The sequence below is a fragment of the Shewanella electrodiphila genome, assembly GCF_023283985.1.
Lineage (GTDB): Bacteria > Pseudomonadota > Gammaproteobacteria > Enterobacterales > Shewanellaceae > Shewanella > Shewanella electrodiphila.
Genome location: NZ_JAKIKU010000010.1, coordinates 1 through 115,343, shown reverse-complemented (window position 1 = coordinate 115,343; position 115,343 = coordinate 1). Strand labels below are relative to the sequence as shown.

Annotated in this window: 82 protein-coding genes and 4 tRNA genes (1 of these 86 running past the window's edge); 44 read left to right on the top strand and 42 right to left on the bottom strand. The window is 42.0% G+C overall.

Features of this window, described 5'->3' with window-relative positions; translation table 11 throughout:
* From L2737_RS16945 to L2737_RS16930, 4 genes are all read left to right on the top strand, one after another.
* Positions 1-830, top strand: the 3' portion of a protein-coding gene (locus L2737_RS16945) for an efflux RND transporter periplasmic adaptor subunit (protein ID WP_248956521.1). The gene continues 253 nt to the left of window position 1, outside the view; the window shows 830 of its 1,083 coding nt (coding positions 254-1,083); its start codon lies off the left edge, out of view; the stop codon is at positions 828-830.
* A gap of 3 nt (positions 831-833) precedes the next feature.
* Entirely contained in the window at positions 834-3,914 is a 3,081-nt protein-coding gene (locus tag L2737_RS16940) for an efflux RND transporter permease subunit (protein ID WP_248956520.1), read from the top strand.
* A gap of 160 nt (positions 3,915-4,074) precedes the next feature.
* The gene (locus L2737_RS16935) at positions 4,075-4,671 is read left to right on the top strand and encodes a TetR/AcrR family transcriptional regulator (protein WP_248956519.1); all 597 of its coding nucleotides are present in this window, start codon (positions 4,075-4,077) and stop codon (positions 4,669-4,671) included.
* A gap of 99 nt (positions 4,672-4,770) precedes the next feature.
* Positions 4,771-5,448, top strand: a complete 678-nt coding sequence (locus tag L2737_RS16930; RefSeq protein ID WP_248956518.1) for a haloacid dehalogenase type II — start codon at positions 4,771-4,773, stop codon at positions 5,446-5,448.
* Between the two features lie 22 nt (positions 5,449-5,470).
* Here the strand turns inward: L2737_RS16930 and L2737_RS16925 are convergent, their stop codons facing one another.
* Both L2737_RS16925 and sigZ read right to left on the bottom strand, forming a co-directional pair.
* Positions 5,471-6,934 carry a glutathione synthase gene (locus tag L2737_RS16925; RefSeq protein WP_248956517.1) on the bottom strand — a complete coding sequence of 488 codons (1,464 nt, stop codon included), beginning with the start codon at positions 6,932-6,934 and terminating at the stop codon, positions 5,471-5,473.
* A gap of 323 nt (positions 6,935-7,257) precedes the next feature.
* Complete coding sequence (gene sigZ / locus L2737_RS16920; RefSeq protein ID WP_248956516.1) at positions 7,258-7,803, bottom strand: RNA polymerase sigma factor SigZ; 546 nt, start codon at positions 7,801-7,803, stop codon at positions 7,258-7,260.
* A gap of 287 nt (positions 7,804-8,090) precedes the next feature.
* On the opposite strand from sigZ, the gene L2737_RS16915 reads away from it, so the two are divergent.
* From L2737_RS16915 to L2737_RS16905, 3 genes are all read left to right on the top strand, one after another.
* Positions 8,091-8,744: a pseudouridine synthase gene (locus tag L2737_RS16915; protein ID WP_428848398.1), complete on the top strand. Its 654-nt coding sequence runs from the start codon at positions 8,091-8,093 to the stop codon at positions 8,742-8,744.
* Between the two features lie 487 nt (positions 8,745-9,231).
* On the top strand, positions 9,232-9,600 hold the full coding sequence (locus L2737_RS16910) for a hypothetical protein (RefSeq protein WP_248956515.1): 369 nt from the start codon (positions 9,232-9,234) through the stop codon (positions 9,598-9,600).
* A gap of 673 nt (positions 9,601-10,273) precedes the next feature.
* Positions 10,274-11,758, top strand: coding sequence for a lytic polysaccharide monooxygenase (locus L2737_RS16905; RefSeq protein ID WP_248956514.1), 1,485 nt, complete (start codon positions 10,274-10,276; stop codon positions 11,756-11,758).
* A gap of 74 nt (positions 11,759-11,832) precedes the next feature.
* Here L2737_RS16905 and L2737_RS16900 read toward each other — a convergent pair whose 3' ends face one another.
* From L2737_RS16900 to L2737_RS16890, 3 genes are all read right to left on the bottom strand, one after another.
* Positions 11,833-12,807, bottom strand: coding sequence for a sensor domain-containing diguanylate cyclase (locus L2737_RS16900; protein WP_248956513.1), 975 nt, complete (start codon positions 12,805-12,807; stop codon positions 11,833-11,835).
* A 179-nt stretch (positions 12,808-12,986) separates the two neighbouring features.
* Positions 12,987-13,634, bottom strand: a complete 648-nt coding sequence (locus L2737_RS16895; protein ID WP_248956512.1) for a DsbA family oxidoreductase — start codon at positions 13,632-13,634, stop codon at positions 12,987-12,989.
* A gap of 87 nt (positions 13,635-13,721) precedes the next feature.
* Positions 13,722-14,276, bottom strand: coding sequence for a carboxymuconolactone decarboxylase family protein (locus L2737_RS16890; protein ID WP_248956511.1), 555 nt, complete (start codon positions 14,274-14,276; stop codon positions 13,722-13,724).
* Between the two features lie 368 nt (positions 14,277-14,644).
* Between L2737_RS16890 and L2737_RS16885 the strand changes: the two genes are divergently transcribed.
* The 6 genes from L2737_RS16885 to fhuB all read left to right on the top strand — a co-directional run bounded on the left by L2737_RS16885 (position 14,645) and on the right by fhuB (position 22,565).
* Positions 14,645-15,535 carry an AraC family transcriptional regulator gene (locus L2737_RS16885; RefSeq protein ID WP_229370866.1) on the top strand — a complete coding sequence of 297 codons (891 nt, stop codon included), beginning with the start codon at positions 14,645-14,647 and terminating at the stop codon, positions 15,533-15,535.
* 171 nt (positions 15,536-15,706) lie between these two features.
* Complete coding sequence (locus tag L2737_RS16880) at positions 15,707-17,914, top strand: TonB-dependent siderophore receptor (RefSeq protein WP_248956510.1); 2,208 nt, start codon at positions 15,707-15,709, stop codon at positions 17,912-17,914.
* A gap of 130 nt (positions 17,915-18,044) precedes the next feature.
* Positions 18,045-18,767 carry a siderophore ferric iron reductase gene (locus tag L2737_RS16875; RefSeq protein WP_248956509.1) on the top strand — a complete coding sequence of 241 codons (723 nt, stop codon included), beginning with the start codon at positions 18,045-18,047 and terminating at the stop codon, positions 18,765-18,767.
* Positions 18,767-19,534 (top strand): ABC transporter ATP-binding protein, encoded by a 768-nt coding sequence (locus L2737_RS16870; protein WP_248956508.1) that lies wholly within the window; start codon positions 18,767-18,769, stop codon positions 19,532-19,534. Before L2737_RS16875 ends, L2737_RS16870 begins: the two co-directional genes overlap by 1 nt.
* Complete coding sequence (locus L2737_RS16865) at positions 19,528-20,541, top strand: iron-siderophore ABC transporter substrate-binding protein (RefSeq protein WP_248956507.1); 1,014 nt, start codon at positions 19,528-19,530, stop codon at positions 20,539-20,541. Before L2737_RS16870 ends, L2737_RS16865 begins: the two co-directional genes overlap by 7 nt.
* The gene (gene fhuB / locus L2737_RS16860) at positions 20,541-22,565 is read left to right on the top strand and encodes a Fe(3+)-hydroxamate ABC transporter permease FhuB (RefSeq protein WP_248956506.1); all 2,025 of its coding nucleotides are present in this window, start codon (positions 20,541-20,543) and stop codon (positions 22,563-22,565) included. The genes L2737_RS16865 and fhuB overlap by 1 nt, the downstream gene beginning before the upstream one ends.
* Before the next feature lie 191 nt (positions 22,566-22,756).
* On the opposite strand, the gene L2737_RS16855 is transcribed toward fhuB, so the two are convergent.
* From L2737_RS16855 to L2737_RS16845, 3 genes are read right to left on the bottom strand one after another with little or no spacing between them, the layout of a single operon-like run.
* The gene (locus L2737_RS16855; RefSeq protein ID WP_248956505.1) at positions 22,757-24,376 is read right to left on the bottom strand and encodes a PepSY-associated TM helix domain-containing protein; all 1,620 of its coding nucleotides are present in this window, start codon (positions 24,374-24,376) and stop codon (positions 22,757-22,759) included.
* Complete coding sequence (locus L2737_RS16850) at positions 24,373-24,672, bottom strand: hypothetical protein (RefSeq protein WP_248956504.1); 300 nt, start codon at positions 24,670-24,672, stop codon at positions 24,373-24,375. The genes L2737_RS16855 and L2737_RS16850 overlap by 4 nt, the downstream gene beginning before the upstream one ends.
* Positions 24,672-24,932 (bottom strand): hypothetical protein, encoded by a 261-nt coding sequence (locus L2737_RS16845; protein ID WP_248956503.1) that lies wholly within the window; start codon positions 24,930-24,932, stop codon positions 24,672-24,674. The genes L2737_RS16850 and L2737_RS16845 overlap by 1 nt, the downstream gene beginning before the upstream one ends.
* 150 nt (positions 24,933-25,082) lie before the next feature.
* Between L2737_RS16845 and L2737_RS16840 the strand changes: the two genes are divergently transcribed.
* Positions 25,083-27,131, top strand: coding sequence for a TonB-dependent receptor (locus tag L2737_RS16840; RefSeq protein WP_248956502.1), 2,049 nt, complete (start codon positions 25,083-25,085; stop codon positions 27,129-27,131).
* An 81-nt stretch (positions 27,132-27,212) separates the two neighbouring features.
* Here L2737_RS16840 and L2737_RS16835 read toward each other — a convergent pair whose 3' ends face one another.
* From L2737_RS16835 to L2737_RS16815, 5 genes are read right to left on the bottom strand one after another with little or no spacing between them, the layout of a single operon-like run.
* Positions 27,213-29,282, bottom strand: a complete 2,070-nt coding sequence (locus tag L2737_RS16835; protein WP_248956501.1) for a heavy metal translocating P-type ATPase — start codon at positions 29,280-29,282, stop codon at positions 27,213-27,215.
* On the bottom strand, positions 29,282-29,596 hold the full coding sequence (locus tag L2737_RS16830; RefSeq protein WP_248956500.1) for a hypothetical protein: 315 nt from the start codon (positions 29,594-29,596) through the stop codon (positions 29,282-29,284). The genes L2737_RS16835 and L2737_RS16830 overlap by 1 nt, the downstream gene beginning before the upstream one ends.
* Positions 29,589-29,894: a magnetosome protein MamC family protein gene (locus L2737_RS16825; protein ID WP_248956499.1), complete on the bottom strand. Its 306-nt coding sequence runs from the start codon at positions 29,892-29,894 to the stop codon at positions 29,589-29,591. Before L2737_RS16825 ends, L2737_RS16830 begins: the two co-directional genes overlap by 8 nt.
* A complete protein-coding gene (locus L2737_RS16820) occupies positions 29,891-30,835 on the bottom strand; it encodes a YtxH domain-containing protein (protein ID WP_248956498.1) in 945 nt (314 codons plus the stop codon). The genes L2737_RS16825 and L2737_RS16820 overlap by 4 nt, the downstream gene beginning before the upstream one ends.
* A complete protein-coding gene (locus L2737_RS16815) occupies positions 30,832-31,119 on the bottom strand; it encodes a hypothetical protein (RefSeq protein ID WP_248956497.1) in 288 nt (95 codons plus the stop codon). Before L2737_RS16815 ends, L2737_RS16820 begins: the two co-directional genes overlap by 4 nt.
* A 402-nt stretch (positions 31,120-31,521) precedes the next feature.
* Between L2737_RS16815 and L2737_RS16810 the strand changes: the two genes are divergently transcribed.
* Positions 31,522-31,881: an HMA2 domain-containing protein gene (locus tag L2737_RS16810; RefSeq protein WP_248956496.1), complete on the top strand. Its 360-nt coding sequence runs from the start codon at positions 31,522-31,524 to the stop codon at positions 31,879-31,881.
* 164 nt (positions 31,882-32,045) lie between these two features.
* On the opposite strand, the gene L2737_RS16805 is transcribed toward L2737_RS16810, so the two are convergent.
* Positions 32,046-32,522: a hypothetical protein gene (locus L2737_RS16805; RefSeq protein WP_248956494.1), complete on the bottom strand. Its 477-nt coding sequence runs from the start codon at positions 32,520-32,522 to the stop codon at positions 32,046-32,048.
* 166 nt (positions 32,523-32,688) lie between these two features.
* Here L2737_RS16805 and L2737_RS16800 point away from each other — a divergent pair, with 166 nt between their 5' ends.
* Positions 32,689-33,636, top strand: a complete 948-nt coding sequence (locus L2737_RS16800) for a LysR family transcriptional regulator (protein ID WP_248956493.1) — start codon at positions 32,689-32,691, stop codon at positions 33,634-33,636.
* A 74-nt stretch (positions 33,637-33,710) separates the two neighbouring features.
* Here L2737_RS16800 and L2737_RS16795 read toward each other — a convergent pair whose 3' ends face one another.
* The 5 genes from L2737_RS16795 to L2737_RS16775 form a co-directional block, all read right to left on the bottom strand.
* Positions 33,711-34,331, bottom strand: a complete 621-nt coding sequence (locus L2737_RS16795) for a putative quinol monooxygenase (RefSeq protein ID WP_248956491.1) — start codon at positions 34,329-34,331, stop codon at positions 33,711-33,713.
* 141 nt (positions 34,332-34,472) lie between these two features.
* Complete coding sequence (locus tag L2737_RS16790) at positions 34,473-35,546, bottom strand: zinc-binding alcohol dehydrogenase family protein (protein WP_248956486.1); 1,074 nt, start codon at positions 35,544-35,546, stop codon at positions 34,473-34,475.
* A 245-nt stretch (positions 35,547-35,791) separates the two neighbouring features.
* Complete coding sequence (locus L2737_RS16785) at positions 35,792-38,242, bottom strand: alpha/beta hydrolase family protein (RefSeq protein ID WP_248956484.1); 2,451 nt, start codon at positions 38,240-38,242, stop codon at positions 35,792-35,794.
* Positions 38,243-38,528: 286 nt separating this feature from the next.
* Positions 38,529-40,610: a winged helix-turn-helix domain-containing protein gene (locus L2737_RS16780; protein ID WP_248956483.1), complete on the bottom strand. Its 2,082-nt coding sequence runs from the start codon at positions 40,608-40,610 to the stop codon at positions 38,529-38,531.
* Between the two features lie 351 nt (positions 40,611-40,961).
* The gene (locus L2737_RS16775) at positions 40,962-44,606 is read right to left on the bottom strand and encodes a S8 family serine peptidase (protein ID WP_248956481.1); all 3,645 of its coding nucleotides are present in this window, start codon (positions 44,604-44,606) and stop codon (positions 40,962-40,964) included.
* 532 nt (positions 44,607-45,138) lie between these two features.
* On the opposite strand from L2737_RS16775, the gene L2737_RS16770 reads away from it, so the two are divergent.
* The 3 genes from L2737_RS16770 (at position 45,139) to L2737_RS16760 (ending at position 50,787) form a co-directional block, all read left to right on the top strand.
* On the top strand, positions 45,139-48,987 hold the full coding sequence (locus tag L2737_RS16770) for a S8 family serine peptidase (RefSeq protein WP_248956480.1): 3,849 nt from the start codon (positions 45,139-45,141) through the stop codon (positions 48,985-48,987).
* Positions 48,988-49,351: 364 nt separating this feature from the next.
* Positions 49,352-49,768: a DUF6491 family protein gene (locus tag L2737_RS16765; RefSeq protein WP_248956478.1), complete on the top strand. Its 417-nt coding sequence runs from the start codon at positions 49,352-49,354 to the stop codon at positions 49,766-49,768.
* Between the two features lie 353 nt (positions 49,769-50,121).
* Positions 50,122-50,787, top strand: a complete 666-nt coding sequence (locus L2737_RS16760) for a substrate-binding periplasmic protein (RefSeq protein WP_248956477.1) — start codon at positions 50,122-50,124, stop codon at positions 50,785-50,787.
* A gap of 105 nt (positions 50,788-50,892) precedes the next feature.
* On the opposite strand, the gene L2737_RS16755 is transcribed toward L2737_RS16760, so the two are convergent.
* Both L2737_RS16755 and L2737_RS16750 read right to left on the bottom strand, forming a co-directional pair.
* Entirely contained in the window at positions 50,893-52,413 is a 1,521-nt protein-coding gene (locus L2737_RS16755) for a ShlB/FhaC/HecB family hemolysin secretion/activation protein (RefSeq protein WP_248956475.1), read from the bottom strand.
* Positions 52,414-52,812: 399 nt separating this feature from the next.
* The gene (locus L2737_RS16750) at positions 52,813-54,036 is read right to left on the bottom strand and encodes a threonine/serine exporter family protein (RefSeq protein WP_102527649.1); all 1,224 of its coding nucleotides are present in this window, start codon (positions 54,034-54,036) and stop codon (positions 52,813-52,815) included.
* 208 nt (positions 54,037-54,244) lie between these two features.
* Between L2737_RS16750 and L2737_RS16745 the strand changes: the two genes are divergently transcribed.
* From L2737_RS16745 to L2737_RS16730, 4 genes are all read left to right on the top strand, one after another.
* Positions 54,245-54,640, top strand: coding sequence for an MAPEG family protein (locus L2737_RS16745; protein WP_102527648.1), 396 nt, complete (start codon positions 54,245-54,247; stop codon positions 54,638-54,640).
* A gap of 215 nt (positions 54,641-54,855) precedes the next feature.
* Positions 54,856-57,204, top strand: a complete 2,349-nt coding sequence (locus L2737_RS16740; protein ID WP_229372098.1) for a YgiQ family radical SAM protein — start codon at positions 54,856-54,858, stop codon at positions 57,202-57,204.
* Positions 57,205-57,373: 169 nt separating this feature from the next.
* Positions 57,374-57,922 carry a hypothetical protein gene (locus L2737_RS16735; protein ID WP_248956561.1) on the top strand — a complete coding sequence of 183 codons (549 nt, stop codon included), beginning with the start codon at positions 57,374-57,376 and terminating at the stop codon, positions 57,920-57,922.
* 1,850 nt (positions 57,923-59,772) lie between these two features.
* Complete coding sequence (locus L2737_RS16730) at positions 59,773-60,201, top strand: SPOR domain-containing protein (RefSeq protein WP_248956474.1); 429 nt, start codon at positions 59,773-59,775, stop codon at positions 60,199-60,201.
* A gap of 357 nt (positions 60,202-60,558) precedes the next feature.
* Here the strand turns inward: L2737_RS16730 and L2737_RS16725 are convergent, their stop codons facing one another.
* The 4 genes from L2737_RS16725 to L2737_RS16710 form a co-directional block, all read right to left on the bottom strand.
* Complete coding sequence (locus tag L2737_RS16725) at positions 60,559-61,131, bottom strand: YSC84-related protein (RefSeq protein WP_229372243.1); 573 nt, start codon at positions 61,129-61,131, stop codon at positions 60,559-60,561.
* A 270-nt stretch (positions 61,132-61,401) separates the two neighbouring features.
* On the bottom strand, positions 61,402-63,426 hold the full coding sequence (locus L2737_RS16720; protein ID WP_248956560.1) for a S9 family peptidase: 2,025 nt from the start codon (positions 63,424-63,426) through the stop codon (positions 61,402-61,404).
* A 61-nt stretch (positions 63,427-63,487) separates the two neighbouring features.
* A complete protein-coding gene (locus L2737_RS16715; RefSeq protein WP_102529576.1) occupies positions 63,488-64,330 on the bottom strand; it encodes a hypothetical protein in 843 nt (280 codons plus the stop codon).
* Between the two features lie 132 nt (positions 64,331-64,462).
* Positions 64,463-64,855: a nitrous oxide-stimulated promoter family protein gene (locus tag L2737_RS16710; protein WP_248956473.1), complete on the bottom strand. Its 393-nt coding sequence runs from the start codon at positions 64,853-64,855 to the stop codon at positions 64,463-64,465.
* Between the two features lie 308 nt (positions 64,856-65,163).
* On the opposite strand from L2737_RS16710, the gene L2737_RS16705 reads away from it, so the two are divergent.
* The 7 genes from L2737_RS16705 to L2737_RS16675 all read left to right on the top strand — a co-directional run bounded on the left by L2737_RS16705 (position 65,164) and on the right by L2737_RS16675 (position 71,070).
* On the top strand, positions 65,164-65,961 hold the full coding sequence (locus tag L2737_RS16705; RefSeq protein ID WP_248956471.1) for a hypothetical protein: 798 nt from the start codon (positions 65,164-65,166) through the stop codon (positions 65,959-65,961).
* Between the two features lie 223 nt (positions 65,962-66,184).
* A complete protein-coding gene (locus L2737_RS16700) occupies positions 66,185-66,523 on the top strand; it encodes a hypothetical protein (RefSeq protein ID WP_102529573.1) in 339 nt (112 codons plus the stop codon).
* A 21-nt stretch (positions 66,524-66,544) separates the two neighbouring features.
* Positions 66,545-68,074, top strand: a complete 1,530-nt coding sequence (locus L2737_RS16695) for a protein adenylyltransferase SelO (protein WP_248956470.1) — start codon at positions 66,545-66,547, stop codon at positions 68,072-68,074.
* 131 nt (positions 68,075-68,205) lie between these two features.
* Positions 68,206-68,601, top strand: coding sequence for a DUF3630 family protein (locus L2737_RS16690; protein ID WP_248956469.1), 396 nt, complete (start codon positions 68,206-68,208; stop codon positions 68,599-68,601).
* Positions 68,598-69,638, top strand: coding sequence for a serine/threonine protein kinase (locus L2737_RS16685; RefSeq protein ID WP_229372226.1), 1,041 nt, complete (start codon positions 68,598-68,600; stop codon positions 69,636-69,638). The genes L2737_RS16690 and L2737_RS16685 overlap by 4 nt, the downstream gene beginning before the upstream one ends.
* A 207-nt stretch (positions 69,639-69,845) precedes the next feature.
* A complete protein-coding gene (locus tag L2737_RS16680) occupies positions 69,846-70,460 on the top strand; it encodes a thiol:disulfide interchange protein DsbA/DsbL (protein ID WP_102529569.1) in 615 nt (204 codons plus the stop codon).
* 397 nt (positions 70,461-70,857) lie between these two features.
* A complete protein-coding gene (locus tag L2737_RS16675) occupies positions 70,858-71,070 on the top strand; it encodes a DUF1107 family protein (RefSeq protein WP_102529568.1) in 213 nt (70 codons plus the stop codon).
* Here L2737_RS16675 and zapB read toward each other — a convergent pair.
* A complete protein-coding gene (gene zapB, locus L2737_RS16670; protein ID WP_102529567.1) occupies positions 71,067-71,267 on the bottom strand; it encodes a cell division protein ZapB in 201 nt (66 codons plus the stop codon). The genes L2737_RS16675 and zapB overlap by 4 nt on opposite strands.
* Positions 71,268-71,627: 360 nt before the next feature.
* Here zapB and L2737_RS16665 point away from each other — a divergent pair, with 360 nt between their 5' ends.
* On the top strand, positions 71,628-72,713 hold the full coding sequence (locus L2737_RS16665; RefSeq protein WP_229372224.1) for a branched-chain amino acid aminotransferase: 1,086 nt from the start codon (positions 71,628-71,630) through the stop codon (positions 72,711-72,713).
* Positions 72,714-72,891: 178 nt separating this feature from the next.
* Here the strand turns inward: L2737_RS16665 and L2737_RS16660 are convergent, their stop codons facing one another.
* The 6 genes from L2737_RS16660 to L2737_RS16635 all read right to left on the bottom strand — a co-directional run bounded on the left by L2737_RS16660 (position 72,892) and on the right by L2737_RS16635 (position 83,841).
* Positions 72,892-77,358 carry an EAL domain-containing protein gene (locus tag L2737_RS16660; RefSeq protein ID WP_248956467.1) on the bottom strand — a complete coding sequence of 1,489 codons (4,467 nt, stop codon included), beginning with the start codon at positions 77,356-77,358 and terminating at the stop codon, positions 72,892-72,894.
* A gap of 385 nt (positions 77,359-77,743) precedes the next feature.
* Positions 77,744-78,676, bottom strand: coding sequence for a 1-acylglycerol-3-phosphate O-acyltransferase, YihG family (gene yihG, locus L2737_RS16655; RefSeq protein ID WP_102529565.1), 933 nt, complete (start codon positions 78,674-78,676; stop codon positions 77,744-77,746).
* Between the two features lie 14 nt (positions 78,677-78,690).
* Positions 78,691-79,578, bottom strand: a complete 888-nt coding sequence (gene yihG / locus L2737_RS16650) for a 1-acylglycerol-3-phosphate O-acyltransferase, YihG family (RefSeq protein WP_229372219.1) — start codon at positions 79,576-79,578, stop codon at positions 78,691-78,693.
* 162 nt (positions 79,579-79,740) lie between these two features.
* The gene (locus L2737_RS16645; protein ID WP_248956465.1) at positions 79,741-81,261 is read right to left on the bottom strand and encodes a YifB family Mg chelatase-like AAA ATPase; all 1,521 of its coding nucleotides are present in this window, start codon (positions 81,259-81,261) and stop codon (positions 79,741-79,743) included.
* Between the two features lie 180 nt (positions 81,262-81,441).
* Positions 81,442-82,470 (bottom strand): M48 family metallopeptidase, encoded by a 1,029-nt coding sequence (locus tag L2737_RS22475; protein WP_248956464.1) that lies wholly within the window; start codon positions 82,468-82,470, stop codon positions 81,442-81,444.
* Positions 82,471-82,596: 126 nt separating this feature from the next.
* The gene (locus L2737_RS16635; RefSeq protein ID WP_248956462.1) at positions 82,597-83,841 is read right to left on the bottom strand and encodes a YjgN family protein; all 1,245 of its coding nucleotides are present in this window, start codon (positions 83,839-83,841) and stop codon (positions 82,597-82,599) included.
* A gap of 169 nt (positions 83,842-84,010) precedes the next feature.
* On the opposite strand from L2737_RS16635, the gene L2737_RS16630 reads away from it, so the two are divergent.
* Entirely contained in the window at positions 84,011-84,250 is a 240-nt protein-coding gene (locus L2737_RS16630; protein WP_248956461.1) for a hypothetical protein, read from the top strand.
* 129 nt (positions 84,251-84,379) lie between these two features.
* Here the strand turns inward: L2737_RS16630 and ilvY are convergent, their stop codons facing one another.
* The gene (ilvY, locus tag L2737_RS16625; RefSeq protein ID WP_102529559.1) at positions 84,380-85,252 is read right to left on the bottom strand and encodes an HTH-type transcriptional activator IlvY; all 873 of its coding nucleotides are present in this window, start codon (positions 85,250-85,252) and stop codon (positions 84,380-84,382) included.
* A 202-nt stretch (positions 85,253-85,454) separates the two neighbouring features.
* Here ilvY and ilvC point away from each other — a divergent pair, with 202 nt between their 5' ends.
* The 7 genes from ilvC (at position 85,455) to L2737_RS16590 (ending at position 95,481) form a co-directional block, all read left to right on the top strand.
* Positions 85,455-86,936: a ketol-acid reductoisomerase gene (ilvC, locus tag L2737_RS16620; protein ID WP_248956460.1), complete on the top strand. Its 1,482-nt coding sequence runs from the start codon at positions 85,455-85,457 to the stop codon at positions 86,934-86,936.
* 571 nt (positions 86,937-87,507) lie between these two features.
* Positions 87,508-89,193 carry an acetolactate synthase 2 catalytic subunit gene (gene ilvG / locus L2737_RS16615; RefSeq protein WP_102529556.1) on the top strand — a complete coding sequence of 562 codons (1,686 nt, stop codon included), beginning with the start codon at positions 87,508-87,510 and terminating at the stop codon, positions 89,191-89,193.
* Positions 89,190-89,465, top strand: coding sequence for an acetolactate synthase 2 small subunit (gene ilvM, locus L2737_RS16610; RefSeq protein WP_248956459.1), 276 nt, complete (start codon positions 89,190-89,192; stop codon positions 89,463-89,465). Before ilvG ends, ilvM begins: the two co-directional genes overlap by 4 nt.
* A gap of 31 nt (positions 89,466-89,496) precedes the next feature.
* Entirely contained in the window at positions 89,497-90,432 is a 936-nt protein-coding gene (locus L2737_RS16605) for a branched-chain amino acid transaminase (RefSeq protein WP_248956457.1), read from the top strand.
* 115 nt (positions 90,433-90,547) lie between these two features.
* Entirely contained in the window at positions 90,548-92,407 is a 1,860-nt protein-coding gene (gene ilvD / locus L2737_RS16600; protein WP_102529553.1) for a dihydroxy-acid dehydratase, read from the top strand.
* A gap of 118 nt (positions 92,408-92,525) precedes the next feature.
* The gene (gene ilvA / locus L2737_RS16595; protein WP_248956456.1) at positions 92,526-94,064 is read left to right on the top strand and encodes a threonine ammonia-lyase, biosynthetic; all 1,539 of its coding nucleotides are present in this window, start codon (positions 92,526-92,528) and stop codon (positions 94,062-94,064) included.
* 262 nt (positions 94,065-94,326) lie between these two features.
* On the top strand, positions 94,327-95,481 hold the full coding sequence (locus L2737_RS16590) for a pyridoxal-phosphate-dependent aminotransferase family protein (protein WP_102529551.1): 1,155 nt from the start codon (positions 94,327-94,329) through the stop codon (positions 95,479-95,481).
* A gap of 111 nt (positions 95,482-95,592) precedes the next feature.
* Here L2737_RS16590 and ubiK read toward each other — a convergent pair whose 3' ends face one another.
* Entirely contained in the window at positions 95,593-95,847 is a 255-nt protein-coding gene (ubiK, locus tag L2737_RS16585) for a ubiquinone biosynthesis accessory factor UbiK (RefSeq protein ID WP_102529550.1), read from the bottom strand.
* 267 nt (positions 95,848-96,114) lie between these two features.
* On the opposite strand from ubiK, the gene rep reads away from it, so the two are divergent.
* On the top strand, positions 96,115-98,127 hold the full coding sequence (gene rep / locus L2737_RS16580; RefSeq protein WP_229372201.1) for a DNA helicase Rep: 2,013 nt from the start codon (positions 96,115-96,117) through the stop codon (positions 98,125-98,127).
* 116 nt (positions 98,128-98,243) lie between these two features.
* Here the strand turns inward: rep and L2737_RS16575 are convergent, their stop codons facing one another.
* A complete protein-coding gene (locus tag L2737_RS16575) occupies positions 98,244-100,892 on the bottom strand; it encodes a sensor domain-containing phosphodiesterase (protein WP_248956454.1) in 2,649 nt (882 codons plus the stop codon).
* 207 nt (positions 100,893-101,099) lie between these two features.
* On the opposite strand from L2737_RS16575, the gene L2737_RS16570 reads away from it, so the two are divergent.
* From L2737_RS16570 to L2737_RS16555, 4 genes are all read left to right on the top strand, one after another.
* Positions 101,100-101,176: transfer RNA gene (locus L2737_RS16570), tRNA-Arg, on the top strand.
* Positions 101,177-101,211: 35 nt separating this feature from the next.
* Positions 101,212-101,287: transfer RNA gene (locus tag L2737_RS16565), tRNA-His, on the top strand.
* A 30-nt stretch (positions 101,288-101,317) separates the two neighbouring features.
* Positions 101,318-101,394 (top strand) — tRNA-Pro (locus L2737_RS16560).
* A 162-nt stretch (positions 101,395-101,556) separates the two neighbouring features.
* Positions 101,557-101,633, top strand: a tRNA-Pro gene (locus L2737_RS16555).
* A 212-nt stretch (positions 101,634-101,845) separates the two neighbouring features.
* Here L2737_RS16555 and L2737_RS16550 read toward each other — a convergent pair.
* The 7 genes from L2737_RS16550 to L2737_RS22385 all read right to left on the bottom strand — a co-directional run.
* Positions 101,846-103,768, bottom strand: a complete 1,923-nt coding sequence (locus L2737_RS16550; protein ID WP_229372634.1) for a bifunctional diguanylate cyclase/phosphodiesterase — start codon at positions 103,766-103,768, stop codon at positions 101,846-101,848.
* Positions 103,769-103,776: 8 nt separating this feature from the next.
* Positions 103,777-104,463: a transglutaminase-like cysteine peptidase gene (locus L2737_RS16545; RefSeq protein ID WP_428848400.1), complete on the bottom strand. Its 687-nt coding sequence runs from the start codon at positions 104,461-104,463 to the stop codon at positions 103,777-103,779.
* Between the two features lie 50 nt (positions 104,464-104,513).
* A complete protein-coding gene (locus L2737_RS16540; protein WP_248956449.1) occupies positions 104,514-105,110 on the bottom strand; it encodes an OmpA family protein in 597 nt (198 codons plus the stop codon).
* Positions 105,110-106,480, bottom strand: coding sequence for a TolC family outer membrane protein (locus tag L2737_RS16535; RefSeq protein ID WP_283108384.1), 1,371 nt, complete (start codon positions 106,478-106,480; stop codon positions 105,110-105,112). The genes L2737_RS16540 and L2737_RS16535 overlap by 1 nt, the downstream gene beginning before the upstream one ends.
* A 76-nt stretch (positions 106,481-106,556) precedes the next feature.
* Complete coding sequence (locus L2737_RS16530; protein WP_102529544.1) at positions 106,557-107,939, bottom strand: HlyD family type I secretion periplasmic adaptor subunit; 1,383 nt, start codon at positions 107,937-107,939, stop codon at positions 106,557-106,559.
* Positions 107,939-110,113, bottom strand: a complete 2,175-nt coding sequence (locus tag L2737_RS16525; RefSeq protein ID WP_102529543.1) for a type I secretion system permease/ATPase — start codon at positions 110,111-110,113, stop codon at positions 107,939-107,941. Before L2737_RS16525 ends, L2737_RS16530 begins: the two co-directional genes overlap by 1 nt.
* Before the next feature lie 89 nt (positions 110,114-110,202).
* Positions 110,203-115,343 (bottom strand): Ig-like domain-containing protein (locus tag L2737_RS22385; protein ID WP_283108383.1); only part of this gene is annotated, 5,141 nt, incomplete at its 5' end.

Below are 115,343 nucleotides of genomic sequence, written 5' to 3'. Positions count from 1 at the left end.
GTGATGTATTAGCAAGGCTTGATAGTCGTGATGCTCAAAATGCATTATTAAATCGTGAGGCTGATTATGAACTTGCAGCTGCGGACTTTACACGTAAAGGTGAATTACTACGTCGCGAGTTGATTTCAGCTGCTGAATACGACCTGGCTAAAGCCCAGCTTAAATCTTCAAAAGCGAACCTTGCCAATGCCAAAGATCAGCTGAGCTACACCGAACTGAAAGCGCCGTACGATGGCACGATTGCTAAAATCGATATGGATAACTTTCAAATGGTGCAGGCTAACCAAGGGTTATTAGTGTTGCAAAAAAATAGCGATATTGATGTGGTGATTCAGGTACCAGAGTCGCTCGCAAGTCGTGTGACCCAATTTAATCCTCATACAGCGTTTATTCCTCAAGTGCGTTTTGCCACTAACCCTGAAAAAGCCTATCCAATTAGCTTAAAAGAGCATGCGACACAAATTACCCAAGGTACGCAAAGCTATGAAGTGGTGTTCACATTACCTCGCCCACAAACCATGACCGTATTGCCTGGCATGAGTGCGGAAGTCAGTCTTGATGTGTCGGTATCTGAGCAAAGTCATATTACTGCGGTTGTTCCTGCGAGCTCAGTCGTCAAGCGAGATGTTGACGGCCAGCACATTGTTTGGGTCTTTGGTGAAGACTTAGGCTCGGTTAAACAGCGTATTGTTACCATAGGCAATGTGACCACCCATGGCATTGAAATTATCAAGGGAGTTAACGTTGGCGATCAAGTGGTTGTTGCTGGTGTGCAGTATCTGTCAGAAGACCTTGCGGTGAAGCCTTTACGCTGGCAGCGAGGTGTTTAACTGATGAACTTTGCAGAGTATTCGATCACCCATAAGGTGATCAGTTGGATGTTCGCCTTGTTGTTACTTGTTGGCGGCAGTGTGTCTTTTTTCAGTTTAGGTCAGTTGGAGTTTCCTGAGTTCACCCTCAAAAATGCATTGGTTGTTACTGCATATCCAGGGGCATCGCCTGAGCAAGTGGAAGAAGAAGTCACCTTGCCACTTGAAGATGCCTTGCAGCAACTTGATGGTATTAAGCATATTGTGTCAGTCAACAGCGCGGGTTTATCGCAAATTGAAATCGAAATTCAAGAGCAATACGACAAAGCGGCATTACCGCAAATCTGGGATGAAGTGCGTCGTAAAGTGAATGACAAAATCGCTGAATTACCGCCTGGGGCCTATACCCCATCAGTAATTGATGATTTTGGCGATGTATACGGTATTTTGCTGAATGTCAGCGGTGAGGGCTATAGCAACCGTGAACTACAAAACTATGCTGATTTTTTGCGTCGTGAATTAGTCTTGGTTGATGGCATTAAAAAGGTCACTATCGCAGGTAAAATTGCCGAGCAAGTGGTGGTGGAAATTTCCCAGCAAAAGCTCAATGCATTGGGGTTAGATCAAGATTACATCTATGGCTTAATTAACAGCCAAAACGTGGTATCCAACGCGGGTAGTATTCGCGTTGGTGACAATCGTATTCGTATTCACCCAACGGGTGAGTTTGATAGCGTCAGTGAAATGAAGCATTTAATGGTGAGTGCGCCAGGCAGTGCTAAATTAATCTACTTAGGCGATATCGCAACCGTTTATAAAGATACCGAAGAAACCCCAAATAATATTTATCATGCCAATGGCAAGAATGCATTATCGATTGGTATTTCGTTTTCAAGCGGCGTAAACGTGGTCAACGTCGGTGAAGCGGTTAATGCCCGAATGGCTGAGCTTAATGGCGAATTACCGATTGGTATGGCGCTAGAAACCGTTTATGACCAAAGTAAAATGGTTGATCAAACCGTTAATGGTTTCTTAATTAATTTAGCGGAATCCATCGCCATTGTGATTGGTGTTTTGTTGATATTTATGGGCGTTCGCTCAGGAATATTAATAGGTCTGGTATTGCTGCTGACCATTTTGGGTACCTTCATTGTGATGAATGTGCTTAACATCGAGCTGCAGTTGATTTCATTAGGCGCCTTGATTATTGCACTCGGCATGCTGGTGGATAACGCCATTGTGGTGACTGAAGGCATATTAATTGGCATTAAACGAGGTAAAACTCGCCTTGAAACAGCCAAAGAGGTCGTAACACAAACTCAGTGGCCATTATTGGGCGCAACGATCATCGCCATTATTGCATTCGCCCCGATTGGATTGTCAGATACCGCCACAGGTGAGTTCTGTGTGTCGTTATTCCAAGTGCTATTAATATCGCTGTTCATTAGCTGGGTGACAGCGATGACCTTAACGCCTTTTTTCTGCAATATCATGTTTAAAGATGGCGACGAAAACGCGAGCGGTAACGATGAAGACCCATATAAGGGCTGGTTATTCCAAACGTATCGCAACTCGTTAACCCTCGCAATACGTTTTCGTGTCGTGACCATGGTGTTAGTTGTTGCGGCATTAATGACATCGTTAGTGGGTTTTGGCCATGTAAAAAACGTGTTTTTTCCTGCTTCAAACACGCCGATTTTCTTTGTTGACGTTTGGATGCCAGAGGGCACTGATATAAAGGCAAGCCAAGCCCTTTTACATAAAATTGAGCAAAACCTGTTAGCTGAACAAGCAGAAAGTGATGTTGGTTTAGTTAACTTGACCACAGTATTAGGCCAAGGTGCGCAACGATTTGTGTTGCCATATGTACCAGAAAAAGGCTATAGCGCCTATGGTCAGCTATTAATTGAAATGACCGACTTAACCACAGTAAATAGCTATATGCGTATTTTAGAAAATGAGCTGAGTGCTCGTTTTCCTGAGGCGGAATACCGTTTTAAATACATGGAAAATGGCCCAAGCCCTGCAGCGAAAATTGAAGCGCGTTTTTATGGAGAAGATCCAAAGGTACTGCGTGAGTTAGCCGTGCAGGCAGAAGCTATTTTCAATGCCGAGCCAACAGCGGTAGGTGTGCGTCATAACTGGCGTAACCAAGTGCCGATGATCCGTCCTCAATTAGCATTAGCCCAAGCCCGTGAAACGGGGATCAGTAAAACTGACTTAGATGATGCGCTACTGACTAATTTTAGTGGTAAACAGGTGGGGACATATCGGGAAAACAGTCACTTGTTGCCGATTGTCGCACGTGCGCCAGCCAGTGAGCGACTCGATGCCGAAAGCATTTGGAAACTCCAAGTGTGGAGCAGTGAAAACAATACCTTTGTACCAGCAACGCAGGTGGTGTCAGGGTTTGATACTGAGTTTGAAGATCCACTAATCATGCGCCGCGACCGTAAAAGGGTATTGTCGGTTTTGGCGGATCCTGAAAATGGCACCGATGAAACGGCCGATTCAGTCTTTCGTAAATTACGCCCAGCCATAGAAGCGATTGAATTACCACCAGGATACGAACTTGAGTGGGGCGGCGAGTATGAAGTCTCAACTGAAGCGCAAGAGTCTGTATTTAGCTCATTACCGCTGGGTTACTTAGCAATGTTTCTGATTACAGTATTACTGTTCAATTCAGTCAGACAGCCATTAGTTATTTGGTTTACCGTGCCTCTAGCTGTAATTGGTGTGGTATCAGGTTTGCTGCTTTTTGATGCACCGTTTAGCTTTATGGCACTCCTGGGCTTACTAAGCCTAACTGGGATGGTGATTAAAAATGGCATTGTACTAGTGGATCAAATTAACCTTGAGTTATCCCAAGGAAAAGATCCCTACACAGCAGTGGTCGATTCCTCAGTGAGCCGTGTTAGGCCTGTTTTAATGGCAGCCATTACCACTATGCTCGGGATGATCCCGCTACTCAGTGATGCCTTTTTCGGCTCAATGGCGATTACCATCATCTTTGGTTTAGGCTTTGCGTCGGTGCTGACCTTGATAGTATTACCAGTGACATACACCATTGCTTTTCGTATTCCTTTGCAAGGTAAAACCGGGTAGAAATTACAATCTTCTATTGAATTGGTTTTCCCTAAAACCGAACGTTAGCCTTGCTGATGTTCGGTTTTGTTTTTTAGGCCTAAGCGATCAAATACTAGACTAGAAGCTTGGTTCTGCTAAAATTGAGCAATCGTTCAAAAGTAAATTGTAGAGTGCCAACATGAGTAAACCTGCCAAATTCAATCGTGAAGATATTATTCACAAAGCGGCCAATTTATATTGGCAAAAAGGTTTTCATGCCACCTCGATGCGTAATCTACAAGAAGTGATTGATATGCGCCCAGGCAGTATTTACGCTACTTTTGGCAGTAAAGAAGGCCTGTTTAAAGAAGCATTGCAATATTACGCGCAAACGGGTGTGCAGGCATTACATGCTTGTCGCACTGAAACGGGTTCACCATTACAGGCGCTGAAGTTATTTATTGAGCGTTCAGTAATGGGCAGTAAATGTGATACGCAAGCGCCGAGCGGTATGTGTATGTTGGTTAAAACCGTCGCTGAGTTGACCGAAGATAATGCTGATTTGCTGGCAGAAGCCAAGCTGTCGCTAGTCATGATTGAAACTGAATTTGCTAAGCTGTTAACCGAGGCGCAAACGTGTGGTGAGCTAGATGCAAGCCAAGATGTAAAAGCGTTAGCACGTTTTGTACAAGTGCAGATTATTGGTATTCGCACCTATGCGCATGCCAATCGTGACTCGGATACGATTCAGCAATTGATTGATGATTTGTTTAGCACGCTTGCTGTAAATAAATGATGTAAGTGCAGGCTTATTTTTTCACTTATCACTTATCATCTATAACTAATCACCTATGATAAATAACTTATCATCATTAAAGATTAGGGCGCATTGAATATGTCTACTACACTCGCTTTTGATGTTTACGGCACGCTGATTAACACCCATGGCGTGTTAGTTGAGCTAAGCACTATGGTGGGTGACAAGGCGACAGCTTTTTCAAATCGTTGGCGTGAAAAGCAATTAGAGTATTCATTTCGCCGTGGGCTAATGCAGCGCTACGTAGCATTTTCAGAATGCACTCGCCAAGCGTTAGATTACACCTGTCAGTATTATCAAATCGATTTATCAGCTGAGCAAAAACAGCGCCTAATGCATTGCTATAAAACCTTGCCAGCATTTGATGACGTTAAACCCAGCTTGCTTGCCCTTAAGGCTGAAGGGTATCGTTTATTTGCTTTCTCAAATGGTACTAATGAAGCGGTTGAAACCTTATTAACCTCGGCAGGTATTGCAGAATTTTTTGAAGGTGTAGTGAGCGCTGATGAAATCCAAATCTTTAAGCCTAACCCTGCTATTTATCAGCACTTTTTAAGCCGAGCAGGCAGTGTTGCAGCTAACACATGGCTTATCTCCAGTAACCCATTTGATGTGACTGGCGCCATATCAGCTGGCATGTACGCCGCATGGGTTCAGCGTAGTCCTCAAGCTATATTTGACCCGTGGGAGATTAAGCCGACACGGGTCGTTAATAGTTTACAAGGCTTGTCTGAGCAATTAGCCTCTGATGAATAAAAAGCTAATTAACGCACGCAGTTTAGGAGTTCGTTAAGGTGAGTGAGTCTAAAATACCTTGGCCACTGTGAATACCGCCTTCATTTTCGCTCGCAGGTTTACTGCGGATCAAGTACCCAGCATAACCATCAAACTCCGTGACGGGCTCACCGTCGTAAAAGGCGGTAAATAAGCCTATCTCACTCACCAAATCATCAATTTGGCTTTGCTCGGTATCGCGAACTCCTATGGTTGGTTTTTCACGTTCATGGGGAAATAATCGCATCATTAGCGCCCAGGCATCATATTCTTGTGGTCGTAACTGACTGAGCTTTTGGCTGATGTCTTCACCAAATACACAATGGCCTCCACCTTCACCTTGATTTTTAAGGACCCAAGTTTGTTTATCGGCTTGGTTGTTAAACCAATCTATGGAGCTTGGATTAACGGGTTTCATATCTGCCAGTACACTTTTGACCAAGTTGGCTTCATGTAGACTCAATCCCCAGCGAGCATATTCTTTGGCTGGCATAGTGGTGAGCAACATTTGCATGGTCTTGCTGGTGGCCAATTGTTGACTGAACGTCGCGTTGACCGCCACATGATGCTGTTCGATAAACAGTCTGGTTTGACTTAAGGTATGGCAACACACTGGCTCGTTGAGCTTTGGAGCGCAGTAGTCTGAATACTGATAACCTGCACGCAAGTACACCACATCAATCGCACCGACATTTTCAAGGATTAAACGTTTATCTGCACCGGTTGAAAGCTGGCTACTTAACTGCTTAAAGGTACGTCTTACGGTGCGTAAACCTTGTTTTTGCAGCTCAACTTCGAGTAAATGCTGATCATAAACGTTGTCTTCGTTTTCTTGCACCACCATCAAGAAGGTGGGTTTGCCTTGCTCCGCAAACGCAGCTTTTACCTTTTGTCCTGCCTGCGCAATACCATAGGCAAGTTGGGTTAAGCCGTGATTGATTGCCGGTGTTGATTGTGGGTCAGCGACCCAGTTTTGATAAGTGTCTGGCCATTGGGTTTGCATATAGGCATGAAACTCAGATGCACGTTGACCAAAAGGCGCCATACCTGCAGCAATGCCGTTAAATTCAATCACTTTTGCACCGTGTTGGCGATCATCCATGAAGTCAGTGCGCATTAATAGTAACGGCTTACGTGCCGCGGCATGTCGATTAGCACTGTCGCCATGAGCTTGGTGGTGTAATGATAATAAGCGCTCAAAAAATGGGTCAGCTTTAGCCACATCGCGTAAAGAGTGTTGTAGAAAGTCATGATCTTCAGACACATTATTAATCAGCTTAGTGATGATTGGCGTGACATTACGCAGATGCTCATACACTTCACGCTCCATTGTCATCGGCGCAATACTGAATGGGCAATGTTTTGCTGTGTTATCTGCTTGGCGAAATGCGACGCCATGCATAATGGCCCATTCACTTGCATCTTCAATTACTTGCTGAGGAATTATGTTCTGTGTCTTACTGTTCATCATGTCTCCAAAAATGGTTTTTACTGCTTGTCGCTAGATTTTGAAAGGCGCTAGTGTCTATACAAATACTAGCGACATTAATAAGACGCAGACAGATAAAAAAAGACGCAAAAATAAATTCGTTATGCTGACGCGGCCGCAAAGCACTTGTCAGCTCAGATGGATTAATGCTTTAAGAAGAGAGAGTTAATCGCCATCGCAGGTATATGAGTAACAGCTTTTATGTGAATAACTGCTTTTATTTGAGTAGAGCTGATAGTTAAATAGATAGTTAAATAAGCTGATCTCAAAAAAATTAGCAGACCAGGATTGATTAAGATTAACTAAGACTGGCATTTAGGGCCACAGTTGGGGTTTTTAGGATAATAGTCTGTAATGCCTTCTTGACCGATTTCAAAATCACAGCAAGCCATCATTTTCTCTCTAAGTTTTACTCGACTTCGCTGCACTCGACTCTTAGCCCCTGACAGTGAAATACCCAACTGCTCAGCAATCGCTTGTTGGGATATGCCTTCGAGTTCAGCTAAGCGCAGCGGTAAGCTGTATTTTTCCGGTAACTCGTCAATGAGTGGTTGTAAGCATCGGGCTATTTCGTCACGAGCCTCTGCGCCAGTATCTTGCTCTTCAGCAATCAGATCTTCTGGCAACTCTTCATGGGGCTGGCGCTGTCGATAAAAATCCATGATGGTGTTGTGGGCGATGCGATATAGCCAACCTTTTAAACTGCCTTTGGATTTTAACTGGTGCAAGTTGCTACTGGCTTTAATGTAGACCTCTTGCAGAATGTCATCCACAGCATCAACATCATCAATCCGTTTATGGACATAACTGCGAAGCTGTATTTTGTGATTTTGCCATTCAGATAACATTAATCTATACCTTAAATTAAAAATGACTCTTATTAAATCTAGATTTAAATACTAGACGATGACCAGCTTAAAAAGACGCAAAAATTTTGCCTATTTGAGTTAAATCTTACCTGCTAGAACACGGCCAGTTCATACCATTGATTGAATACGCTCAGTGCACACAGCTAAGTGGATATACTCAGTAGATATAGCTCAGTGTACACAAGAGTGACTCACAGTATAATAAGTGATATTCGCGCTTTATTCTGTAAAGTCATTTTACAAACACGATTGATGAGTTATGCCTAATGCCAACGATTAACCAAATGGGTTGCCCAGAATCCGTAGTTTCAGAGCAAGAGTTTAGCTCTGAAGTAAATCCTTCTCATCAGCATTTTAAAATCTTTAAACCCTTTGGTTTTTTAAGTCAGTTTGTGCCTGAAACTCGTAAGAAAAAGCACTTACTGGGGGAGCTGCATGCTTTTCCTGAAAAAACCATGGCAATTGGCCGATTAGACCATGACTCAGAAGGGCTGTTGCTACTGACAACAGACGGCATGATGAGTCATAAGGTTCGCAGTAAAGGCATTGAGAAAGAATACTATGTGCAGGTTGACGGTGATATTAGCCCCGAGGCGATTTCACTGTTACAAAGCGGCGTTGAAATTGGCATAAATGGCAGTAAATATCTCACCTTACCTTGCAAAGCATTTAAGTTAAAAGCCGACCCAGAATTACCGAGTCGAGGGCGTAAAATCCGCGACCCAAGACATGGGCCAACCAGCTGGGTATCAATTACTTTGTGTGAAGGCAAGAATCGTCAAATACGTAAAATGACAGCTGCAGTGGGGTTTGCAACATTGCGCTTAGTGAGAGTACGGATTGGGGATATCCATATTGATGATATGGATGCAGGGGAAGTGATTGAGCTAGATGGGTTTGATGAAGCACTGGGTAGTTAATAGTTAATCGTTAATAGTTAATTGGAAGGGATTGGTAGTTGGCTGGGATAAGTTGAATCGATAAAACCCTTTTAAATCATTAGTTTTAGTTTGAAAGTCGTGGCGCTTCGCCCACACCAGAGTCAAGGGGTAAAGCGCTAGTACCCCTTAACAAACCCTCAGCGCCCCGATGAAAAATGCTGAAAAGCGCATGATTTTCGATGGGGATTGATCCAGCTTTTGACTTTGTTTGATTACTGCTTCGGCCTTCTTCGAAAATGCTAACGCTTCCGATGGTGCATCCCTGCACCTCGAAAGCTAGCCTGACGTCCTGTCAGGCTCACGCTATTTTCTTCAACGTCCTCAATTCAAATGGAATTTTTGGGCAGGTAAAACTATTGATATTTGTGTTTTTATCTTTTTTCTTCCACATATAAAGTTAAATCGAAGAGACAGAAATCCCAGTGTAGATGCAGCAGCGAGCTTCTGACTGCCAAGGATGGCAGGAATGTCATTATTGTCGGGAACAAATTTGACCAAAACATGGATGTTTTGGCAGAGCTTGCATGGACCTTTTGATTTATATAAAGCGTGCAGCGTCTCGCAGTTGTATCTGCACATAAGCCTGCGGCAGGCAATATATTATATTGAAGCTATGGGTTTAGATAAATTAGCCGAAATCAATTGGGTTACGTTGGACCGAAAAATCAAGTCGTTAGGCTTAAAGCTTGCTCATCATAATGGCCAGCAGCTTATTTCAGCAATTTCAATGGGGGCTCTTGGGTCAGCAGCTTCATTTGTTGATTCAGATTTTAAGAAATTACCAAATAAAGTTAAATCGAAGATAAAAAATTCCCAGATGCAAGCGCGGCTGTGACCGTCCATGACATGGACGTCATGGCCGAGCTTTCAGGGACGAACTTGTAGCGTGTCACAGCAGCGCTTGCATGAGAGCCTGCGGCAGGCAATGGATTAGATTGACGTTAAGGGTTTAGATAAATTAGCCGATATTAAATGGGTTACGTTGAACCGACCACTAAAACGGGGAAGAGCAACTGGCCGTTTAAGCAAGGATGTTATTCGTCATGGCCGAGTTTTCAGTGACCTTTCGATTCGTATAAAGAGGGCGCGTGTCACTGCTGTGCTTTGCATGAGAGCCTGCGGCAAGCTATGAACATTTTAGCCAATACCGGCTTTTGACGTTACTTCATTGCTCGTCAATAACATCGAATTCTCGACTAACGCGTCAATTATTTTTTGTTTTATAATTCATTGAGATAGATGAAATTATTTGATTCTTTAGTTTGGTGTCAATAATGAAATAAAATGCTGTAACTAAGCTGATACTCTTTAGTTTATTTTATTAAAATTCAATGGATTAGCATAAGTTACATTTTGACGTCGGTGTCAAAATATTGCTAGTTGAAACAGTGATTATTACGCTAGATAATTGCTTCGACTTTATCAGAGTATCAGCTCCTATAGTTCACTCCATTTAGTCTTTTTCCTTATTTTACTTTATCTCTTTAACTCCCAAGGAGTGACTTGCTGTGTCAAAGCAAATATTTAAACTTTCATCAATTCTTACTGCCATGTATTTCATCGTGCCTACTACAGCTCAAGCTCATGGCTGGGTAGAGTTTCCTGAGGCGAGACAATCAATCTGTTATGAGCAAGGTGGACTTTGGACTGGTAATCCACCTAATGCAGCTTGTGCTGCGGCACTGCAAGAGTCGGGCACCTACCCATTTATTCAACGTAATGAAGTGGCTATTAACATTCAAGCGCCAGATTACCTTGATCAAAACATTGTTAAAGCAGCTATTCCAGACGGTTCATTATGTTATGCCAATGACTCGCAAAAAAGTGGTCTAGGTATCGCACACTCAGACTGGACGCGCACTGAAATCGCGCCAGGGACATTTGAATTTATTTTCAATGCAACAGCGCCACATAACCCGTCATACTGGGAAATCTATCTAACAAAACCCGGTGTTGATGTATCCCAAACTCTTAAGTGGGATGATTTAGAATTAATTCAAGAATACGGTGATATTACTGTAGGTGCTGATAAAAAGTATCGCATGAACGTGACTATTCCTGCAGATCGCAGTGGTGATGCCGTGTTGTATACAAGATGGCAGCGTATCGACCCTGTCGGTGAAGGTTTCTATAACTGTAGCGACATTACCATTACTGGTGATGAACAGCCTCCGGTTGATCCAGACTTACCTTACTTAAATAAAGGTGAGCAATTTATCCCGAGTGACATCAGCATTAATACCCCTCAAATCGGTGAGTCGGTTAAATATGATGTGCTGAATCAATATGGTGAAGTACATAACTCATTTAGCATTAAAATCACTACTGATAATCAACTCGATTGGGATCGCTTATTAGCATCGCAAATCAGTGGCTACTACGAAACTAATCACAGTGGTCATGTGTTTATTGGTGATTGGCATGCTGAAATGAATCACTACATGTATTTTAGAGATAACCTACATGCTAATTACTTTAATTCAAAAGATGAGCGTGCTTCAGGTGTATTCAGTATTGTTGCTGAAGAAATTGACCCACAATTAAAAGCTGTTATCACGCCACAGGCTTTACAAGAAATTGAAATTGCTGAGGTAGAGCACGGTACTGTAGTCGTGCTTCATCCACATAATACCCAAGGTGAGTTTGATAGTGTGCAATGGGCGCAATTAAGTGGTCCTGCCGTAAATGTTGAGCAAGGTTTGTATAGCGAACTAATGGTTAATACTGAGCAATTAGATAGCCAAGGTGAGCATGAATTGTCGTTTAGATTAACGGTATCAAACAACGAAGGAAGTGACAGTTCAGTATATGGATTCACTGTAATCGGTGAAGAAGAAACGCCTGAAGTTCCTCCTGTTGAAGGTGATTGGGATGCGGATAAGGTTTATGTTGAAGGGGATACAGTAACGTTTGATGGCCGAACTTGGACGGCGAAATGGTGGACCCAAGGTGAGCAACCTGGTACGACAGGTGAGTGGGGCGTTTGGCGATAATATCGCTTTGCTAATAGCCATTATTGGTAAAACTAGAGCCACTTAATCAATGACATTAAAGCCAGTTTAGTTAGCTAAACTGGCTTTTTATTTTTTAGCATTTCCTGATCTGCTTTATCGAGTAGTTCAACAAAGTCAGTATTAAGATCCACATCAATAATGCCGATGGAAACACTGTAATCAGGTAGATTAGGGCTGTGTCTGGCCGATAAAAAACCTTTCTGTAATCGCTGTTTGATCACCGTTTGGTCGTTCTTATTTTCTAATAGCACTAATGCGACAAATTCATCGCCACCAATGCGGCCAATAACGTCGCTTTGACGCACAGTTGCTTTTAACACCACACCGATATGTTGGATTAATTCATCTCCCACTTTATGGCCAAATTGGTCATTGATCTGTTTAAAGTTATCCACATCTAAATAGCATAACCCTAGTTTGGCTTGATTGCGTTTTGCTAAAGATATGCGTTGTTTACCTAAGACTTCAAAGCCTCGGCGGTTATTAATTTCTGATAGCGGATCGGTAATCGCAAGTTGCTGCATTCGGCCATATAGGTCGATTAAGGTGAGATCGGATTCAAGGATATCTTTTAACTGTTCAATGAGCTCCAGATAGCTGGGTTCATATTCTGTTTGGTCGTAGTCCATCACACAAAAAGTGCCGAAAGGCGTGCCGTCGGGCCAAAAAACCGGTACACCTAAGTATGAAGTAAAGCCATCATTATGGACTTCGGGGTTGGTATCCCAGCAGGGATCAATAGGGGCATTGGCAACATAAAGTGGCTTGCCTGTTTCAACGATCTTGCGGCAAAAAATATTGGCTGCAGGCTCAATGACAATGCCTGCTGCGTATGGGTTTGTGCTTTGCTGACTGGCAATCGTGACTTGGAAACCCTCTTCTGGGGTAAATTGGACTAAAAAGCCCGCGGGAGCATGAAACACTTTGGCGAGAAGGTTGACTGTTTTTTGCCATTTATCGAGCGAAATTAGCTCATTAGGTTTATCAAGTAGGAAAGTTTTGGGATCAAGTATTGTTTTTTTATTCATTGATCAGTCCGTCATACGTTCATGAATAATTTAATTATAGTGCAAAAAATTGAGTAGAAATTTATGGTCTATTTATTGCGATGAATATAGATAAACAACAGCTTAATGAGCTGCTGTTAAGGGGGATTTGCAAGTTCACTGTTGGCGAATTGCCGATTGCGATTGCGAATTGCCGATTGCTATTGTTTAGCGAGCAGCTCAGTCAGCACTTGCTTGTAAGTCTCAACTGGGTGAGCGCCATTTAATGCGCTGGTGCGATTAAACACGACCGTCGGAACAGACGATATACCTGCAGCCGTCCATTGATCTTTTTCTGCTTTTAGATGTGCTCTGACTTCTGGGTTATCCAGTAATGCCATGGCTTCGTCAGCATCTAGGCCGACTGCGGCAACTTCAATGGCTAGTACATTTCTGTCGGAGACATCTTTATGCTCGGTAAAATAGGCACTGAATAAACGCAGTTTTAGCTCTGTTTGCTTACCTTGAGATTTGGCATAATCCAGTAAAATATGAGCATCAAAGGTGTTAACGATTTTTGAATCGTCATTAAAGTTAAATGCAAACCCTTGTTCGGCGCCACGTTGGGTGATGTTTTCTCGAGCTTTAGCGCTATCTTGTGCGCTAGAACCGTATTTACGCGCAACGTGATCACGTAAGTTTTCCCCTTCTGCTGGCATATCGGGATTGAGTTCGAACGGTTGCCATTCAAGCTCAATTTGATCTTCAATACCGAGTTCAACAATCGCCTGCTGTAAGCTGTTGTAACCAATGATGCACCATGGACATACGACGTCTGAGACAACGTCGAGTTTAATTTTTGTCGACATAAAAGACCTTATACTGCTGAATAGAAAGAGGGGGGGCAGTAAAACATTAAAGAGTGGATAATGCACCACTCTTTTCTAGTATGTTATTTACTTAGTCGCTTGCCAGTTAAACTGTTGGAATGGCTCATCAACGGGGGTTTTAGCCACATGGTTTACATAGTTACTGATCACTTTTTGCGAAAAGCCTAAAATAATTTCCAGTAATTGTTGTTGGCCATAACCTGCTGCAAAAAAGGCTTCCATTTCTGCGTCAGATAACACGCCGCGGTTGCGCACCATTAATAATGTGGTGTCATGCAGCGCTTGCAGTTTAGCTGTTGGCATTGCGCCGCGGTTTCTTAATGCTTCAGTTAACGCAGCATCGACCTTCATCGAGTGAGCTATCCCAGTGTGAGCCGGTACGCAATAAGTACACTCGTGCTCAACATTGATGGTTTGCCATACAACCGTTAACTCTTCAGCATCAAAAGATGACTGAGTGAAGAGATTATGCAGCGACTGATAAGCTTCAAATGTTGCTGGTGATTCAGCTAATACACCGTGCAGATTTGGCACCATACCATAGGCTTTTTGAGAACCTTCTAGCATGGCCTTACTTGCTTGTGGTGCAGTCTCGATACTGTGAATAGTAAATTTGCTCATGGTATTACTCCAATTTTTATTTAATAGGGCTTAAGCGGACAAAACCCTAAAACAGGATGTCATTTAAAAAAGTGCCGGGGTTAATCGCTTGGTATGGAAATACTATACCTCCAATTTGAACGTTCGTTCAAGTAATATTTTGAACAAGTGTTCAAAAATAAGGTTGTGACTGCTTATCTCTATGATTTATCGTTATAATTTTTTTGGTGAGATTGAAGTGGCAGAACGATAAATAACCATCATGGCATGTGCTAAATAGCCTTCGAGCTTTATGTTTAAGTGTTAACTTGCTATACATAATAATGACTTACTGATATTTCATCGTGTCACCCTATTATTTGTATCATTTGAGATTTTGGATAGATTTTATGAAAGGCCAATCGCCTTATAGCCGAATAGAACGCGTGCTTGATTATATTCATCACAATAGTGATAAGACGCTCGGCTTAGATGAGCTTGCTGAAGTGTGCCAGCTTTCTCGCTGGCAATTACAACGTATTTTTCAGCAGCAAACGGGCTTGAATGTGGCGCAGTATGTCCGAGAACTAAAGTTAAGTCTGGCTGCAGATAAAGTAGTGACTACTGATGATCGAATGTTGGATATTGCCTATCAATTTGGCTTTACCTCAGAGGTGAGTTTTAGTCGTTCTTTTAAGCAACTTTTTGGGCTTAGCCCTAGCCAATATCGCAGACGTGGTACCAAAGTCGGCTTGCGCAATGCAATAACTCAACGTGCTGAGCACTTTATTGATAGCACCTCATTACAAACCCGTATTGAACATAGGCCGGGCTTTACCGTTTATGGTGTATCTACTCCTGTGAATGGTTTACTGGCTGAGGCGCCGAATTTTGCGACCATAGTGCCGATTACATGGGCGTCGTTATTCAATCTGATTGACGATGAAGGGGCTTTAACGGCGCAAATGATTGGCGTTGTTGATACCCGATTACCTAAAGACCTGCATTACTGGGCTGCGCTTACGGTCGATATTGAGTTGCCTTTGGCTATTCAGGCGTTAGTCGAGTCGGAGCAATTAACCTGTTTAACAATACCAAGCCAAGAATATGCAGTGGTGTCTTATCATGGCTTGCTAAGCGGTTTTGGTCAGCTAGTTGAATGGTTAATTTGTGACTGGTTACCTCAATCAGGTTTTGAGGGCGTTGATGGTTTTGATTTAGAGCATTATGGTGCCCTAAGTATCAACACGGATGAACCTTCCCATATGGAGTATTGGCTGCCGATTAAAAGCGTGACTTAATTTACTTCTATTGCCTCTCTCTTTGCATCTTGTAAGTGTGACACTTCTCTCGAAATAACATTTATTTTATAAATTCCTCCCTTCATGCACCAAATTGTTAAATGTATCTAGTTGAAACACTATATCATCCGCGCTTGATAATCATTCTCATTAGTATTCATGTTTACTGACATGGAATTGAACGTTAAAAAGGCAGAGGGCGGTATGGTCTCATCTAACAGTAGTAAGTCATTTAAATTATCCATGGTTGCAGCAGCAATGAGCGCATCTATGGTTTATAGCCAGCAAGTGTTAGCTGAAGAGATTAATGACTTATCGATTGAAATCCCAAAGTTTGAAACCATTACAGTTCTTGGCCAAGCCTATCGAAATACAGCGACTAAAACATCGCTAACGCCGCTTGAAACACCTCAAGGCGTCACTGTAATAGACAGCGAATTACTTGAGCAACGCGGTGTTAAGTCATTAAACCAAGCTCTGCGATATGTGCCAGGCGTGACCACTGAGCAAAAAGGTGGTGCTGTCACCATGTATGACACCTTTAATATTCGTGGTTTTGATGTTAACCAAAGCTACTATGACGGCTTAGTACTGCAGTCACTAACGGGTTGGAACTTACAGCCTCAAATTGACCCTGTAGCGCTTGAGCAAGTTGAAGTGTTTAAAGGACCAACGTCAGTACTTTATGGTTCAATGCCACCAGGTGGTATGGTCAACATGATTGCTAAGACTCCACAAGATGCACGCAGCACAGAAGTGAATGTGGCGGCAGGTTCTGATAATTTAATCGAAGCCTCTATTGATACCACTGGTCAAATTGGTGACAGTGATTTTTCTTATCGCGTGATTGCCTTAGCGCGCAGCAAAGATGGCCAAGTTGATCATACCGAAGAAGAACGTTTTGTGTTCGCACCTTCGATTGATTGGAACGTGTCGGACAGTACCTACGTAAACTTCAATCTGTACTACCAGAACGATCCATCAATGGGAATGAACTCATCATTGCCGTCATCAGGCATGATTTATGACAATCCAAACGGCAGCACTAGCTCATCGACTTTCGCTGGCGACAAAAACTGGTCAGAGTTTGAGCGTGAGTTTGTATTAGCGGGTTATAAAATCAATCATGATTTCAACGATAACTGGTCGTTTTTGCAGAACTTCCGCTATATGGATGCGACGTTAACGCAAAAGAATACTTACCATTTAGGTGATAAATTTGATCCTGAAACAGGCATCCTAGATCGTAACATTTACAGTACTGAAGAAAGCTCAACAGGTTTCACCATTGATAACCAATTATCAGGTTTAGTTTATACCGGTGATGTTGAGCATAACTTGTTGTTCGGTCTTGATTACCAAAAACTTGATGGTGTTTCGGCTTATTCAGAATATGGGATGACCAGCCAGTTTGGTACGTTCAACATCTTTAATCCGAATAACGACATGATCAACCCGTCCGAATTAACTTCGACTTATGATGCGACGGATGACGTTAAAGTTGAGCAAACGGGTTTGTATTTCCAAAACCAAATGCGCTACGACAATCTAATCATGATTTTGGGTGGCCGCTACGATGACTACAGCTCATCGAGTGAATATTCAGATGATTATGCTGATACAAACTCAGCAGCTGATCATCAAGAGTTTTCATACCGCGTTGGCGCAATGTATGAGTTTGAAAGTGGGATTTCGCCATTTGTTAGCTATGCCACCAGTTTTGAGCCAGTTGCGGGGACTAAAACCGATGGTTCAACTTACAAACCTGAAATGGGCGAGCAGTTTGAGTTCGGTTTGAAGTATGGCTCAGCAGATCAAAGCAAAACAGCGGCCTTGTCATTCTTTAACATTGTGAAAAGTGATGCCTTAATGGCGAACCCTGATGATCCTTGGGGCGATAAACTGCAAATCGGTGAGATTGAATCTCGCGGCGCTGAATTCGAAGGCCAGTGGTTTGTTAATGACAATGTCGATGTCGCGGTTAATTACACCTATATCGATATGGAAATTACCAAAGACAGCGGTAACGGTCTGCAAGGTACTCAACCTATTTATGTACCGAAACATGCAGCATCATTGTGGACTAACTACCACATTGATGATGGTGCGCTAGCGGGTATGCGTATTGGCGGTGGTGTGCGTTATGTGGGCGAAATGCAAATGGACGCGATGAACACTGACCAAGTTGAATCATACACCTTAGTGGATTTATCAGTAGGTTATGATCTTGGCGAGTTCAGCAGCAGTTTATTAGGTGCTAGCGTTAATTTAGTTGCTAATAACCTATTCAACGAAGAGTACTACACCTGTTATGACTCAGTGAATTGTTGGTACGGCGCAGAACGTAACGTTGAATTAAACTTCAAATATAACTTCTAATTGCGTTTACGATAGCCATAAATACGGGGCGAAAGCCTCGTTTTATGGTTTTACTTATTTATGAAAGCTATTAGTAATAAAAGCTATTAGTAATGAATGCTAACTGACCAATGTAATAAGTGGCGATGCAATGAGTTTATCTGTTTTTAACGATATTTATCAGCAATGCGAACAAATCTCTCCTTACCTTAAAGGGGAGATTTTAGTTTCTGACGCTCCCGATTCATCACTGATTTCATCTCAGCAATCGAACTTACAAAACATTAGTACTCTGCATCAAAGTATTAGGCAGCAATCGCCTGAAGCGGGCCAAGCTTATTGGCTGACTCGCAGCTGGGATTTGCTGACTTGGCAGCCGCTATATGTTGCTATTACAGCGATTTATCATTGCCAAGCCCTACCTGATTTATGCAACATGTCCCAACGTCATCAAGACGGTGTAGTGGCAGGGTTTTGCTTTTCGTGCACTGACTGCAGCACGGGCGAGTATCATCAGTTAGTGAGCGCAGCAGGTCAGCAATTACTGATTATCTTTGAGCATTTTCGCCAAGAGTTAGATCAATCAGTCCGTTGTCGGCCTCGATTTGTAGAGCATTTAATTGCAGATGCCTTATTGAATCGTCTACTCTTGTTGCAACAGACTAACCCTGAGTTTTCAGCCTATTTTATCCGTCAGCAGGCGGCATTATGGTTAAATGCGTTGTCATTGCCAGACGAACATCTTAAGAAAATTCAGCTATCACCTATAACCAACCAATTAGTATTTACTCGTTCAAGTTGCTGCTCGGTGTATAAAACCGTCACTGGCCAGAAATGCGCTAATTGTCCCAAGCTAAAACAGAAGAGTGTTTAATGTACCAACTGAACGACGTCAAAGTTATCCGCGATCAACGTACCATTCTTGATATCGAGCAACTCAATATTGACCCCCATGCACTGACTGTGGTCCTTGGGCATAATGGCTCGGGTAAGTCGACACTGGTTAACTTACTTGCCAATCAATTTCAGCCTGAGCAAGGTGAAATCACCTTGGCAGATAAAACGTTAAGTAAATACAGCGCGAAAGACTTAGCTCGTACTGTGGCATATTTGCCACAAAAACTGCCAGAGGTGGCAGGGCTCAACGTGGCTGAATTAGTGCGTTTAGGGCGTTTCCCTTGGCGCGGTACTTTAGGGCGCTGGCGCGATGAAGACCAAGCGATTATTGAGCAAGCAATGGCAGAAACCGGCGTTTCTGAATTTAAAGATACTTTAGCGGATCAGTTATCAGGTGGTGAGCGTCAACGTACTTGGGTGGCGATGTTACTGGCGCAGCAAGCCAAATTGATGATTCTAGATGAACCCACCTCTGCGCTTGATATTCAGCATCAGTACCAGTTAATGGAATTACTCAGCCGTCTTAATAAAGAGACAGGGGTTGGCGTGATTGTGATTTTGCATGACTTGAACCTTGCACTGCGCTTTGCTACCCAAATTATTTCACTAAAGAAAGGCAAAATCGCTTTTCAAGGTGATACCGATATTTTGTTAGATGAAACCTTACTCAGTGATTTATACGCGACACCAGTGACATTAGTCGATCACCCAAGCAAGCCGCATAAGGTGGCGATTGTATGCTAAGAGTCGTGGTTTTATTGTGCTTAACCGCTGTGCTGATGATGCCACATAAAGGCTTTACGGATCAGCTCCGTAGTACTAACTCAATGATTGAAATTAAAGATAGCAATGGTATTCAGCAGTTTGCCAGCATTCCCACTCGAGTTGCCGCGCTGAATTGGGATGTTGCTGAGCAAGTACTTGAATTAGGCGTAACGCCCATCGCAATGCCTGATGTCGCTGGGTACAAAGAGTGGGTAATGAATCCTGCTGTGCCTGATGAGGTGATGGATGTGGGCACTCGCGTTGAACCGAACTTTCAACGTTTGGCTGCGCTGAAACCTGATGTGATTATTATCGCTTCACCACAATTAGATTTATTGCCACGACTTGAACAAATCGCGCCAGTGTTATTTTTTCAAACCTACAGTGAACACCATGATAATGCTCAAGCTGCATTAGATAACTTTTTGAGCATCGCCAAGCTATTAGGCAAAGAGCCTGAGGCGCAAACGAGAATTGCTCAAATGCATGCGGTGATAGCCGAGCAAAAACAGCAATTGCTGAGTGCCTATAACGGCACTTTGCCAAAAGTGAGTACGTTTCGTTTTGCCAGTATGACTTCGGTATATTTATACGGTGATAACTCGACAGCGCAATACGCACTTAAATTATTAGGCATTGAACCCGCATTAAAAGTTGAAGCCACTCAATGGGGCCTTAAACAGCAGCGTTTAAAATCACTGCGTTATATTGGTGATGGTGTCGCGTTGTATTTTGAGCCATTTGCCCAAGAAACTGAACTTAGCCAGAGCGTGATGTGGAATGCCATGCCATTTGTGCGTCATAACAAGATGAACAGTATTGCCCCAGCATGGAACTACGGAGGGGCAATTTCAATTGAATATATGGCACAAGCCCTGACTAAAAGCTTATTAGCCATTGCCCCCAATTCAGTTAATACAGCGCCAATGGCCATCGACGCAGAGTTAATGAGCTCTGATAAATCAGCGATTGAAGGAGAGCTTTAATGAGTCAGCCTTTAATTAATCGATATGCATTAACCTTTATTGGCTTGGTCCTCGCCGTGCTGATGTCGGCTCAAATTGATACCCAAATTCAAGTTTCCAAGCAGCTCAGTTTATTGATGCATTTTGCTGACAGACAAGCATTGGCAGATAATTTTGATGCCATCATGTTTGTAGAGTCTCAACTACCTCGTATTGTCATGGCGATTATGGTCGGCGCGATGCTGGGGTTAGTGGGCAGTTTAATGCAGCAATTGACCCAAAACCCGCTGGTGTCACCGATGACCTTAGGTACCGCCTCTGGCGCCTGGCTTGCGTTAGTGATTATGAATGTGTGGTTTCCAACGCTGGTGGGCGATTATGCCTCTGTAGCGGCGTTAATTGGCGCCATGCTGACCCTTGGCTTAGTGATATTGATTGCAGGTGTGCGTAACCTTGCAGGCTTACCTGTGGTACTAGCGGGTATGGCAGTTAATATTCTATTGGGCGCAATAGCAACAGCGATCATTTTGCTGAATGATCAATATGCTAAAAACCTATTCATATGGGGCGCGGGCGATTTAGCACAAAATGGCTGGCAGCAAGTGCAATGGTTGCTCCCTAAGTTGTCAGCTGCAATATTGATTTTCTTATTTGCGCCAAGAGTACTGGCTTTATTGCGCATGGGCCAAGCGAGTGCTTCAGCTCGTGGATTAAACATTATTCCGGCGATTCTCGGTTTATTTGCCATTGGCTTATGGTTAGTCGCTGCTAGCATTACCACTGTGGGCGTCATTAGTTTTATTGGCTTGTTGGCGCCTAATATTGCCCGTCAACTTGGGGCAAGAACCCCTAAAGATGAACTGTTTTATAGCATGTTGTTAGGCTGCGTTATCTTAGTGATTACCGACGCTTTAGCAGTGGGGTTAAGTGTACTCACATTTGATCTGGTTCCTTCTGGTACCGCCGCAGCCTTGATTGGTGCGCCAGCATTAATTTGGTTCACCCGCCGTAAGCTATCGGCGCAAGATCAATTGTCATTTTCAATGCCGAAAAGTCATTATGCAATGAGCCAACCTAAGTTATTGGGCTTATTGTTTGTCTTGGTGGCCCTTGGAGTATTTACTACCTTGTTTAATCAAGTCACTCATGGTCAAGGCGTGACAAACGGACAAGAAGTCAGCTGGATATGGGCAATCCCTGATGCCTTTGGCTGGCAAATTCAATGGCCAAGATTGATAACATCAGCTGCTGCTGGTGCAGGGCTTGCGGTAGCAGGGGTGTTATTACAGCGTTTGATCTATAACCCGCTTGCCAGCCCAGATATTTTAGGTATTTCTGCGGGGGCAACGCTGGCATTGGTTGGCGGGGCGATTTTTATTGGGTTAAACATCTTTAGCACCGCACCTGTGATTGCCTTTTTAGGCAGTATGTCGGTGCTAGGGGTATTGCTTGTACTGGGTAAACGTCACCAGTACGCGCCTTCAATGCTGATTTTAATTGGTATTGCGCTGACTGCATTGATTGAAGCCATCGTGCAGTTTGCCTTAGCTAAGGGGGATGAAACCTCCTACATTATTTTAAGTTGGCTTGCGGGCTCAACCTACCGAGTCACGCCGTCATCGGCAGTAATGCTAGCCGCGATTGTGATTGGTTTAATTGGCTTTGCATTAGTCACATGTCGTTGGCTGACGCTGATTTCAACAGGGCGTGAGTTTGCTAAAGCGCGTGGTTTAAATGTGCCGCGGGCGTTTGTGTTATTGCTGTGTTGTGTGGCTTTATTGTGTGCTGCGGTTACGGCAACCATGGGACCGGTTTCTTTCATTGGATTGTTAGCGCCGCACATGGCGGTGATTTTGGGCGCGAAAAAAGTGGAAATGCAATTGCCCACGGCGGCAATACTAGGCGCGAGTTTGATGGTGTTTTCTGATTGGCTAGGGCAAAACTTAGTCTATCCATCGCAAATTGCTGCGGGCACTATCGTGTCGATAGTTGGTGGCATTTACTTTATTTTACTGCTGCTTAAAGGTCGGAAATCTCAGGTTTAGCCTATGACAGTGCTAATTTATATCAGTGCTAGCTTACGTCAGTATTCGCCTAGTTCGAGTTTAGTGCAGCCTGAGTAGGCTTTGATTGAGGCTCCCACTAGGTAGATATTAGATATTAGATATTAGATATTAGATATTCAATCGAGTAACCAAAAGGATAGCGAATGATAATGTCGCTATCCTTTTTTTGATTAAGATTGCTGTGGGATGGTCGCTGGTTCAAGGGCTTTGTCGCTTGCCATATTAATTGCCCAAATAGAATTCCTATCTCCAAAATATGCCCGAGCTTTAGCTTTATTGGCTGCACATAAAAAGGCAAACGCAAACACAATAGCCATGACTTCTACCATAAGGTTGCTTGTCTCTGCCGATGACCAACTTGGCATACTTGGAATGATTAGCGCTAACAGCGTTGTTGCTGGAATCGCTAAACACACTGCAGTGAGTGCATATAATAGGTGAATAGCACTATGAGCAGCGCCGCGATAAAAGCTGTAACCAATAGTTAAAGCAAAGACGGTGTAGTAACTCCACAGGTAACCTTGGTTTAATTGCACATTTAATAAGTAAAGCCATTTTGACGCTAACATTGCGACCGCAATGCCTAGCATTGATCCTGCACAGACTCCCACAGTGAGCGCTGCCATTACCTTAGTCGCTTTACGTTGCTCGCCATGTTTTTCACGACGCTTTTCTAACCAGAGTAAATTACCGCTATAAAATAAGAATGCGCCTAATAAGCCCATTATAAAATACATCCAGCGACCATAATTGGCGGCATAGTTACCAAAGTGCAGAGAAAAAAAGCTGTTTACTACAGGGGCAAAGACATCTTGTTCTGATGAAGTGACTGTCGAATAACCGACCTCTAACGTAAAAGGATGTAGATAGATAATGTCATGGTAACCGCCGCGTTGCATACGGTCGTCGGCACTAAGGTAGGCGGCTAAGCTTGGGTTAGGTGTATTGAGCTGGGTAAATTCAAATTTATCAATGCGGTAGTCAGGTGCCAGGGCTTGTAACTGCCTTTGGTACTCGGCCATGCTAGGCAATTGTTCTAGGTCATAGGTGATACTGCCGCGATCTCTTGGTTCAAATAATGGTTTATCTCCATAAACGAGACTAAGACCGCCATACATAGGGTCGTGAAATGCAAAGACTACGGCAGTCCAGGCAATTAATAAGTGAAACGGTAAGCTGACAACACCCACAAGGTTGTGACTGTCTAACCAAAACCGATTCGCTCCTTTATGTTGGCGCAGTGCAAATAAGTGTTTAACTATAGTGGGTAAGAGAATAATTACCCCAGAAATCAGTGCCAGAAAATATAATGCAGCCGCGACACCTAGGATTAATACTCCCAGATCTTCATGGCCCACTTTACCCATAATGCCAGCCGTGCGATGGAGTTGATCGATTAAATTACCCAGCTCGTTGCTTGGTGCTTGCTGTACGATCATTTGTTCATTTTTATCCAGGCGAGCAAAAGCTAACCGATCATCCAGCCTTAATCCTCGGCCGCCACCATGGGCAAACCAGGATAATGCCGCACCGTCTTCAACAAAATCAACATTAAAGCCTTCACGTGCTTTGTCCTGTTCACGGATGGCTTGACCAATTAAACGATCAATTTTTTGCTCGCTAACAGGCGTCGCCGTCAAGCTAGTAGGTGTTGCCCATTGTTCAATTTGCGGTTTAAACATGGTTAAAGCGCCGGCAAAAAATGCAATGAACAATAACAACGAGGTAGTGATCCCTGTCCAAGTATGAACAGATTGATAGGTTCTTAGTACATCAGAGCGAATTTTCATTGCAACCACCACAAACTAACAAATAAAAAATAAACACAGACATTGGCAAACAGCAGGTAGATAAAAGCACTGCGCGCTGTTTTGAACAGATAGATTAATGTCAAAATTGGCAACCAAATAGCACTGATCATCCACATATTAAATTGCACTTTCATGCCAGTTTCTAAACCATCAGGGCCGAACCAAGCAAACAAAGCAATTAGGCCATAACTCAGTAATAAGCCCATAAAAATGCCAATAAAGGTTTTGCACCACCAGTGAGGTTGGATTTTATCTTGGAGCAATAAACGAGCCATTATTTACCCCTACGAAAGCGAATGAGTGTGGAAAATGGAATTGAAATCATCATGGTGATAAAGGTAAAAATCCATACAAATATTGCCGCAGTGGTCGTTAATAGTTGCATCCAGCTAAGCAAGGCAAATAGCAGTAAGCATCCACCTAGCATCGCAATAATTTTGGGGTGAGAGGTACTTAACAAGCGTTGGTGTCTGGTCGTGACATAAATCAGCACCACACCTATTAATGTTAATAAACATGCCGAGATTTGAAACATAACGACCTCGAAGTTAATAATTATTAAAAAACTGTGATAATAGTAATGTAAATGGTAATGATTCGCAATTGCGTATCGTCACACTTAGGAGTAAATTATTTAGCGATTGAAATTCACTCATATTATTTATTATGCAAGGAAATGCAGTATATGAACGCTCGCAGATTCAAGTTTCGCCTGCTCACCAGCGCACTGTTAGCCACCCCGTTATTTGCTTTTGCAAATAACGTATTAGATAGCGATAAAAGCGACTCGATTGAAGTGATCACCGTATATGGTGAGAAAATAGAACGTAGTCTTAAGGACAGTACTTCCTCAATTTCGGTTATTGGTAAAGACGTGATTGACAGTGGTCAATATCAATCTATCTCAAGCGCACTTGCTGAAGTTCCCAATATCGTAGTGTTAACAGGTGCAGTACCTGACATTCGTGGTGTAAGTGGCAATGGCAGTGCAACAGGTTTTAATTCGTTTTCAGGTGGTGCTCGTGCAAGAGTATCAACACTTGTCGATGGGATAGCAGAACCATTTGTTGCCGACTTAAGCGGTGATACGGGATTGTGGGATATTCAACAAATCGAAGTTTTCCGTGGCCCGCAGTCAACCATCAATGGTCGAAACAGTATTGGTGGAACGGTTTTTGTTAAAACAGAAGATCCCACATTTGATTGGGAAGGGGCTGCTAGGCTTGGTTATCGAGACCAAGATCAATTCATCGACACTGCTGTTATGTTATCTGGGCCAATCTTAGATGATGAACTTGCGTTTCGTGTGACAGGGCAAAGGGTCGATGGTGATACTTATACCAATCAGGTTGAACACGAAACTAATCCTAGCCATTTTGATCAAAGCGAGCTGATAACTAACCGCTGGCGTGGCAAGTTATTGTGGCAACCTAGCGCATTAGATGGTTTCTCGGCTAAGTACAGCTTCTCGTACAATGAAGAAAAAGGTAACTCGGGCCGTAAATACTTCACCGCTGATGACCCTTGGAATTATGAGCAAATATTTAATCGTTATGTCACGACAAAGTCCAACACTCATGCTGTGAATTTCGACTATAAAATTGATGATAGCCAGTCTGTTGAACTCGTGGTTGCATACATGGATTATGAATGGGGTTTCAACACTTACGAGGCCACCCCTGCAGCTGAGCAAACGGTGGACATGGCAGATGATAGCTGGACCGTTGACGGTAAATACACTTTTGGTTTGAATGACCCAAGCCTAAATGGTTTTATCGGTTTGGCATATTTTAATCGCACTCAAGATTTTGAAAGCCAAGGCAGTTATCCATACTTTGGTGATGACTCGACAACATCGAGCTCTGTTTACGGTGAAGTCACCTACGAATTTATTGAAAAATGGCGCCTTACTGCTGGTGGTCGATTTATGCGTGAAGAGCAAACCCGTAACTTCACTTATTTACCGATTATTGAAACCTTAGATAACAGCGAGTCTGTCTTCTTACCTAAACTTGTACTGCAGCATTTATATTCTGATACCACAACATTTGGTGCCAGTGTTCGTCGAGGCTATAACTCAGGTGGCGGAGCGTTAGACTTTAATGCACAAGAATATTATTACTACGATGAAGAGTCGGTATACACCTATGAGTTAACGTCACGTAGCAGCTTTAATGATGGCAAAATCAACCTAAATGCCAACATATTTTATAATGACTATGATGGTTACCAAGCTTCAAATAGCTTACGTCGTATCACCAACGTAGAACAAACCGTGACCTATGGATTTGAAGGCGAGTTAACTAGTATGCTCACTGATGATTTACAGCTAGTTTCAGGTTTAGGTTGGCTTGAAAGTGACATTAAAAAAGCAGATGCTGACTATGGGGATATCGAAGGTAATGAGCTCAATTCAGCGCCTAATTTTACTGCCAACCTTGGATTAAAATACTGGTTAACCGATGAGTTTACCTTTGGTTTATCGGGTAACTATGTCAGTGAATATTTTGGCGATATTGATAATACTGAAGACCGTGTAGCAGGTGATTATGTGGTCAGTCGTTTAAATGTTGATTATCAAAATGATGTTTGGCGCATTAGTGCTTATGTGAATAACTTATTTGATGAACAAGGGATTACCACTTTTGAACCAGCATCAGGTCGTTACCCTACGGGCTATGCTGCCATCATCGACCCACGTAACGTGGGTGCGACTGTTACGTATCAATTCTAATATTTGTTGCACACAGAAGATGAAAAAGCCAGTTCAATAGAACTGGCTTTGTTTTGTAAACCTGGGCTAATAAAGGATTAGCTAAGCATTTTTAATCGCTACAGAACGCGCCAAAATACCCAGTGTGGTGCCATTATGCAGCAAGGCACTCATGGTCGGGTTTAACCAACCTAATGCGGCTGCGAGCATAATGCCACTGTTGACGTATTCGGCCACTTTGATGTTGCTATTGATCATCTTCATTGCCACTTGAGCTAACTGATAGGTTTCAGCTACGCCATATAAGTTGTCTTGAAGCAGCACGACATCAGCCGCTTGTCTGGCGAGCTCAGTGCCTTTACACATTGCCACGCCGACATTGGCCTTAGTTAAAGCGGGTGCATCATTAACGCCGTCACCCACAAACATCACTTTGTGCCCTTGCTGCTGCAAGGACTCGATAATGCTTGATTTAGTTTCAGGCGTTGCTTCGGCAAACACTTTATCGAGTTTAAGATCGTCACCCAGCATATTTGCTTTATAGACACTGTCGCCAGAGATCATCATTAATTGGCTAATACCAAGCTGCTTTAGATCTTCAAGTGTTTTATGTACATCATCGCGTAAATGATCTCTTAACCCTATCATTCCCATCAATTCGCCTTGATGAGAGATAAAGATTAAGTGACGTCCTTTGGCTTCGTACTGACGGATCTCATCTTCATAGGCGCTAAAGTCGACGGCTTCGTGGGACTCTAAGAAGTGACGGCTACCCATTACAAGGCAGTGTTCATTGACGGTACTTTTAAGTCCATGAGCAATGACATATTCGACTTCACCGTGATCGATATGGGGCAATTGATGATGCTTGGCTGCATTGACAACCGCTTGAGAAAGCGGGTGGTTACTGTGCTCTTCAACTGAGGCGGCAATGGCCAATAAATCGCGGGCACAATGATCGCCCTGACAATTGAAAGGTACCACATCGGTTACCTCCATATCGCCATGGGTAAGGGTGCCAGTTTTATCAAATACACATACATCCACTTTGGCGAGTTTTTCAATCGCACTGCCACCTTTTAATAAGATACCTTGCTGAGCGGCGCGGTACATTATCGACTTAAAGGTAACTGGGGTGCTGAGTTTAAGCGCACACGAGTAATCAACTAAGAATACCGAGGCAACGCGGTTAATGTCTTGGGTTAATGCAAAGACCGCAGCACCGATGCCTAAGGTAATTTTAACTCGGCGATTAGCCATATCTTGCGTGACTTGCTGAATTTCACTTTTTTCGCTGAGGGAGTCATAAATAAGCTGGGCAATTTTGGCAGTTGTAGCCTCGCTGCCAACTTTTTCAACTCTAACTTTAATCGTACCTTCGTGAACACTAGAACCTGAATACACCACAGCATCAAGCTCGCGGCGAATAGGAACACTTTCACCAGTGAGTGCGGCTTGATTGATTAATGCTGCGCCACCAATCACAACACCATCAATAGGCACAGGATCGCCAGGTACCAGTTCGATAATGTCATTTACTGCCAATTGACTTGAGTTTACTTGACTGCGGCTATCGTCAGGCAAAATCTGCCACACGATAGAATCTTGCGGGATCATCAAGTCGGCGAGTAATTTATCGCTTTTACGACAGGTTTCTTGTTCCATGTACTCGCCAACACTGATCAGTGTTTGGGTCATCATGGCAGTGCGATAATCACCACGATATGCTGACAGCCCGACAGCAATGGCATCTAGGACTTCAACTGAAATGCGCTTTTGCTTTAGCTCAGATAAGCCTTCAACAAGCGTGGGTGCAATTAAGGTTGCAGTCGATATTGCGCCCCACTTATTCGGTAGCAATGCCGCCGATAAAGTTCCAATTACATTCATGGCGATATCACCACGAGTGAATTGATGCTCTGCTTCTTCAGGCTCAGCTTGGCTTAGGTCGAGCTGCGATAATCTGGCTTCAATGATTTGTGGTTCAAGAAGCGCAACATCGTAGTCGATAACAATCGATTTCGCTGCTTCATTGACCCTGACTTCGCTGATGCCTTGAATCGCAATCAAGCTACTTTTAATCCACTCACCAATGTCATTCAGCTTCGTAGAGCGGGGTAACTTAAAGCGAATACGACCCGGAATGTGATGCTTAATTCTCACAGAGATCATTATTCACCTTTATTGAGGTTACGGTAATAATCTAATTCCGCTTGAGTGTCTTCTAAGCGCTCTTTCAATTCTTCGACTTCTCCACGTACTGAAGACCATGCCTTTTCACCGGTTGAAGCGACACTTTGCTGCACTTTTTTATTACTGATTAAATAGGCAACGGCTGCGCCAGCCGCTAATCCCATCATAAAATGAGTCTTAGTGTTTTGCGCTTTATAAGGTGCAGCGTTTTCAGTTGGTGCTTGCTGTGGTTGTTGCGGCTGACCATTAGGGCCGTAGCCATAACCATAGCCGTATGGAGGATAATTATTCATTGCGTTTTTTTCCTGAAAATTGGTCAACAAGATAAAGACTTGCCGCGCCAGCCGCTAATATGGTCATTAACGATAGCATTGGACGGCCAGCCATTTTGCCAGCAGCATAAGTTGTGACACCACTAATCGCAGCGGCTTGTATTGCTGATTTAGTGGCTTTAGAAACCAGTCTTTCAGCATTAACCTCACCTTGTTTGTAAGACTTCCACTGAGTCGCAACGGATGCGCCGCCGCCGACCATTGCGCCGACTAACATCGCTCGGTTAGCAGGGCTTAATTGGCTGTATGCATTACTCATGCTGGTTTCATTTCATCAGTTGATACAGATACTGCTGCAACAGGAGATTCTTCAGCTGGTGTGTCTTCAACAGGTTGTTCATATTCTGCTTTTTCTTCAGCTGGTGCTTGATAATGACGCTCTACAGATGCCTGAAAGCCTTCTTTGCCAGCACTGTATGTATCTTTAAAAATTTCACTGCTATTAGAGACATTTTCTTTAACATTGCTGGCTGTTTGAGAAGCGGTTTCTTTGACTTTTCCGCCACCGCTTTTTAGCATGTCACCCGCGCCTGAAACCACATCCATCATTTTGCCACGGACTTTATCATTACTTAGTAAAAGTGCTGCTGCAGCGCCAATCATTGCGCCTTTCCAAAATTCTTTATCGTTCATACCTAAGCTTCCTAATATGTCTTTAAACATGCCTGCATCTTCACCTAATGCTTGTTCAAGCATGGCTTGTGCTTGTTCCATAAATGGATCATTTTCGTCAGCACTTGCTTCCGGTGGTGATTGTGGTGGCATGTGAGGGTGCGGATAATATGCAGGATGCATCATTTGTGGGTGTCCCCAAGCTGGATGATGCGGTGCATGCTGTTGATGGTTCGGTTGTGGATGGTTCGGTTGTGGATAATAGTGTGGGTGATTCTGTGGTGGATAAAACCCTGGGTGCATGTGCGGTTGATGCATATGTGATTGATGCATGTCTTGATGTGGATGAGCATAAGCAGGGTGGTAATAACCCGGTGGCATTTGCGGCGGATATTGGTTCATATGCGGTGGAACTTGTCCCCACTGAGGCTGTTGCCCATATGGCGGCTGTCCATTGGCTGCTTGCTGCTCATTAACCGTTTGCTCGTTGGTTTGAGGCTGTTGTTGAGCTTGATTGTTCATGGTTTCAGTAGCGCCTTGTTGTGCATATTGCGCAGTGTAGCCTTGAGATGTGTAGTGATGGCTCATGTTTTAATTCCTTCGTCATTTAAGTACTGCGCGAGGGCGAAATACGCTTGCTCAGCTTGTTCATCAGTACCATCAAACAGGTCATTAACCAGTTCAGATCTTACAAGGCTGGCATCGTACTCGATGACAATGCTGCCCGTGGATTCATTAATCTTATAGCTGAGAAAAGCGGGTACTTGGGCAATCACATCGTCAACATTTTGCAGGTTGAATTGCATCAGTTGTGACATGATCCCAATCTTGTATTTAAGACGAATTCTGCCGGGGATATGATGAGCTATCATGACCCAGCGTCTCATTTTGATAACTTTATTTAGATATTTGTCCATTTGAGCATTATACGAAGCTAGATCCTGCACTTTTTTGTCCAAGATCACGTTTGGTACAGTTTCTTGATGTCGTCAGCTGTTTTTGACCTTGATGACGATTAAAAATGCTTTCTTTAAATAATGGTTTCTAAACAGCTAATTGAATTGACAGTAATTATTGATGGATCTTGAAGCCTGATAAGCTTTGAGAGCCTAATGTAAAGATTGTATCAATCGCCAGATTTGGTTTGGTGCATAAGGTCGGCAAGCTGAGTTAATCACTAATTATAAAATAATTATTTTGAATGCTTTACGTACAATTGCAGTCAATGATAATATCACTGTAATGATAATGATTATCACTTAATGAGGTGTGTTATGAGTATATATGTTCACAAAACTAAGCAAAGATTGAGAGTAAGATCTGAATATATTCGTAACAATAGAGCGCAGGTCGCTGAACTCATTGAACAGCTAAATCAAATTGATGCGGTAAAACATATTAAACACCAGTATCATGCGGGCTCTGTGGCAATCACATTTGATGATAATGAGTTAGATTGTGAAAATTTATTAGAAATTCTTGAAAGTCATGGTTGGTTAGAAGAAAGCAGTCGTTCATCATTTGTCGAAAATGCCGTGGTTGCGGGAACTAAAACATTAGTCAAAGGCATGGCGAGTATTGCATTGTCGCGCTTGGTAGGCCCTTCTATTAGTCGTGTGATTATGAGTGTGTAACCGAATCTTTTTGCAGAGCATACCCTCAGATTAGGTCATGCCCATAAATGGCCTACATCATCAAAATTAAATGAACATAACTCAAGCTTCAACGTCACCAAACCCAATCTGTTAAACAATAGCGACTCAAATCAATTCTCTTGAGCCGGCCTTATATATTGAGTTTACAGGCTAATATTAAATTTCTTCATCGCACATTTGCAATTTCCACCCGCTAAAGCTGGGCAGCGTTTACATGGCGGTGATTTTAACGGAACTTGGGCTATTGAGCGTGGTTGAATTTGTACTGCACCCGCAGCACTTCGTGAGGCTTCATTGGCGGGGGAATTGGTTGGAGTGTTAACTCGATTAGTCGGGGCTGATTGAGGTTGTTTTGCTTGAATTCCTCCCTCGCTAAACCCTCCGTCTCTAACCCCTTCTTTTCTAAACCATGACAGCAATGGATTTAAAGGCTGTATGAGTTCAGAAACCACATTGCCAACAACTTGTTCAGAAAGTTGACCTAATTCTTTTTTTAGTTGTGGTTGTATATAAGTCACTTTGCTGGAGTTAGCGGTCAGCGCATTAAGTTGCTTTAATGACTTACTGGTCAATTTCTTTGACTTTTTCTTGAGTTTTTTGAGTGCGCTTTTTGAACTCACAGCTTGTCTACCTCTTAAATGACTTGGCTATAAAATAGCAAAATTTGCTTGGTAAATAAATATTATTCTCATTTAACTTTCTTGTATTGAATAAATAGTGGTTATCAAATGAGGTTTAATCAGTCATGATGAGTGGATTAATTGGAAACTGGAATTCGCGTCGATTATGTCTCTTACTAAGCAATTAGCCCTTTTTCTTGATGTGGTTCAGCAAGGTTCTTTTACAAAAGCTGCCACCTTGCATGATATGGATAATTCGCTACTGTCGAAGCAGATTAAAAAGCTTGAAACTGAGCTTGGGGTGCAACTGCTCAACCGTTCTACACGTTCTTTTTCGCTGACTTCTGCAGGGGAAGAGATTTTAGAACAAACTCAGAATTTGATGGAAACCTTAACCCAAATTCAAAATATTGCTGACTCCTATCAGTCAGAACCCAAAGGCATTATTCGTATTTCATCAGCCATTTATTTCGGCCAGCAGTACTTACAACCTGTGATTGCCAAGTTCATGACCTTGTATCCCAATGTCAAAGTCACGCTGTCACTTGATGATAAGCGGACCGATATTATTTCTGATCACTTTGATGTGGCATTTAGAGTGGGCAAGTTGGCTGAATCAAATTTAATCGCCAAAAAAATTGCTAAAACCCATTTTGCGATAGTGGCATCAGAATCATTTATCGAGCAACACGGAATGCCGCAAACTCCTGAGGAGTTAATTCAGTTACCAGCTGTCATTTACAGCAATGGTAATGTCAGTTTAGATCAGATGTGCCTGACGGAAGCGCCTCATGGCGAGCAATACAAGATGTATAAAATGCGTGGCAATTACAAAGTCAGCGATGTGCGCACATTGATTGAAGCAGTGAAATCAGGTTTAGGTTATAGCTTAATTGATTTGTTTAATTTGGATGAGCCAATCACCCAATCTCAGTTAGTACCGTTATTGACCAATCACGGCTTATCGACTGTAGATACTGGCATTTATGCCGTTTACCCACACCGTAAACAAACCTTATTAGTCAGTGAATTTATCAAAGCGGTACAAGAACATATTGGGACTCCGCCATTTTGGCTTGATCATATGCCTGGCTATAAAAATATGTATAAGTGAGGCAAATTGGGCTGCTTTGCAGCCCAATATTCGATGAGAGTTTAGCTACTCTCATCCATTTGAACTGAATAAATTTATATTTCAGTGACAAAATTCATATATTGCTGCATATCACCTACCACAGCTTGTTCCATCAAGGCGCCAGTGATTTTGGCATAAGGCTGCTGAAAGTGAATGTCCCATACGTCCGATTCCTTGCGCCAATGCTCATACACAGCTAACGTGCTGTCGTCACCTTTGACGGTGTACAAATCAAACAACAAGTTACCTTGTTCAGTACGAGAGTGTTTAATATGCTCTTCAAATTGAGCCAATAATTGCTGGCGCATTTGTGGATTGATTTTGAAAATGAAAAAGATAATAAATACTTCATCTTCAGGATCAGCAGGCTTAATTGCTATAGGCAATGGGTTGGTTTCGCCTAAATGAAACACTTCTACAGGTTGCTCTAGTGCCAATTCAAATAAAGCCATCATTGCAGCTGTGTGCGGTAGTGTCATGTGATGTTCAAGGGCTGCCTTATCTGCCCAGCGTTCATAGGCAAAAAATACATTTGGATTGCTATTATCAACAAACATTTTCATTTCAACATTGCCAGCTTCATTCGCGGCGCCTTGCTTATTTGTCATTAAAGCTGCTTTAAATTCTGCTTGGTATTCTGGCTTTACCGTAAATTTTACAATTTGATTTAACATCGTCAGTTCCTTGATGCCGCATTGATTAAGCCCAATGCGGTGTGGATTAAATAGTACTTAATAGGCGATTGTGTCATGGTCAAATTCGATGACTTGTTCGATAACTGATCCCAAGACTTATGCGCCGCCTTATGCGAGAAGCTAAAAGCCTTCTAAAACGATTTTTCCTTTGGCTTTTTGGCTCTCAAGTAATTGATGAGCCTGACGCAAATTTGTGGCATTTATAGTGCCGAAATGATTGCCAACCGTAGTTTTGATGACGCTATCATCGATCAAAGTAGAAACAGCATTAAGTAACTCATGTTGCGCTTGCATATCTTCAGTTTTAAATAAAGAGCGAGTAAACATCATTTCCCAGTGTACTGATACCGACTTCATTTTAAATGGCATGATATTGAGCGTATCAGGGTCATCAATTAAGGCGAACTTGCCTTGAGGTTTAATGACTTTTTCTATTTCGATTAAATGTTGCTCGGTATTATTTAAACTCACCACATAGTCAACTTCAGCCAACGATTGCACGGCAAATTCTTCACTTAATGGATTACGATGGTTGATAATATGATCAGCGCCTAAATCTTCTAACCATGAAACGGTTTCAGGTCGTGACGCCGTTGCAATGAGCTCAAGATTAGTTATCTGCTTAATTAATTGCACCATTACTGAGCCTACGCCTCCAGCTGCACCAATCACTAGAATGCGTTTTTTAGCAGGCTGCTCTTGTGCAGAACTATCTGAACTATTTTCTTGCTGGCGCTGGCCTTGTAAGCGTTCAACATCTAATCGGTCAATATCTAGCCGATCAAATAGTAATTCCCATGCAGTAATAGTCGTAAGAGGAAGTGCAGCAGCTTCAGCATAAGAAAGGCTATTTGGCATTTTGCCTACAATGCGTTCATCAACTAACTGAAATTGCGCATTGCTACCTGTACGAGTTATGTCGCCGGCGTACCACACTTTATCGCCTACGTTAAATAAACTCACTTCATCGCCAACCGCTTTTACAATACCAGCGGCATCCCAGCCTAATACTTTCCATTGGTCTTTTTCTGCTGGCATATCTTGGCGAATTTTATAATCTGCTGGGTTAACAGACACGGCTTTTACTTCAACTAAAATATCTCGGCCACTCACAACTGGTGTTGGCAGTTCAATGTCTTGTAATGCGTTAACATCAGTAATGGGTAAATTTTGTTGGTATCCGATGGCTTTCATAATCTAGCTCCAATGTCTGTTTGATGGAGTGATAATGCCGTGTTTTTCTATTGTGAAAAAGAGACGTAATCACCAATTATTATGGTGATTAAAGTCCGTAATCGATTGGGAGGTTATTCAGTTAACGAGATGGTTAAGTGGGTTATTTGCATCAAACGGCTGTTTGAGGAAGAGGCAGAGATAAAAAATCCCCACTTAATCGAGCAGGGATTTTGATGATTATCGTTGATGAATAATAGGGCTTATTACTCTTTTGTTTCAGGGTAAAGCGTGTTCCACCATTGTGGTTCATCTTTTAGATGTAAATCGAACCATGCCAATGTGGCATCCCACCAGTCAAAGCGTGCTTGGCGGCCATTAATGTGATGATCTTGCCCATTGAACTCAATCAGTTCAACTGGCTTATCCAGCATCTTGAGGGCCGTGTACATATAATGGCTTTCGCCTACTGGTACGTTAGTATCGGCATTGCCGTGAAGCAGTAACATCGGTGTATTGATTTTATCTGCATGATACAGCGGGCTGTGGTCGACGTATAAATCGCGATTATTCCACGGGAAGCTGCCTTTACTAGCTACGCCTGAGTAGCCGTAACCCCACCAACCATGGCCCCAATAAGCCGATAAGTTACTGATCCCTGCGTGTGCCATAGAAGCAGCAAAAATGTCAGTTTTAGTGGCTAAATACATGGTCATAAAGCCGCCGTAAGAGGCGCCCATGTTACCTACACGTCTAGGGTCAACAAAGGTGTGCTCTTTCAAGAAAGCTTGCGTACCTTCGATAATATCGTCAGCACTGTAATCACCCCAGGCGTTAACATGACGACCACTGAATGCTTGACCGTAACCGGTTGCGCCGTTTGGTTGGAGTACATATACCACGTAACCTTTTGCAGCCCAGAGGTTAAATGGCCAGCGACCTGTGAAGTTACGGGTTACAGGTGAGGTGCCACCGTAGTAATACACTAAGGCTGGGTATTGTTTGTTGGCGTCAAAATCGACGGGTAAATACACACGGCCGTCGATGTTGTGTCCATGCTTGTTGGTGAAATCGAAATCTTCAATTTTACCTAAGCGTGTATCGGCATAACTGGCAGCTTTGCTATCAAACAGTAGCGATTTTTTACCTGACTTCATAAAGTAGGCTTTTTGCGGCACTGTTGCTGAGGTGCCAGCATAAGCGATTACTGGTTTTGATAAGTCACTTGCCACACTGTAGCGGTTAACCATGTCCATGCCAGCGCTAATTTTACTGAAGCGTTTTTTGCTTAAATCAAACAGATACAGCTGGCCACGATCGCCTTCACCAACACGTAATACTAAGTCATCATTACTGAGTTTTGCCGCGCCGCCAATGGCTGGGTCAAAGTCTTTACTCAGTGCAATGACCTTACCGTTAGCATCACGCCAGTAAAGCTGACCGTCATAGTTATTAACTACCACTTTGGGGTCCTGAACGCCTAAGCCATTCATAAAGTCTGGCCCTGCCATGATGTACATACCATCATCGGTATAAGTGGCAGAATTAAAGGTGCGGTACTCGCCAATCTGGGTTTCAGTTAAGTCAGCAAGATTAAGCTCAACTAGCTGAGTCAGGCCGTGGGCAGGTTGTTTGTAATCCACTGGGTTACGGGTGAGTAGTAGGGTGTTGTTGTCGATGTGGCTATCGACTAGGTTACTACTGAGCTCGCCATCAGTCAGTTGGCGGATAAAACCTGAATCTTTGTCCAATAAATAAATCTGGCTGTTATTACGCCAGTAACTCCATCTATCTTCTAATGCTTTAAAGCGCTTGTTAGTGGCTTTTTCGTCTGCTTTGAATGGTTTTTGCCAGCTGAATAATACATTGTCGCCATACCAATGCAGGTTAGAGACGTTTTCCATATCAGTTGCTGCGATATCAATACTGATGTCTGAAACTGTCAGCAATTGAATTTGATTATCAGCAACATATGCTAGCTGCTTGCTGTTGTTTGACCAGGCTGCACTTGCTGGTGCGCTGTCTTGCCAGCGATAAATCACTTCTTTATCTGAAGTGTCTATTAACTCTGTCACTGCAACGGGTTTGTTGTCATTGTTGGCTGGATAATGACTTTTGGTTTGCAGTAAATATTTACCGTTTGGCGATAAATTAAGGCTAGTAATGACTTCAGAGTCAAATAACTTCTCAGCCGAGACCCGTTGGGTTTTAGTTTGGCTAAAGCTTGGCGCATCAATATCGGTTTCACCTTGCCAGTCTAGACTGAAATCGGTTTCAGTATCGTTGCCATCGGCAAGGATAAGGACTTGATGATCGCCACTGGGTAATTTAAGTTTTGCTTCATTCGCGGCGTTAAATAAAGTGCCGTTGAGAAAAATTTTCGGTGCATTTAGGCCATTGACCGTTAAGGTTCCTTGGGTAAAGCGATCCACACTCAGCTGCACTTTATAACCTAACCAGCCTTTGTCAGCTGCCGCAGTTGCTGATTGCCATGGGTAGTCTTGGCCAAATATGCGGATGTCGTCATTATCTTGTGCCAGCGCTGCGGCAAGGTTTGCGCTTAACGCATCACTATGGCTGCCAGCAGATAAGGTTTGTGAAGTGATAGTGGCGACTGGGCCAATTTGTTGAATGTTATTTCTGTCAATGTCTGCGCTATGGCTAAAGCCTGAAAACGCCAAAGCGATACTGGCACAAACCAGAGAAAGTGCTTTCATGGGGCATCCTTGTTGTTATTGATTCTTACTTTGTTTTTTATTTTGTTCTAAACCCAATATTTAACCTCACAGTGTGTCAAATCTGTTGTGAAAATGCACTGGGTTTGAGGCGGAAAAGGTTATTGAATTGCAAAAGAATATGTCAGTAATGAATTGAAATCATCTTAGCCATGAAACTGTTAGAAACACGTTAACTGTCAGCCACAACTATCAGGTTTAATTATCAGTCTTAACTATCAGTCTTAACTATCAGTTTCAACTATCTGTTTAAATTGGTGGCAGTGGATTAGTGCAGCGGTATGCGATAAATATCAGCGTCATTAATCCCTTGCATGCTCACGATGATGGTATCGTCGCTTGCTGCTGCAATACTGCGTTCATTACGAATGCTCATTGCGGGTAATTTAAACGCTATCTCGCTCTCTCCATTGGAGGTTAAGCGCTTAATTAAATCATTTTCGTCGCTACGCTCAAGATAATACAACGCATTATTTTGGAAGAAAAAGCTGCCCCAATCTTTGGCCCTTAATGTGTTATTAACCTTAATGGGCTGTGTTGAACCTGCTGCTAAATAGTAAATGCCTGCGACATTGTCTAAGGTGTAATACATGCCTTGATTATTATCTTCAACGGCATATTTAATGTTGTCATTGAGGATGAGTTTTACCTGTTTACTGGCTAAGTCATATTGATAAAACCCCCACTGCTCATCAATCAGCGAGGAGTAATAAACGCGACTGCCATCAACCGAGAAAGAAGCGTAACGAACGTTACCTTTAACTTGTGGAATTTTCACTAAGCTTTGGTTGGCGGTATCGCCTAAATACAGTTCGTTGTAATCCAAGCCTTTGGTTCTTATCGGGGCGACATACATTGAATTCTGGGGCGATGTTGCAGGAATACTGACCATTCCCATTCCATCTGTCAGCATGGTATTTTTATTATCTTCTTTTAACCATAACTCCCAGTCTCCTGAACGATTAGACAGAAAAATGAGTCCATCTGTTTTGGCAAAGTATTGGCCGTATAAATCCCGTGATGATGAAATCAGTTGTTTGACGATACTGCCATCTGTCAATGAACGCTGGGTAATGAATTCCTGTGAAATATGTCGCGAATAATACAAGTCATTGGTGGCTTCACTGATAGTGATACTGCTGATAGTTTCATCTTGGTGGAAGCTTGATAATGTTTGTGTGTCAAAGTCGTAGCGTTGGATGATAAATGCCGCTTCTCTTAATGCAGTAAAATACAATAAATTGCTGTTGTGATCCCAATCTAAGCCAATGACTAAGGTTTCATTATCTGCAATGACCTCAGTTGTATTGGTGCTAAGAGTATGGAGCATGACTTTGGCTATCATATTTTCTTGTGATCGCATGATGGCTAATTGACTTGAGTCAGCTGACCAAGTCACCATCAAATCGTGTTCACCGGCAATAGGCGAGGTGAGCGCCGTGACGGTGTTGTCGCTGAAGCGGTATTGATGAATGACTGAACGATCTTCTTTTGCTTTTGAATATGCTAAATATTTGCCGTTGGGCGACCATTCAAGGCTGTGTAAATAGCCTTTACTTATACAACCTGAATCTAATTGTTTATCTTGGTTGGTAATTAAATCCCGTACATGTATGAAGCACTGATTATCTGCAGTATGGCGCATGTATGCCAATGAGTGTCCATCAGGCGACCAAGTCGGTACGCCTTCAGTGTCTTTACTCATCGAAATTTGCCTCAATGGCGCTTTATCATCATCAAGATCTTTAATATACAAGTGGCCCTTTGCATTGGCTTTACGCCATTGAAATGCCATAAAACGTCCGTCTGGCGAAATCGCTGCGCGCTCTTCCACTCCTTCAAAGTTGGTAATGCGCTGTGGCGTGATAGACGTGTTTACCGTATTTGATTTGGTCAGTTTATCAGCTGATTGCACCGCAAATAAGCCTATTGCGGCTAGCATTAACACGGTGACAGCGATGAAAACATTTTTTTTATGTTCGACGGTTTCGCGAATGACATTGCTATTCGTTTTTATGATGGGAGTGGGCTGTATTAATAACTGATAACCGACTTTAGTGACGGTTTTAAAATAATGTTCAGGCTGTTGCCCTAGCTCTGAAAAGGACTTCCTCAACTGCCAAATCGCATTACCAGTACCACGTTTTCCGACTTCAATATTACCTTGCCATACCTGTTCAATTGCCTGTTCTTTAGTGACCGTTTGTTCAGGGTACAAGATCAATAACTTCAAAAATTCGAATACTTTTGCAGGTAATGCAACCGTATTGTCATTTGAAGTGATGGTCATGTCATAACAGTTGATAGTGCATTGACCAATTTGATATCGCTGATATGGAAGAGAAATCATGAATGCAGCATAAACTCCTGAGTATTTTCTAATTATTATTATGTTCAGAGGATTATTTTGTCATAGCGGCTAAAAATGAAGTTTTATTTGATTTTCATTTAGCCGTCATATTTGATTGATGCGTTTTACGCATTACTAAATAACCTTGAGTAACATAACCGATCTATTAATTTTTGAAACAAACAATGAGTTTTTAAATTTGAGGAGATGAAACTAATTGCTATTTTTAGCCTTTAATAACATGGATTTAATTGTTATTAAGTAAATGTTAATTATATGTTTCAATTTGTATCCTGAAGAATAAAAAAGCGCCCTGAGGCGCTTTTTATTCACTTTGATGAGATTAACTCATTATTTCTGTCTACGGCGCAAACCGAATAAAGCTAATAAGCTAAGGCTTAAAAAGCCTAGGCTACCGCCATCATCATTATCCGCTTCTGGCTCTGGTACAACTACAGGAGCATTAATGGTCATGGTGAAACTGGCTTCAGTTTTATTAACCATATCGTCAGCTGTTACTACAACATCATAAACACCTGCAGCAGCGGTACCAGCTATCATACCTGTCTTGCTATCAATGCTAATGCCTTCTGGTAAGCCTGTGGCGCTAAATGTTAATGCATCACCTTCAGCGTCGCTAAAGTACATTGATGCATCAATTTCAGCAGCTTGTTGGTCAGCCATAGTGACCGCAGGCATAGCTTCATTTAATACCGGAGCAATATCATTAACATTATTGATGTTAATCATCACTTTAGATACAGCCGTGAAAACTTGACCTTGCTTGCCGATCACTTCCAACTCATAGCTAGTGTTGCCAGCATCATAGTCTAATGCTTCAGGGTTATTGACCACAATCTCACCGATATTGGTCACAGTGAATGGGTCGCCAGGGATCGCTTTAGCCAAAGAAATAGAGTAAGGAGACCATTCTGCTTCAAAGTTACCGTTGGCAAAGAAGGTTTCTGCATCTAATTCAACCGTTGCAACAACACTGCCCATTTCTGCGTCTTCATTGATACTATGCATTTGACCATCTTTTGGATGCGGTATAAATGCATATGAGCCTTGGCCAGAAGGTACAGCCATTGCCCAGTTATCTTCAAGGCTCATCATTAACATGCCATGGTTATCACAACCTATGCTGCCAAAACCGAAGGTAAAGCTACAGGTGCTTGCCACACCTAGCTCAACACTTTCACCTGGCGCTAAAGTTTCCATGGGACTGTATTGCTTGGTTTCACCTTCTTCAACAAGGCGAGATATCATTGGAAGGGCACCAGAATTTGTTTCTACCTCCTTCATTTCACCCGTCATCCAGTCAAAGTAACTTGAGGTTTCAGTTTTGCCGTATTTAACTGGGTTAAAGAGAATGATCGGCTCACCTAAGTTGGCAGCTGCATCACGGTCAGTACCAAATATCCAACCCTGATTTTGATCAAAGTCTTCAACGCTTGCCATGTTTTCGCCGTGGTAAAGTTCATCCATACAATATTGAGCGACGAAATTCTTACCATGTGCAGTGACATAAGTCGGTAAGCTTGATTTGGTGTAACGGCCATAATGATTGGTCCAGTCATACTCTTTCTTGTAATCAATATACCAAGATTGTGGCTGACCATTTTCATCGACTTCAATAAATCCGCCCATGGCTGCTTGGGTCGCTTCATCCCACATATATGGATCGCCAGTGACTTCTTGATCTAATCCTTGATCAATAACAAATTGTTCTTGATAAGCGCTCCAATAAACTAGTGCTACGCCCGCTTTATCAAAGTGGTTTGCCATGCCGACATCGTTAGGTTTAAAAAATTGACCAGCCACAACCATCTTTTTACCTGATGAACACATCGCTTCATCATAAACACCACCTGCTACGGTTTTTAACATGTTGCCTTGAGTGTTTTCTTTGCCTACAGGAACTTGTGTGCGGTTATACATGGCAGGGAATACAGCATAGGTGGTGTCAGTAGTGCTGTCATTACTAAACTGCTGAACATGTGCGCCAGCATCTGCGCTAAATTTTGCTGTTAATTCAGTACCGTAGTGCTCTTCAAAAGTATTAAAGTTACGCGCTATTTTACTGCTGTTACGTGGCTTGGCTAACCAGCTCATCGCAATAGTTGGAGTCTCTTCAGAAGTTAATTGTAATTGCCCCGAAAGCTCAATTGCTTGCCAGTTTTCAATGGTTAAGTCTGAACCCATTTTCATTGGCCAGTTTTCAAGTTGGTCAAAATTAACCACCATGGTCACAGGGAATACAACAGTTTGACCTGCTGGTACGCTGATGGTTGAAGGGTATTCCCATGTTAGAGCAGGAGTGCCACTTTTCTCTATGCTATTTAAAGCAACATCATAGGTGACGGTTTCTTCTGATAAGTTTTTAAGTTGCACTTCTTTCATGAAGCGCTGAGTACCAGTGCCTTCGTGGAAGCCAAAATTTAAATTCGGCTGATAGCTACCTTTCTCCCAAGCTACGGCATTTGACATTAATGCAGCGTCAATGTTCTCGACACCGCTACCTATGAGGGTAATTTCACCTTGCTTGTCATTACGATCCATTACCGCGTTGTTGGCCGTGTTCATCAATAAAGCTTTGATTTCAATCATTGATAGTTCAGGGCGTTTAGATTTTAGTATCGCAGCGGCAGCAGCCACTCGTGCAGCAGCCATGACGGTGTCAGACTCGGTGTCCATCTCATCACCGCCACCGACAACAGCCACGTCGATGTTTTCAGCATAACTGACCATATCAGGTTTAGTGTAATTGGTTGCTCCACGCACAGGGCCATAAGGTGTTTTCTCGGTCACCATCATATTGTCTTCAGCGTCAGCGGTGATACCGCCAACACTTAGGGCACTAGGTGCAGCGCCACGCCATGTCATATTGAAGTTATTGTCGTACCACTCTCCGCCGTTACCTGCATTAACCACGACTAAACTGCCTAATGCTGAGGCCAACTGGATAGCATATGCTTCTATCACAGCGCCAGAAACGCCATCATCATGCTCGGCATAGAATGCATTACCGCCGAGGGCGTCAACGACAATGATGTCGGCTCTGTCATCAAAACTACCATCTTGATTTGGATCCAGTGCGTACTCAAGTGCCATAATGAAGCTATTTGAAGTTTCTGCAGTTAAGCTATATCCATTACCCCATGGGTCAGAAACGTTTGAGGTTTTGTAGGCTGCAATTTTAGCACTTGGCGCTAAGGCATGTACTACACTGGCTAAGCGAGTACCGTGTCCTGTATTGTGAGTTGCACCATCATAATCACGAGTAAAGTACACGTTTTGATCTATTGGGTTAGGATCAAATCCCCAACCTGCATCACTGGCTAAATCCATACCTTCAACCACGACTTCAGTTGGGAAACCATCAAACGCATTGACTGAGTTCTCCATCGCAGTGGCATAAGTTTCAACCGTGCCATCGCCGCCTAATGATGTGTGAGTATAATCCACACCACTACCAATAATGGCGACTTTAACACCTTCGCCAGCGGTCAAATCATCTGATAATGCAGGTGCTTTAATTGAATCAGTTGCTGGTATTGCAGTATTGGCTGTTTTAAGGGCATTGCGAGGAACTTGAATAGGAGCAGCTGCGACGACAACCGCTTGAACACCTGGCATTTTTTTGATTGTTTCGATGTAGCTGGTGTCTGCCTGAACTCGAATAAAGTTACTGACAAGCTTTGAGCCTGGTAGGGTTTTGATGTTGCCATCAAGGGCTTTTATGTCGTTAATGATTGCTTGTTGATTGGTTTCGATTTGCTGTAAAGATGCAGCAAATTTTTGCTTGTTGTTAATAGTTGCCTTAGTCAATGAACCCTGTTCTGACAGATAAACAAATAGAGTGGCATTTTGTGTTTGCGCTACTGAACTTGAGAATGCAGATAAGGTATCTGTTTGTGTGGCGGCATAGACTGCAGTAGGTGCTAATGCTGCTAGCGCGATACAGCTTGCGAGTTTTGACTTCTTAAATGACATAGGGTTTCCCTTCAAAGTTAACGTTTAATCGTTTTATTATTTTTTTGCTTGAGTAGCCTCTTGCTTCCTCGGCGAGTTAAGTCAGAACAGTCCTGCTCAACACTCGTACATAAGGTTTTCATTCAATTGCAGCTAAACCACAAGTTAAACGCTGTTGATTTTGTTTCTTTTATGTTTCATAAAACTTTCAATTGCTTTTAAAACAATAAGATACAGGTTGCATTTTTTGAGGTTTCTTTGATGAGTTACCAGATAATTGTCATATTTTTGTGTTAGGAGCCATAATGACTTTTTTTAGTGATAGCTTGATACATATGGATACAAGTGTGGTTTGTAACTGCATGAAAAAAAAGGAATTGAAAGAAAATTGAAGCTTAAATGAAATCGAATAGTCGCCGTATATTTGCCTCGCAATAAATCAATCGAGTATCAAGGTTATAGCAAACAACAACATTCCAATTTGCAGGCTAACACTCAAGATTATCCGCGGTCGGTTTGTGAGATAAATAATAATGATAACGAGGAAGACATTGTGACGTCGATTTATAAAAAGAGCTTAATAGCCGCTGCATTATCTTTAGCTTTCGCCCCTAGCATCAATGCCAATGTTATTGATACTCGAGGGTTGGATACGGATGGAAATGTAACTAATCTGCGCTTAGCTACAACAAGTAAGCGTAATATTGAAAATCTTTATATTGTGCTTTTAGATGATCAGCCATTGGCAACATACCGTGGTGATGTTGATAATTTAGCGGCGACGAGCTTGCTAAGTAATCCAACTAATAGCCGTAAAGGTAATGGCGTATTAAATATTAACAGTGCCGCCAGCCAGAACTATATTCAGTATTTGAAAAGCCAAAGACAACAAACGCTTGCTCAAGCCAAGTCACGACTCAATCGTCAACTCGAAATTAAAAGTGAATACCAAATTGCCTTAAATGGGTTTAGTACTGAACTATCAGATAAAGAAGCACAAACGCTTGCTTCAGTTGCTGGGATTAAAAGCGTTAAAAAAGTCGAATTACGTCACATCAATACAGATAGCGGCCCGTCACATATTGAAGCACCAAGTGCATGGGATGGCACTGCAACTGGTGTTAGCAGCATGGGTGAAGGTATTACAGTAGCGATTTTTGATACCGGTATTAATGCAATGCATCCTTCATTTGCTGACGTTGGTGCAGATGGTTATGACCACACTAATCCATTAGGCGAAGGAGTTTACACCGGTGATTGTGCCAAGTCAGAGTTAGCGCATTACTGTAATGACAAGCTCATCGGCATTTGGGGGCATCCTGAGCTTCTTGCTGATTATACCCCTGAAGGTGACGATTTAATTGCCATAGATCATAACGGCCATGGCTCTCATGTAGCATCAACCACAGCTGGTAATGTGGTTAAAAATGTCCCAGTGTTTAATGCTGTCGGCGAGGAAGCAGAATTTAGCCTAGGCGAAATCAGTGGTGTTGCTCCTCATGCAAATATTATTTCATATCAGGTGTGTGTGGCTGATGGTAGTTGTTGGACTGACATCACTGCTGATGCCGTAGAGCATGCAATTGAGCATGGTGTAAAAGCCATTAACTATTCAATCGGTGGCGGCGCAAGCGATCCATGGAATGATAGCGATGCAATGGCATTTCTAGCAGCACGTGAAGCGGGCATTCATGTTGCTGTAGCAGCGGGCAATGACGGCCCTGGCGCTGAAACTGTTGGCTCTCCGGGTAATGCTCCGTGGTTAACCACCGTAGCGGCTTATACCCATGATCGTAACTTCACAGACAAGGACGTCACCCTAACAGGAGGAGATTACGATTTAGAAGCACTATCAGGTAAAGGAGCGACTAGCGGAATATCAGGGGATATTGTGTTTGCTGGTGACTTTGGGGATGCGGGTTGTCTTGAGCCATTTGATGCAGGCACATTCTCAGATCAAATTGTTGTATGTGAACGTGGTGAAATTGCTCGAGTGAGTAAGGGAACAAATGTGCTTGCTGGTGGTGCAAGTGGGTTAGTGCTTGTTAATGTCACCAGTGTTGATGAAACCGTTGATGCAGATTTACATGTATTACCCGCGATTCATCTGGATATTGACCAGGGTCAGTCGCTCATGGATTGGTTAGCACTAGGTAGTGACCACACCGCCACCATTGGTGCATCAGTGATGGAAAAAGATCCTTCTAAAGCCGATATTGCCGCTTCGTTTACATCTCGCGGTCCAGAATCAATTATGAATCGTTGGTTAACGCCACATATTGCAGCGCCTGGTGTGGCAATTTATGCGGCTAATACCGAATACCAACCTTGGCATGATGAAGCTAATAAAAACGAATCACCATTCACCTTCATGGATGGTACATCAATGGCGACACCACATATTACTGGTGCTTATGCCTTGATTGCCGCATTGCGACCTGAATGGACACCTGCGCAGGCTCAGTCAGCGCTAATGCTCAGTGCTGAAACCGATACTTTACTAGAAGATGGCGTGACCCCTTCTGACTTCTTCGTTGCTGGAGCAGGTAGTGCACGTATTAATGCTGCGCTAAATGCCGGTTTATTAATGGACATGTCTCATGACGATTACCTTAATGCAAACCCTGGCTTAGACGGTGTCCCTGAAGACATGAACATAGCATCTGCATTACAAAATGAATGCATGATGGAATGTAATTGGACTCGTACCTTTACAGCAACTGCAGACTCAACTTGGGCTGTGACTGGTTCTTCTGATACAACGGGTATGTCAGTAAGCGCTACACCAAGTAGCTTTACATTGGCAGCGGGTGAAAGTATTACTCTCGATGTGACAGCATCTATTGGTAATGGCTACGCATCAGAATATGGCATGGGGCATTTAGTATTAACCCCAAGCGATAATGGTTTAACACCCTCAAAAATGCCGATTATTGGTAGTTTTGTTGCTGGTAGTTTCCCTGAAAATGTTATGTTGTTAACGACGAAAGATAATAGCAGTGCTGAAATTTCAGGTATTACTACCGTAGGCTCAAGTGATTTGCAGGTAGGGGTATTTGAATTAGCTGAAGTGGAAGAGATTGAAACGACTATTCCGCGAGACGACAGCGATAACTCAAACTGGCCAACTAATGTTTATAACGACCCTAGCAAATATTATTCTCAGTTAATTAATGTCACCCCAAATACCAAACGTATTGTGGCTAGAGTGATGCATACTAGCTCACCAGATTTAGATATGTATATTGGTCGAGATAGTAACTATAACGGCCGTCCTGATAATGCATTAGAGATGGACCCTCTGATATGTATGAGTGCAACAGAAACTGCTTATGAAGTGTGTGAGATTAATGATCCAGAGCCAGGTTCATATTACGTAACAGTGCATAACTTCGGTGACTTTTCTGCGCCATCAGATGTAGAAGATGAAGTGGTTCTTTCGCTGGCTATTATTGGTAAAGATGATGGTAGCGTGACGGTAGATTATAAGAGTGAAGTGAGTAGTAACGAAGATATTGGCCTAGTACTTAATTGGAACAAACCATTAAAACCTGACACCTTTTATACGACAGTATTAGAATTAGGTACGGGTGTTGATGTGAAGGATAATATTGGTTTAATGCCAGTTGAGCTTTATCGCTACGCGACTTTTGCTCAAAGCAGTTTGGATGTCGAAACGGCTGATACTGGTGACATTGTGACCTTATCTATCGCCTTAGAGGATAACAATTCAGATAGCGAAAGGACGATAGATGTTTCTGCTATTGTGCCTGCAGGATTGATGATCGACAGTGACAGCCATCAAGGCACTATGGAGGCTGATACTATTACATGGCAAGTGGTGCAAGCACCTAATGAAGAGGGACAAGTCATCACAGTGGCGTTTGATACTCAAGCATTGGTGATGTCGCAAGAACTGCAATTTGATGTGACTCACATCGTTGACAATATCGGTTTCGATGAGTCACTTGAGCCAGTGATGCTTGAAGGGATCCCTGTTGCCATGATTAATGGTGCCACTTCGGTGTCATTAACCGCTGATGAGTCTACTAGCCTGACATTAACTGCTGCTGGTAGTACAGCACCAAATACTGACGACGAGCTGACTTACACTTGGACTCAAGTTTCTGGCCCTGTGGTAACCTTTGCTGATGCAACAGCGATGGAAACTGAGCTAACGCTACCTGCCGTTGATGCTGACGGTACGGCAGTAATTGAGCTAGTGGTGAGTAACGGTAATAAAACCGCAGTAGCGGCAGTGGCTAATATTGCCATCACGGCTGAGGTGATTGCACCGACACCAGAGCCTGAATCAGGTTCGGATTCAAGTGGTGGTGCAATGGGAGGATTTATCCTATTAGCAGGTTTATTAGGCTTTAGACGTAAAAAAGCGTCAAAATAAGCCAAATCTAAGAGGCATAAACTTGTTACCAAACCGCATCTTTTGATGCGGTTTTTTTTATTTTTAAGGTTTTAAATACTTACTTGAAAAAGCTTGGCTGTTTTTATGTCAGCGACTTGATATCAAAGATTTTATATCATTGACTTGGCACTTAGTCGGAAACAGGAATTCAACTCAATACATCATTAAAAATCTAGTTATGGAATGATGTAATCGCATTAACTTCTTAAAAGTGCATGGAGTGATCTTTTTTCACTATACTCAAATATATATTAAAGGTGCTATTGTTTATTTTCATATAAATGTCATAACGTTAGAGCATGGTGATGGCTAATTAAGTCGATTAAGGTGAAAGGGGATGTTTATGATTAAAAGATTAATACTTATCTGCTCAATGCTGCTACTGACAGCCTGTACAGCATCTGAGTCAGCACAAAAGAAAGCTGCGCTTTATCAATTTGATGAGCTGGTTGAAGTCAATTCAATCGATAATTTTCGTATGGATGGCTGGCGCACTATGGATAACCGAACCGTGTTTGTTGATAGTCGGCCTCGGGAAACATACTTAATAGTATTAAATGGTGTTGATAGTAATTTGAAGTTTGCTCAAGCTTTAGTGGTCTCGTCAAGAATGGGTAAAGTGACTGTCGGCTTTGATAGCGTTATGACAGGATCAGAGCCAAGATCTAGAACCCAGATAAAGAAAATTTATCGCATCGAAAGTAAAGAACAAGAGCAACAGGTTAGAGCGAAAATTGAGTCGTTTTCTGAAGAAGACTAATTGATTAAGGTATTTCACTCACTCTGTCTTTGAAGAATATTAGATGAAGCCACATTGCATATGTGGCTTTTTTGTTATTATCAGCCATAATCTATGGTTAGACTTAATTAGTGGAAGTTGCTGCAATTTAATTTCCATAAACTACGCTATATGGATGCGTATCAGCTATTTATTCAGTTCGATATAAAATTATACTAATAAGAATGGAATTGGAGTTCACATTGTTAGCTAAAACATCATTTACTTATAAGGTCTTAAAATTCACATTTGCCATTCTGAGTTCAATATTGAATCTTGCTCAAACTACTAAATCTATAGTGAGTAAAATCATACTAGCGTTGCCAATGATAATCTTGAGCCAACAAACTGTGGCTGAGGGCTATCATTTTGTGGGAGTTGAAGGCTCTTCTATTCAAAATATCGGTAAGTTAGTTTTTCAACAGTTGTGCATTGAACAACAATTAAATTGCGATGTTGAAATGCTACCTGCACCACGTGCAGAGCGCAGTATGGTTGCATCACAGGCTGTAGGTGAAGTGATGCGAGTGTGGAGTTACGGTGAAGAACATCCCACCTTTATTAGAGTACCTACATCTTATTACAGTGTTAAAACGGCAGTGTATGTTCGAACAGGAAGTGACATTAACGTTCAAACCTCCGCAGATTTAAAGGGGCTGACTATAGGAGTGTTAGAAGGCGTTAAGCATAGCCAAAACTTAGCTATTGAGGCAAAAAGTGTGATTAAGGCTTCAACGCCAGAGCAGTTGGTGAACTTGCTTACCAGAAAGCGTGTTGATGCCATAGTGAGCAGTTATGTTGATGGAAAAGCCACCATTGCAGCAATGAATGCTGATAAGATCGTTGAGTTGTCAGCGGTAACAGATACTCATCCTGTGTATATTTATATTCACCCTAACCATGCTGAATTAGCGCCAATTATTGATAATACAATCAACAAGCTTATGGCATCAGGTGAGATGAACAATATTATTTTAGAAGCTGAAAGCAATTCTTTTTAAAATACTGCTTTGTGTTTTACATGTCATGCTCGTGTCATTCTATAATGCTGGCTTGTGTAAAGTAGGCATGCGCTTATCATTTAATATTTAGCATTAAAGGTTTACCTAGAAGCGGTTTCTAACCTGAAAGCGCCACTCCCAATCATCGACATTTTCGCCGTTGGTAAAAGGCACCGCTAAATCAATATGGCCAACACTGCCGTAACTCGATTTAGAAGAATATATCCGAGCACCAATTCCAACACTGCCAATGGGAGTCGTGACTTCATTGTTTGCATCTGTTCCGCCAAAGGCATGCCCCATGTCCACGAAAGTTGCCCAGCCTAATTCGGCTAGCTGATATAAATTAATGTTTGGGTAATACCTGACTTCGCCAGTGACGAGCCATTGATTATCACCGTATTGATAATTATTGGGGTAGCCACGTACGCCGGTGTCATCACCTAAAGTAAATGGCTTATCGAGATAGTTATTTTGTGAGGTCGCAATAAGGGTTTTGGCATAGGCTGTCCACTTGGGGTGAATTTTATAAAAGTATTCAGCTTGTGCACTGATGTTATAAAAGTCTTTTTGGCTGGTGTTAAAGCTGGCTTGGCCACTAAAGTTTAGGAGTAGCAGGTTTTTATCTTGTTGATACCCCCTGCTAGAACTCATATTCAGATGGTAGCCTACAGAGGAGTTTTCATCGACATCGTTAGTCTCAATCCCAAGCCGTGCATAATGGCGCCAGCCTAGGTTAAAGTCTTCGTTGTTATTAATAAGATGGATATTAGTAAATACATGATAATCATCTTGTAGGTATTCAAACCCAAGCCAAGGATACATAAAGTCGCGGTCCTGAGGTAAAGCGCCATTTGGAAAAGTGTCACTGGGGGCAAATTGATGCTTATCTTGGGTGATACCTAGGGTGATCCTTGATAAGTCTGCTTCAGTTTTATTTAACAGCCAACCATAAGATAGAGCGGCATAATCAACATTATGTTCAAATTCATTAATGTCTTCGCCATTTTGCCTTAGGGTATCGAGTCTTTGGTCTGTTAAATACTCAGCAAAATACTGATTTTGACTATCTAGCGAATAAAATGGCTTATTAAAATAAAGATGCACTGCTTGACCGTCACTATTATCATAAATATTGGCTGAAACAGTGGCGTGTTTAATGACTTTAAGGGGCGCGCTAACACCAAATTTATAACCGGTTCTATCAGCATTTGATTGATATTTTAGGCGCGTTTTAATCCCCAGTCCCATGAGGTTATCTTCTTTTATCCCTACTGAATATTTAGTTTCACCGCCGCTAGAGCTTAAGCTAAAAGTGGGGAGTAAAGACCAGTTATCCCAGGTTTCGACCACTACTGTTTGCTCATAGGTATCTGAGTCAGGGGCTTTTTTCGAAGTATATATTTTGGCGTCACGTAAATATGGTTCAGCGCGTAATAGGCGTTGGGATTCTGCAAAGGTTTTCTCGCTGACAACATCACCTTCTTCAAAAGTGAGTTTGTCTAAAATGGTGGGTTCAGTGGTATTAATGTGTAGCCAATTAGCCCAGTGATGGATAAAAAAAGCATCGGGATCGGTTTCATCGAAAATAGCATTACTGACCACGACAATGTTATCGACTGTCATAGGGGCTTGTTGGTTTTTTTCAGCTACCGCTTTTTCTGCTTTTGGCTGCTGGTTAGCATTTGCCGTATGAATGGGCAGAAGGAGTATGCTGGCAACGATAAGTCTTAGTGCGCAATGAGATAAATTTATCGCTATTTGTTTTGTTTTTATTATTAATACCTACCCAATTATTATTAAAGGTGATGCTAATTAAGCTATTGAGTAAATGGAGGTTTAATCTTGAACCTTGAAATTATTTACCTTTAACAAGTATGGCGGGTATTTATAATTTCGCTGATTTTTTACATTAAAATTGAGATTTTTGACAACCTCTGTAAAGCGATAAGAGTCATTGCTCATATTTAGAAGACAAAAAAGGGAGCTAAATGCTCCCTTAATGATCAAGCGCTAACCGTTAAGTTACAAGCTTCTTCTCGGTGGCACGATAACGTTGGCAAAAATCAGCCCTGCGATCAAGGACATGAAAATTAAGAAGACTTGGGTGCCAATATGCGCTTGATCCAGCATGGTTTCACCCGAAATCATCGTATTTAAGCCTATATAGGTTTTACTTCCGGGCACTAAGATAACGATACCTTGAAGCAGGGCGATAGAAACTGGCGCTTTCATCCAACGAGCATAAAGGTTTGAGTATATGCCAACAGCCAATGCACCGACGAAAATACCAATAGATTCGCCTAAATAAAGGCCACCTAACATGGCTGAAAAATACGCCACGATACCAGCGCAAATGCCCCATGGTGAATCTTTTATGCGGGCTTTAAAGATGATAACTAATGCCATTGATAATAGCGGCACAGCCGCCCAAGAGGCGTAGCGAGGCAAGGCGTCTGGTTCAATATATACCGATTCGCCGAACATTACTTTACCCAGTGTCATCCCAAGGACGGCGCCAAAATACAGTTTAAATAACAGCATTATCGCATCCATGATGCGCGCGGTTCCTGATATTAAATCGCGAGCAGCAAGCTCAGCAAGACCGAGTGTTAACGCTAAACCGGGCACAAAAATAATGATGCCAGATAAAATCACCACCGGAATATTGATGCTGGGGTCAATCACAGCAGCAATGCCGCAGGTTAAAATTGCACAAACAACCGCAGCTAACGGTTCGAGCATTTCTGCAACACGCTTAGATCTTTCAGCCCAAAAAACCAAACCGTAAACAAGTAATCCGAGCATGCCTGACCAAAATACGTCATTCCAGCTGGTATCCATCAGCATGGCAAAAGCACCCGCACTAATGCCAAATGACATTAGGGTAAGTCCATGACCATATGGATTAGGTTTATTGCTGATTTCTTCTAATCGGTCTAATGCTTCAGACAGTGTGCGTTGACCCGTGCTGAGTTCTTCAACTAAATCGAACGTACGTGCCAAAGAGCCTAAATCCAAGTCGCCAGGTTTCACTCGCGCAACATGATTATATTCTTGCTCGGTGTCATGTTGGAGTACGAATGTCATAGAGGTTGGCGATATTAAAAAATAACCCTCAATTCCCAGTGTAGAAGACACGGTTTGAAGATGAGATTCTAACCGATAAGCTGGGGTACCAAACTTGTGCAGCGCTTTGCCTAATCTTATGATAAATCTGCGTTTTTCAATGAAGTTGTCATCGTTCATTTGGCGTTGGTCACTCTAGTTAACATCGGTAGTGGGTCATTGGCGCGAATAGTAACCGAAATGGGGGTGGCTGAATACCTTCAAATCATCAAATCTTTGTTAAAAATGTGATAATTCCATTTTGGCTCAATCTGTATAGAATGAATACTCCATTGTAGTCACTAAATGGCTTTATGCTGTAAAAAATAACAATAAGGAAATATCGAACATGTCATTGATGATTTCAGGCTTTTACGCAAGTATCACAGCGTTATTAGCCATTGGGCTATCGATACGAGTGATTAAACAAAGACGACTTAACAAAGTCGGTATCGGCACTGGTGGCAATAGCGATTTAGCCTTAGCAAAACGAGTACACGAGAACCTACTTGAAAACGCACCTATGGTGCTGATTTTGTTCTTGCTGGCAGAATATAACGGTTTGTCTGCGGCACTATTACATTGTTTTGGTACGGTTTGGATTGTGGCGCGGTTATTACATGCTATCGGACTGACAGCAGGTAAAGGCGGCGTGCATTTTGGACGGATCTGGGGTGTTTTACTGACTTGGGTGGTGACTATCGGCTTAGCGATTGTAAATATTGGTTTTTTTATCGGTTTATAAGATAGTTAAGCAGCAAAATTTATAAAGTCATTGTTTTTAATAAGGTTATATTATTATCCTAAAACAACAAAAACACCATAATTGGTGTTTTTTTAGTCACACTTGCTGTGGCGTAACTGCTATACTCCGCCTCCAGAAAAAAGTTGGGTGAGTTGAACTAAACTTGATGTAGTGCAACTCACCAGATTGATGATGTTTTAATGTAGGCAAATCTCATGCAAGTTGAATCCACGTTATTTAATTACCCAAGATACTGGGCCGAATGCTATGGCACGGCGCCGTTTCTTCCTATGTCTCGAAAAGAGATGGATCAACTTGGTTGGGATAGTTGTGACATTATCATTGTCAGCGGCGACGCTTATGTCGACCATCCAAGCTTTGGTATGGCTGTTATTGGTCGTATGCTCGAAGCCCAAGGTTTCCGTGTAGGTATTATTTGTCAGCCTGACTGGTCGAATAAAAACGACTTTATGAAGCTAGGCCGCCCGAATTTATTTTTCGGTGTTACCGCAGGCAACATGGACTCGATGATTAACCGTTACACTGCCGATCGCCGTATTCGCAGTGATGATGCTTACACCCCAAATGATGAAGGCGGTAAACGTCCAGATCGCGCAGTGACTGTTTACACCCAGCGCTGTAAAGAAGCCTTTAAAGAAGTGCCAGTGGTAATTGGTGGTATTGAGGCAAGCTTACGCCGTATCGCCCATTATGATTATTGGTCTGATAAAGTGCGTCGTAGTGTCATCTTTGATGCCAAAGCCGATATCTTGATTTACGGTAATGCCGAGCGTCCGCTGGTGGAAGTGGCTCATCGCATTGCTAACGGCGAGAAAATGGCCGATTTACACGATATCCGTGGTACAGCCGTCATTCGACACGAGCCATTGCCGGGCTGGAAAGGCATGGATTCTCGCAAGCTCGACCAACTGCATAAAATTGATCCTATCCCTAACCCTTATGGCGCAGATGATGTGGGTTGTGAAAAATTATCAGGCCCAACTGATAAGAAAATTTTTGACAATGATGCGCCTAAAGCCATCAGTGTCCAGCCTGCAAGACCAAAGCCATGGGAAAAAACCTATGTGTTGCTGCCAGCATATGAAAAGGTGGCTGACGATAAATTTTTGTATGCCCATGCTTCGCGTATTTTACATCAAGAGCAAAACCCAGGCTGTGCTCGGGCATTATTCCAAGCTCAAGGCAACCGCTCAGTATGGGTAAACCCGCCAGCATGGCCATTAAATACTGATGAAATGGATGCGGTATTTGATTTACCGTATCAGCGTGTGCCGCATCCAAGTTATGGTAAAGCGGTCATTCCAGCTTATGACATGATTAAAACCTCGATTAACATTATGCGAGGTTGTTTTGGTGGCTGTTCATTCTGTTCTATTACAGAGCATGAAGGACGGATTATTCAAAGCCGCTCGCAAGAGTCAATCATCAAAGAAATCAAAGATATTCAAGAAAAAGTGCCAGGTTTTACCGGGGTTATTTCTGACTTAGGCGGCCCTACAGCCAACATGTATCGTTTGGGCTGTACCAGTGTTAAGGCTGAAACCACGTGTCGTCGTTTATCTTGTGTTTATCCGAGTATTTGCGGTCATTTAGGTACAGACCATAAACACACCATTGATTTATACCGCGCAGCTCGTGATGTCCCTGGGATTAAAAAGGTCTTAATTGCATCTGGTGTGCGTTACGATTTAGCCACTGAAGATCCGCGCTACGTTAAAGAGTTAGCCAAACATCATGTGGGTGGTTATTTAAAAATTGCTCCAGAGCATACCGAAGATGGCCCATTAAGTAAGATGATGAAGCCGGGTATGGGCAGTTATCATAAATTCAAAGAGTTATTTGATTTTTACTCGAAAGAAGCGGGTAAAAAACAGTACCTGATCCCGTATTTTATCTCGGCGCACCCAGGTACAACTGATGAAGATATGTTGAACTTGGCGCTTTGGCTGAAATCAGAAAAATTCAAGCTTGATCAAGTACAAAACTTTTATCCATCGCCAATGGCGAATGCCACTACGATTTATCATACTGAGCTGAACTCGCTCAAAAACGTAAAACATACCAGTGAAGAAGTCACCGTGCCTAAAAAGGGTCGCCAACGTCGCTTACATAAAGCGTTGCTGCGTTATCACGACCCTGCAGGTTGGCCGCTTATTCGTGAAGCGCTGGTTGCTATGGGCAAAGAGCACTTAATTGGTAATGGCGTGCAGCATATCGTACCGCCAGAGTCGCGCAATGAACGTCAAAGTTATCGAAATGGTAAAGGTGGCGGTAAGAATGATGGCAGTAAAAAAGCTTTCACTCGCTTCTCGGGTAATCAGTTTGATGATAGAAAGTCATCAGGTAAAAAGCCAACAGCTGCGAATAAAGCCAAAGCTGCTGGTGAAGGTCAAGGCAAAGATAACACTGCGGGCAAAGCAAAAACGGGATGGTCGCAAAAGAAAAAGCCATTCGGATCTAAAAGTTCAGGCCCATCAAAAGGGGCTAACAATGGCGCTAACTCCAGCCATAAGCAAGGTAAACGGCCAGCTAAAGCGAAATAAAGCCTGATAGCTAGTCATGAGTCTCATATAAAAACCGTCTTTGCAGACGGTTTTTTTTCAGGTTAAATTAAACAATCACTGTTACTGTGGTGTGTTAATAAAAGTTAATTGATCGATACCAAAAGGAATAATAATGAAAAAAATATTGGTCGCTGGTGTAATCAGCAGCATGGTGCCTGCGATGGCTATGGCTCATGCCCCTAAAGAAAACCCGCAACATCAATATTTTGATGCCATTGCTGCCCATTGCGGTAAAGCGTTCGCAGGTGAAGTGACCGCAGGCAATGAAGCTGACTCAGCATTCAGCAACAAAGCATTGGTTATGCATGTTCGTGAATGCAGCGATACAGAACTTAAAATCCCATTTCATGTAGGTGATGATCACTCGCGTACCTGGGTTATTACTAAAACAGAGACTGGCTTGCGTTTAAAGCATGATCATCGCCATGAAGATGGCACTGAAGACAAAGTGACTATGTACGGCGGTGATACTGCAGATATGGGCACTGCAACACAACAATCATTTCCTGTTGACCAAGAGTCGATTGATAACTTTAGCGAAAATGGTTTAACAGCTTCGGTGACTAACGTGTGGCACATGTATATTGAACCTGAGACGTTTACTTATCGTCTAACACGCGAAAACCGTGATTTTAGAGTCGATTTTGACTTAACTAAGCCAGTGGCACTTCCGCCAACGCCTTGGGGTCATGAGTAACCGTTGCTTAAAGCATAAGCCTGCATAAATGACATCATAGGCAGCTAAAACACGCGAAAATCGTGACTTAAAAGTCGATTTTGATACTCCTGCCGAAAGGCAGTAAAACCTCTTCTTGCTTTGTGTGGGAAGAGGTTTTTTATTTGATACGAACTTACTGGCATTTTCTAATAAAAGCTCAAGAGTGAGTTGATTATTCAGAGGGACGAGAGCTGGATAACGAGTAGCTTAACAATAATAAATATGCTGAGTTTTCTTAAATCCCTAACAAGCTTAGGCCCCAAAACGATTTAGCAGCTTTAGCCAGCTAATGATTTTATTTGAATCGAATTTAAATCAAAATCTAAATCAAAATCTAAATCAAAATCTAAATCAAGATCTTAATCAAGGTCGTGGCGCTTCGCCCACACCAGACGAAAGGGAAACAACAGCATTTCCCTTTTCGATATCGCTTGCCGCTCCGGCGAAATTTAAACAGCAAAATTTCCAACGGAGAATGATCCAGCTTTAAACTTCATTTTGAGTCCGTTTCGGCAAGCTACAAAAATCACTAACGCTTACGATGGGGCGTCCCTTCCCCTCGAAAGCTAGCCAGACATCCTTGTCTGGACTCACGCAATTTTCTTACTTACCTCATTTCAAATTGAACATTCAAAGAAGATCAAAAGCACCCACGCAACTTGAGTAATTTAGCTTTTTAAATTGTCACGAATAAAGTTAAATCGAAGAAATGAAAATTCCGGTGTAAGCACGGCTGTGACCGTCCATGACATGGACGTCATGGCCGAGCTTTCAGGGACGAACTTGCTGCGTGTCACAGTCGTGCTTGCACGATAGCCTGCGGCAGGCAATGGGTTAAATTACAGTCATGGACTACTGAAATTTAGTCAATGTAAATGAAGTATAAAGTTGGTGCTGGTAACTCGTTTATGCCCCGAAATGAGTTGGTGCTAGCAATGGGATAATCAGCATAACCTTACTATTTCTAATCGATTATCACCGCCTTACTTGTCGTCCAAATGACTGATTGCCATACAGGTATAACTGATTTTCTCCAAATTGAGATAATTCTGGCGCCAAAGGATGCGTAAAATGAGCTTTTTACGCATCGATAATTTTATAACATTCAAGAAAACCCATAAATATCAATCTACAGCGGAACTTTTTAAAGTGTTGTATAGACCTAGTAAACAAAAACGCATTCTTTCTCCGGCAGTATTATGAGCATTGCTTAAGAGTTTAAGGGGAATATTCGATTTACAACAATGACTTAGCGATGGTATCTTTGAAGTTTGAATTGAGCAGCCTGGAACATTATTGTGCTGCTATTGAATAAGCTGTTAGGTTTCAAGGATGAGCATGTCGTCATATCAACTAAGCGCCTTGTCGCAAGTATACATTTTTCTTTTTATTCCAGTAATTGCATCACTTGTTTATTGGTTTTCTAGCGGTAGCTTAAATGTTAGAGAAAGAGTTTTAAGTTCAGCTCACGGATTAATCTTTGTTCTAGCTTCATTCTTCGCTGTATTTATTTCGGGTTATACGGAAACCGGAGATAGTAGTTTTTCTTCATATATATTTCTGTTTATTATTTTTTTAGGAGTTATCTCGGTTGTATATAGCTTCCTTAAATACCCGAAGGCTAGTTTAGTTCATCTATTGCATTTCCCTAACGTAATCTGTGCTTTTTTTATTTTCTTTATTGGGGGTATGACAATAGCCCACGATTGGATGTAGTTGAAACCTAACAAGAAAATTAAGCGGGACTGCTAACAGTTTGCTCGGTTTCGCTTCGCTACACTATTTTAGCAAACTATTATCAGCCCCTTATTTGGGCGTTAGGTGTATAAATGTTTGTATCAGAGTTAGCCGATAAATTATTGTCTGAAGGGTGTACACAAAATAGCTTTGCTGTTTTGTCTCGCCAAAGTGATGCATATTGTTTGGATAAAGTTGCAGGGAAGTGGTCAGTCTTTTATTCAGAACGAGGTGTAGATTCGGAGCCTCTTTATACATCAAAATCTGAAAGTGAAGCTTGCAAGTATTTTTACGACCTCATATTAAACCTTGAACATTTGCACTTGGTTGGTTTTTTTAAACTTGAGAGCCAAGCCTTTGAGCTGGTCGATAAGCTTGCTGGCTTCGAAATACAATCGATAAGGAATGATATCCCTGCTTACAATACAGCTAACGATCCAAGGTACCGAGTTTTTGTTATTGGAGCAGACATCTTCAAAGTGAAGAATACACTGGGTGAATTCGAAATAAAATACACCTAACAAGGCAATTTAAACGGAACTAAAACAGTTGGTTAGGTTCCGCTTCGCTCCACATTATAACCAACTATTATAGTCCGCTTAATATGGGCGTTAAGTCATAGAAATTATAATCTGAAACTCACAGAATAGAGTTAAAAGTCTAACGCGTTTCTGTCCAGAAGTTTGTTAGCGGTTGCTAATCCAACACCTGTAATACAACAAAATGCATTAGAGCAGGTTTATCAATGATAGTTTGATTTGTCTGCTTATGATTGTAGTGAAAGTAACTGTTTATCAGATTATGTTTTAAAATGAGTGTAAAAAAGGCTGCAACAGCAGCCTTTTTATTGGGTTGGTTTTCTTTTCTTTTATAAAGAACTATTTAGCATCAAAGCTAAAGGCTTGTCCTGCAATGGCTGCTTCATACATTAGTCCACCTTTTGCGGCAGTAAAAATGGCCATGCCGTTCATGTAATTAGCTTTGGCTGCGGTGCGGTTACCCGCATTACCTGCCGCGGCTGAATTGCCCGTTGAGCCCACTTGCGCGTTCGCGCCAACGGTAATGGCAACAGCTGATGCTTGTGCACTGAATTCAAAGGTACCGCTAGTAAAATCATCGTAGGCGGCTTTATTCTTAAAAAATATAATTTCGCTGTAAGCTTGGCCACCTAACTGAAAGCCGATAGACAGTTGCGATAGGGTGGAGTCGCCAGTATGGATCCCGCCTTTGTACACTCGACCCGCGCCATACGCTGCGCCAATACCAATGCCGCCTTTACCCACGGTTGGATAAATGGCATAACCATAAGCATTTTGAAAAAAATTCTGTACTTCAGGGGCTTTTCTAAAGTCTTCCACTGTTTTGGCATATTTATCAGCATGTGCAAAATTTGAAAAAGTCAGTCCTATTAAGACGAAGGTGACGGACAACAGTGATAATATGTTTTTCATATTTACTCCTACAAGTAAGGGAAAGCAGGGCTCAACTTAGGCTGAACCATTAGCTAGCACATGCTAACAGCAACTTGAATCCTTGAGCGGTAACACGGTTGATGCTCAATGACTAAAAAGTCGATAATCAATTCAGACTAGCAGCATAACAAAGCCAGAGCCGGAAGCACAAAACTAAAACGCCTAATGACAGCTATTGTTCAGGCTGACTCACTAGGAGTTGTTAATCTTTAGGTCGAAATGATGACAATTGATTAGTTTGAGTTTTGCTTAGTCTTCTATACCTAAGACATAATAATCAAACCACTTTTTGTCCCACTCCATTTTTGCTTTACGGTGCTGATAATGGTTCAGGCCGTGGCCTTCTCCTGGGTAGACCACTAATTCTACAGGTACATTTAAATAGTGCCTTAAGGCACGATATAGCCCTTGTGCATGGCCAACTGGCACGCGTTGATCGTTTTCGCCAATGTGAATAAGAGTAGGCGTGGTGATATTATTAGCTTTGGTCAATGATGAGCCATGGGAGTATGCTTCTGGCTTTTCCCAAGGTAGTCCTTCCATAAAGTTAACCACATGACCGGGTGTATCTTCTAGCATCCACTGTAAACGTTGATCGAACACCCCAGCACCAGAGCTCGCGGCTTTAAAGCGATCAGTTGTGCTAATTAAAGCATTCGTTAAATAGCCGCCATTACTCCAGCCCATCACAGCCATTTTATCTTCATCAACAATGCCTTCTGCGATTAGGTAATCGACGCCAGCAAGAATATCGTTGACTTCAATATCGTGTTCACGACCGACTAATTCGGTTAAGAACTTATCGCCATAGCCAGTGGAACCACGATAGTTTGGCGACAAAATAGCCCAGCCATCAGCAGAAAAAGTGCTGCGCCCATAGGAACGGTGTTGCAGTGCATAAGGGGTGGCAGCAGTCGGTCCACCATGAATTTGCACGACTAAGGGTAAACGACCTTGTGTTTTGGTGTAGCCATGGGGAAGTTCTAGAATACCTTCAACATCACTGCCATCTGGTGCGGTCCATTTTACTATCGAAATTTGAGGTAATTGCCATTGGCTGACTTGAGAGTTGATATCGCTAATACGCTTAATTTTAGCGCGGCGATTGTTGGCATCAGCAATGAATAAATCACTGAAATGGGTTAAGCCATTATGGCTTAGCGCAACCTTCTTACCAGACTGGCTAAAGTCATAACTGCCAACGACAGTATCAGCACCGATGACACTGCGAGTTTCTTGCTGTTGAACATTGTCAAACTCAGTGCAGTAAATTTTAACTTTGGCTTCGATTGCACCGCGATAACAAATCTCATCACTGTCGGGGCGCCATTTAAGATCGTCGCCATTTAAGGTGACTTTATCTGGGCGAGTTAACTCAGTTATTTTCGTGTTGTTAGCGTTAATATCTGCGATGAACAACTTACCTGGGTGACCGTCAAAATCGATTCTAAATGCCAGGTTATGATTGTCTTCATGCCATGATAACCCGAGCAACCAGCCATATGGTGATGGGGCTTGTTGGCGCCATTGAGTGTCTTGCAATACTTGATGCTTCTGATTGCTGATATCAAAGATGTCGATATCTGACCAGCCTTCAAGTTTGACTAATTCATTATCTTCTGTGGTAATTCGGGCAATTTTTGATTGGTCTTGATTGACGCTAAATTGCCACACGACTTTACCGTCATCAATCAGTGTTTTTTGCTTATAGTGTTCTAAGTCCAGAACATGTAATGGATTGGAATCGTGCGAGCCGTGACCATACTCTGGTGCACTATGGCTGTTTCGCATGGCGCTCCATTGGTCTGTTTCTTCAACGGTTTTATTGCCGATAAAGTACAGGTTTTTGCCATCTTGGCTTATTTGAAATGCGTTAACACCTTTAACCTCTTTGGTGAGAGGCTGAATGTCATTACCGTTTGCGGTCATTCTAAAGACTTGATTTTTACCATTGAATGGCGCTTTTTCACTGGTATCAGTGCGTTTGCTGAGGAAATAAATATATTGCCCATCTGCACTCCATACCGGGCTTGATTCATTTTCGTTACTAAAAGTGAGACGTTGAGCTTGACGTGTTTTGGTGTCAACTTTCCATAAGTCAGCTTGCGCTTTATCGAGCTCTTTATCCCAGCGGCTTTCGACCCAAATAGCGTGTTTAGCATTGGGACTGAAACGGACTTGTTTCATTATGCCGATATCAAAAAAGTCGTCGATAGTAATTTTATTAGCTTGATTAGCATAGACTTGAGTTGATAAGCCCATTAGCGTGAACATGCCAATACGGCGTAAGGTTGTGCTGGATAGTGTCATGGAGATCCTTTCCTTTTTTATTATATTAATGGACTCGCTTTTCTGTCGTATTTTCGTCGTTCATTATTGTCTGTAAGTAGTTCAACTCTTCTGAATTAAGTAGCTGCTCGCTGGCTTTTTGTGGTTTTGTACTGGCTTCATTACTCAAATTTGTGGTTCCGCGAAGATAAGCCGCGCGGGTAATTTGGTGTAACCCGTAAAGTGCAAATACATAGACAGTCAATAATAGAGATAATCTAGCAATGGTATGCGCCAGTACTGAAACGGTATCGCCAAAATAAAACGGTACTAATAACATGATAAGGCGTAATACCCAGTTAAGTAATATTCCACAGGTTAGAATTAGCAGCCAACGAAATCGAATGTCTTTTAAGGTTTGTTGGTTTGCTAGCTTAAACCGCTTTCTGTGTTTTCTGAGGGTTTTAAAGATAAGCGTAAAGTAAACAGCACTCTGTAAAATGATGAATCCAGGCATGATCAGGGCAATCATATTGATATGACTGAGTTCACTGACCGTTGCGACTGATTGGCGAGATGCGTTTGGATCGATACCGATATTAAAAGACACAGCTAACACAATCACCAGCATGGAAATAAAGGTGGGCAGTAGATGTTTACTACTATTGAGCTCTGAAACCTTTATTTGCAGGCTCGATTTACAGTACGAGTACAGTAGTGGCATCAATAGAAAATAAAATGGCACCATGAGGGTAAGCACAAAGTGCATCTGATATTGCACACTGTCTCGTGGGATAGCACCAGTAGCAAAAAAGAGCGCAATTAAGATGAATAATGCACCAAGAAGACGATTACTTTGAGTGGTTGCAGGATCGTTATTGGCATAGATATAACGTACATATAAGCCCACTCCTAAGCAATGAATGCCACTGAGTAATGATAACCATATGTAAGCTTGCGCAAAAAAAGATCCGAGTTCGATGAATTACCCCTTTTCAAAGTAGAGTGATAATACCTGTAAGCGACTATTTCAACCAGTACCCTAAGTTAATTTTTGCTTTCTTATATGTCGATTAGATACACCCTCAGGTGGTTTACCTGGCGCAGGCTTTCTTTCTGCCAATAAATGTTTAATCGACATGATGGGATGGGGAATTAACATACGCGGGCCTGAGTAAATCATGATTTCTTTGACTTTTTGTTTCATGTGCGGTTTATAACAATGCACAGGGCATTTATTACAGGTCGGTTTATCTTGACCATAAGGACAACGGTCGAGCCTGGTTTCTGCATATTGCAGTAGCTCTGTGCATTCAGCGCATAAGGTTTTTTTGTGTTCTTGCTGATGATGAGCGCGACAATATATTTTTGCCATAGCAGTCATCGTATTCAGTTCAAACAACAATTGACCAGAGAGAAGTGGAGTGGCTGACATAGATAAATACCTTAGTAATTTACTCGGGTATGGCTAGTGTAACGAGCATCATATTAGGAGTTCAATTTAGGTGATAATAAGCTTGAGCTAAAGCACAAAAAAGTAAAAATTTGAATTTATCCCCAGTTATCATGTTTAAAGGCACAAAAGCGGGATAAATACTTGATTTATGACCACACAATAGCTTATTAATACCTATATAGCTGTTTAAAAATGCAGCGTAGAAATATACTCGCTTGAATACGCTTTGACCTTTTTATAAAAGCTATTTTAAATTCATAATTCATGACACAGGCATGGTGTTATCAATGAAAATTATCGTAATTGTTTTATTAGTGTTGTTAGGCGTCTATTTGTATCGTCGAACTCAAAATGTGGCTAAACAAGAGCTTGAGCAGCCAGAGTCGACAGAAACCGAACAGGAGCCAACCAGTGTCATTGAAGGCGAAGCTGATACTGTGGTTGCAGAAGCTGAAAAAGTGGATGCTGTGCCAGAGCCAGAGCCAGAGCCAGAGCCAGAGCCAGAGCCAGAGCCAGGGCCAGAGCCAAAAGTCGAAGAGGCCGTTACTCAAGCCGTGCCCGTTATTCAAGCGGAGCCAGCTGCTGAGGTTGAAGCTGAAACTACATCTGAGCCTGAAGCTGTCACAGCAGAAGCAGAAACTACACTCGAAACGCAGCCAGAGCCAGCCACAAATGATCTGGCTCTGCCTACGGCAGGCGCTTGGGCTGGTGAAGTGTTCACTGGTTTAGTGGCGAAGCATGATGTGAATGCTAATACAGCAGTCCAACATCAGAGCTTATTGAACATTATTGGCCACAGTTATAAATTGCGTAAACAAGCTGAGTATTGTCAGTACGGAGCGCAATTGACAGATATTTATTTATCTACTTTTGAGCAATACCAGCAAGATAATAAGATTGCAGCTGATGAAAAAGGCCCAGGCTTTATGCAGCTTTCAACTATGCTTAATGACACCAAACAGTTTGATAAAGCCATTGCAGTGTGCCAGCAAGCAATGACTTATCAATTAAGCGACGGAACTGTCACTGGCTTTGAAGGTCGAATTAACCGTATTGAAAAAGCAAAATCTAAAGCAGGTGACTAATTCAATGCTTAACTAACACATGACTCATTAAATTCATGTTGATGATTATAAAGCGGACTCAGGTTCGCTTTTTTATTGGCAAAAAATACTGATTTGTATAGACAAACCGGACTATGTTGCCATTATAGGGCGCATTTGAATCCCCCATGAGTAATGATGACATCATGGCGGTTATTTGAATCGGGATGGCATATTTATTTAAAGAAAGACTAAAGAGGGTTTTATGAATTCCAAGATACTAATTAAGATAGTTTTTTGTTTGGGTTTAGTCAGTCTGGCAGGGTGTTTACGCACACCTGAATGGACACTATTTTATTATGCAGACGAAGCCCAAAAGCCTCAAAACCCAATAAACACAGATTATATAGCTGGTTATTATGACACCCTTGAACAATGTCAGTTAAAAGGGGACGGCATGTTACGTCTAAGCGGTAAAAGCTATGTTGCAATGGACAATAGCGCCCTTGAAAATGCGACTGCGATTCCAGTCGCCATCGAGAAAGGATATCAATGTGAGCAGCTATGTGAAGTTAATGACGATAATGTCGTTATCTGTAAATAGGCTGCCCTAGGGAAAGGCTTAATGCAGTTTAAACAAGATTTTTTTGAGCAACTAGAAGGGTTTTATTCGCAAGTTTACCCTTTGCCGATCAGTAATCCACACTGGTTAGCATGGAGTGATGATGCAGCAAAACTCATCGGGTTATCAGAGCCTAATGATGAGCTGCTAATGCAGTTGTCAGCGAATCATGCCGTGCCCGGTGCCAGTTATTATGCCCAGGTTTATAGTGGTCATCAGTTTGGTGGCTATTCTCCTCGTTTAGGTGATGGTCGTTCAATTATTCTTGGAGAAGCATTCACAACCAAGCCAACAGGTGAACATAGCCTTGCTTGGGATGTGGCACTAAAAGGTGCAGGGCCAACACCATACTCCCGTCATGGTGATGGTAGAGCAGTAATGCGTTCGGCGGTGCGAGAGTTTTTAGCCTCAGAAGCATTGGCGGCGCTGTCGGTGCCGACAACTCGGGCTCTCGCCGTTATCGGTTCAGATTTACCTGTATGGCGAGAGTCGCAAGAAACCGCAGCGATTACAGTTAGATTAGCTAAAACTCATATTCGATTTGGTCATTTTGAGTATTTTTGCCATAGCAATGAAGGTGGTAAGGATAAATTAATCAAGCTGCTTAACTTTACCATTGCTCAGCATTACCCGCATTTATCTCAGGACTATCAAGGTTACAAAGCCTGGTTTACTCAAGTTGTTAAAGATACAGCGGTGTTAATTGGACATTGGCAAGCCGTTGGTTTTGCTCATGGGGTGCTGAATACCGACAATATGTCGATTCTTGGTGACAGTTTTGACTTTGGTCCGTTTGCTTTTTTAGACACCTTTAAAGAAGACTTTATTTGCAACCACTCTGATCCGGAAGGGCGTTATGCCTTTGGCCAGCAGCCTGGTATTGGCCTTTGGAATCTGCAGCGTTTGGCGCAAGCATTAACCCCGGTGATAGAATCCGATGACCTCGTTGCAGCGCTTAATACTTATCAAGCGGAATTAGTGCAGCAATATTTATTACTGATGCGGGCTAAAATGGGTCTTGGACTCGGTGATTTAGCTGTAAACACAGTGGATAAAAGTACATCGAAATTAGCAGAGTTACAGGCAGCACAAAATAAAGCTGATTTAGACTTTATTGGCCGATTTTGCGCGGTTATGCAACATAATATGTTGGACTATACCCATACTTTTCGTGCACTTGGTCAGCTAGATATTGGGTGTAATAATCCTAATATTGCTGATGACATTATTGACCGACCTCAATTTGATACTTGGTTTAAAGATTACCAACAACGCGTTGTTGCAGGTAATAATGGCAAGATGGTCGAGATAGCCGCATGGCAAACAGACCGAAATAGCGTTAATCCAAAGTACATTTTACGAAATTATTTAGCTCAAGAGGCCATTGTGGCGGTCGAAGAAGGTGATAATAGTAAGCTCGTTGAGCTGCATCAATTACTGACAACCCCTTATGCAGAGCATACAGATAAACAACATTATGCTGAGCGACCTCCGCAATGGGGACAAGGTTTAATCATGTCTTGCAGTAGTTAATTATCATTACTTGTATAATAGTTAGTTATCGTTATTTGTATAATGGTTACGGTATTGATAGTCATTAGTCGCCAATGGGCGCATGTAAATCAGCCCAATAAATCAGTTTACCAGCACACTTAAGGAAGATTATGAACTCAGGTTCATTTGAGAAAAAAGCGCCAAATTCAGTGGCAATTAAAAATGCCCAATTAGATGACGAAGCATTGAGTATCTTGATCTCTGCCAATATTGATTTTGAACGGTTCGAGGCGTTTGCTGACCCTTTAGCTTTGGCGTTAGATTGTGAGGTGCGTGAGCGCCAATGGGGCGCAGACCGCCACCAATGGCTACTAAATTTTGAAGGTAGTCAGCTATGGCTAAACTATGAGTTTTACGGTGATATTTGTTGGATATCCACAGAGACCCAAGCTGATTTGGAAGTGCTAGAGTATCTAATGACTTTGCTCGTGCCGCTGATAACGTCTCCGAATTCATCAATATGTACAGCACAAGATGCATCAAATAAGGCAAAGGACGATTTATGAGTAATCGCATAGAAGAGTCAGTCCCGCAGGTCACACTCACGCCAAACCAGCAGGATGCATCGTTTCATTACCAGGCGCTTACCCCTGATTTAATCCTCGATGCGATTGAAAGCCTTGGTGTATTCCCTGAAACCGGTTTGTTAGCGCTCAATAGTTACGAAAACCGTGTTTACCAGTTTCGATGTGATCGCGGTAATCGTTATGTGGTGAAGTTCTATCGTCCACATCGTTGGAGTGAGGCGCAAATTCAAGAAGAACATGATTATGCATTAGCGCTGGCTGCAGAAGATATCCCTATCGCTGTGCCATCAATCATTAATGGCAAAACATTGCACCATTATCAAGGTTATAAATTTACTTTGTTTCCGTCTATTGGTGGCCGTGCATTTGAAGTCGATAATTTAGATCAACTTGAATCTGTCGGACGTTTTATTGGCCGCATTCATCAATATGCGAGTAAGCAGCCTTTTCAATATCGAGAGCCACTTTCAAGCAAAATACTGGGAGATGATGCGCTGGCCTTTTTACAAGATTCTGGACAAGTTTCAGAAGGGATTAGCCAACAATTTTTTACTGTTGCTGAACAAGTACTGGATAAAGCCAAGGGCATTATTTCAGCCCATTCGTTTCCTACGATTCGTCTGCATGGGGATCTTCATGCCAGTAATATTTTGTGGACCCCAGATGGTCCAGGTTTTGTTGATTTAGATGATGCGCGCCAAGGTCCTGCTGTGCAAGATATTTGGATGATGCTGACAGGTGACCGACAGCAACGCTTATTACAGTTAGATGTGTTACTGGAAGGCTATCAGGAATTTTATGATTTTGACCAACGTGAGCTTAAGCTCGTTGAGCCTTTGCGCGCCTTAAGAATGCTGCATTACAACGCTTGGCTAACTAAAAGATGGCAAGATCCTGCATTTCCAATGAACTTTCCGTGGTTTGGTGATATCAAATACTGGGAACAACAAACGTTGGCATTTAAAGAGCAGTTAGCTGCGTTAGATGAAGCCCCTTTGAGTTTGATGGGATATTAGGCTTCTAAGATTCAATTGTAGATTGTTACAAATGATCTTGATAAGGTCTTGAGATACGAAGATAACCTACATTATGATACGGTTTAAGAAATTATAAATTTAGCTATGCATATTGGCTATATCGCTAATGGCATAAAACAGATGGCAAGTTTTAAATATTTTATTGTAAACAATATATTTTAAAGATTGCACACTAAAGGAAGCAAAATGAAAAAAGCACTATTAATGGCAGCAGCACTACTTTTAGCCCCAATGGCTGCAACTGCTGCAGATTATAAAGAAGGTGTGCATTACACCGTGATTAACGAAGGCCCAGCAACATCTAAGCCTGAAATCACCGAGTTTTTCTCATTCTTCTGTGGTCACTGTTATAACTTTTCAAAAACAGTGGTACCAAAAATTGAATCTACTTTGCCAGAAGGTGTGACATTCAACCAAGCGCACGTTGAGTTTATTGGCCGTGAAATGGGTACTGAAATGTCACGTGCATTTGCTATTGCTCATCAGTTAAACGTTGAAAAGAAAATTGAACATGCCATTTTCGTTGCGATTCATGACACCAAACAACGTTTCACCAGCCTAAAAGACATCCGTATGCTATTTATCGCCAACGGTGTTGATGGTAAAGATTTCGATGCGGCTGCAAATTCATTTATGGTGAATGCACAAATGTCTAAAATGAAGCGTGACACTGAGAATGCTAAATTATCAGGTGTACCAGCGTTAGTCGTTAACGGTAAATACCGTGTTGAGACGGGTTCAATCAAGTCTTACGATGAGTTATTAGAGATTGCTTACTACTTAACGTCTAAAGATAAGTAGTCGGTATTTTATTGGCGCGTTAATCGTCGATAACCAGCTAACGAAAGGAGCCTATAACGGCTCCTTTTTTATTGAGGCATTATTCATGAAGAGTGTGTAATGTGCTGAAAAAAAGCAAAAAAAAACCGTAGGTTTTAAAAATAGGATTTTAAAACGATACGGTGATGAGCCAATTGGCTCTTTATTTACCCTGAGTAACGTGGTTACTCTATCAAAGCGTCAAAAAAATGGCAAGCGTCATTTTTGTGTTGTTTTTAAATATCGATGATTTAATGGAAATAGTGTGGGTTATTTCATAGAAATTTAGATAAAAAATGTTTAATTTAATGAAACTCTGAAGGGCTTTATACTGTCCAATATAAGCCAATAAAGATAACAACCAAGCTTAGGAGTTCTCATGAGACGTTTCCCGGTTTATGCACCAAAGCTCATTGTAAAACACGCTAGAATTTTTGTGACAGGAGTGATTTGGGTTAAAGATTTAGGTTGTATTGAATTTAATCGTGGCCGTTTTGTTATGCCGAAAAAAAGCCTGCCAAAAGTGAAGCAGGCTGTTTCAGAACTTAATGAGCTACTTGCAGCTCAGCACCATGAAGCAAGTGCCGTTTAGCTTTCGCTGTTAAGCAAACCAACAAGACCGTTTACTTTGTCGTTCCATGAGTTTAGGTCTTGTTGCAGTTGTTGATTAGACTCAGTCAACTGAACATTCTTTTGCTTCTCTTCTTCAAGCTCCATTTTTAGTAGCTCAGCATTTTCAAGAGTAGCCTGGATTTTGGCTTCCAGTTGGGACAATAATTCAAGGCTCATATCGGGAGTCCTAATAGTTTCTGGATGGAATGCTGATTCTAGCAGTGACTGGGGTTTAAGGAATAGACAAATCTGTTAAGTGGTTAAAAAAAGTACCACTTTTACTACTATTTTCTAAGCTTTTATCATCCACTGGTTTATTTGCCCTGTTTTTTGTATTCAGACTGCAACAATTTACTTTTGTTGGGGGATTGTTCAGGGAAACCTTTTTAGCGTTATTCAATTTATTCCCTGTCTTTAATACGATATTGATTATTGTGCACTTCAATTGACGGTTAAATTTACTCCACATTGTCCATTTGCTTGACATTGCAACTGATGATTCATAGTCTGCAATCTCTGTTTTCAAGGTGGTATCAAATGGACATCAAATATAATTTAAAATCGTCACGCCGTACTGAGCAATTTCAACCTGAAGGTAATGTTGGCTTTGGTAATCTCAGAACTGATCATATGTTTTTAATGGACTATCGAGATGGCCAATGGTGCGACCCTCGCATCGAACCGTATGCTCCTTTTGAAATTGCCCCTGGTGCAATTTCACTGCATTACGGACAATCAATTTTTGAAGGCGCTAAAGCCTTTATGCATGACGATGGTGAAATCTATACTTTTAGATTAAATAAAAATGCCGAACGCTTAAACACCTCTGCAGACATCTTATGTATTCCTAACCTTGATGAAGATAAACAACTTGAAGCAATTAATGCATTAATCGATGTGGACCGTTTATGGTTCCCGATGCAAGACGGTGCATGTTTATATATTCGTCCATTTATTTTTGCAACAGAAGATAGATTGTCGGTTAGCCCGAGCTTGAATTTCACCTTCTGTGTCATTTTAAGCCCAAGTGGTGCTTATTATGCCGATGGCGTGAGCAAAGCGATTCGTTTGCTTATCAGTAAAAAATTCCATCGCGCGGTTTCTGGTGGTACTGGCGCATCTAAAGCCGCAGGTAACTACGCAGCGTCTTTACGTGCAGGCCAAGCGGCAGCCGAGTATGGTGCAGCGCAGGTGTTATACCTTGACGCTAACAACCAGCAGATTGAAGAAGTGGGCGCGATGAACCATTTCCATGTGTTAAAAGACGGTACGGTTGTTATTCCAACCTTCACCGACACGATCCTTAAGTCTATTACGTCTCAATCAATGCTTGAACTTGGGCATATCTTAGGTTGTGAAGTTCGCCAAGAAACGATCATGCTTGATAAGTTCATCGCTGATATTGAAGCGGGTGAAATTGTTGAAGCTGGCGGCTTTGGCACCGCAGCGGTAGTATCGCCTGTAGGATCATATATCTTTGAAGATGGCCGTGTTGTTACTGTTGGTGACGGCGAAGTAGGCCCGAGTATTAAACGTATTTACCAAATTTTCACTGAGTTACAAAATGGCCAACTTGAAGGCCCTGAAGGTTGGGTTAAACGCGTTGAGCGTGTTGCACCATAATTAGTTACAAGGTCATTATTAGCAGAGCTTGAGTCGCGAATAGCTAGCTCTTGGCTTAACAAAAATGCGGCCTCCTTACGTTATATTGATAACGTTATTTAGGAGGTCGTTTTTTATTGTGCGTATTCAAAGACGAATCATGGCAATAGGCACTAATGAATTCTTATCTCATTATGGCTTATTGCTCGCTGACGATATCCGTACTTTTTTCAAGCTTATCTTGCTTTAATTTCTCTAAGCAATCAACAGCTGTTAGCGGCTTACTTAATAGGAAACCCTGCACTTGATCGCAGCCTTCATATTTTAAGAAGTCGAGCTGCTCTTGAGTTTCAACACCTTCAGCGACAACATTGAGCTCTAAACTGTGGGCGAGGGTAATGATTGCGCTGGTAATTGCGGCATCATCGGGATCTTCAATAATATCACGGACGAATTCTCTATCGACTTTAAGGGTATCGATAGGGAAACGTTTTAAATAACTTAAGCTTGAATAGCCAGTACCAAAATCATCAATGGCAATAGTAAGCCCCAAGGCTTTTAACTGTGATAATACTTTCACAGAATCTTGTGGATTACCCATAATCATCGACTCTGTTAGCTCAAGCTCTAAGGCACTTGCTGGTAGGCCAGATACCGCTAATGCCACTTCAATGGTTGAAATAATATCTGCTTTAAGCTGCCTTGCTGATAAGTTCACCGCAACCGAAATATCGTCGAAACCTAATTGATGCCAACTAGCTAGCTGGTTACATGCTTCATCAATTGCCCAGTGACCAATGGCATTAATCATCCCTGTTTCTTCTGCAAGCGGTATAAACTCCACAGGTGAGATAAAGCCTAGAGTCGGACTATTCCAGCGCAGTAGAGCTTCGACACCTAAAATGCGCTTGGTTTTGATATCGTATTTAGGTTGATAGACTAAATAAAGCTCATTATTTTGAATCGCTTCTTTAAGCCCTGCTTCGAGTTCAACGTGGCGTGTTGCGTATTGGTTTAACTCTTCGGTGTAGAATTGGAAGTTATTACGCCCCAAAGATTTAGCGTGATACATGGCTGTATCGGCATACTTAATTAACGAGGTGCTGTCATCTGCATCATTGGGGAACAGGCTAATCCCAATCGATGGAGACACAGTCATGTTTTTACCATCTAATAAAAAGGGTGCTTTAAAGGCATTAAGTACTTTTTCTGCAATGATGGTGGCAGCTTTGAGTTTGGCGACACCTTCAAGAATAATGGTAAATTCATCACCACCTAAACGGGCTACAGTATCACCATCGCGAATGGCGTTCTGTAGTCTTGATGCCACGGCTTTTAATAGTAAATCACCCACGTGATGACCCATAGAGTCATTGATATGTTTAAAGCGGTCTAAATCAAGGAATAGCAGCGCCACAATCGACTTAGAACGATGTGCTTTGGTGATTGCTTGATTTAATCTGTCCTGGAATAGGGTTCGGTTTGGTAAACCCGTTAACGGATCAAAGTTAGCTAAAATCCGTAGATCTTCTTCGGCTTTTTTACGCGATGTTATATCGGTGAACACAGCTACAAAGTGACTGGTTTCCCCTTTATTATCGATGACTTGGTTGATTTCAAGCCAAGCGAGAATGCCTTTTTTATCTTTGGTGCGGATGTTAATTTCACCGGCCCAGTGCTTTTTGCGCAGCAGTTGTAATTCAACATTATGGTAAAATTCTCTAGAACGTTTGCCATGAGCCAAATACAAAAAGTGTTTACCTGCAATGGCGTCATGATCAAAGCCTGTGATACGGCTAAACGCAGGATTGACTGTACGAACTCGATAATCTAGTTCACCGACGACTACCGCCTCATTCATACTGTGCAGTACTTGAGTAGACAGTTTAAGCTCGTTCTCGGTTTCTTTTCTGACCGTGATATCTTTATGGGTACCGGCCATTCTGACTGGACGTTCTTGTTGGTCCCACTCAACGACTTTTCCGCGATCAATCAACCAAACCCATTTTCCAGGTTGTTTCTCGACTCGGTATTCTGCTTCAAAAAACTCAATTTCGCCGTCTAAATGCTGATTGAGAATTTTGGCGACTCTGACTTTATCTTCTGGATGGATGTTATTAATCAATGCCTGGGTTTCGTCGCCTAGCATTAATGGCGGAACCATATCGGTGCGATAGACTTTATTTTCGCGAATGTTCCAATCCCACATGCCATCGCCTGAAGCCCAAAGTGCGAGTTTAAGTCGCTCTTCAGAGGCGCGAATACTCATTTCAAACTCACGTTGCTTTTCACGTTTGAGTTGTTTTAAGTAAACGATAAAGGTCAATATCAACATGATGGCAATACCATAGATGACGTAGGCGCCTTTACTGAGATATAAAGGTGGAACAACAGTAAACTTAATACTTAATGGGGTTTGTTGATAGTTGTTGTCTGTTAACGTAAAACGAACTAATAGCTCATAATCTTTAGGTGCAAGATTGGAAAAGGCAATCTCATTGGTTTGATGTAAATCGACCCAGTTGTCATTTTGACCAAGCAGTTTATAGCTAAACTGGTGGAATCCAGGGTAATTAAACTCTAATGCACTGACATCAAACCGAATGATTTTGTCCTCATACGGCATTAATAGCTCTGGGGGAGACATGAGATCATATAATTGATGACGTTCTTCACCAAAGCTATAACTGGTGAGTGCTAACTTGGTATCTGGCCTAATGGCTGGCACATTTTCTGGCATGAACTGGTTTAGGCCGTTAATGCCGCCAAACCATAATTCTCCATCAGGATCTTTAAATTTAACACCACCGTTAAACTCATTGGCCTGTACGCCATCAAATTCATTAAAAGTGGTTAAGTCATGGCCTGCTAGGCGGATCAGTCCTGAATTTGTACTAAGCCATAAGTCGTGATTGTCATCTTCAAGAATGGCATAAATCGTATGCTGTTTTATTTGTTCATTTAGGGCTTGGAAATGGATAGAGCCATCTGCTGTTTCAATAATTTTATCGACACCGCTATGAGTTGCCATCAGAAATTGATCATCACTGGTGACAATAAAATCTCTAATTCTGTTATCACTTAAGGTGGTGTCATCTGCGGGTTGACGCATTTTTAAGGTCAATTGCTGTTGGTCTGGCTTTAAGCGCACTAAGCCCGCCATGGTGCCTATCCATAAGCTGTCATTATGATATTTAAGTGACAGAATCGTTTGTTTATTCGGAGAGTAGTCAGGTTGGAAATCAAACTGATACTGATGTAATACACCTTCACCCGGTAAAACGAAATACAAGCCGTTGTTACTACCTATCCACAGGCGTTGCTGGTCATCTAAGGCTAAACTACGGATATGTAGAGTATTTGGTATTAAATGGTCAAATGCTGGGAGAAAGGTTAATTGCTGGTCAGTGCTTAATCTTGCTAAGCCATGGCTAGTGCCAAACCATAAATTACCATCTTGAGTTTGGGTGATAGCATGAACAGTTAGGCTTAGCTCATTTTCATTAAGGTTGAGCGCTTTAGCAAATAAATCATTGTAGTAATAAAATTGGCCTTGTTGTTCATCAAAGCTCTTAAGGCCAGCGCTTTCAGTTCCTATCCATAAGCGTTGTTGTTTATCTCGAAAAATAGCACGGATCATATTGGCCATTTTCGGCTTTGACGGATGCATTTCGTATATATGATTGAAATAGATTTGATTCAGGTTGAGCTTGTTAATGCCTGAATAACGCGTGCCGAGCCACAGAGTACCATCATGGGCGAGCATGATGCTCTGCAAGTTATTCTCACTAATGGATTTACGGCTGTTAGGGTCATATTTATGGACTCTACTGCGCCATTGATTATCGATGTAATCCAGTTGAGTTAAGCCAGAATTAGCCCCAATTGCCCAAACTTGGCTACTGCTACTAATGACGAAATCTTTTATTTCATTAAATATTGTCGGCTGTTCATTAACCCAGATTGTTGTTTTAGCATGGGTCTCTAAATCGTATCGGATAAGTTTGTTCTCAATGGCTAACCAAACTGAGCCATCAAGTTTGTTATTCTGAATACTGTTTACTCTTAATTCAGACGGGATATCGAGTCGAATAATGGTGTTGCTATCAATAGCAAAAGTGCCGCTTTTTTCTGTGCCAACGAAAATGTATTTATCATCAACATTTGCAACACTGGTAATGTGCGGTTCCACATTATTACTGAGGCTGATTCTGGTTATTTTGTTGGATTTGAGCGATAAAGTGTATAAACCCGTTTTAGTACCGATCCATAAATAGTCACCAATGAGGGTGATTTTTGACACCCGTAAATCCGCTAAGCCCTGTTCGACACCATAATTGGTAAATTGGCCTGTTGTAAGGTCTAAACGGCTTAGCCCTTGGGAGTAGGTAGCAACCCATAAATTATCATCAGCGGACTGCAGTATATCTGTGATGTAATTACCTACGATACTATTCGGGTTGTTGCTGTCATTTAGAAAAACATCAAATTGAATGCCGTTGTAACTGTGCAGACCATCTTGGGTACCCACCCACAGCATGCCGGCTTTATCCATGAATAATTTTGTGACTGAATTTTGGTTCAACTCATTAGAGGCTTCAAACTGTTCAAAAGACAGTAAGTGGTTATCGTTCTGGGGAGTGAAGGCAAAAACGGAAGCCGACATTGAGGTAAATAAAACCCAAATGAACAAGCATGCTCTCAACGTTTTGGATAAAGGTAAATTCAATCTGCACCTATTGTTATGGGTATGAGCATTGATAAAGCATCATGCTGGGCTGCATTTTGTTAGTTTTGGCAAACTCTTTTAACAATGATAGTAAGGCAGTCGCAAAATGGATCATTATCAAGTCAATTGTAAGTACCACGTTAACGGTATTTACAGCCAATAACCTCCATATTACGTAGCTATGTGTTTTATTTCAAATTAGATTTCAGTTTTTGATTCTAGTGAATGTTATAAAATGGCGTAGTGATTAACAATGAGAAGAAGTGAGCCTGTAAAAACGAAAAAACACGCTAATTAGCGTGTTTTAAAATGAGCTTAATGACTACTTTTTGTCTGTTGTATCAGCTATGTACTGTTTGAATATCTCGTCTAGTTGCTGATCTTTTTCTAGCCAAACATTATTGAGCCAGCGCTGAAACTCAACCCGTGTTTCAGCCTGCGAGAAATACACTTCTGAATCTACTACCGGGACAGGTAGTTGCTCAACTCGCACTACAATTCTTTTTACTCGACCAGACATGACTTGATAAAGCACGCCTTCCTTTGCTTTGGCGTCCGCATCTGGATAGGCCAATGTCATATTGAGTAGACCAGTAAATTGCTCGCCCATTGCTGACAGGGTAAAAGCAATCCCGCCAGCTTTAGGGCGCAAAAGATGACGATAAGGTGATTGTTGACGACGATGCTTATCAAGCGTAAAACGGCTGCCTTCTACATAATTAATGATAGATGTAGGTGTGTTTTTAAACTTTTCGCAGGCTTTACGCGTTGTTTCTAAATCTTTGCCTTTTAATTTGGGATTCTTTTTAAGCTTCGCAGGACTAGTACGGTTCATAAATGGCATGCCAAGAGCCCAACAACCTAAGCCTAAAAAGGGCACGAAAATAAGCTCTCTTTTTAAGAAAAACTTCAGCATTGGAATATTGTTTCGCAAGATATAAGTTTGCGCAGCAATATCAAAACCACTGACATGGTTACTGATAAGCAAATACCAACCATTTTGGTCTAACCCATCTAAACCTTGAATGTCCCACTCGACTTTAGCGATTAATGCCAAAATGCCGCCATTACATGTAGCCCAAGCCCACATAAAACGATTCATCAAGCTCAATAGTGCTTTACTAGGTCCTTGAAAAGGGATGAACAATTTAATGATGCCGCCAATACTGATTAAGCCTGCCCATAGAACAGTATTAATAATCAATAAGCAGGTACTAATGAAAAAAATAATTGGACCGGGTAAAAAATTTAGCATGGAGCTAAATACCTCTATTTATTGTTTTCAGCCATTGAGCTGATTTTATTGTCTTTTTCTAACCAGAGTTGATTCAATTGATTTTGAAACTCAATTTTAAACTCTCGGTCTTTACTGTAATCACCGCGCATAGCATCGGGGATATCTGTTACTTGAATATCAACATGCACTTCATCTAGGTCGTTGCAAATATACTCCCAATAAGAAGGTATTTTACCCGGATAGTAAATGGTGACATTAACTAATTTATTAATTTGGCTGCCCATGGCATCAAGCGCAAAAGCCATTCCACCCGCTTTCGGTTTGAGTAGATGCTCAAACGGCGAGCTTTGCTTTTTATGTTTACCAGGATGGAACCGCGTCCCTTCAACAAAATTCATCACACTCACAGGCTTGTGCTTAAATTTTTCACAAGACTTACGGGTGATTTCGGTATCTTTGCCTTTCAGTTTAGGGTTTCTCTTTAACTGCGCTGTTGAATAGCGACGCATAAATGGGAAGTCTAATGCCCACCAAGCTAAACCCAAAATTGGGACATAAATGAGCTGTTGTTTTAAGAAAAACTTTAAAAATGGAATTTTTCTATTAAACACTCGCTGTAAAATTAAGATATCTACCCAAGATTGGTGATTGGCAATCACCATGTACCATTCTTTTTCTGAGAATTGGTTATCACCAGTCAACTTAATCTTCGTTGGATGAAAAATGGCTTCTATAATCCCATTCACACTGATCCAAGCGCTGGCGCAATTATCCAAAATATAGCTGCAAACCTTACGGATGAATATAATTGGCAAGACCTTGAATATACTGAAAATAAGTATAGGTGTTACCCAGAAGATAGTGTTTATGACATAGCAAATAAATGCTACAGATCCTTTAATTTTTGCGAACAGCGGCATCTAGCTCTCCTGTAAATGGAGGCTTATGTTACTCCGTGATAAGCATATCCTCAATCAGCAGAACAATAATATCGCATTTTTTACTAAAAAATTACCTGTCAAATAATCGGTATCGGGCTGAATTATCCGCTTTTTAATAATTTTTATCTCGGCACGGGCTTTTTATTGCTGGCTTAAGCGATTCATCAGACGATCCATTGCGCGATACCCCAGTGCTTGAGCAATATGACGTCGTTCAGTGGTGTTTGATTGTTGCAGATCAGCAATGGTACGAGCGACTCTTTGTATACGATGAAAACTTCGCACAGATAAACCCAGTTGTTGAACACTTTGGTCGAGAAACTCTAAATCAGCCTGACTCATGGATAAATGTTGCTTCAACAAGGCTGGTGATAGCTCACTGTTAAGCATGCCTGCACGGGCAAACTGTCGTTGCCTAGCAAGATTAACGCGCTTGGCAATACTTTCACTGCTCTCAGCTGTTTTTTGCGGTTGAGTCAGTGTGCCTGCAGGAAGTTTCGGTACTTCAATGGTTAAATCAAATCGATCTAAAAACGGGCCTGACAAACGGGATAAATAACGTTGAATTTGATCGGGAGTTGAACGTGCATTTTCAATATCACCACAAGGACTTGGGTTCATGGCTGCAATCAGTTGAAATCGACTCGAAAATTTAACCTTGGCTGCCGCGCGTGAAATAATGACTTCGCCAGATTCCATAGGTTCTCGCAGACAATCGAGTACTTTACGCGGAAACTCGGCTATTTCGTCTAAAAACAATACGCCTCTGTGGGCTAGTGAAATTTCACCTGGTTTAGGAATACTGCCGCCACCGACGAGAGAAATCGATGAACAAGTATGATGTGGTGCGCGAAATGGTCTTTCTAAAAAGGCATTAGGTTTTATGTTAAGCCCTGCAACGGAATGAATAGCTGCCACATCAATCGCTTCTTCGTAGCTGAGCTTAGGTAGTAACGGAATAATACGATTGGCAAGCATACTCTTGCCAGTTCCTGGCGGCCCTAAAAAAAGCGTGTTATGTCCACCTGCAGCGGCGATTTCTAATCCTTGTTTAGCTTGATACTGGCCGATGACTTCACTTAAACACAATTCTGGTCCAGTGCTTACCTCTTCAAACCATTGCGGCTGCTGATCCACTAAAGGCAGTTTAGCTTGGCCATGCATAAAAGATGCAAGGTGTTGTAAATGAGCGACAAAGTGAGTTTGTTGATAACCGACTAATTCAGCCTCTCTGCGGTTTTCTAGGGGGATAAAGAGCTGATGCTGCTGATTTTTAGCGGCAATAATGGCAGGCAAAATCCCAATACAAGGACGCACCTCACCTGACAGGGCTAATTCACCAATGAATTCACTATGGGCTAGCTTATCTGATGGCACTTGACCTGAAGCCGCTAAAATCCCTATTGCAATTGGGAGATCATATCTACCGCCTTGTTTAGGCAAATCTGCAGGGGCAAGGTTAACCGTAATGCGCTGCATTGGAAATTCAAAGCCTGCATTAATCAATGCACTACGAACACGCTCGCGAGCTTCTTTAACTGAGGTTTCAGGTAATCCAACTAAGTTAAATGCTGGTAATCCATTACTTAAATGCACTTCGACAGTGACTTGAGGGGCTTCAACCCCGCAGCAGGCACGGGTGATGACACAGGCAATCGCCATAAACAAATCCTTTTGTTTGCTAATTTTAACTAAAACAATCCATTAATCGCAGTTAAGTGTAGCAGCTAAAATGAAACATAGATTTGCGCAGGCTTTGTGCTAACGGTTTGTGCTAAAGAATTGCACTTCACAATATAAGATGTCGTTATTATTAAATATGAGCTCACTAGTATTTAGCTATCATTGATTTTGTGAATATTTCTTTAATTCAGCCATGCGATCTTCAAGGTTAGGATGAGTACTGGCCCAGTCGGGAATATCTATTTGATGCTTTGATTGTAGTAGTTTGTATAGAGATACCAGCGAGTCAGTATTTTGATACCAGTTATGTAAGTGCTCGGCTGCAAAGTTATCGGCCTCGTGTTCGTGGTGACGTGAGTAGCTTAAACTGGTGCCTAATACCGTTACACTCATTAAGGTGTCGGCAATACCACTGGCTTCACCTACGATCATCGCAGCAGCTATCGATAAGATGGAGGATTGCACTATGCTGGTCATAATGTGTCTATGTCTAATATGGCCTAACTCATGCAAAAGCACAGCTTGAAGTTGGCTATCATTGTCAGCAAGTTCAATCATTTCATCAGTAAGAATGATATGGCCGCCAGCCATGGCAAATGCATTAGCGCCCTCTTTGCTTGAGAAAATAAGTAACTGTGGTGGTTGTGAAAATAATTCTGCTTGTTGGGGGAGTTTGTTTACTGTGTCGCTAAATAGTAGTTGAAGTTCAGCTTGGCGGTCGCTAGTTAAACTTGACTCGCTAAATCCCATTTCTTCCACCAGTGACAAACTGTAGTCGCCGACTTGCTTTTCAACAGAGTGAGGTACCATATTGGCAATCAATTTTGACGCTGCTGGAACACCATAAACAATCGTACTGTAAGTCACTATAACGGTGACGATACAGGCTACAACAATTAACCCTAAATGTTGTTCAAGCTTATTAATGACAGAGGGTTTACTGTGTTTGGTGAGCCATTGATTTAAATGTTGGCTTTGACTCGCTACAAATACGTGGCCGTTATTAAAGGTAATATTACGTGGTGTATTTCCAAGTGCTGCAGAGATTTCTGTGGTTTCAAGTTGATGTTGACCGCTAAAAGGTTCACTACTCACCGTTAGCATTCCATTTGCCCCTAATACCATTGAAGCTGGGTATTTGGTGGCATTTTTAGGTGCCAGAATGTGGCCGTCTATTTGTTCTATCACAGCATTCTCAACATGGTTTTTTGATTAAGGTGAGGTTGAATAAAACTTTCTCACAGCAAAGTGCTGTGAGAAAGATAATTACACTTGTCTTTATGAGTTGTCATTACAACTTATCAAGCGCTTGACTTACACAATACCTATGTTGATATCAAAGGCTCCCGCCACTTCATCAGCAATTGCTGCATCGCTTTGCTCGTTATGATCATGAGCGTGCACCAGTGACAAATCACCTTCAACTTCGGTTACTGAAGCCATGTATTTTGCGCTACGCACTTCTGCCCATGCGATACCAAAACCAAATGTGACGATGACTAATAAAAAGTTGGTGACAACTAATGCTAAAAAACTGCCTAGTGCCATGTTCGAACGCATCTGCAGTTCACCATCAAGCTTGGTCTCATTAAACATATAATTACGAGTGCAGACTTTGACATAAGCAGCTATCACCATACTCAGTGCAAGCATAAAGAAATAGCTAACGATTAACATCATATAGCCCATCGCTTGACCATCTTGCATAGCATCTGAGCCTTTGAAGCCATTTTTAATCAGTTCGACAATAGAATCCATAACACCAAACATAAAACCGAAAGCAAATGCAATTAAAGTGCTGGCCACCATAGCGCCCATAAATAAGGCCATCGCTTTTAATGCAATTTTCATATATTCACGGATGTTCAGTTCAGCTTGAAATGCTTTAGTACCGTAGCGGTAGCCATTAACCATATATTGAGCAATACCTGCCGAGACCCAGGCATAACAAAAAACCATAGCAGCAAAGAAAAACAGTACAGCAACGACAACACCGACACCAATAAGCTCATCAGATAAGAACTTTGACCCCGCTGCAATTGCCATCGGTCCAGCAATAACAATCAAGTAAGCGAGTAAAGGTTTAACTAATAATTGCAGGTAAGCCCCAGCGTACGATCCTTCAAAATTAAAGCGCACATTTCGAAAACGAGTCATGCGTGCATCAAAACGCATATTACGAACAGCCAGAAAAGGCGTGGCAAACATTAAGATAACGGCGAGTGCGATGGCAATAATGGGGTTAATAGCATTTAAAATCGCCCAGCCAATTAACAGCACAACAGCAATGATACGGCCAATTAAAATCTGCATTGGTGTGGCTAAATATTCAAAGCGGTCACCGCCAAGTTCCGTATTGCTGTAGAAATAACAGTGAGTACGGACTTTTGCCCAAGCTGAATAAATGCCGAAGGTCACCATGGTCAGCAGCATGTTGACGATCCATATGCCAAAGAATTCACCGCCAATGCCATGAAATTTAAAAGATGTTTTAGTTGAGGGTGTTATTGCATTAACTGAAGTGGCACTTGTGCCTTGTGCTGAGTCTAGATTGCTCATTTATATTTCCTTCCGTTGGAATTAAGCTGCATATTAGAGCGTTAAATGACAAATAAATCAATGTACTTAATCAGTTAATAACATTTGATGCATAAGTAGCTAATGTAAATACTGGCAAGAGTGAATGTTTTAATGCCATATTTCCAAATCCTGACGCTGAAAAAGAATTGTGTCGGAGTCATTTCATTTAGATGTAGTACTCGAACAAATGCCTGCTGGGGTAGTTAAAGCATTAAAAAAAACCGATAGAAACCCAGGTGAAGACGTTAAAGATTCAACCATCAATCTGTCTGTATATTCTTATGCGTTATTAAAAAAGGTGAAGTCAACTCAGTGGGAGGCGGCTCATTTTTACTCGTGCAGTAGTTGGAATAAGCATCGCTGGGCATCATTAAACGAGATAATTTAATTCGTGCCTAGCGCGGAAATTTTATCGTCAATTGTCGATTGATAGTCCATTATTTCAGATGATTTTTGAGCAAAATTGGCAGGCTCTGTATCAATAAGAGGTGTTTGAGGTTTGCCAATCAAGCCCTAACTAAATCACATCTAAAAATGCTTTTAAAATGGGCTCTTGAATACGTTTTTCTTTACAGCAACACCCGAGTTTAAAAGGGGGAATAAGCTGCGGTGACTCAAGCTTCACTAAGCGCTCCCTTACAGGACTATTTTCTACGACAACTTCAGGGCTGATGCTCACACCACATCCCAGTGCCACCATCGATGTAATGGCTTCTTGGCCTGACACTTGTGCATAAATATTGGGCTTAAACCCCATCGCTTTAAACCAATTATCGGCTCTACGACGACCTGGTCCATGATCAGGCACGATAAAGGGTAGTTGTGCCCAGTTGATTGGCGTTTGATTGATCATCTGTTGGGCTTGGCAATGTATTGTTGGGGCGTAGACGTGCAAAGGTACTTGATCAATTTCTTCAAAATGTAGGCTGTTTGGAAGCGAATCAGGCAAGGCAATAATCGCAAAGTCGGCTCGATTGTGCTGGATCTCATCCACGGCATTGGCTGCATCACCAGTAATGAGAGTGATTTCAACTAAAGGATGCTCACGTCTGAAGCGATCTAACAATGCAGGCAAATGGCTATAAGCTGCAGTAACAGAACAATACAGATTAATACGTCCGTGAAGCAGGGGCTGGTCGGGGTCGATGCGACCTTTTAGATTAAGCCATTCTGATAATGTCTGCTCGGCGAAGCGCTTAAATTCATTACCTGCGTGGGTGATGCTGACACTGCGATTATCCCGTTCAAATAATTTGCAACCAACTTCTTCTTCTAAGCGTTGCAAGGCACGACTTAAGGTCGAAGGGCTGACATGGGTTTGTTCTGCTGTTTTGCCAAAATGCAGACTATCACATAGGTGTAAGTAGAGTTTTAACGCACGAATATCCATGAGATTGCCTTGTACAAGTCTTGGTTGTTTATTGAACGATATAAGGTTTTACCAGTATTGCATAAAATGAAACGTTATGTTCCGAATATATCATTTTAAGCAATAACAAGCATGCGCTATAGTGACTTCAATCACAACTTCTGAGCACTTTGACTGCCAGAATGTTGCGTCTCAAATTTCTGAATTAAAGGTGGTATCTCAGATGGCTAACTATTTTAACTCTCTGAATTTACGTCAACAATTAGCTCAACTAGCACAATGCCGCTTTATGGACCGTACCGAGTTTAGTGACGGCTGTAATTTTATTAAAGATTGGAACATCGTGATCTTAGGTTGTGGGGCACAAGGCCTAAACCAAGGTCTGAACATGCGTGACTCAGGTTTAAATATTTCTTTTGCGCTACGTCCACAAGCCATTGCTGAAAAGCGCGCTTCTTGGAAGCAAGCAACCGACAACGGTTTCACAGTAGGTACGTTCGAAGAATTAATTCCTGATGCAGATTTAGTGTTGAACTTAACCCCAGATAAGCAACATTCAAACGTTGTCAATGCGGTTATGCCATTAATGAAGCAAGGTTCAACATTATCTTATTCACACGGTTTTAATATCGTTGAAGAAGGCATGCAGGTTCGCCCTGACATCACTGTTGTGATGGTTGCACCTAAGTGTCCTGGTACTGAAGTACGTGAAGAATATAAGCGTGGCTTTGGTGTACCAACGCTTATCGCTGTTCACCCTGAGAATGATCCAAAAGGTGATGGCCTTGCCATTGCTAAAGCCTATGCAAGTGCTACAGGTGGCGATCGTGCAGGTGTTTTACTGTCTTCATTTGTCGCAGAAGTTAAGTCTGATTTGATGGGCGAGCAAACGATTCTTTGTGGCATGTTACAAACTGGCGCCATTCTTGGTTACGAGAAAATGGTTGCTGACGGTGTTGAACCTGGCTACGCAGGAAAGTTAATCCAACAAGGTTGGGAAACGGTTACTGAAGCGCTTAAACATGGCGGCATCACTAACATGATGGACCGTTTATCAAATCCTGCCAAAGTGAAAGCATTTGAAGTTGCTGAAGAATTAAAAGTGATTCTTAAGCCACTATTTGAAAAGCACATGGATGACATCATCAGCGGTGAGTTTTCTCGCACCATGATGGCTGACTGGGCTAATGACGATGCGAACTTATTGCGTTGGAGAGCAGAAACCAACGAAACGGCATTTGAAAACTCACCAGTATCTGACGAGTACATTGATGAACAAACTTACTTTGATAAAGGCATTTTCTTAGTTGCTATGATCAAAGCGGGTGTGGAATTAGCATTCGATACAATGGTTGCTGCCGGCATCATCGAAGAGTCAGCTTATTATGAGTCTTTGCATGAAACGCCACTTATTGCGAACACTATTGCACGTAAACGTTTATACGAAATGAACGTCGTGATCTCTGATACTGCAGAATATGGTTGTTACTTATTCAACCACGCAGCAGTGCCATTATTAACTGATTACGTTAAGTCAATGTCATCTGAGTTACTTGGCGCTGGCCTAAAAGAAGGTTCAAACAGTGTTGATAACAAGCGTTTAATTGAAGTGAATGAAACGATTCGTCATACCGATGTTGAGTTTATTGGTGCAGAGTTACGCGGTTACATGACTGATATGAAAGGTATTGTTGAAGCTAGCTAATATTTGTTGATTGTGTTGTGAAGTACCTGTTCAGCTAGGCTATCGAGCAGGCATCAAATCTACTTTCAATGAATGATAAGTAGAAACAATCTATTGAAAATTAAGGGGGTAATTTAAGTTCACCGATGAATTTAAACTTACCTTCATAGCTTTAGATTTTTGTTGTTGTTTGCATTGTCTCGGCAGGGAAGCTGAATTTTTTTTACAACACAGGATTTTTTGTTGTGTTTATAAATCACTTTATGGTACTCCTATAGAGGATGAATTATAAACAAGTCTGGCACTGAGCCTGACTTAACAGAAAAGTTAACAAATATTTTTTAGGACTCAGTTATTTATGTTTAACCAAGCTGCCCAGCTCATTATTGTGATTATTACCGTCGTGATTATTAAGTCACCGCGGGGGTGGCGTTTGGCAACGAGACTGAGTTAATAGTCAGAATTTGCAAAAACCCCCGCTCCGAAAGGACCGGGGGTTTTTTGTTTTATGGGCTTTAACAATCACTGTGACTATGTCGCTTTATCAAAAAATATTTAATTTTAAACGCAGATCAATGACGAGAGTATCAATATGGAATCAGGGCAGAAAATGCGTGGTGCAGACGCAGTCATTAAAGTTTTAGCCGCACACGGTGTGACCACGGTATTTGGTTATCCTGGTGGCGCAATTATGCCGATTTACGATGCACTCTATGGTCACCCAGTAGAACACCTTTTGAGTCGCCATGAACAAGGCGCTGCATTTGCCGCAGTCGGTTATGCTAGAGCAAGTGGTAAAACAGGGGTGTGTTTCGCGACATCAGGACCCGGTGCCACTAACCTTATTACCTCCTTGTCTGATGCGCTATTGGACTCAGTGCCTGTTGTTGCGATAACTGGCCAAGTCTCTACCGCCGTGATAGGTACCGATGCATTCCAAGAAATCGATGTATTGGGGATGTCATTATCATGTACCAAACACAGCTTTATGGTCACCGATATTAATGAATTAATTCCAACCTTATATAAAGCGTTTGAAATCGCGGCTTCAGGTCGCCCAGGTCCAGTATTAGTTGATATACCTAAAGACATCCAAATAGCAGAGCTTGAGTATAAAACACCATTACTGACGGTCACTGAAGAGCCTGCACCTGAAGTCACAGCCATAGATGCTGCACGTGAATTATTACAGCAAGCAAAGAAACCCATTTTATATGTTGGTGGTGGCGTAGGCATGGCTGGCGCGGTTGATCATTTGCGTCAATTTATTGATAAAACAGGTATTCCATCTGTTGCCACATTGAAAGGCTTAGGCGCCATTGCCCATGGCACTAAAGGTTACCTTGGTATGTTAGGCATGCATGGTGGCAAAGCGGCAAATTTAGCGGTGCAGTCATGCGATCTATTGATTGTTGTCGGTGCACGTTTTGATGATCGGGTGACTGGGCGTTTAGCCACTTTTGCTGGAAATGCCAAAGTATTGCACCTTGATATCGATATTGCCGAAATTAACAAGCTACGTCAGGCTGATGTAGCGATTTCAGCAGATTTCCGTCAAGTGTTACCCGCCCTTGCAGCATCATTGGATATGCAAGCTGAATTGACGCAGTGGCAACAAGAAGTGGAAGACTTATACCGTGAGCATCAATGGGATTATCAACACCCTGGCGATCTTATCTATGCTCCAGCAATGTTACGCCGCTTAGCTAACAAGTTACCAGAAGACAGTGTCGTGAGTTGTGATGTGGGCCAGCATCAAATGTGGGTGGCGCAGCACATGTGGTTTCGCCGTCCTGAGGATCATTTATCTAGTGCGGGTTTAGGCACCATGGGGTTTGGCTTACCAGCAGCAATTGGCGCTCAAGTTGCTCGACCTGATGCGACCGTTGTAACGGTATCGGGTGACGGATCATTCATGATGAATGTACAAGAGCTTACCACCATCAAACGTCGTAAATTACCCGTAAAAATACTGCTTATTGATAACCAAAAATTAGGCATGGTAAAGCAATGGCAGCAATTGTTTTTTGAGCAACGTTATAGCGAAACTGATTTATCCGATAATCCTGATTTTGTGTTAATGGCATCAGCTTTTGATATTCCAGGCCGCACCATTCATCGCGCTGAAGAAGTAGAAGCCGCGCTTGATGAAATGCTCGCAACCCCAGGGCCTTTTATGCTGCATGTCGCTATTGATGATGCGTTTAATGTATGGCCGTTAGTCCCACCAGGGGCATGTAACAGTGACATGATGGACCAAATGGAGAAGCAAACATGATGCATGCAGTTGAATTAAGATTAAAGCCGCAGCCTGAGGTGCTAGAACGCGTTTTACGTGTGACACGTCATCGCGGCTTTACCGTGACAGAATTAACCATGACCGCAAATGAAGACAGTACATTAAAAGTGAATTTTGATGTCGAAAGTGAGCGAGTAATTGGATTGTTAACACATCAACTGACTAAGTTATTTGATGTGCTTGATTGCCAAGTGCTCACAAGCTCAACAGTGCCAGTTGGAGCTGAAACACCAGCTTCAGTAAGCGCTTAACCATTCATCAATATTCAACAAGGAAAACATTATGGCTGCGACACAATCAGAACTCATTTGGTTTAATGGTGAAATCATGCCTTGGCAGAACGCCAAAGTACACGTGATGACTCACGCAATGCATTACGGCACGTCAGTATTTGAAGGTATTCGTATTTATGATACTCACCTTGGCCCAGCGGGTTTTCGGTTAACAGATCATGTGCAGCGTCTGTTTGATTCAGCCAAAATTTACCGGATGAATGTGCCTTATAGTTTTGATCAAGTGATGCAAGCCTGTAATGACTCAGTCATGAGTAATAACTTACCGAGCGCGTATATTCGTCCGTTAATATTTTTAGGGGATGTAGGCATGGGGATCACCCCGCCAATTGATGCCCAATGTGATATGGTCGTAGCGGCTTTTGCATGGGGAGCATACCTAGGTGAAGACAGCATGGATGCAGGTGTTGATGTTGCGGTCACTTCATGGCAACGCTTGGCGCCAAATACGATTCCTACAGGCGCTAAAGCGGGGGGAAATTATTTATCTTCACTGCAAATTTCGACCGAAGCAAAACGTAATGGCTTTGATGAAGGTATTGCACTTGATACCAACGGTTTAGTCAGTGAAGGCGCAGGGGCTAACTTATTTGTGGTTAAAAACAATAAGATTTATACCCCGCCAGCAACAGCGGCAATTTTGAAAGGGATCACCCGAGATACCATCATGATGTTAGCTAAAGACCTAGGCTATGAAGTGATTGAAGAAGCAATGGCACGTGAGTTTTTGTACGTTGCAGACGAGATTTTTATGACAGGCACAGCAGCTGAAATTGTCCCTGTTAGAAGTGTTGATCGCATCGAAGTGGGTGCGGGTAAACGCGGCCCAGTGACCAAACAAGTTCAGAGCAGTTTTTTTGGCCTCTTTAATGGTGAAACCGAAGATAAATGGGGCTGGCTAGAACCGCTTAAAAAGTCAGTATAAAACTGGCTACAAATAATAATGAAAAATCCTGTGAGTAGTCTATTAACTACCAAAACATGACCATATTTGACCAATTCCATCGAAAATAATGGAATGACAAAGGAAGGAAAAAACAATGCCTAAACTACGCTCAGCAACCAGTACCGAAGGTCGCAACATGGCAGGAGCACGCGCGTTATGGCGTGCAACTGGTGTAAAAGAAAAGGATTTTGGTAAACCAATTATTGCCATTTCAAACTCGTTTACTCAATTTGTTCCAGGGCATGTGCATTTAAAAGATATGGGCCAATTGGTTGCAGGCGCAATTGAAGAAGCGGGTGGTATTGCTAAAGAGTTCAATACCATTGCAGTCGATGATGGTATTGCTATGGGTCACGGCGGCATGCTTTACAGCCTACCTTCTCGCGAGCTGATTGCCGACAGTGTTGAATACATGGTGAATGCGCATTGTGCTGATGCATTAGTGTGTATTTCTAACTGTGACAAAATTACTCCTGGCATGTTGATGGCGGCGTTAAGACTGAATATTCCAGTCGTTTTTGTGTCAGGTGGCCCAATGGAAGCGGGTAAAACTAAGCTTTCAGATCAAATCATTAAACTCGATTTAGTCGATGCAATGGTGGCAGGTGCAGATACTAATGTCAGTGATGAAGACAGCAAGCAAATTGAACGAAGCGCTTGTCCAACATGTGGTTCTTGTTCAGGTATGTTCACTGCGAACTCAATGAACTGTTTAACTGAAGCATTAGGTCTGTCTTTGCCTGGTAATGGTTCTCTTCTTGCCACACACGCAGCCCGTCGTAACCTATTTTTAGAAGCCGGTCGCCGCGTTATGGATCTTGCGACCCGTTATTATCGTGATGACGATGACAGTGTTTTGCCACGTAATATCGCTTCATTTAAGGCATTCGAAAACGCGATGGCATTGGATATTGCTATGGGTGGCTCATCTAATACCGTTTTACATTTGATTGCTGCAGCGCAAGAAGGTGAAGTCGATTTCACCATGGATGACATTGATAGAATGTCTCGCTTGGTGCCGCATTTATGTAAAGTCGCTCCTTCAACACCGAAATACCACATGGAAGATGTGCATCGTGCTGGTGGTGTGATGGGCATTTTAGGTGAATTAGACCGAGCCGGTTTATTGCATACCGACGTACCGCATGTTGCTGCTGATAACGGTGGAAACTTAAAGTCCGTGTTAGCCAAATATGATATTGCTCAAACTCAAGATGCGGATGTCAGACGCTTTTACAGTGCAGGTCCTGCAGGTATCCCTACCCAAACGGCATTCAGTCAAGACTGTTACTGGGATAGCGTAGATGATGATCGTCAAGAAGGCTGTATTCGTACTCGTGAAAACGCTTTTAGCCAAGAAGGTGGCTTAGCGGTGTTATCGGGTAACGTGGCTGAAAATGGCTGTATCGTTAAAACTGCGGGTGTAGATGAAGAAAACCTCACCTTTACGGGTAGTGCAAGAATATACGAAAGCCAAGACGATGCTGTTGATGGCATTTTAGGTGGTGAAGTGGTTGCCGGTGATGTGGTTGTTATCCGTTATGAAGGCCCTAAAGGTGGCCCAGGAATGCAAGAAATGTTGTATCCAACCACTTATCTTAAATCCCGTGGTTTAGGTAAAGCATGCGCACTTATCACCGATGGTCGTTTTTCAGGTGGGACTTCTGGATTATCAATTGGCCATATCTCACCAGAAGCAGCGGCTGGTGGCACCATTGCGTTAGTTGAAAATGGCGATCAAATTGAGATTGATATTCCATCTCGTAGTATCAAATTAGCCGTTTCGGATGCTGAGCTGGCTAAGCGTAAAGCGGCAATGGATGCCAAAGGCCCATTAGCGTGGAAACCTGTTAGCCGTGAGCGTTACGTGTCATTAGCACTTAAAGCGTATGCTTTATTGGCAACCAGTGCCGATAAAGGCGCGATTCGCGACCGCAGTAAGTTAGAAGGCTAAGCGAATAGATTAAGCTTATTATCAGCACATTCTTATTATCCTAAACCCTATGTTCTTAGGTAAAGATATTAAGAATGTGTGCATTTGAAATATAACCAACACTGATGGAATTAAGCCTATGTCTTTAGCACAAGAGTATTTGCAAAAAACGCTGCTGTCATCAGTTTACGACGTAGCGAAAGTCACGCCGCTGTCGAGTTTAAATAAATTATCGGCTCGCTTAGGTAGTCAGGTTTATCTTAAGCGTGAAGATATGCAACCAGTGCATTCGTTTAAATTGCGTGGTGCATATAACCGTATGTCACAGCTAACGCCGCAGCAATGTAAAGACGGTGTGGTGTGCGCTTCTGCGGGTAACCATGCTCAAGGTGTGGCAATGTCAGCAGCCAGTAGAGGCATTGATGCAGTCATTGTTATGCCTGGTACGACCCCTGAAATTAAAATCGATGCCGTAAAAAGACTCGGTGGCAATGTGGTGTTATTTGGTGAAGCGTTTGATCAAGCAAACGAGCATGCTAAGCAATTAGCCGAAACGGAAAATCGCACATATATAGCCCCGTTTGATGACGAAGCTGTGATAGCAGGTCAAGGCACAATTGCCCAAGAAATGCTGCAGCAACAACGCGACCTTGATACCATATTTGTACCGGTAGGTGGTGGTGGATTAATTGCAGGTATTGCAGCTTATTACAAAGCGGTGATGCCTCAAGTTAAAATTGTCGGTGTTGAACCTGAAGATGCCGCTTGTTTAAAAGCGGCCATGGAAGCTGGCGAGCCTGTGACACTATCGCAAGTTGGCTTATTTGCTGATGGCGTAGCTGTAAAACGCATTGGTGAGGAACCTTTCAGAGTCGCGAAAGATTATGTCGATGAGGTCATAACGGTAACATCAGATGAAATCTGCGCAGCGGTTAAAGATATTTTTGAAGATACCCGCGCTATATCAGAACCCGCAGGTGCATTGTCTGTTGCTGGACTTAAAAAATACATACAGCAGCATCCAAAAGAAGCGGGCAAAGGTGAAAAGGTTGCGGCGATATTAAGTGGCGCCAATGTCAATTTTCATAGTTTACGTTATGTGTCTGAGCGCTGTGAGTTGGGCGAACAAAAAGAAGCCGTGTTAGCAGTAAAAGTGCCTGAAAAACCGGGCAGCTTTTTACGTTTTTGCCAAATTCTCAATAGACGGGCAATGACAGAGTTTAACTATCGTTTTAATAGTCGTGACAGCGCAGTGGTGTTTGCAGGTATTCGCATTAGCCAAGGCCAAGCTGAGTTAGATGAGATTATTACCAACTTAGAAGCTGAAGGTTTTCAGGTTCAGGATTTATCTGAAGATGAAACCGCTAAGCTTCATGTGCGCTATATGGTCGGTGGTCGCCCACCAGAGCCGTTAGATGAGCGCTTGTTTAGCTTTGAGTTTCCAGAGCACCCAGGGGCGTTACTTAAGTTTTTAACCACGCTTCAAAGCCAATGGAATATCAGCTTATTCCATTACCGTAATCATGGCGCAGCATTTGGTCGTGTATTGGCGGGGTTTGAAGTACCCGCTTCAGATGAGGCGGCATTCGCCCAGTTTTTGACTGATTTAGGTTTTGTTTATCAAGAAGAAACTCATAGCCCTGCTTATCAGCTCTTTTTAAGCTCAGGTCAGCATTAGTCTCATCTTTTCATCATCTTGATTCATCAGAATAGCTTCTTCGGGAAGCTATTTTTATTTGGGGTGAGATAAGTACTAAAAAGGCTTTTTAGCTAATAAATTTCATGTGGATAGCGCCTTTTGGCCTATCTGTGTGTTATTGTCATTTCAGCCCAAAGAGGCAATAGTCACAAACGAGATAATATTCGGTGGCGTTAAATAAAATTAAAAATGTAGGTTTCATTGAGCTATTACAAATTGACCTCGAGCCAAGGAGACTTTGATGTTATCTGTACCAACAATTTCTGCACCAAGTATTAATGCTTTTAATCCACCACGTCGCACGCTAATGGGGCCTGGCCCTTCTGACGTATATCCAGAAGTACTTGCTGCACAAGCTAAGCCCACCATCGGTCATTTAGACCCATTATTTGTCGCAATGATGGATGAGTTAAAGTCCCTTATTCAATACGCCTTTCAAACTGAAAACGAAATGACCTTAGCCGTGTCTGCACCTGGCAGCGCGGGAATGGAAACGTGTTTTGTTAACTTGGTTGAAGCTGGCGAAAAAGTCATTGTTTGTCGCAATGGTGTCTTTGGCGAGCGTATGCGCCAAAACGTTGAACGTGTGGGTGCCACTGCTGTTGTCGTCGATAACGAGTGGGGCGAACCCGTTTCTGTCGAGGCCGTAGAAGCAGCGCTGAAAGCGAACCCTGATGCTAAGTTTCTCGCATTTGTGCATGCTGAAACCTCAACCGGCGCATTATCTGACGCTAAAAGCTTATGTGCTTTAGCGCAGCAACATGATTGTATTTCAATCGTTGATGCTGTGACCTCGCTTGGTGGTGTTGAGCTACGTGTTGATGAATGGGGCATTGACGCCATATATTCTGGTAGTCAGAAGTGTCTTTCATGTGTACCAGGTATTTCACCTGTGTCATTTTCTGATAAAGCCGTCGCGAAAATCAAAAGTCGAACTACGCCTGTGCAAAGTTGGTTTTTAGATCAAACTTTAGTGATGGGCTATTGGGGTAATAAAGACAGCGGTGCTAAACGAAGCTACCACCATACTGCACCAGTGAATGCACTATATGCATTGCATGAGTCATTACGATTACTCGCCACTGAAGGCTTAGAAAATGCCTGGCAGCGTCATGCTGATATGCACCAATTATTACGCAGTGGCCTTGAACAATTAGGATTGAACTTTGTTGTTGATGAGTCGTGTCGTTTACCACAGCTGAACGCAGTATACATTCCACAGGGCGCAGATGATGCGTTAGTGAGAAAGCAGTTACTGGAAAATTATAATCTTGAAATCGGTGCTGGATTGGGTGCTCTGGCTGGTAAAGCTTGGCGTATCGGTTTGATGGGATATGCAGCCCGCCGCGAAAACGTCGCTTTATGTTTGCGCGCATTAGATGAAGTGCTTAATTAGCACTTAATTAGCACTTAATTAGAGATTAACTTCGCTAAGTGAGCATAAAAAAATGGCATCCTAGGATGCCATTTTTGTTTTATCGTTAATTGAATCAACTATCTGCTGGAATTATGCGTCAGCTGAAAGCTTTTTTTCTAATTCTTCAACTTGAGCTTGTAATGCTTCGAGTTTTTCACGGGTTTTTAGTAACACGTGCTGCTGAACTTCAAACTCTTCACGAGAAACGACATCTAATTTCATTAGTTGGCTTTGTAAAACTTGCTTTGAACGCTCTTCGAATTCGCCTGCAAATTGCTTTACACCACTAGGAAGGTTATCACTCAGCTGCTTAGCAACTTCTTCAAGTTTTTTTGGATTAATCATCGTCAATACCATCTTCAATTAGGTTTCTTGTTTATGAGTTGATTGTACCTGAGCCCGTCTGCATGTCCAAAGTTATCGCTCAGCTTGTGTGATGGTTCTAACATTGCAGGGGAGAGCTTGATAATCAATACGCTTGCTATGCCGCTTTCGATCGAATTGTCTTAAGGGTTAACCGAATAGTGATATCGTTGAATTTAATCATTGTCGATCGCTGCTTTCTGGTATGATCGCACTCCGTTTATTTTCGTTATTGGTAAAGTCGACAGCATGAAGTTAAATCCTGGGCAAAATGATGCCGTTCACTATGTTTCTGGACCTTGTTTAGTATTAGCTGGGGCAGGCAGTGGTAAAACTCGGGTAATTATTAACAAAATTGAATACTTAGTCGAAAAGTGTGGCTACAAGGCGCGCAATATTGCCGCTGTGACTTTTACCAATAAAGCTGCGCGTGAAATGAAAGAGCGTGTTTCACAATCGATGGGACGCAAAGAAGCTCGTGGATTATGGATCTCTACATTCCATACGCTGGGGTTAGAGATCATCAAGCGTGAGCATAAAGTGGTCGGTTTAAAAGCAGGCTTTTCGCTGTTTGATGATCAAGATACCTTTGCACTGCTTAAAGAGCTTACTGAAGATGAGCTTGAAGAAGATAAAGATCTCATTAAAGCCCTCGCCAGTGCCATTTCTAATTGGAAAGGCGACTTAGTCATTCCTGATCAAGCGCTTAAACGTGGCGGTGATGAACAAACGCAATTATTTGCTAAATTATATCAACGCTACGCTCAGCACATGAAAGCCTACAATGCGCTAGATTTTGATGATCTTATTTTGCTGCCGACATTATTATTACGTAACAATGAAGAAGTGCGTACTCGCTGGCAAACTCGTTTTCAGTACTTGCTGGTGGATGAATACCAAGATACCAATACCAGCCAATATGAATTGGTGAAGCTATTAGTGGGTGAACGAGCTCGTTTTACCGTTGTAGGTGATGATGACCAATCCATTTATTCGTGGCGTGGTGCTAAACCACAAAACTTGGTGTTATTGGGCAAAGACTTCCCGCAATTACGCTTAATCAAGTTAGAGCAAAATTACCGCTCTAGCCAACGAATTTTGCGTGCAGCGAATATCCTGATTGCAAACAACCCCCATGTTTACGATAAAAAACTGTTCAGTGAACTCGCTTACGGTGAGCCGCTCAGAGTGCTGTTTGCCGCCAATGAAGAGCAAGAAGCCGAACGTGTTATCGCTGAGATAGTTCGTCATAAGTTTATGGGCAAAACTAAATTTGGTGATTATGCGATCTTGTATCGAGGTAACCATCAATCAAGGCTGTTAGAGCGCGCCTTAATGACCAACCGGATCCCTTACAAGTTATCTGGTGGTACGTCGTTTTTCGCCCGCGCAGAAATTAAAGACATCATGGCTTACTTACGTTTAGTAGTGAACCCTGATGATGACAATGCATTTTTACGTGTGGTGAATTTGCCTAAGCGTGGTATTGGCCCAGCAACGCTTGAGCGTCTTGGTAATTACGCCAATCAAAAACATATCTCGATGTTTGAAGCGATTTTTCAGGCAGAGCTGAATCATCATTTAGCGCCAGCGGCAATGGCCTCCCTGTATCAGTTCGGTAAGTTTATTGTTGATACCGGTGAAATTGCCACTCGCGGCGAACCTGTAGATGCAATTAAACAGCTTATTCGTAAGATAAATTACGAAGATTACCTATATGAAACCAGTACCAGTGCCAAAGCGGCTGAAATGCGGATGAAAAATATTTCAGAGTTATACCGTTGGGTGACTGAAATGCTGGAAGGTGATGAATTAGATGAGCCGATGACATTACCAGAAGTGGTAACGCGCCTTACTTTACGTGACATGATGGAGCGCAATCAAGAAGATGAAGGTGGCGATCAAGTTCAATTGATGACACTGCATGCTTCAAAAGGCTTGGAGTACCCATATGTGTTTATGGTGGGTACTGAAGAGCGTATTTTACCGCATCAGTCGAGCATTGATGAGGATAATGTTGATGAAGAGCGCCGTTTAGCTTATGTGGGCATTACACGTGCACAAAAAGAGTTATGGTTTACTATGTGCCGCGAACGTCGCCAGTTTGGTGAAACCATGCGTTGCGAACCCAGCCGATTTTTGCTGGAATTACCGCAAGATGATTTGATTTGGGAAAACCGTAAGCCAAAACAAACTGAGCAAGAAAAAGCGCAATCGGCTAAAACCAATATTGCTAATATTCGAGATATGTTTAAAAAATAGCAATACCTCTTCAATACTCGCCTTATGGGTTATGGGTTATGGGTTATGGGCTATAGGTTGTGCTATTGGTCAAGAATGAGTCTTGGCTCAATCAGCTTAGCAAGCAACGCAATGCATTAAGCTTGGGTTAACTCAGCGATATCGACCTCTTCGGTATGTTGAGTTAACACTAAGTTTACCAGTGAAAATACCTGTCCTTGACCTTGAATGTAACCTAACTCTTCTAATATCTGCTTTTGCTTTTGAGTGTCTACACCTTCTGCAAAAATCTTAAAGCCCAATGTTGTTGCAATCAGCTGGTAGGCTTTTGCTAGCTGCAATTGCTTATCATTGACTAAGTGTTGGCTGATATCGGCATCGAGTTTTAGGGCTTTAATTGGTAAGAAGCTCAAACTACTTAATGAGCTATATCCGGTGCCGTAGCCATTAATGCCAATATTGATACCAAGTTCTGATAGTGATTCGAAGGCGCTAATATGGTTGGTGCTGTCTTGAACAAAGGCTTTCTCGTTAAAAAACACCCACAGTTTAGATGCACAAATTTTGCTGCGCTTGATGGTATTCCGTAAGCTACGCAGTCCATATTTATGCTTAATATGCTGACTTGAAAGCGGCATATGTATCTGTATTTTGTCACCTAGACCATTGGCGAGAGCCTGATAATGTTCATCGATATACTTAAAAATATAATCATCTAACATCGTCATGGTTTGAGTTTGGTTAGCAAGTGAAGTGAGTTGCTCGTTATCGATTAAGCCTTGAGAAGGATGCTGCCAATAACTAATAGGCTCATAAGCTATGATCTCTTTGTCATCAAAAGACACCACAGGGGTTAATTCAACCACAATGTCATTTTGTTCTATGGCATTTAAAAAATCTTGCTCTAATTCAATGCGTTGATTGAAATGATATTCAGTTTGTCTATCAAATATCACGTAACAACCTTTGCCTTTTGATTTTGCTTGATACATTGCCGTATCTGCATTTCTTAAGATAGATTCGCTAGTATCTGATGAAGCCACACAACTGAATGCAACCCCAATACTGGCACCTGAAATCACTTGCTGCTGCGCTAAAGTGTATGGTTCTGAAATGGTCTCTAATATTCGCTCGCAGACATCTTCAGCATCTTTATGCTGGTGAATTGAATCTAATAGAATGACAAATTCATCGCCACCGAGGCGCGCTAAGGTATCGTTTTCGCGAATACATAACTTAAGGCGCGTAGAGGTTTCGATTAAGAACCTGTCGCCTTCTAAATGGCCTAGAGTGTCATTGATTTGCTTAAACCCATCTAAATCAATAAAGAGTAAGGCAAACTGTTCTTTTGGGTGCCGGCGAATATGTTTGATGGCTTGAGTTAATCGTTCCATAAAGAAGCTACGATTAGGTAAACCAGTTAAGTTATCGTGTTTAGCATCGTATACCAGTTGCGCTTCCATTTTTTTTCGCTGCATGATTTGACGTTGTAAATTGTCATTCATTTCAGCGATGGCCTTGGTGCGTTTTTCTACTTTATCTTCTAATAATTCATGGCTACGTTTTAATTGTTCAACAGCAAATTTACGTTCAATGGCATTGGCAATATGTTGAGAGACAAATGTCAGCAGTTCTAAATCTCTTGCAGCATAAGAGTTCTGATCTGTCAGGCTATAAATAGTTAAGCCGCCAGCAACCTCGCCATGGATAAATAATGGAATACCAATCCATTGTTTCATGGTTTGAGTATGGTTTAGCGCTGGATTGGTGCCATAGATCTCACCCGCATGGACCATGTCTTGAATATCTTGCTGGCTAAGAAGTTTGGGTTGTTTGTGTTTTAAAATAAATTCGGTTAAACCATCTTGCATCGCCCTAGGCTTTGGCGGCTCACTACTCATTTGCGAGACATAAAAAGGAAAAGACAAGGTTTGTGAGGCTTTATGCACGAGTGAGATAAAGCAGTTCTCTGCCGGAAGTAATTGGCTAATGACTTGATGGATTTTGGGGTAAAAGTCAGCTTCACTGACATCTGATGCTGAAAGATCGGCTATTTGGAATAACGACTTTTGTAACTTTTCTGCTTTCATTCTTTCTTGAACTTCAAGCTTCACTTTATCGTATGCTTTGCTCAGTTCTTTGGTGCGCTGAACAATGGCGATTTCAAGCTCTTCGTTATGGCGCAAGCGTTCCATCACCCCAGAAATATGGTGACAAATAAATCCCATCAATTCGAGCTCAAGTTCGCCGTAACTAATATCGTTACTGTAACTTTGAACTACGAGTACACCTGAGACAATATTATTATGTTTGATTGGTACCCCAAGCCACTGCAAACAAGCAGAGCCGAGGTCATCAATGAAACCTTGTGACACCAGCTGATCAAATCGCTGGGCATCACAAAAGAGTGGCTCACCTGTTTTTAAGACATAACCGGTGATCCCACGCTCTAATAAAGAAGATAATTCTTCGTCAGGATACAGTTCAGAAGGGTGGGAGTCTTTTTCATCGGCAAAAAAAGGTAAAGTGATGTTACCTGTTTCACGATCTATTGAAGCAATAAAAAAATTATCAGCAGGAATTAAACTTTGCAGATGATTGTGGACACCTTGATAAAAAGCATCAAGTGAAACCACATGGGTCGCAATGTTAGAAATCTCTAATAAGGCATTTTGAATGATTTCAGCGCGTTTATACTTTGTTGCTAAGCGCCTAAGCCTCGATACCCTTCTTTGAAGGTGCTCGATATTTTTACAACTATTAGAAGGGAGTCTTCCCTTTTCCATGATGCTCCCTCAATCCTTTTGAGAAATATAACCATCTTTGAGTATATGAAAGTTCCTCGATAAAGGGAACTATCAAGAGTTTAAAATGAAAAATGCTTAAAAACATCACAATTTACTCAAAACTTGAGCAAACGAACAAAAAAGTTATAAACAAAGGTGGACGTGAAGGTGATTTATCCCTATTATGTGCGTCGCTAACCAAGGCGAGCGCCCATAGCTCAGCTGGATAGAGCGTACCCCTCCGGAGGGTAAGGCCGAAGGTTCGAATCCTTCTGGGCGCACCATTCGGTAACGTTCGTTAGCAAGATTGAAATCAGTGGTGATTGTAGCTCAGTTGGTAGAGCCCCGGATTGTGATTCCGGTTGTCGTGGGTTCGAGCCCCATCAGTCACCCCATTCAATCTACATTCTATTTATAGAATATCTCGGTGATTAGCGCAGCCCGGTAGCGCATCTCGTTTGGGACGAGAGGGTCAGAGGTTCGAATCCTCTATCACCGACCAAATTTTAGTAATCCAATTAGTGATTTATTTTGATCCTATCAAATTGGCCTACCGTATAAAAAGTTACATCCAGTGAATAACGTCATTTGATAACGTTTCACTCACTCTTTCAGAGTGGAGCAGAGGATTTCCTCTTAAGACTCAAATATCAGAGCAGATTTTCGGTGATTAGCGCAGCCCGGTAGCGCATCTCGTTTGGGACGAGAGGGTCAGAGGTTCGAATCCTCTATCACCGACCACATAAACAAAAAAGCCACTCAATGAGTGGCTTTTTTGTGTCTGAAATTTAATGTTTGTTGCTGGGTTTCTTAAGGTTAACTTGGTTTTATTTCATAGGATGAGCTGAAGTATTGCTTTGTCGCATGGGTTCTTCATCTATAAATTCTTTATCCATAAAAAACCACGCAATTGCGTGGTTTTCTTTTATTCTCTTGCTTTAAATTCTCTCGCGTTAAAATGTAATTGCGATAGGCGGCGCGATAAAGCCTTGGTAGGCATCTAGACGCATTGATGCAAAACGATCCAACTGCGTTTGTTGTTGAATACCGGTGACAATCACTTGGATGTCTAACCCCTTAGCGACATTGGCAAGGGCGCGACATAGTTCAGTATTGTGCTGATCGTCTTCCATGTAAGCGAAGGATTGATCGAGTTTCACATAACTTGGTCTTAAGCTTTGTAAATAGCTCATAGAACCAAATTGGCGACCGAAGTGGTCAATACCAAATTTAGCTCCATTATCTCTAATAATATTGCAGAGGCTTTCGCAGTTTTCTAAATCACTATAGACACTGGCTTCAGGTATTTCAAAGCATATCCGTTCCGGGAAGTGGCTATTTCGCAGGAGGTTTTGCAACCAAGAATGGAAATGAGGATCACTGATACTTTGGAAGGTTAGGTTAATGGCTAACGGTTCATAATTTCGCTCAAGCAATCGGTTTTCAATGACGGTTTCGATTAAACATTGATCTAATAAGGTGCCTAATGAAAGCAGCTCAACATAAGGCATAAATTGGCCTGCATGCTGAAGCTTATCGTTCACCTGAAGCTGGCAATATACTTCTCGTTGGCAAACTTCTTCATTTTCGGTAAGTAATACAGGCTGCCATCTAAACTGAAATTTCTTGTTCTGAATAGCATCAGTTAAATTATCACGCCATTGTTCACGGCTAAATAATTGATGTTCAGTGGTTTCAAACCAGTGGAAGACTTTATTGTCGGTAAGTGACTTTTGTAGTGCGTTATCTGCTTGAGCTAAAATGTCACTCACTGTCATATGACCACTTCGCTCAGCGACTCCTATCGCAAAACCTTCATTTGGTTTACAGCCTGCTTTAGAAATTTCCTTGTTTAAGGTTCTAAGTAAGGTTTGTAGATATTTAGTCAGTTGATCGTGTTCAACATCTGAGATTAAGAATGCAAATTCATACGCTGCAATTCTGGCAATCACTGAAGGGGCGACTTCATCCAAATAATGCTCGAGTTTTTGTGACAGTAGTTTGATTGTTTCATCACGAACTTGATAGCCGTACTTGCTGTGTACTTCTTCTAACCAGTCAAATTTAGCGAGGAAAATAGCGCCACTGCTAGGCTCTGCTAACCAACCATTGATTCGACTGACCATATATTGTCGATTAGGAAGGCCAGAGACTTGATCTACGAGGTTTTTCTTACGTAATGCCGATACTTCTTCATCTAATGAATTAAACACCTGCTTAAGTTGAGCTGACATGCTGTTAAATGCGCTAACAAGTTCTTTTAACTCTTTGGTTTTAGGCGCTGGCATGTCAGGGCCAAATTGACGATTAGCAATTTGTTGAGCATGTTTAGACAGTGAATTGAGTGGTTTTAATATATAACTCAGGCCAAAACGCGCACACACTATGGCGAGTAAAAAAAGAATTGAAAATATAATGATGGTATTTGAAATAATGCGCCAAAGTTCATGGTAGCCAAACCCTGGGTGAGCGGTTATTTCAATTTTAGCCAGTTGTAACCAGCCTGAAGTGATAACACTTTCTTTAGTGATAGTGTTAAATAGGTTTAAATCGATGAACCATTGAGGCACACCTTCAATTCGAATGGCATTGTTCCATGCTTGTTGCTTACCATCGACGAGCCATGTGAGTTTAATTTGCTGGTAGTAACCCCCCTCAAATATCACGTTGACTAAAGTTTCAGCTGCGACATCATCACCATTCTCTAGAGCGGGAACTAGCATAATGCCTAGCGAGTGACTGGCATTGTTTAAGTCTGATTCCATTTGCTTGATGAGAAAACTTTGAGTTTCAGTAAACTGTACATAACCTAAGCTGGTTACGACGAGTAAAAATAAACCAAAAAGCAACGCATAGATTTGACGAAAAAGGGTCATCTTGGCCACTACTCCATTTTTTGCTTGGGTTGACGCAATCTGTCGATACCCAACCTAAGTTGTAAATCATTCCATTTTTCAAGACGTGAGGAGGAACCCGCGAGTACACCTCTGCCTTTCTCTTTATTGAGCCATAACTGTTTACCATTAAAACTATAAACAGGTAATAAATCGCTTCTTTTAGTTGCAGGCTTAATCACTGGATCAAGGTTATCCAATACTAAAGGCACAGAACCTGGTGTTTCATAGTATGCCAACACCATATGATACTGATTAACTGAGGTCGCTTTAACCATTGTTATCCTGAGCTTTTCTTCAGGAATGCCCACTTGTAATAGGGTGAAGTACTTTGCGATAGAAAAATCTTCGCAATCGCCAGCGCTAACGCCGATAAACTCCATTGGTGAAGCCCAGTAATTAGACTCTCCCCAAAGTACGCTATCATCGACAAACTTAAATAAATTAAAAAAGCCGTTCACTTTTTCAAGCTTGGTAATATCATCAAGTTGTTGAGCATCATTAACGATTTTAAACCAAGCTTTAGCTCGTTTACCTGCGCGTTCACCATATTGATTCGATAAGGCGCTAATGGTTTTTTGAGCATCAATTTGTGCAGGGGCTGCTGCAAAAAGACCTGATACGATAAATACCGATGCCAACAAAGGGTACCGGTAGATATGTTTTACTCCGACCAGGAATTTCCGACCCTTACCCTGCAAAAATGAGCTCCTTTTAGTGACAGGTTTTATTGATCAACGCTATAAATATGCCACTTGATATCGGTTTTTGTATCATCAGCTGTCACTTCTGCCATGACTCTTCTATTGGCTTCATTAGCCTCAGGGGTTTCACTGGGAACAATAGGTTTATCATAGCTGTAACCAGTGGCACTTAGGCGTGAAGCTTCAATTCCAAAGGTTTCTGTAAGCACACTAACCACATTGTCAGCCCGAGCTTGTGATAATGCTAAGTTATGCTCATAGGATCCAGTTTTACTGCAATGTCCCTCTATAGCGACGATGCTATTGGGGTACATTTTCATCAGTTGTGCTACTTTTTCTATCTGCTGATAGTAGCGTGGATTAATATCAGCAGAGTCATTATCAAATAGAATTTGCAGTTCTTGTCGTTCGTTAATATCACTGACAGTAGGACAGCCATAATTATCTATGTCAGCACCGATGACGGTTTCTACACAGCGTTCTCTTGCCATGATAACGCCATCACTGTCATTGTCATTAAGATCAAACTCTTGCTGAGTTTGTGTGTCCATTGAAACGATATCGCGCATCGAGCAACCAAAAGTCAGTGATATTGTGAGCAGTAAAAGTACATATTTCATTATTTTACTCCCCCTTCATATTCACGTTCCCCTTGCCAAATATCCGGGCGAGTAACTCTTAATGAATCAAGTAATCTCCCTGTAGCATTCAATAAACGGTATTTAGCAATGGTTTCATCGAATTCAGTTTGTAAGTAGTCTTTACGGGCTTGAAACAACTCATTTTCAGTATCAAGCAGATCTAATAAGCTGCGTTGACCTAAGTTAAACTGCTGCGCGTAAGCGACTTGGGTATCTTTTGAAGCGATAACATGGTCTCGAATATATTGCTTTTGGGGTGCAAGCATCTCATAAGCATTCCAAGACAAATGCACACCTTCGACAACTTGGCGATGTGCACGCTGGCGGATTTCTTTTGCTTCGTTAATTTTGTAAGCGGCTTCCTTTTCTCGAGCTAAATCTTTACCGCCCGAAAATAAGTTGTACTTAACTCTAACCATACCGACAAGGTCATTACTGTAACCATTGACGTAAGGATCTAATGTAGTGCCAGTACCATAACCATCCTCACCATCGACATCGTTATTCCAATTACCATTTAGCTCTAATGAGAATTTAGGGTAATAGTTAGATTGTGCCGAACTACGCTCTCTATCTGCTGCTTTAATATCGCTACTAGCAGATTTAAGAATAGGGTGATTATCTTGTGCCATAACAACACTTTCTGCGACATTCTGCGGCAGTAAGTCCATATCAGGTACTGGAGTCACTAAATTGTCAGGTGTTGTTTCTACAATGCGAATATACTGAGCTTTAGCATCAGATAAGTTATTTCTAGCTGCTATTACATTGGCATTGGCTCGCGCTAAACGACCTGAGATCTGAGATAAGTCTGCAATTGAACCAAGACCAGAGTCAGTGCGTTCTTTAATTTGCGCATAAATATCTTGATGACTTTTCAGATTTTTTTCAGACAGAACTAATAGTTGTTCTGCTTTTATGAAGTTCATATAAACTTTGCTGACTTCAAGTGCAATATCTTCTGCAGCAGCGAATAAAGCCCACTGCTCTGAGCTTGCTTCGAATGAGTAGCGATCGACTTCACTACTGGTATAGAAACCATCAAACAGCATTTGTTTGATACTAAAACCAGCTTCTCCTCGTTCAAGCTCCATGACGCCTTCATCTAGGTTTTCATTACCTGGTTGTCTTTTACGACGCGTTGAAGGACTATCAGTTTGTTCCCATCCATAGGCCCCTGTTAAATCTACAGTTGGCATATAACCAGCAATGGCTTGATTGACTTGCTCTTCGCGAGCTTTGAAGCGATTAAACGCTATTCTAAGCTCTGGATTGGTATCCAAAGTATGTGCAACAGCCTGCTCTAACGACTGAGCGTTAAGCATGGGTGCGACAAATATTGCTGACATTGCCAATGCTATTATGTTTAAGCTTTTGCATTGGTTAATGTTGATTCTCATGTAAAAAACCCTCCCGGCTTTTTGGCTAATTCTCTCTAAGTGCTGTCTCTTTTGCCCGTAAAATCGGGTTCAATATATACTCAAGGATAGTTCTTTTCCCGGTGATGACATCTACTGACGTGAGCATTCCCGGAATAATTGGCATCTTTGTGCCATCATTTTTTATTAAATTTGACTCAGCAGTTCTTACTCTAATTGTGTAAAAACTGTTGCCTTCTTCATCTTGACTGGTATCGGCACTGATATGTTCAACTGTGCCCTTTAGGCCGCCATAACGCGTGAAATCATAAGCAGTTACTTTAACTATAGCGGGCAGGCCAGGGTGCAAAAATGCGATATCCTGTGGGGTGATTTTAGTTTCAATTAGCAATTTATCTTCTGAAGGAACAATTTCAATGATTTCTTCACCTGGCTGGACGACTCCGCCTAAGGTATTCATATGTAGAGTTTTTATCGTACCGTTTACTGGTGATGTTATTATCGATTTACTAATTTTATCGAATGCACCGATTTGAGCTTGGTTCATACGTGATAATTTTGTTTGCATCTCATTAAGTTGAGCGCGTAAATCTGCCGCATAAACAAATACGGCTTCACGGCGCTTGAGGATCGCTTCATCCATGGTCGCTTTTAATTTAGGTCGCAGTAATCGTAACGTCTTTAGCTCGCCTTGAATGTCGTTTACCGTGCGTTCTAATTTTAATAGTTCGACTTCAGGTACAATACCTTTTTGCGCTAATGGCTTGGTCAATTCGAGTTCACGTGAAATCAGTTGGTAGCTTTTAGTTAGTGTCGTAATTTTTGATGACAGCTCTTCTGTTTCTTGTTGTCGCTGTTGTATTTGTCGCACTAATATTTCTAATTGGTTACTGAGGTTGTCTAAACGGCCTGAGTATTCTGCTTGTTGGTTCTTGACTAAGTTAGGTTCACCTTCGATGATTTCATCAGGGAAAATCAAAGGTTGTTTGGTTATTTTTACCTGCTCACGCCAGTTTGAAGTCATATCTGAAATCACGATACTGTCTAATTCAGATCGCAAGCGTATGACATTGGTTTGTAGGCTATAGACTTCTTGTTCTTGTTGAGCAAAATCAGAACGAAAGCGAATATCATCAATTTTAACTAAAGGCTGACCTTTAGTGACAATCATGCCTTCTTGTATATAAATTTCTTGGAGTACACCGCCATCTAAACTATCAATAAGTTGTACTTGAGAAGATGGGATGACTTTGCCCATGCCAGAGGTGACTTGATCAAGTTCAGAGAAATAAGCCCAGATGAAAAAACAGATCGTCATCGCAGTAAGAGACCAGATGATTAACCGATGGCCGCTAGGTGCATCGGTCATAATGGCGCCATAAACATCATCTACCATTTCTAAGTCATGGCTTGAGAGCTTGTTCGACATTAAGTTCGCCCTCCCGCCAATAACCCATTATTGATCTTTTCAAGGACACTATCTTTAGGTCCGTCAGCAACAACATGACCTTTATCCAAAACAATAATACGGTCAACTAAACGTAATAAGTGCATTTTATGGGTTATGAGTAATAGCGTTCTATCTTTACTTACATGCTCCATCGAGCGAATAAATTGTTTTTCAGCGCGAGCATCCAGGCTGGCAGTAGGCTCATCCATTAGTAATATAGGTGGATCATTTAGCGTTGCTCTGGCTAATGCGACCGTTTGTCGCTGCCCGCGGCTTAATGCTAAACCACCTTCACCCACTTGTTGATCCAATCCTTCAGCTTCAAGATTGGTGAACATACTCACACCTGATAACTGCACAGCTCTAATTAATTGGTGTTCAGTTACTTGGCGAGTACCAAAAAGAATATTATCTTTGATCGAGCCATGAAACAGAGTCACATCTTGTGGCAAGTAGCCAAAGTTCTTACGTAAATCACTAGGGTGTATTTGCCCAGTGTCTAAGCCGTCATAGCGAAGGCTACCTTGTGTTGGCTTGTATAAACTCACTAATAGCTTTGCTAAGGTACTTTTACCTGAACCATTTCTACCAATGATGGCAACTCGTTCACCTGGTTTAATGTGTATTGATAGTGGGTGCAGAACTGGCTTTTCAGCTTCAGGGAAACTAAAGGCGACGTTATCAGCATCAATTTTACCGTGTAGACGTTGTTTGCTGACTAAGTGGCCTTTATTCTCAAATTCTTCTTCTTGGTTCATCACTTCATCAAGTTGGCGAAGTGAGCTGGCTGTTTGGTTTCCGCGAGTAATGAGACCAGCAAGTTGCGCCATCGGCGATATTGCACGGCTAGAAAGCATTACCGCAGCGATAATCCCACCCATCGAAATTTCATTTTCTGCAACGCGATATACACCTAAAATCACCACGCAAACCACGGTGAACTGCACCACAAAATTCGCCACATTACTGACTGCATTTGAGAGCTTTTTCGACTTTAGTTGCCAGTTAGCGGTATGACCGATCATTTGTTGCCAACTCTTTTGAACTAACCCTTCAGCACCATTGGCTTTAATTGACTCTAGTGCGGTAAGGCTTTCAATGAGATGGCCATGTTTAAGGCTAGAAAAACGATTGCTTTCTTCGATGGCGGCTTTTAAGCGTGGTTGGATATAAAGGGTAAATCCGATGATGATGATGCCAGCAATAATAGGAATAATTGCTAAGTCACCCGCGACAATATAGATAATTGTGACGAATAAGAGCGCAAAAGGGAGGTCGACTAGTGTTGTGATAGTCGCAGACGTTAATATTTCTCGAATACTATCAAATTCACTCAGTTGTCGAGCCATGCCACCGACACTGGGCGAACGCTTAGATAATGGGATACCAATAGCTTTAGCAAAGAGTTTCGATGAGACGATTATATCGACTTTCTTGCCTGCAACATCAATTAGATAGCTACGTAATTGACGCAAAATTAGGTCGAATAAATAGGCAATACTTGCACCAATAGCTAAAACCCATAGCGATTCAAAGGCTAAATTAGGTACAACTTTATCATAGACATTCATGATAAATAGCGGTGAAACCAATGCAAATAAATTGACCAATACAGAAGCAATTAAAGCATCGCGATAAATAGGTGCTGAATCTTTAATACTTTGCAGTAACCAATGAGTTTTATTGTCATGGATATGTACATCAAAACTATTATCACCGCGAAATTCTTGCTTCACTAAAAATAGGTAGCCAACATAGAGCGTTTCTAACTCTTCTATTGTTAACGATTCTTGTCCACCCGTTTCAGGTAACTGAATAACCGCTTTATCGGCATCAATATCAATGCTGCGTAAAATACAGGCTTTTTTATCCTTTAATAACAGAATGCATGGCATCAAGATATTAGAGATTTGATTTAGATCTTTGCGGGTTAATTTTGCTGACAAACCGCCTCGAGCTGCAGCTTGTGGCAGCAACTCTGGTGTGATGACGGAACTGGTCAATGGTAAGCCTGCCGCAAGTGAATCACTTGAGCATGGAGAACCAAAATGTTCTGTCATTAAGACTAAACAATCAAGTAATGGATCCACAGTGGTACGTTGAGACGCTGAAATCGTCCACTGTTCTTGATTGTTTGATGCAGTTGCTGGCACCTAATATAGATCCTTCATATTTATAATTATTAACAATCTCTTTGATTGACGCTTACATATTACTACGTAGCGTCAACAAAGTGTTGTATTTAAGGAATAATATTACCATCTGGGGTGTTATCTAACGGGTCAAAAGCTGAACTCTGGGCTGAGACGGCTGGTTCGGTGTCGACAATGAGCGCACCATCATCAAGCAGACCGTTAATTATTACGCCGTCATCGGTTGTGGAATAATTATTAGCATCAGATAAATCAACCCCATTCAATACAATGACTTGATCCACAACATTATCGTTGTCTGCATCTATTGAAATAGTGGTATTACCGTCTGCAAATGAAAGACTTAAGAAATCAGAGAGGTTATCGGTATTTTCACCTTGCAATAAATCACTCAAATCTAACGTATCAGAATTGATATCAAAGCCTTCTATAACGTCATTACCCATTTCACTTGCTAACCAGGTATAGGTATCGTTACCGTCGCCACCGATGAGTAAATCATCTCCTAAACCACCGATTAATAGGTCATCACCTTCACCGCCAATGAGTAAATCATTACCATCGCCAGCAATTAAGACGTCATCACCAGCACCGCCATCTAGAACACTGTCAGAAAAATAGACCTGACCTGAAGATCCACTTTGCCCATCATCAACATAGGTTGCAGTTTGGCTGCTTCCATCGCTTAGGGTTATGGTGAAGGTGACAAATTGTGCCGCTAAGTCGCTACCGACATCATTACCTAGACTATCTGTGTCAAAGGCAAACCAGAAAGAGTCTCCAGAGCTAAAGTCACCATCAGTAAAGTTCATGGTTAATACTGAATTGTCAGATGTCATCGCTGCAAAAATGTCACTTGCAGAATCTGTAATACCAACAGAGTCACTACCTACAGCTATTGTCGTGTCACTAATATCGAAGGTAGCATTGCCATCTGTCCCAGCTCGTAAATCAATTTGAATTTGAGTGACAGATAAGCCTGCTGCAAGCGCCGCAACTTCAAAGCCAAATTGGTTGGTCGCATTATAGGTGTTACCTGATTTTACTGTAGCATTAACAATTGCTTGCGTTCCACTCTGAGTAGACTTACCTATAATTATATCGTTTTCATGAGTACCAGTAAGCGTGGTAGATGTTTGGTAGTCAACAGTGACTTCAGCACTATCTGACGCACCATTACCTTCAAGGGTGTAGTTGAACGAATCACCATCATTAGCGTTATCAAGCGTTACAACGCCGTTAGCTAAAGTCGCGCCACCGTCAACAGAGGTAATCGCTGCTGAATCAGGTGTCGCATCACCGTGAGTTAAGTAAGCAGCATCAATATTGAGTGTTGAGCCATCAGCTTGATTAGTAATGATGTTATTAACGTTGGCATCAAGACCCGCATAGTAATCAAGTTCGATTATTAATGATAATGACCCAGTATCACCGTCATTATCAACAACTTGAACTTCTATCGTTTCCTGTTCGTTAATAATGTTCTTGTTAACTTCAATGAAATAGTTGTACTCACCCGTTTCAAAGTTAATGGTAAATGTTCCACCAAAGTCTGTCGTTAATATTTGCTCAGGATTTGCTGGGTCATAGGTATATGTCACACCGTCTATTATGACAGTATCAACACGGCCACCATCAGCACCAATTAATACACCAGTTGTACTATTGCCTGCAAGCAGCCCCAAATCACCTACAATCGTACTATTGTCGAAGTAGTTTAAAATGGTACTGGTAAGGTCATCTGCGTCGTCTACGACAATGGCGTATTCTTCATTCTCGTCAACTTCTGGGAAAGAAATCGGCAGTAAGGCATCTAAGACAGCATTTCCGATACCGATACCAAAAGAAATATCATAATTATCTTGAACGTAAGTTTGCCATTCACTTTGTAAATCTGCGTCTACTGATTGACCACCAGTTGGTACGCCATCAGAAATAAAGTAGACAAAATCTTGATCTGAGCCAGTGGGTATATCCCCGCTATTCATTACAGTATTAATTGCAGCTGCATAGTTAGTACCACCACCTGCGACTAAACTGTTTAAGTAATTAATCGCACCATCAATATCATCGAGTAACCAACCTGAATTAGCCGTACCACTTGAATATGTGATGATTTGTATATTTACGTTACCGGTTTTATCTACTTCATTAATCAGTGCAGTTAACGATTCTACGGCTGTTTCAAGGTAAGTTTTACCATTACCTGCATTGCCATCCATACTGCCAGACACATCGAGTACGAAGGTTAAATTGGTTGCTATAGGTGCTGATATCGTTTGTAGATTTTGAGTCACATCATTGGCAATTGGCATATCATCAACGATGGTTATATCAAGGTTAGCATTACTCGAATCACCACTGCTATTTTCGATAATATAGTTAAAGCTTTCGAGTAAATCAGTACTTGTGTTATTAGTGTTCGTGAGTTCGTACTGGTAGTCACCTGCACGTATACCAGCACCATCTTCGGTATAAACGGTTAACGTGCCATTGGCGGTATTAATAGTTATGATACCGTTAGTCGCACTTTGACCATCTATAGATGTGATTAAGGTTGAAGCACTAACTCCTGAGTCATTATCTAATAAGTTACCCGTAGCAATATGGGAATTACTGCCTTCCTCTGTGCCTTCAACCAGTCCAGCTTCTGACACAGTTTGACTGTCAGTGTCAGCTATAGGCGTTGAATCCTGGTTGACGGTTAATGTCGCTTCAGAAGTGTCTCCATCAATATCTTCAAGAATGTAGTTAAAGTCTTCTGAACTTAATACGCCATCTCCGACAGATGTCGCAGTTAAGCTGTTTAAGCCATAACTGCCATTGCCAGCGGTTAAGACAATATACTGGAATGCTGTATTACTAATAATGTTGATACTATTGTTAGTCGTGCTTCCTGTTGCCACCACGGTAGTACCATCCGCAGCATAGGCTGTCCAAGTCGCTACGTCAGAACCATTGACCCCATTCAATCCAATCGTCGCTTCAGTAAAGTTGTCGTCAGTACCTAAATCAATAATCATAGCTTCTGAGTTATTGATTACATTACCACCAACGCCCAAACGACTTCCATTGCTACCAATATTTGTACCAGGTGCGTCTAAATTGGTTAAATCTAGGCTGTTAACATCATTGATGCCACTTAATGAAATACCGTTACTATTGAGTAGGTCGTTGTAATCAAAACTTTCTGCAATAGTATCTGTTTGAGTCGACTCATAGGTATAACTGCCGTCCTGATTGACAATCAAAATACCCTTGTCGGTCACGATTGTAAGATTGCCATCAGCATCAAAATTGGAGTAGGTAGTATTATCAAATGACACGCTCTTAACCGTAGTAGCATCAGCTCCGATAGTATCGACGCCAGAACCATCAGTTCCAGCTCCTGTTATTACATTGCCATAAGCAGTTCCACCAAAACCAATACTATCTAGATCGTCTACAGCGGTTGGCGCAGTATCTGTTACATCAATAGTGATGGCTGTCCAGCTTGAATTGCCTGTACCATCAGTGACTTGATAGTAGAACGTATCAACGATTACATCACCGGTGTTATGAACTAAGCTAGGCGCTTGGTAGCTATAAGTGCCATCTGCATTGATGGTGATAGTGCCGCCTAATGCGGTTGTGAATGAGGCGCCACCCTCGTTTGCATCAATCATACTTGTATCTGATGCATCAGGAGCAAAACCACTGACGGTCAAAGTATCATTTTCAGCATCGTTATCATTGTTAATCAGATCGTCGGTTGTGAATGTTAAAAGCTCATTTTCAATTATGGCAAAATTGTCAGTAACAGGCTCTGGCGCATTATTGACACCAACAATATTTATAGTGACAGTAGCAGTATCTACAGCACCATATTGGTCTGTAATAGTGTAAGTGAAAGTATCTGTATCCAATTCACCTGCAGTTAAGGAGTCAAAAGCACCATTTACGTCATAAGTATAAGTACCGTTAGCATTAATTGTGACGATTGCGCCACTGGTTAATGTGACCGCTTGTCCTGGTGTGAATGTTGTTCCATTGATATGACTGATATTGAAACTATGACCTTGCGCATCGGTATCATTAGCTAATAAACCTTCAGCAATATCGGTAATAGTTAAAGTTTGATCTTCTTGAACCACAAATGCATCAACTAGCGCTGGACCTGTAACCGTGACGGAATCAAGATAATAATCAGAAGAGTCAGCCAATGGAGAACCACCATTTTCTTCACTGATTGTAGGCGCGGCTTCAAAAACTAACTGATCAAAGACTATGTTTCCGGTATTGATAGTAAAGGTACCGGTAGTGCCCTCTGTTGTTGTAAATGTCTCGGAGGCGACGAGTTGACCATTGTAATAAGCATACCAAGTACCTTGCTCGCCACTATTTTCGTCAGCAAACATTTTAGATACGGTAAATGTAGCTTCATTAACTAAGCCATTAAAGTCGATGACAATGGCTTCTGAAGTGCCAGTAGCAGAATCGTACTCAATTTGATCTGCAATTTGTCCTGAGGCTCTTGGAGAGCCATCAACACCAAGTTGATTTGTTCCTTCGTTGTAAGTTAGAACACCCGTAGTACCATCAGCATTTCTTGCGCTAATTACAAAGTCAGCCTCACCATCTGCGTTTACTGGGCTAATCCAATTGTTAGCTGAGTCTGCAGCAGTAGAGAATATAGTACCTACAACATCATCAACAGCATCAACAGTGTTGTCAGCAATAGTAAGTGATTCACTATCTCCTGAACCGAGATTTCCTGATAAATCGGTATAGGTATCATCATTAACAGTGATGCTCGCTGAACCACTGTAACCATCAGTTGGCGTAAATGTAGCAGTCCAAGTTTCACCGCCATCGTTACTCACAAGTCCACTTAATGTGCCTCCGCTAACAATGACATCGTCAGTTAGGTTAAAGTTTGTGACTTTTTCGCTAAATGTAAATGTAACGAGAGTGCTCTCGCCAAACTCTAAACTTGCGTCGGCAATAGTAATATCTAATGTCGGCGCAGTGGCATCCAGATTGTCGATGGCATCAGCTACAACGGTATTTCCATTCCTATCTTCTGCTGATGCATCAACGGTAATGTCACCATCCACCAGGCTTGAAATATCTACGCCATCAATGCTGTAATCGCCATTGGCATCAACAGTCACGCCCGTCACCTCAAGGGTGTTGCCGGCGCTATCGGTAAGAATAAGGGTGACAATGCTATCTTCTGCCACATCGGTGG

What these genes read in the sequence shown, in the direction of transcription:
- ilvY (WP_102529559.1), bottom strand. Translation starts at nt 85,252, where the DNA reads ATGGATATTCGTGCGTTAAAACTCTACTTACACCTATGTGATAGTCTG.
- L2737_RS16540 (WP_248956449.1), bottom strand. Translation starts at nt 105,110, where the DNA reads ATGAAATATGTACTTTTACTGCTCACAATATCACTGACTTTTGGTTGC.
- L2737_RS16780 (WP_248956483.1), bottom strand. Translation starts at nt 40,610, where the DNA reads ATGATTTCTCTTCCATATCAGCGATATCAAATTGGTCAATGCACTATC.
- zapB (WP_102529567.1), bottom strand. Translation starts at nt 71,267, where the DNA reads ATGAGCCTTGAATTATTGTCCCAACTGGAAGCCAAAATCCAGGCTACT.
- L2737_RS16825 (WP_248956499.1), bottom strand. Translation starts at nt 29,894, where the DNA reads ATGAGTAATGCATACAGCCAATTAAGCCCTGCTAACCGAGCGATGTTA.
- L2737_RS16890 (WP_248956511.1), bottom strand. Translation starts at nt 14,276, where the DNA reads ATGAGCAAATTTACTATTCACAGTATCGAGACTGCACCACAAGCAAGT.
- L2737_RS16925 (WP_248956517.1), bottom strand. Translation starts at nt 6,934, where the DNA reads ATGAACAGTAAGACACAGAACATAATTCCTCAGCAAGTAATTGAAGAT.
- L2737_RS16690 (WP_248956469.1), top strand. Translation starts at nt 68,206, where the DNA reads ATGAACTCAGGTTCATTTGAGAAAAAAGCGCCAAATTCAGTGGCAATT.
- L2737_RS16795 (WP_248956491.1), bottom strand. Translation starts at nt 34,331, where the DNA reads ATGTTAAATCAAATTGTAAAATTTACGGTAAAGCCAGAATACCAAGCA.
- L2737_RS16755 (WP_248956475.1), bottom strand. Translation starts at nt 52,413, where the DNA reads ATGACAGTCGATAACATTGTCGTGGTCAGTAATGCTATTTTCGATGAA.
- L2737_RS16765 (WP_248956478.1), top strand. Translation starts at nt 49,352, where the DNA reads ATGATTAAAAGATTAATACTTATCTGCTCAATGCTGCTACTGACAGCC.
- L2737_RS16935 (WP_248956519.1), top strand. Translation starts at nt 4,075, where the DNA reads ATGAGTAAACCTGCCAAATTCAATCGTGAAGATATTATTCACAAAGCG.
- yihG (WP_102529565.1), bottom strand. Translation starts at nt 78,676, where the DNA reads ATGCTAAATTTTTTACCCGGTCCAATTATTTTTTTCATTAGTACCTGC.
- L2737_RS16710 (WP_248956473.1), bottom strand. Translation starts at nt 64,855, where the DNA reads ATGTCAGCCACTCCACTTCTCTCTGGTCAATTGTTGTTTGAACTGAAT.
- L2737_RS16675 (WP_102529568.1), top strand. Translation starts at nt 70,858, where the DNA reads ATGAGACGTTTCCCGGTTTATGCACCAAAGCTCATTGTAAAACACGCT.
- L2737_RS16900 (WP_248956513.1), bottom strand. Translation starts at nt 12,807, where the DNA reads ATGAATAAAAAAACAATACTTGATCCCAAAACTTTCCTACTTGATAAA.
- L2737_RS16835 (WP_248956501.1), bottom strand. Translation starts at nt 29,282, where the DNA reads ATGATCTCTGTGAGAATTAAGCATCACATTCCGGGTCGTATTCGCTTT.
- sigZ (WP_248956516.1), bottom strand. Translation starts at nt 7,803, where the DNA reads ATGTTATCTGAATGGCAAAATCACAAAATACAGCTTCGCAGTTATGTC.
- L2737_RS16635 (WP_248956462.1), bottom strand. Translation starts at nt 83,841, where the DNA reads ATGAGCAATCTAGACTCAGCACAAGGCACAAGTGCCACTTCAGTTAAT.
- L2737_RS16605 (WP_248956457.1), top strand. Translation starts at nt 89,497, where the DNA reads ATGGCTGCGACACAATCAGAACTCATTTGGTTTAATGGTGAAATCATG.
- fhuB (WP_248956506.1), top strand. Translation starts at nt 20,541, where the DNA reads ATGAGTCAGCCTTTAATTAATCGATATGCATTAACCTTTATTGGCTTG.
- L2737_RS16850 (WP_248956504.1), bottom strand. Translation starts at nt 24,672, where the DNA reads ATGGCTCGTTTATTGCTCCAAGATAAAATCCAACCTCACTGGTGGTGC.
- ilvD (WP_102529553.1), top strand. Translation starts at nt 90,548, where the DNA reads ATGCCTAAACTACGCTCAGCAACCAGTACCGAAGGTCGCAACATGGCA.
- ilvM (WP_248956459.1), top strand. Translation starts at nt 89,190, where the DNA reads ATGATGCATGCAGTTGAATTAAGATTAAAGCCGCAGCCTGAGGTGCTA.
- ubiK (WP_102529550.1), bottom strand. Translation starts at nt 95,847, where the DNA reads ATGATTAATCCAAAAAAACTTGAAGAAGTTGCTAAGCAGCTGAGTGAT.
- L2737_RS16885 (WP_229370866.1), top strand. Translation starts at nt 14,645, where the DNA reads ATGAAAGGCCAATCGCCTTATAGCCGAATAGAACGCGTGCTTGATTAT.
- L2737_RS16930 (WP_248956518.1), top strand. Translation starts at nt 4,771, where the DNA reads ATGTCTACTACACTCGCTTTTGATGTTTACGGCACGCTGATTAACACC.
- yihG (WP_229372219.1), bottom strand. Translation starts at nt 79,578, where the DNA reads ATGCCGCTGTTCGCAAAAATTAAAGGATCTGTAGCATTTATTTGCTAT.
- L2737_RS16550 (WP_229372634.1), bottom strand. Translation starts at nt 103,768, where the DNA reads ATGACCCTTTTTCGTCAAATCTATGCGTTGCTTTTTGGTTTATTTTTA.
- L2737_RS16665 (WP_229372224.1), top strand. Translation starts at nt 71,628, where the DNA reads ATGGACATCAAATATAATTTAAAATCGTCACGCCGTACTGAGCAATTT.
- L2737_RS16915 (WP_428848398.1), top strand. Translation starts at nt 8,091, where the DNA reads ATGCCAACGATTAACCAAATGGGTTGCCCAGAATCCGTAGTTTCAGAG.
- rep (WP_229372201.1), top strand. Translation starts at nt 96,115, where the DNA reads ATGAAGTTAAATCCTGGGCAAAATGATGCCGTTCACTATGTTTCTGGA.
- L2737_RS16785 (WP_248956484.1), bottom strand. Translation starts at nt 38,242, where the DNA reads ATGAAAGCACTTTCTCTGGTTTGTGCCAGTATCGCTTTGGCGTTTTCA.
- L2737_RS16845 (WP_248956503.1), bottom strand. Translation starts at nt 24,932, where the DNA reads ATGTTTCAAATCTCGGCATGTTTATTAACATTAATAGGTGTGGTGCTG.
- L2737_RS16800 (WP_248956493.1), top strand. Translation starts at nt 32,689, where the DNA reads ATGTCTCTTACTAAGCAATTAGCCCTTTTTCTTGATGTGGTTCAGCAA.
- L2737_RS16820 (WP_248956498.1), bottom strand. Translation starts at nt 30,835, where the DNA reads ATGAGCCATCACTACACATCTCAAGGCTACACTGCGCAATATGCACAA.
- L2737_RS16680 (WP_102529569.1), top strand. Translation starts at nt 69,846, where the DNA reads ATGAAAAAAGCACTATTAATGGCAGCAGCACTACTTTTAGCCCCAATG.
- L2737_RS16895 (WP_248956512.1), bottom strand. Translation starts at nt 13,634, where the DNA reads ATGTCGACAAAAATTAAACTCGACGTTGTCTCAGACGTCGTATGTCCA.
- L2737_RS16830 (WP_248956500.1), bottom strand. Translation starts at nt 29,596, where the DNA reads ATGAATAATTATCCTCCATACGGCTATGGTTATGGCTACGGCCCTAAT.
- L2737_RS16775 (WP_248956481.1), bottom strand. Translation starts at nt 44,606, where the DNA reads ATGTCATTTAAGAAGTCAAAACTCGCAAGCTGTATCGCGCTAGCAGCA.
- L2737_RS16840 (WP_248956502.1), top strand. Translation starts at nt 25,083, where the DNA reads ATGAACGCTCGCAGATTCAAGTTTCGCCTGCTCACCAGCGCACTGTTA.
- L2737_RS16705 (WP_248956471.1), top strand. Translation starts at nt 65,164, where the DNA reads ATGAAAATTATCGTAATTGTTTTATTAGTGTTGTTAGGCGTCTATTTG.
- L2737_RS16815 (WP_248956497.1), bottom strand. Translation starts at nt 31,119, where the DNA reads ATGATAGCTCATCATATCCCCGGCAGAATTCGTCTTAAATACAAGATT.
- L2737_RS16940 (WP_248956520.1), top strand. Translation starts at nt 834, where the DNA reads ATGAACTTTGCAGAGTATTCGATCACCCATAAGGTGATCAGTTGGATG.
- L2737_RS16875 (WP_248956509.1), top strand. Translation starts at nt 18,045, where the DNA reads ATGAGTTTATCTGTTTTTAACGATATTTATCAGCAATGCGAACAAATC.
- L2737_RS16735 (WP_248956561.1), top strand. Translation starts at nt 57,374, where the DNA reads ATGGTGCCTGCGATGGCTATGGCTCATGCCCCTAAAGAAAACCCGCAA.
- L2737_RS16810 (WP_248956496.1), top strand. Translation starts at nt 31,522, where the DNA reads ATGAGTATATATGTTCACAAAACTAAGCAAAGATTGAGAGTAAGATCT.
- L2737_RS16725 (WP_229372243.1), bottom strand. Translation starts at nt 61,131, where the DNA reads ATGAAAAACATATTATCACTGTTGTCCGTCACCTTCGTCTTAATAGGA.
- L2737_RS16685 (WP_229372226.1), top strand. Translation starts at nt 68,598, where the DNA reads ATGAGTAATCGCATAGAAGAGTCAGTCCCGCAGGTCACACTCACGCCA.
- L2737_RS16695 (WP_248956470.1), top strand. Translation starts at nt 66,545, where the DNA reads ATGCAGTTTAAACAAGATTTTTTTGAGCAACTAGAAGGGTTTTATTCG.
- L2737_RS16700 (WP_102529573.1), top strand. Translation starts at nt 66,185, where the DNA reads ATGAATTCCAAGATACTAATTAAGATAGTTTTTTGTTTGGGTTTAGTC.
- L2737_RS16720 (WP_248956560.1), bottom strand. Translation starts at nt 63,426, where the DNA reads ATGTTCACGCTAATGGGCTTATCAACTCAAGTCTATGCTAATCAAGCT.
- L2737_RS16880 (WP_248956510.1), top strand. Translation starts at nt 15,707, where the DNA reads ATGGAATTGAACGTTAAAAAGGCAGAGGGCGGTATGGTCTCATCTAAC.
- L2737_RS16660 (WP_248956467.1), bottom strand. Translation starts at nt 77,358, where the DNA reads ATGTCGGCTTCCGTTTTTGCCTTCACTCCCCAGAACGATAACCACTTA.
- L2737_RS16870 (WP_248956508.1), top strand. Translation starts at nt 18,767, where the DNA reads ATGTACCAACTGAACGACGTCAAAGTTATCCGCGATCAACGTACCATT.
- L2737_RS16855 (WP_248956505.1), bottom strand. Translation starts at nt 24,376, where the DNA reads ATGAAAATTCGCTCTGATGTACTAAGAACCTATCAATCTGTTCATACT.
- L2737_RS16750 (WP_102527649.1), bottom strand. Translation starts at nt 54,036, where the DNA reads ATGAACGATGACAACTTCATTGAAAAACGCAGATTTATCATAAGATTA.
- ilvC (WP_248956460.1), top strand. Translation starts at nt 85,455, where the DNA reads ATGGCTAACTATTTTAACTCTCTGAATTTACGTCAACAATTAGCTCAA.
- L2737_RS16745 (WP_102527648.1), top strand. Translation starts at nt 54,245, where the DNA reads ATGTCATTGATGATTTCAGGCTTTTACGCAAGTATCACAGCGTTATTA.
- L2737_RS16790 (WP_248956486.1), bottom strand. Translation starts at nt 35,546, where the DNA reads ATGAAAGCCATCGGATACCAACAAAATTTACCCATTACTGATGTTAAC.
- L2737_RS16910 (WP_248956515.1), top strand. Translation starts at nt 9,232, where the DNA reads ATGTCATTATTGTCGGGAACAAATTTGACCAAAACATGGATGTTTTGG.
- ilvA (WP_248956456.1), top strand. Translation starts at nt 92,526, where the DNA reads ATGTCTTTAGCACAAGAGTATTTGCAAAAAACGCTGCTGTCATCAGTT.
- ilvG (WP_102529556.1), top strand. Translation starts at nt 87,508, where the DNA reads ATGGAATCAGGGCAGAAAATGCGTGGTGCAGACGCAGTCATTAAAGTT.
- L2737_RS16730 (WP_248956474.1), top strand. Translation starts at nt 59,773, where the DNA reads ATGTTTGTATCAGAGTTAGCCGATAAATTATTGTCTGAAGGGTGTACA.
- L2737_RS16530 (WP_102529544.1), bottom strand. Translation starts at nt 107,939, where the DNA reads ATGTCGAACAAGCTCTCAAGCCATGACTTAGAAATGGTAGATGATGTT.
- L2737_RS16645 (WP_248956465.1), bottom strand. Translation starts at nt 81,261, where the DNA reads ATGGCGATTGCCTGTGTCATCACCCGTGCCTGCTGCGGGGTTGAAGCC.
- L2737_RS16590 (WP_102529551.1), top strand. Translation starts at nt 94,327, where the DNA reads ATGTTATCTGTACCAACAATTTCTGCACCAAGTATTAATGCTTTTAAT.
- L2737_RS16535 (WP_283108384.1), bottom strand. Translation starts at nt 106,480, where the DNA reads ATGTCAGCAATATTTGTCGCACCCATGCTTAACGCTCAGTCGTTAGAG.
- L2737_RS16740 (WP_229372098.1), top strand. Translation starts at nt 54,856, where the DNA reads ATGCAAGTTGAATCCACGTTATTTAATTACCCAAGATACTGGGCCGAA.
- L2737_RS16575 (WP_248956454.1), bottom strand. Translation starts at nt 100,892, where the DNA reads ATGGAAAAGGGAAGACTCCCTTCTAATAGTTGTAAAAATATCGAGCAC.
- L2737_RS16865 (WP_248956507.1), top strand. Translation starts at nt 19,528, where the DNA reads ATGCTAAGAGTCGTGGTTTTATTGTGCTTAACCGCTGTGCTGATGATG.